This window comes from Rothia sp. (in: high G+C Gram-positive bacteria), assembly GCF_030540545.1.
GTDB lineage: Bacteria > Actinomycetota > Actinomycetes > Actinomycetales > Micrococcaceae > Rothia.
The window spans coordinates 24,730-113,713 of sequence record NZ_JAUNVZ010000006.1 but is presented as its reverse complement, the minus strand read 5'-3'; the positions used below and the strand labels follow the sequence as shown (position 1 = coordinate 113,713).

Annotated in this window: 73 protein-coding genes and 3 tRNA genes; 11 read left to right on the top strand and 65 right to left on the bottom strand. The window is 56.9% G+C overall.

Annotated elements, in window-relative coordinates; genetic code table 11:
- Positions 1-260 precede the first annotated feature (260 nt).
- The 7 genes from cas2e to casA form a co-directional block, all read right to left on the bottom strand.
- The gene (cas2e, locus tag Q4P78_RS06500; RefSeq protein ID WP_303339549.1) at positions 261-605 is read right to left on the bottom strand and encodes a type I-E CRISPR-associated endoribonuclease Cas2e; all 345 of its coding nucleotides are present in this window, start codon (positions 603-605) and stop codon (positions 261-263) included.
- A gap of 12 nt (positions 606-617) precedes the next feature.
- Positions 618-1,574, bottom strand: coding sequence for a type I-E CRISPR-associated endonuclease Cas1e (cas1e, locus tag Q4P78_RS06495; protein ID WP_303339548.1), 957 nt, complete (start codon positions 1,572-1,574; stop codon positions 618-620).
- 108 nt (positions 1,575-1,682) lie between these two features.
- Positions 1,683-2,360: a type I-E CRISPR-associated protein Cas6/Cse3/CasE gene (cas6e, locus tag Q4P78_RS06490; RefSeq protein WP_303339547.1), complete on the bottom strand. Its 678-nt coding sequence runs from the start codon at positions 2,358-2,360 to the stop codon at positions 1,683-1,685.
- Positions 2,360-3,088 carry a type I-E CRISPR-associated protein Cas5/CasD gene (gene cas5e / locus Q4P78_RS06485; protein ID WP_303339546.1) on the bottom strand — a complete coding sequence of 243 codons (729 nt, stop codon included), beginning with the start codon at positions 3,086-3,088 and terminating at the stop codon, positions 2,360-2,362. The genes cas6e and cas5e overlap by 1 nt, the downstream gene beginning before the upstream one ends.
- Entirely contained in the window at positions 3,089-4,204 is a 1,116-nt protein-coding gene (cas7e, locus tag Q4P78_RS06480) for a type I-E CRISPR-associated protein Cas7/Cse4/CasC (RefSeq protein WP_303339545.1), read from the bottom strand.
- Positions 4,204-4,842 carry a type I-E CRISPR-associated protein Cse2/CasB gene (gene casB / locus Q4P78_RS06475; protein WP_303339544.1) on the bottom strand — a complete coding sequence of 213 codons (639 nt, stop codon included), beginning with the start codon at positions 4,840-4,842 and terminating at the stop codon, positions 4,204-4,206. The genes cas7e and casB overlap by 1 nt, the downstream gene beginning before the upstream one ends.
- Before the next feature lie 14 nt (positions 4,843-4,856).
- The gene (gene casA / locus Q4P78_RS06470; RefSeq protein ID WP_303339543.1) at positions 4,857-6,593 is read right to left on the bottom strand and encodes a type I-E CRISPR-associated protein Cse1/CasA; all 1,737 of its coding nucleotides are present in this window, start codon (positions 6,591-6,593) and stop codon (positions 4,857-4,859) included.
- A gap of 365 nt (positions 6,594-6,958) precedes the next feature.
- On the opposite strand from casA, the gene cas3 reads away from it, so the two are divergent.
- Entirely contained in the window at positions 6,959-10,045 is a 3,087-nt protein-coding gene (cas3, locus tag Q4P78_RS06465; RefSeq protein WP_303339542.1) for a CRISPR-associated helicase Cas3', read from the top strand.
- A 322-nt stretch (positions 10,046-10,367) separates the two neighbouring features.
- On the opposite strand, the gene Q4P78_RS06460 is transcribed toward cas3, so the two are convergent.
- The 4 genes from Q4P78_RS06460 to zapE form a co-directional block, all read right to left on the bottom strand.
- Positions 10,368-10,439: transfer RNA gene (locus Q4P78_RS06460), tRNA-Val, on the bottom strand.
- Between the two features lie 21 nt (positions 10,440-10,460).
- Positions 10,461-10,531, bottom strand: a tRNA-Cys gene (locus Q4P78_RS06455).
- A gap of 49 nt (positions 10,532-10,580) precedes the next feature.
- A tRNA-Gly gene (locus Q4P78_RS06450) sits at positions 10,581-10,653 on the bottom strand.
- A 646-nt stretch (positions 10,654-11,299) separates the two neighbouring features.
- On the bottom strand, positions 11,300-12,349 hold the full coding sequence (zapE, locus tag Q4P78_RS06445; RefSeq protein WP_303339541.1) for a cell division protein ZapE: 1,050 nt from the start codon (positions 12,347-12,349) through the stop codon (positions 11,300-11,302).
- Between the two features lie 134 nt (positions 12,350-12,483).
- Between zapE and ybaK the strand changes: the two genes are divergently transcribed.
- The 3 genes from ybaK (at position 12,484) to Q4P78_RS06430 (ending at position 14,888) form a co-directional block, all read left to right on the top strand.
- Positions 12,484-12,984, top strand: a complete 501-nt coding sequence (gene ybaK, locus Q4P78_RS06440; protein ID WP_303339540.1) for a Cys-tRNA(Pro) deacylase — start codon at positions 12,484-12,486, stop codon at positions 12,982-12,984.
- Positions 12,985-13,119: 135 nt separating this feature from the next.
- Positions 13,120-13,578 (top strand): peptide-methionine (R)-S-oxide reductase MsrB, encoded by a 459-nt coding sequence (msrB, locus tag Q4P78_RS06435; protein WP_303339539.1) that lies wholly within the window; start codon positions 13,120-13,122, stop codon positions 13,576-13,578.
- Between the two features lie 65 nt (positions 13,579-13,643).
- On the top strand, positions 13,644-14,888 hold the full coding sequence (locus Q4P78_RS06430) for an HRDC domain-containing protein (protein ID WP_303339538.1): 1,245 nt from the start codon (positions 13,644-13,646) through the stop codon (positions 14,886-14,888).
- A 367-nt stretch (positions 14,889-15,255) separates the two neighbouring features.
- Here the strand turns inward: Q4P78_RS06430 and dxs are convergent, their stop codons facing one another.
- The 5 genes from dxs to Q4P78_RS06405 all read right to left on the bottom strand — a co-directional run bounded on the left by dxs (position 15,256) and on the right by Q4P78_RS06405 (position 24,174).
- Positions 15,256-17,235: a 1-deoxy-D-xylulose-5-phosphate synthase gene (gene dxs, locus Q4P78_RS06425; RefSeq protein WP_303339537.1), complete on the bottom strand. Its 1,980-nt coding sequence runs from the start codon at positions 17,233-17,235 to the stop codon at positions 15,256-15,258.
- Positions 17,236-17,294: 59 nt separating this feature from the next.
- Positions 17,295-19,181 (bottom strand): LPXTG cell wall anchor domain-containing protein, encoded by a 1,887-nt coding sequence (locus Q4P78_RS06420; RefSeq protein WP_303339536.1) that lies wholly within the window; start codon positions 19,179-19,181, stop codon positions 17,295-17,297.
- 293 nt (positions 19,182-19,474) lie between these two features.
- On the bottom strand, positions 19,475-20,050 hold the full coding sequence (locus Q4P78_RS06415; RefSeq protein WP_303339535.1) for a hypothetical protein: 576 nt from the start codon (positions 20,048-20,050) through the stop codon (positions 19,475-19,477).
- A complete protein-coding gene (locus Q4P78_RS06410) occupies positions 20,050-21,738 on the bottom strand; it encodes a class I SAM-dependent RNA methyltransferase (RefSeq protein WP_303339534.1) in 1,689 nt (562 codons plus the stop codon). The genes Q4P78_RS06415 and Q4P78_RS06410 overlap by 1 nt, the downstream gene beginning before the upstream one ends.
- A 351-nt stretch (positions 21,739-22,089) precedes the next feature.
- Positions 22,090-24,174, bottom strand: a complete 2,085-nt coding sequence (locus Q4P78_RS06405) for an APC family permease (RefSeq protein WP_303339533.1) — start codon at positions 24,172-24,174, stop codon at positions 22,090-22,092.
- Between the two features lie 147 nt (positions 24,175-24,321).
- Here Q4P78_RS06405 and Q4P78_RS06400 point away from each other — a divergent pair, with 147 nt between their 5' ends.
- Positions 24,322-25,017 (top strand): TrkA family potassium uptake protein, encoded by a 696-nt coding sequence (locus Q4P78_RS06400; RefSeq protein ID WP_303339532.1) that lies wholly within the window; start codon positions 24,322-24,324, stop codon positions 25,015-25,017.
- A 6-nt stretch (positions 25,018-25,023) separates the two neighbouring features.
- Positions 25,024-25,677, top strand: coding sequence for a TrkA family potassium uptake protein (locus Q4P78_RS06395; RefSeq protein WP_303339531.1), 654 nt, complete (start codon positions 25,024-25,026; stop codon positions 25,675-25,677).
- 273 nt (positions 25,678-25,950) lie between these two features.
- On the opposite strand, the gene Q4P78_RS06390 is transcribed toward Q4P78_RS06395, so the two are convergent.
- From Q4P78_RS06390 to Q4P78_RS06370, 5 genes are all read right to left on the bottom strand, one after another.
- On the bottom strand, positions 25,951-26,712 hold the full coding sequence (locus tag Q4P78_RS06390) for a DUF3159 domain-containing protein (RefSeq protein ID WP_303339530.1): 762 nt from the start codon (positions 26,710-26,712) through the stop codon (positions 25,951-25,953).
- Between the two features lie 46 nt (positions 26,713-26,758).
- Positions 26,759-27,316: an asparaginase gene (locus Q4P78_RS06385; RefSeq protein WP_303339529.1), complete on the bottom strand. Its 558-nt coding sequence runs from the start codon at positions 27,314-27,316 to the stop codon at positions 26,759-26,761.
- Positions 27,316-28,191 (bottom strand): DUF3710 domain-containing protein, encoded by an 876-nt coding sequence (locus tag Q4P78_RS06380; protein WP_303339528.1) that lies wholly within the window; start codon positions 28,189-28,191, stop codon positions 27,316-27,318. Before Q4P78_RS06380 ends, Q4P78_RS06385 begins: the two co-directional genes overlap by 1 nt.
- A gap of 21 nt (positions 28,192-28,212) precedes the next feature.
- Complete coding sequence (dut, locus tag Q4P78_RS06375; RefSeq protein WP_303339527.1) at positions 28,213-28,659, bottom strand: dUTP diphosphatase; 447 nt, start codon at positions 28,657-28,659, stop codon at positions 28,213-28,215.
- Positions 28,660-28,866: 207 nt separating this feature from the next.
- A complete protein-coding gene (locus Q4P78_RS06370; RefSeq protein ID WP_303339526.1) occupies positions 28,867-29,166 on the bottom strand; it encodes a DUF4193 domain-containing protein in 300 nt (99 codons plus the stop codon).
- A gap of 319 nt (positions 29,167-29,485) precedes the next feature.
- On the opposite strand from Q4P78_RS06370, the gene sepH reads away from it, so the two are divergent.
- Positions 29,486-30,670 carry a septation protein SepH gene (sepH, locus tag Q4P78_RS06365; RefSeq protein WP_303339525.1) on the top strand — a complete coding sequence of 395 codons (1,185 nt, stop codon included), beginning with the start codon at positions 29,486-29,488 and terminating at the stop codon, positions 30,668-30,670.
- A gap of 135 nt (positions 30,671-30,805) precedes the next feature.
- Here the strand turns inward: sepH and Q4P78_RS06360 are convergent, their stop codons facing one another.
- Both Q4P78_RS06360 and Q4P78_RS06355 read right to left on the bottom strand, forming a co-directional pair.
- Positions 30,806-32,215, bottom strand: a complete 1,410-nt coding sequence (locus Q4P78_RS06360) for an alkaline phosphatase family protein (RefSeq protein WP_303339524.1) — start codon at positions 32,213-32,215, stop codon at positions 30,806-30,808.
- 8 nt (positions 32,216-32,223) lie between these two features.
- Positions 32,224-32,808, bottom strand: coding sequence for a DUF5998 family protein (locus Q4P78_RS06355; protein ID WP_303339523.1), 585 nt, complete (start codon positions 32,806-32,808; stop codon positions 32,224-32,226).
- Between the two features lie 217 nt (positions 32,809-33,025).
- Here Q4P78_RS06355 and Q4P78_RS06350 point away from each other — a divergent pair, with 217 nt between their 5' ends.
- Positions 33,026-35,557 (top strand): DNA topoisomerase (ATP-hydrolyzing) subunit A, encoded by a 2,532-nt coding sequence (locus tag Q4P78_RS06350; protein WP_303339522.1) that lies wholly within the window; start codon positions 33,026-33,028, stop codon positions 35,555-35,557.
- Between the two features lie 167 nt (positions 35,558-35,724).
- Here Q4P78_RS06350 and cydC read toward each other — a convergent pair whose 3' ends face one another.
- From cydC to clpS, 17 genes are all read right to left on the bottom strand, one after another.
- Entirely contained in the window at positions 35,725-39,666 is a 3,942-nt protein-coding gene (gene cydC / locus Q4P78_RS06345) for a thiol reductant ABC exporter subunit CydC (protein ID WP_303339521.1), read from the bottom strand.
- Positions 39,667-39,893: 227 nt separating this feature from the next.
- Positions 39,894-42,077: an ATP-binding cassette domain-containing protein gene (locus Q4P78_RS06340; RefSeq protein ID WP_303339520.1), complete on the bottom strand. Its 2,184-nt coding sequence runs from the start codon at positions 42,075-42,077 to the stop codon at positions 39,894-39,896.
- The gene (locus tag Q4P78_RS06335; RefSeq protein WP_303339519.1) at positions 42,074-43,252 is read right to left on the bottom strand and encodes a hypothetical protein; all 1,179 of its coding nucleotides are present in this window, start codon (positions 43,250-43,252) and stop codon (positions 42,074-42,076) included. Before Q4P78_RS06335 ends, Q4P78_RS06340 begins: the two co-directional genes overlap by 4 nt.
- Positions 43,253-43,428: 176 nt before the next feature.
- Complete coding sequence (locus Q4P78_RS06330) at positions 43,429-44,265, bottom strand: hypothetical protein (protein ID WP_303339518.1); 837 nt, start codon at positions 44,263-44,265, stop codon at positions 43,429-43,431.
- 82 nt (positions 44,266-44,347) lie between these two features.
- On the bottom strand, positions 44,348-44,707 hold the full coding sequence (locus Q4P78_RS06325) for a beta/gamma crystallin-related protein (protein WP_303339517.1): 360 nt from the start codon (positions 44,705-44,707) through the stop codon (positions 44,348-44,350).
- A gap of 205 nt (positions 44,708-44,912) precedes the next feature.
- On the bottom strand, positions 44,913-45,128 hold the full coding sequence (locus Q4P78_RS06320; RefSeq protein ID WP_303339516.1) for a hypothetical protein: 216 nt from the start codon (positions 45,126-45,128) through the stop codon (positions 44,913-44,915).
- A gap of 651 nt (positions 45,129-45,779) precedes the next feature.
- Positions 45,780-46,148 carry a hypothetical protein gene (locus Q4P78_RS06315; RefSeq protein ID WP_303339515.1) on the bottom strand — a complete coding sequence of 123 codons (369 nt, stop codon included), beginning with the start codon at positions 46,146-46,148 and terminating at the stop codon, positions 45,780-45,782.
- A 490-nt stretch (positions 46,149-46,638) separates the two neighbouring features.
- A complete protein-coding gene (locus Q4P78_RS06310; RefSeq protein ID WP_303339514.1) occupies positions 46,639-47,469 on the bottom strand; it encodes a hypothetical protein in 831 nt (276 codons plus the stop codon).
- A gap of 212 nt (positions 47,470-47,681) precedes the next feature.
- Positions 47,682-48,776: a cytochrome d ubiquinol oxidase subunit II gene (gene cydB / locus Q4P78_RS06305; protein ID WP_303339513.1), complete on the bottom strand. Its 1,095-nt coding sequence runs from the start codon at positions 48,774-48,776 to the stop codon at positions 47,682-47,684.
- A 21-nt stretch (positions 48,777-48,797) separates the two neighbouring features.
- Entirely contained in the window at positions 48,798-50,372 is a 1,575-nt protein-coding gene (locus Q4P78_RS06300) for a cytochrome ubiquinol oxidase subunit I (protein ID WP_303339512.1), read from the bottom strand.
- A 611-nt stretch (positions 50,373-50,983) separates the two neighbouring features.
- On the bottom strand, positions 50,984-53,086 hold the full coding sequence (locus Q4P78_RS06295) for a type IIA DNA topoisomerase subunit B (RefSeq protein WP_303339511.1): 2,103 nt from the start codon (positions 53,084-53,086) through the stop codon (positions 50,984-50,986).
- A 205-nt stretch (positions 53,087-53,291) separates the two neighbouring features.
- Positions 53,292-53,975 (bottom strand): non-canonical purine NTP pyrophosphatase, encoded by a 684-nt coding sequence (locus tag Q4P78_RS06290; protein WP_303339510.1) that lies wholly within the window; start codon positions 53,973-53,975, stop codon positions 53,292-53,294.
- A 12-nt stretch (positions 53,976-53,987) separates the two neighbouring features.
- Complete coding sequence (rph, locus tag Q4P78_RS06285; protein ID WP_303339509.1) at positions 53,988-54,722, bottom strand: ribonuclease PH; 735 nt, start codon at positions 54,720-54,722, stop codon at positions 53,988-53,990.
- 43 nt (positions 54,723-54,765) lie between these two features.
- Positions 54,766-55,644 (bottom strand): MBL fold metallo-hydrolase, encoded by an 879-nt coding sequence (locus Q4P78_RS06280; protein WP_303339508.1) that lies wholly within the window; start codon positions 55,642-55,644, stop codon positions 54,766-54,768.
- An 89-nt stretch (positions 55,645-55,733) separates the two neighbouring features.
- Positions 55,734-56,696, bottom strand: coding sequence for a glutamate racemase (gene murI / locus Q4P78_RS06275; protein ID WP_303339506.1), 963 nt, complete (start codon positions 56,694-56,696; stop codon positions 55,734-55,736).
- Positions 56,693-57,412, bottom strand: coding sequence for a DUF2017 domain-containing protein (locus tag Q4P78_RS06270; RefSeq protein ID WP_303339505.1), 720 nt, complete (start codon positions 57,410-57,412; stop codon positions 56,693-56,695). Before Q4P78_RS06270 ends, murI begins: the two co-directional genes overlap by 4 nt.
- 2 nt (positions 57,413-57,414) lie before the next feature.
- A complete protein-coding gene (gene clpS, locus Q4P78_RS06265; RefSeq protein ID WP_303339504.1) occupies positions 57,415-57,792 on the bottom strand; it encodes an ATP-dependent Clp protease adapter ClpS in 378 nt (125 codons plus the stop codon).
- Positions 57,793-58,013: 221 nt separating this feature from the next.
- Here clpS and Q4P78_RS06260 point away from each other — a divergent pair, with 221 nt between their 5' ends.
- Complete coding sequence (locus Q4P78_RS06260; RefSeq protein WP_303339503.1) at positions 58,014-59,315, top strand: nicotinate phosphoribosyltransferase; 1,302 nt, start codon at positions 58,014-58,016, stop codon at positions 59,313-59,315.
- 34 nt (positions 59,316-59,349) lie between these two features.
- Positions 59,350-59,976: an isochorismatase family protein gene (locus Q4P78_RS06255; protein WP_303339502.1), complete on the top strand. Its 627-nt coding sequence runs from the start codon at positions 59,350-59,352 to the stop codon at positions 59,974-59,976.
- Between the two features lie 77 nt (positions 59,977-60,053).
- On the opposite strand, the gene Q4P78_RS06250 is transcribed toward Q4P78_RS06255, so the two are convergent.
- The 23 genes from Q4P78_RS06250 to Q4P78_RS06140 all read right to left on the bottom strand — a co-directional run bounded on the left by Q4P78_RS06250 (position 60,054) and on the right by Q4P78_RS06140 (position 83,954).
- A complete protein-coding gene (locus Q4P78_RS06250) occupies positions 60,054-60,464 on the bottom strand; it encodes a hypothetical protein (protein ID WP_303339501.1) in 411 nt (136 codons plus the stop codon).
- Positions 60,465-60,842: 378 nt separating this feature from the next.
- On the bottom strand, positions 60,843-62,627 hold the full coding sequence (locus Q4P78_RS06245; protein WP_303339500.1) for a DEAD/DEAH box helicase: 1,785 nt from the start codon (positions 62,625-62,627) through the stop codon (positions 60,843-60,845).
- A 157-nt stretch (positions 62,628-62,784) separates the two neighbouring features.
- Entirely contained in the window at positions 62,785-63,081 is a 297-nt protein-coding gene (locus tag Q4P78_RS06240; protein WP_303339499.1) for a DUF3039 domain-containing protein, read from the bottom strand.
- Positions 63,082-63,154: 73 nt separating this feature from the next.
- Positions 63,155-64,792 (bottom strand): transporter, encoded by a 1,638-nt coding sequence (locus Q4P78_RS06235; protein WP_303339498.1) that lies wholly within the window; start codon positions 64,790-64,792, stop codon positions 63,155-63,157.
- Positions 64,768-65,556, bottom strand: coding sequence for an ABC transporter ATP-binding protein (locus tag Q4P78_RS06230; RefSeq protein ID WP_303339597.1), 789 nt, complete (start codon positions 65,554-65,556; stop codon positions 64,768-64,770). The genes Q4P78_RS06235 and Q4P78_RS06230 overlap by 25 nt, the downstream gene beginning before the upstream one ends.
- Before the next feature lie 556 nt (positions 65,557-66,112).
- Positions 66,113-67,108 (bottom strand): tetratricopeptide repeat protein, encoded by a 996-nt coding sequence (locus Q4P78_RS06225; RefSeq protein ID WP_303339497.1) that lies wholly within the window; start codon positions 67,106-67,108, stop codon positions 66,113-66,115.
- A 154-nt stretch (positions 67,109-67,262) separates the two neighbouring features.
- Positions 67,263-68,612, bottom strand: coding sequence for an AI-2E family transporter (locus Q4P78_RS06220; RefSeq protein ID WP_303339496.1), 1,350 nt, complete (start codon positions 68,610-68,612; stop codon positions 67,263-67,265).
- 238 nt (positions 68,613-68,850) lie between these two features.
- Positions 68,851-69,657: an alpha/beta hydrolase gene (locus Q4P78_RS06215; RefSeq protein ID WP_303339495.1), complete on the bottom strand. Its 807-nt coding sequence runs from the start codon at positions 69,655-69,657 to the stop codon at positions 68,851-68,853.
- Between the two features lie 22 nt (positions 69,658-69,679).
- Positions 69,680-70,000: an ATP/GTP-binding protein gene (locus tag Q4P78_RS06210; RefSeq protein WP_303339494.1), complete on the bottom strand. Its 321-nt coding sequence runs from the start codon at positions 69,998-70,000 to the stop codon at positions 69,680-69,682.
- Positions 70,000-70,713, bottom strand: coding sequence for an endonuclease NucS (gene nucS / locus Q4P78_RS06205; RefSeq protein WP_303339493.1), 714 nt, complete (start codon positions 70,711-70,713; stop codon positions 70,000-70,002). The genes Q4P78_RS06210 and nucS overlap by 1 nt, the downstream gene beginning before the upstream one ends.
- Positions 70,714-70,799: 86 nt before the next feature.
- The gene (locus Q4P78_RS06200; protein WP_303339492.1) at positions 70,800-71,057 is read right to left on the bottom strand and encodes a F0F1 ATP synthase subunit epsilon; all 258 of its coding nucleotides are present in this window, start codon (positions 71,055-71,057) and stop codon (positions 70,800-70,802) included.
- 1 nt (position 71,058) lies between these two features.
- Complete coding sequence (gene atpD, locus Q4P78_RS06195) at positions 71,059-72,501, bottom strand: F0F1 ATP synthase subunit beta (protein ID WP_303339491.1); 1,443 nt, start codon at positions 72,499-72,501, stop codon at positions 71,059-71,061.
- A gap of 49 nt (positions 72,502-72,550) precedes the next feature.
- Positions 72,551-73,492 carry a F0F1 ATP synthase subunit gamma gene (locus Q4P78_RS06190; protein WP_303339490.1) on the bottom strand — a complete coding sequence of 314 codons (942 nt, stop codon included), beginning with the start codon at positions 73,490-73,492 and terminating at the stop codon, positions 72,551-72,553.
- Positions 73,493-73,566: 74 nt separating this feature from the next.
- Positions 73,567-75,192, bottom strand: coding sequence for a F0F1 ATP synthase subunit alpha (atpA, locus tag Q4P78_RS06185; protein ID WP_303339489.1), 1,626 nt, complete (start codon positions 75,190-75,192; stop codon positions 73,567-73,569).
- Between the two features lie 160 nt (positions 75,193-75,352).
- Positions 75,353-76,165 carry a F0F1 ATP synthase subunit delta gene (locus Q4P78_RS06180; protein ID WP_303339488.1) on the bottom strand — a complete coding sequence of 271 codons (813 nt, stop codon included), beginning with the start codon at positions 76,163-76,165 and terminating at the stop codon, positions 75,353-75,355.
- A complete protein-coding gene (locus Q4P78_RS06175) occupies positions 76,165-76,722 on the bottom strand; it encodes a F0F1 ATP synthase subunit B (protein WP_303339487.1) in 558 nt (185 codons plus the stop codon). Before Q4P78_RS06175 ends, Q4P78_RS06180 begins: the two co-directional genes overlap by 1 nt.
- Before the next feature lie 44 nt (positions 76,723-76,766).
- Positions 76,767-76,976 (bottom strand): ATP synthase F0 subunit C, encoded by a 210-nt coding sequence (gene atpE, locus Q4P78_RS06170; protein WP_303339486.1) that lies wholly within the window; start codon positions 76,974-76,976, stop codon positions 76,767-76,769.
- A 137-nt stretch (positions 76,977-77,113) separates the two neighbouring features.
- A complete protein-coding gene (gene atpB, locus Q4P78_RS06165) occupies positions 77,114-77,908 on the bottom strand; it encodes a F0F1 ATP synthase subunit A (protein ID WP_303339485.1) in 795 nt (264 codons plus the stop codon).
- A 119-nt stretch (positions 77,909-78,027) separates the two neighbouring features.
- Complete coding sequence (locus Q4P78_RS06160) at positions 78,028-78,288, bottom strand: hypothetical protein (RefSeq protein WP_303339484.1); 261 nt, start codon at positions 78,286-78,288, stop codon at positions 78,028-78,030.
- Positions 78,289-78,318: 30 nt separating this feature from the next.
- Entirely contained in the window at positions 78,319-78,825 is a 507-nt protein-coding gene (locus tag Q4P78_RS06155; protein ID WP_303339483.1) for a hypothetical protein, read from the bottom strand.
- The gene (locus Q4P78_RS06150; RefSeq protein ID WP_303339482.1) at positions 78,826-80,082 is read right to left on the bottom strand and encodes a glycosyltransferase family 4 protein; all 1,257 of its coding nucleotides are present in this window, start codon (positions 80,080-80,082) and stop codon (positions 78,826-78,828) included. It lies immediately after the preceding gene.
- Between the two features lie 41 nt (positions 80,083-80,123).
- The gene (locus tag Q4P78_RS06145) at positions 80,124-82,076 is read right to left on the bottom strand and encodes a polysaccharide biosynthesis protein (protein WP_303339481.1); all 1,953 of its coding nucleotides are present in this window, start codon (positions 82,074-82,076) and stop codon (positions 80,124-80,126) included.
- The gene (locus Q4P78_RS06140) at positions 82,077-83,954 is read right to left on the bottom strand and encodes a glycosyltransferase (RefSeq protein ID WP_303339596.1); all 1,878 of its coding nucleotides are present in this window, start codon (positions 83,952-83,954) and stop codon (positions 82,077-82,079) included. It lies immediately after the preceding gene.
- A gap of 348 nt (positions 83,955-84,302) precedes the next feature.
- On the opposite strand from Q4P78_RS06140, the gene Q4P78_RS06135 reads away from it, so the two are divergent.
- On the top strand, positions 84,303-85,367 hold the full coding sequence (locus Q4P78_RS06135; RefSeq protein ID WP_303339480.1) for an NAD(P)-dependent oxidoreductase: 1,065 nt from the start codon (positions 84,303-84,305) through the stop codon (positions 85,365-85,367).
- A 939-nt stretch (positions 85,368-86,306) separates the two neighbouring features.
- Here Q4P78_RS06135 and Q4P78_RS06130 read toward each other — a convergent pair.
- A complete protein-coding gene (locus Q4P78_RS06130) occupies positions 86,307-87,575 on the bottom strand; it encodes an L-threonylcarbamoyladenylate synthase (RefSeq protein ID WP_368660898.1) in 1,269 nt (422 codons plus the stop codon).
- A gap of 65 nt (positions 87,576-87,640) precedes the next feature.
- Positions 87,641-88,585: a peptide chain release factor N(5)-glutamine methyltransferase gene (gene prmC / locus Q4P78_RS06125; RefSeq protein WP_303339479.1), complete on the bottom strand. Its 945-nt coding sequence runs from the start codon at positions 88,583-88,585 to the stop codon at positions 87,641-87,643.
- Between the last annotated feature and the right edge of the window lie 399 nt (positions 88,586-88,984).

Genomic DNA, 88,984 nt, shown 5'->3' with positions numbered 1-88,984 from the left:
GGCTCATCCCCGTGTGTACGGGGAGCATGGAGCCTTCAGAGCCGCCTTCTGCGCATCCAACGGCTCATCCCCGTGTGTACGGGGAGCATGGCGCTAATAACCGGCGGGCAGAGTACAGAACCGGCTCATCCCCGTGTGTACGGGGAGCATACTTGCTGACCTGGGGTTTTATCCCCTGGGTCGGCATTTTTCATTAAGTTTGGAGCCTGGAGCCACGACTAAGTATAGCTCAAATTTTGAGCATGAAAGACCCATGTTTTCTAGTATCTTCTTCTAGCGCGCCGATACTTGCTGGCGTTGCTCCATCCTCTTTTGGGAGTGAATTTTTGAGCGGTCGATACACGTCGAATCAGCTGCACACCGTCATAGTCAATAGGCTCCCACTCATGGCGATGTACCTTGAAATCGAAACCCTGTTCATTATTCGTTGTGTACACCATGAGTGCACGGCCGTCACTGCAAGTCGTCATAATACGTTCCCATAAATGTTCACGAATACGCGCACTTACTTTACCGATAAACACACCAGCGCTTATTTCAAGAAGCCATCGAGTTAAATCACCACGCAGACCTGCTGGACATGCAGTTAGAACCACAACAATCATAGTTCTATCCCCTTACTCAGAATCAGTCTGAGAATCATGGAAAGAACCATGGTTAATACGAGCCGACACTGTACCTTTGCCATCCCACAGCATCAAATCGCCATCACTTGCGTCGTTCTCGTCAAATTCCTCTCGGTCAAGCAAACGCTTAATGTCTTCCACAATACGCACCATGATTTTCTGCTCGCGGATTCGATCACGCACAGCACGGCGAACCTTTGAGCCGACGTCCTCACCTGGTTCTAGAGCAGCAACAGTTTCAAATGCTGCAGGAATAGAGACATCAGCCTTATACAAATCCGCGATATCGTACACAAAAGAACGCGTGTTTCCGGTATGCACAAACCCCAGTCCGGGTGAACACCCCAGAGACACTATGGCGGCGTGCACAATTCCATATAGACAAGCATGAGCGGCAGAAAGCGCCTGATTAATAGCCGTTCCCCCCTCAAAATTATTTGGGTCAAACTCACGCTTAGACCATTCAACGCCCGTCTTTTGAGACCACATACGATATACCCTACGCACACGTGCCCCTTCGCGACCGCGCAGCTGCTGCATCGATAAACCGCTCACGTCTTCACCGGGGAAACGCCATTCATACATGGTTCGAGCAACAGATAAACGTTTACGAGCATTACTGACTTTATCAGCCTGAGTGCTCAAAAGATGGGAAGTTTTAGCGGGTGAATGACCATGTGCATAGTACCGTACGCCTTCCTCCCCTACCCAGATTGCGCTGGTTCCGCAATCTCCTAAGACAGTCATTGCTTGATGAGTAATTGACGTACCCGGTCCTAAAAGAAGAGCAGATAGAGAGGCAGCGGGAACATGGGTTACCCCGTCTTGATCCGTAATAGTAATAGCATTATCGGCACGGTGAATTTTTGCTGCCTCTACGTAGAGATAAGAAATGCGTTCAGAGCTACGCACTAATTCTTTTCGAGCGGGTGGGGTTGCACCAATCATATATTCCTCCTTGAAAGTATGGTGTACATGTATTACAAGAATGTGCGGTGCAGGATATTTAGTTATATCCCACACCGCATATTCTCAGCACCGATAGTGATCCGCAGTTTATCGGTTGACCGGTGCCAGAGTCATCAGACCCAAACCGTAAGCTTTACCGCGCCCCATACCATAGGTCAGGGCATAACGGAATTTATCGACATCTGTAACCCGCAGATATCCATCAAATTGAGCCTTACGCAGCGTTACTTTGCCGATACGGTTCTGCTGATTCACATCTTTACGGGCAAAGCCGAGATCTCGTCGCGAACTCACCATAGGTGCGTCCTCAAGAGCCTGATTGGGGGCAGGAACGATCTCAAATCCCCACTGCTTGGCTCGTTCACGCAGCCAGGCGCTCTGCTGAGCTGGAGTAACATGAGGATAGACTTTTTCCTTGCCATCGTCTTTCCTAACACGCTTCACAGGATTAGCCGCCAAGCGGAATGCCCATTCCTGACCGTTCTCAAGCTTCGCCAGCAAACGACCGTAATGTGCGCTCTCACCAGGACGAGTTGCCCAGCCAGCCTGTTCCACCAAAGCCGAGAAATCAGGCTTCTCAGGGCTTAGCATATACAAGGTATACGAATGTTCAGAGCGGTCAAGGCGCCACAGAATACGACCATCGCTCAGGTCAATATCCGGTGGATTTGTCGCCATAACAGCAGCATGCAGAGCCTGCGGGTTCGAGAGTAGCTTACGTGCCCCTCCTTTAGCAGGATTAATCATAAATCGTGAAAAATACACTATGCCTCCTGCACAAAACTCATGAAGTCAACAGTATCAAAAGAACGAACCTGAGAGTCCGGGTTCTCAACAGTAACGGGCACGCTATCAGTCAGGACTTTACGCGAAAGGTACTGGCGATGTTCTGGAGAAAAACTTACCGGAACATCGTTCACCAGCAAACCGTCTTCACCCGAAGCAGACTCACGCACAATCGGCAGCTGAACAGGATTCGGGCTCTGCTGGCGGATACGCTCAGCGACATTCCACGGTTCATGACGTAGAGCATCCACAGCGGAATACTCACGGATTGCCGATTCCTTGCCTGGCACCATGTCATATCCTGCGGGACACGAACGGCGCCCCAAGTAGAGAGGATATACTGGCGCACGCAGAGCGGATTCTAGGCGTTCAAGGAAAGCTCGGTCGTCACTTTCCAAGGCAACCAGAAATACGGCATCTGAAAGATAGTATCGTGTTGACAGCTTTGCGTCATCATTGGGCTTGCGAGCCCAATCTTTGGCTGTTTGATAATCGCGAACCATTTGACCAGGGGCGTCAATACGAACCGCAAAACCAAGAGACGATAAGTCATCCACAGATTCAGTTCGTGCTCTACCGAGTGCTGCCGCAAGCAGACCAATAACACCCGACTTGCTCGGCATGCTATCAGTCTCTCGACGACGGTAGCGGCTCTGGGTACCCCAGGATTGTAGAGGCCCGCTCAATTTGAGGAGCAGGGTAGGCATTTACGCCTCCTGAGAGAGCAACTCGGTCAGCTTACCCTCAAGCTTTTCCTTCAGCTGCGGCAGGGTTACTTCTTCGCCCAGACCTTCCAATTCAGCCTTCAGATCGCCCAGCGCAAAGACATACGAGGATACCGGTTCATAACCGTAGGCTTCCTGAATAGACTGTGCTTCCTGGGCGAGTGCGCGAGTTGCTTCCAGACGGCGACCGCTATCCTTAGCAACAACAGGCTTCTCAAAAGCATTCACATAGGAAATCGGACGGTTATCACGGATGGTTACTACGACAACCTCGGGCAAAGTACGGGCCGCGAAAGTATTCTGCTTACCCGTGGGCATGGTCTCAACGAATGCAGAGATAAATGCCAGAGCCGCTTCAACAGTCGCTGCCGGTTCACCCAGGTTAGCTTCCAGAGCATTCAGGTTGACCGTAGCGTAGCGGTACAGAGTGGAAGAAGCCATCTCGATGGTACCGATCATGCCCGCGCCGCTTTCGTCATCAGCATTGCGCACATAGTCATCTACCGCAGTAAAGTAGTCAAAATCGGTATCCACAGCGTGTACACCCAGTGCGTGAGCCACCTGACAACTTGCGTCTACGTTGAAATCAGGAGCATCAGCCAGCATACGGCCAAAGAGGGCAATATCTACGCTGTGCTTAGTGTCGAGAATTTCCTTAACGTCCTTTGCAGGAATCTTCTCGCCGTCGGCATCAATAATTGCCTGGGCGAGACGATCAATCTGCTGGTTGCTCAGGAAAAGCAGGTAGCTAGAAACACCGCGAGAAGCACCTTCCTTCTTGGGATCTTCTACCTTAATCTTGACGGCCTTAAATGCTTCGCGTACTACCAGTTCAGCCTTGTCAGGGTCAAACGCAGGATCACGCTCAATAATACGATCCACTACCTTATCAGCGATACGGCGGGTACGTACACCAATCTTTGCAGAATCCAAATGGCATTCAAAATCACGGCGGATTACAGACTTCCACGATTGGCTGGACACACGAGTACGTTCTACACCACCAAAGATAGCGCTCTTGGGGCTGCCGGTATCGTCACGGTTAATGTTCGAAGGAGGCAGGGTCTGCAGAGCATGGATATCAACAAAGAACGACATTAGTTTTCCTCTTTCTGAGTAGTAGATACATTACGGTAGCCAGACGCAAAGTCACGGGTCCAGCTCAGGATGACAGAATCACGGTATTCGGGGTTGAGCAGACGGGCATAGTCCACTGCGAACTTGCCGTAATCCAGAGGCAACCCTTCTACCCGGAAGAGCTGCACTAGCGTACGAAGATGAGCAGCCATGACTTTCTCATCTCGGGCTTTCAAAACCGCATCAAAACGGTTCTTCATAGATGCGGAAGAGCGAGACACCAGCTGGCCAGCAACGTACCCGAAGCTTGCACCGCGCTTACCATCCGGGTGGTAATGCATAGGCTTAAGTTGAGATTGCTGATGAACTGCAAAGAGAGTCAACGCAGTAAATGCAGCACGCTCCTCACGGGTCAAGTACTCCCCCGAGCTCAGCAGATTTTCGGGGAAAGCACGATAATTTCCTTCGCCGTCTCCCACAGGATTCAAGACTTCCATCCATGCTTCAGGAGCCTGACGCATAGATTTACCGGCGCCTCGACGTAGATTTGCCAAGCGAGCCAAGGCATTTCCTCGCCCTTGAATCACACCGTGAGCCAAGTAAGCGGCTTGCGAGCCAACATAAGCAGCAAGCTGCTGACTCTTTGTCACTTTTTCCACGGGTATAACCTCCTTTAGTTCTTCGTGGAGTAATCGTAGGCAGCGGGGATCAGCTTACGCAGCCTTCCCCTAAAGCTGTTATAGGCTATTGCTGCAGTGTAACCCTGGTTGTCCTGTGCGTTATGGGTACCCACTATTGCTTTAGCGCCTGCATTACGCAGCATCTCTAGAGCACGTGATTCAAGGTAACTACGTACCCGTGCTTGCCATTCACGACGAGCCTTTTCCCGGTCACTATCAGCGCTGAGACTATGCAACCAGGTGCGGAAAACAGATTCTAGCCCGTGCAGCGCGCTTTCAGTAGCGTCAGCACGGAATTCGTATTCTTTACCGGCTGCGCGCAATAGGTTACCCGCGTACTGTCCCAGGGAGATAGCTGCTTCCATGGTGTCAGAAATCTGTTCCTTGATCATGACCATCATCTCTACACCGTGCTCTTGAATCAAAGACGTATCGAGCCCGAACTCTTCATCAATGTAGCCCTCGATAACGGCGCTCTGATTACCGTAGACTACACCAACAAGCTGAATCCGAGGATGATCAATACCTTGCGGCAAGTACTTACCATTTGCCAGCTGCTGAATATTTGGTGCGTTCTGATCCGGGTGAGTATTTTTTGCAGGCTCTCCAGCAATAAGAGCATCCACTCCACGCCACAGAGTACGCTCGGGGCTGTGTGCCTTAGGCATCCAAACCAGTGAGGTCTTCGAGGATTGGTTCTTACTCCAGCGATATGCAGTCAGCGGATCCTGTTTAAAGCTTTCCGGACCATAGCGGTCAAACCACTTATCACCGTTAGCAATCAGCACACCGGTGACTTCATTGCCATCATGCCATAGACGGATACGGCGAGACTGCCAGGTGAGAACCTCGCACATGCCGAGCATCGGCTGAGGATCGTCCTTATACTTAGACAGATCTCCACCGTCCTGCTCATAAAGCACAGCGGCGCGGGGCAAAGCAGAATCCGGGACACCGTTTTCTTCGCCACGCTCCCATACAGGCAAATCATCAAAGGTGTAATAGTAGCCCTCATTATCAGAGTCTTCCCTGCCCAATTGGCCGTAGTCAATATTCAGGAGCAGGGTCTCTGCAAAGTTACGACCGTGCAGAATAATCTTGCCGGTTGTACCATGCCATCCCACACCCAGAGGATAACCTTTACCACCCTTAACACGGGGGTCACCCACCGCACCAGATTTAATACCGGAGTAGTCGTAGGCCTGAACTTCAATGAGCGCACGCGCTGCTTCTGCAAAACTGAGTGAGCGAAGAGTTTTCTCAGCCCTCATGGAGAAGTATTCGCTCTCAGAATCCAGGATGAGACGGCTGACCGGCTTAATATCCCCTTTATCGGTATGCAAATCTGCAACCTGCATAAAGGGAAGCTCCGGGTGAATCAGATCAAAACGATGATGGTAGGTATTCAAATAGCGACTGATAGCAGGTAGTAGCGCCTCTTCCCAGTTCTCCAGAAGATTCTCTACCCATTCGCGGGTAATTTCTTCTTCTTGAGCTTCAATCAGCCCAGCAAAGAGGCCTTCGTCCAACACGATGGAACGAACAACAACCGTCAATCCCAGCGAGAAGGTAGCAGTACTTTGCACTGCACTACCGGAATCAATGCGCTCAATATTCTTGGCGTCAGTGAAGAGCTGGCGCAAAGAAACCTCGTGGTTCCGGGCGTCAATACCACGAACCATAATCCAGGGCTCATCGACAAGGTTAAAACTAGGCTTGCTGTCTACCATAGACTCTCTCCTTTCTTGAATCGTATATACAAGTAGTGACATTTTCCAGGGCACAAGTCCCGTCTTTCTTCCATACTAGAACTAAACACCCTCAGCTGTCTGAATTTCGTCACCGTAACGATGAAGTTGCTCAAAACGAGCTGTTGACACTCATCATAGACCCCTCACAGAGAGGAAGTCAAGGAGAATCGTAAAAGATATTCAATTGTTAACTTAAATTATTTGGTAGAGTAGTATCAGACGTAAGCCAGAATCCCCGATTTTTCGGGGAACACCATAGACCTTCAATCGTTAAAGGCTCATCCCCCGTCTGGTTCGAGGGAACACAACTACACTAGTCTACAGGAAGGAAAAAGGAGACCACTATGAACTACCGCTCAACACAAGATGGTGAATCTGCCACTAGTACTCTCTGGGCAAAGACCGGACCCGCAGAAGACCCCGCCAATGGACTCTCCCTCCCCCAGCATATGCGTGACTCGGGGCTCGTAGCCGAATACATCTGGGATCATTGGATTGCGCAGGGTGTCAAAGACGCACTATGCCAGCTGCTCGACATTACTCTCGAACAGACCAAAGCGCTCTACTGCTGGCTCGCAGAAACCCACGACATCGGCAAAGCAAGCCCCGAATTCGCAGGACAGCTAGATGCCCGAAACAACGACGAGCTGCGCATCTACAAGCGAAAAATTGAACAAGCAGGCTTCCAGTTCCCTTCTAGCTTTACCCCACCAACCTGTGCTTCGCCGCGCTGCCCACATTCTGCCTACGGACAAAGCATCCTGGTTGAATGGCTCACCGGTTGTTTCGGCGAAGAAAACGATAGTCCTCAAACTCTCACAACTGCCGCACTGACCATCGCAAGTATCTCCGGCGCACACCACGGCGCACCCGCAAAACATCAGCAGAACGATGACATGCGCCGCGATATCACCATCGCAAGCAGCTCCGACCCAATCTTCACGCAGTGGCAAGAAGCATGGCTTGAGCTCTTAGACCGTGCCCTCGAGCACAGCGGAGCCGAAGAAGTACTCGAGCGTCTCATGTCACGCCGCACCAAACTCCCCATCACTGCGCAGTTTATTCTCACCGGTCTGGTTATTATGGCGGACTGGATCGCGTCCAATCCCGATTACTTCCCCATGGGCAAGTTTACCGATGCGGAACATATCGAACGTGCACGTCAAGGATGGGAAGCTCTCGGCTTTGAAAAGGCGTGGGAACCTACACTCTCCCGAAGCGACGATGCACGAGAGCTCTATTCCAGCCGCTTCCAATGGTTCAAAGACAACCCCGAGGCTCCCCTGCGCCCCATGCAGGAAGTCGCCGTTGAGGCTGCACGTTCACTAACACATGGCGGCATGATGTGTATTGAGGCTCCCATGGGTCAGGGTAAAACCGAAGCGGGTCTGATTGCCGCTGAGATTCTTGTGCAGACTACCGGCCGTAGTGGTCTTGTCTTTGCTGCTCCCACCCAGGCAACCACGAATGCGCTACTGAGCCGCATTCAAGAGTGGGCACACTCTGCTCTTGGTTCCACTACCGATATCCATTCTCTCTTTCTGGGGCATTCCAAGAGGAATCTCAATAAGGATATGAAATCTATTCCTACCCTCGATGTCTTTGACGAGGCGGATAGCAATTCAGGACATTATCAAGCGGATAATTACAGCCGCGTTGCACGTCATTCGTGGCTTTCCGGCACTAAGCGAGGCATGCTCTCTACCTTTGTTGTTTGCACCATTGACCAGGTGCTCATGATGGCGCTCCAGATGAAGCACGTCATGCTCCGCCACGTAGCGCTCAGCTCCAAGGTAATTATTATCGATGAGGTACACGCCTACGACGCCTATATGAGCGAGTATTTGAAAGAGGCTCTCTACTGGCTGGGTAGTATGAACGCTCCCGTGATTCTCATGTCTGCGACCCTACCTGCCGAGACCAAAGCAACGCTCTTCGCTAGATACAAGAAAGGGCAGCAGAGCCTCTTCCGCACTCTGCAAGATGGTCAAGTTCCCAAGCGAAAGATTAACCGATTTCGGCCCACGACGGTTCATGCGCCCGTTAACCTTGCCTACCCGGTTATTACTACTCAGGGTGCTGAAGATTCTGCACCCAAACTCTGGGATGTCGAAGCACCCGCTGAGCAGCAGACTATTACTCTACGTCAGATCAGTGATGACTTCGAGGCACTCCGTGAGGCTCTCTCCCCCATCGAGCGTGGTCACGGCTGCGCAGCAATCATCTGCAACACTGTAGGTCGAGCTCAGGAAGTCTACGACTATCTACACGACATCTACGGTGAAGATATAACGCTCTTCCACTCACGATTCCTCGCCTTTCACCGTGTCAGCAAAGAGGAAGAACTTGTTCAAAAACTCGGCAAGGACGCACACCGTCATGCCGGACGTCCGGAGCGTCGTATTGTTGTTGGTACGCAGGTGATTGAGCAGTCACTGGATCTTGATTTTGACGTAATGGTGACCGACTTTGCCCCGGTGGATTTGGTTCTGCAGCGTATTGGCCGTTTGCACCGCCATGCGCGCGATGAGAGCGAACGCCCCGCAGAGTTCCGCACCCCTATCTGCTATATTCGCGGATTGGAAAACCCTGGTGATAGTGAGCAAGCACCGGAATTTATTGGTGTTTCTACACTGATTTACGAGTCGCTGATTCTGTACACCAGCTACGCGCAGCTGCTCCCCTACCTGCGCGGTGAGTACCCCCTGCAAATTCCTGCAGATGTAAGTACCCTGGTTCAAGGTGCCTACAACATTCCTGAAAAGGGCATCCCTGAGGATATTCCAGCCAGCTGGACTGAACAGGTCACCCAGGCATGCGTCGAGTATAAAAAGACCTTAAAAACCTTAGAAAATAAGGCGCAGGGATACCTGCTCAAACATGACCGACAGGCTCGAACCATGGCGGATATTATGTCTGCCATCAGCTATCCTCATCCCATGCCCCGCCAAACAACTGAACGCGTAGGCGACGAAGAACTTGGCGAAATGCGTGTACGCGATATTGACGATTCTCTCGAAGTGATAGCTCTCGAAGTTGAACGCGATGAAGTCGGCAATATTATGCATTACCGCGCGATCCCTGAGAATACTGCAGCGAATCAGCAGACATGGTTTGATGTCAACACTCCTCTGAGCAATAAATCGCTTGCTTATTCCTTCGCCGCGGCTACTATCCGACTACCCTACCAATTTGCAGATAAACCCACTCGAGGTTCCGAACGCGGCACCTCCTGGCGTTTCGACAAAGCGCTGGCTGAGTTGGAAAGCTTCCGTATCGATGCCTGGCAAGATGAGTATCTTCTGCGAGGTCAGCTGATTCTGCCCTTCGTCTACGATGAACAGAATCAGCAGTACACCTTTGACCTGGTGGATTACACCCTAATCTACACCCAGGAACTGGGTTTGCAGGCTATCAAGAAGGATAAATAAGCGATACGTAGCGTATGACAGAGCCCTCGGGATTTATCTCCCAAGGGCTCTTCTTGCATTGGGACGATACCAACTGGAGTTACGTTTTTGGGTTCATCTGAGCGGCAGCTCTGCCGGGGCTGATGAGATTCACCCCATGCGGAAGTGGTTCAGGGGTGGATGATGTATCGGGGCATGCGGAGTATAGTAAGCAATCCGGCATAAGCTGGGGTTCTCTATCAGGCCTCGCAAGTATCGGCCGGATAGAGAACCGCAGCATAGCCGGATTGCGGTCAGATAACACAAAAAGCCCTGACTCGTATGAGTCAGAGCTTCTTATCTGTGCGCGATACTGGGATCGAACCAGTGACCTCTTCCGTGTCAGGGAAGCGCGCTACCGCTGCGCCAATCGCGCTCAACACAATCATGTTGTGCGAGGTGAGGACGGGATTCGAACCCGCGTACACGGCTTTGCAGGCCGCTGCCTAACCACTCGACCACCTCACCATGTATTCACTTGAAAAGTGAATGGGTCCGAACTCTCAGGAGTCCTTCGAGCGGTTGACGAGACTTGAACTCGCGACATCCACCTTGGCAAGGTGGTGCTCTACCAACTGAGCTACAACCGCATTCGCTGCTTACTCGCTTCGTTCCTTTCGGCCCGTCGCGGCAACAAGTAATACTATACGGCAGTTTAAGGGGGTTCGCAAATCGGGGTCTTAAGGTGCCGAAAACCGCATGATTCCGGGGCAAAACGGGGTGTTTTCACCACCGAAATCCATCTGTTACCCAAAATTCTTTTATGTGAACTGAGTCTCTTATCTGGGATTTTCTGATTTTCCGCATGGTGCAGAGGGCGCATTGGACAACATCCCTACGCTATTAATGCGCATGGGACGATGCCCCCGGAGAGACTTCCCGGGTTCACGTGCGTTGAGCTTCTTTCCTGGGCTAAAGAGCATCATCCCATGCGGGTCTATGCCACGCCCGGTATTCGCAAAAACCCCGCTCACCAACCATCTCTGGTAGGTGAGCGGGGCACACGAGCCAGGAAGGTATAACCCTTCCGCGGCTCCAAACAGTCGTTAGCCGAGGTATAGGGGAACGTTGCAAGGAGGCAGGAAACAAGCGTACGCGCTGAGTTATGCGCAGCTCGCACAGCCTCTGCAACGCAAGCAAACCTCGAAACGAGCGAGCGGAGCATTGTCTGAGCTGGAGCAGGCTCTCTACTCCCGCCTCCAAACTCGAAACGCAAGCATGAACTATGTATGAGAGTTACTGTTCACTCTCTCCGAGCATGCCTTCACGTGCGAGCGCGGTCAGTCGCGACACAGCACGGAAGTACTTCTTCTGGTAGCCACCGGCGAGCATTTCTTCGGTAAAGACCTTGTCGAAGGGCACGCCGGATGCAACGATCGGCAGGTCCTTGTCGTAGAGTCGGTCGGCGAGCACCACGAATCGCAGGGCGACTGCCTGCTCGGTAATGGTGTGCACATCGCGCCATGCCACACCGTCCAGGCCTTCGATGAGCTGACGGTAGCGGGAGGGGTGTACCTGCTCCAGGTGCTTGACCAGATCAGTAAAGGAGTCCACGGCGATGGTCTTGCCGTCGAATACGTCCTTAACCTTCGCATCAAATTCGGCGTTGGTTACGGGTTCGGGTGCTGCGGGCAGACCTCGGTGGCGGAAGTCTTCGCCATCCACGCGGTGTACTTCGAATTGGTCGGCGAGCACCTGAATTTCACGCTTAAAGTCATCCGCTGCAAAGCGGCCTTCACCGAGGGCACCGGGTAGGGTGTTGGAGGTTGCCACGAGCTTCACGCCTGCGTTCGCGAGTTCGCGCATGAGGCGGGACATCATGGTGGTATCGCCCGGGTCGTCGAGTTCGAATTCGTCAATGCACACGAGCTTGTATTGGCTGAGTACTTCTACGGTTTTGCGGAAGCTGAGCACGCCCACCAGGTTGGTGTATTCCACGAAGGTGCCGAATGCTTTCAGACCGTTGGTGTAGTGCCAGAGGGAGGCGAGCAGGTGGGTTTTACCTACACCGAAGCCGCCGTCCAGGTACAGGCCTGCGCGACCTTCGTCTTTTTTCTTGCCGAAGAGTTTGGAGAGGAATCCGCCGCCGGAGTTGCCTTTGTTAATACGGTCGCCGAAGGCTTTGAGTTTTTCGACGGCTTCGCGCTGGGAGGGGTGGCTGTCGTCGGGGATGTAGGTGTCGAAGGATACTTCGCCGAAGCGTTCGGAGGGGCGGAATCCTGCCAGGATCTCGTCCGGTGAGACCTGGGGGACGCGGTCGGTGAGGTGTTCGTAGGTGGGAACCACGGTGTTTCTTTCTTTGGGTCTTTGTGTCTACCGTTCTTATTCTAGTACTTTGGGCGGCCTTTGGCTGATTCCACCCAGCTGGCGTGCTCTCTATTACGGTGTGCACGCACCTTAGGGGTTCTACAATTAACATCATGGCTAAGAAATCTAAAGCGAAGAAAAATAACGCCGGAACCGCAGCAATCGCTGTGCTCACCGAGGCCGGTGTGCCCTTTGAACTGCGCGAGTACGAGCACGTTGAGGGCACTACTTCCTTCGGTCTGGAAGCCGCAGAGAAAATTGGTGCAAGCCCCGACCAGGTCTTCAAAACCCTGCTGATTACTCAGGATAAGAACGTTGCCGTGGCGATTGTGCCGGTGGCGGGCAAGCTGAACCTCAAGGCTGCCGCTGCCGCACTGGGCTGGAAGAGTGCCTCCATGTGCGACCCGGCGGTGGCTCAGCGCCGCACCGGGTATGTGGTGGGTGGTATTTCTCCCCTGGGTCAGAAGACCCCCTCCCCCACCCTGCTGGATGCTTCGGCTCAGAACTTTGAGACGATTATGGTCTCCGGCGGTCGCCGCGGCCTGGATGTGGAGCTCTCCCCCGCCGATCTGTTGGCGCTCACCGAAGGTAAGTACGCGGATATTCGCGCCTAAGCGTGCTGTGCGCGCATCCTGCCTGTGCCTCCACATATTCCTCACAGGGCGCGGGAATAGCCTGCGCGCTAGCCGCGTTATACTCTCACCATATATAGGCGTATGCCTATGTCAATCAACGGAAAGGATCGGCTAATGAGCAACTCTCTGCCCGGCGTGGGCGCCATTGCGAAGAACTGGCGTGAGGTACTGAATCCGCAGGAATACCATGTGCTGCGTGAGGCCGGAACCGAGCGTGCTTTTACCGGCGAGTACTGGAATACGACCGCTACGGGTGTGTACTCCTGTCGCGCCTGCGGCACGGAACTTTTCCGTTCGACCCAGAAATTCGAGTCACATTGCGGCTGGCCTTCCTTCTTCGCTCCCCTGGCGGAGGATCGCGTGCGCTACCTGGAAGACACCACCTTAGGCATGAGGCGTGTCGAGGTGCGTTGCGCTGCCTGCGACTCGCATTTGGGTCACGTATTTGAGGGTGAGGGCTACGACACTCCCACGGATCTGCGCTATTGCATTAACTCTATTTCTCTCTCTTTTGAGCCTGAGAGCACGCCGGATACCAAGCCCGCGGGTGGCTCTGAATCTGCTGCCCAGTAGCCTGTTCGCGCCCCGTGCGCGCTCAGAGTACACTTGATAGGGCACACGGACAGAAGGGACAGCAGATGACAGATAGTACGGATACGCAAACACTCCATCTTGTGGTCCCCGACCTTGTACCCTTGGACAAGCCTTCGGTTGAGATCCCGCATATTATTAACACACCGTCGGGTTTGGAGCGCACGGCGCGCACCCTGGCGGCGATGAGCGGGCCGGTGGCGGTGGATACTGAGCGCGCGCAGGGTATTCGTTATGGCATTCGTGCGTTTTTGGTGCAGATTAAGCGCGAAGATAAGATTTTCCTGATTGATCCTGTGCCTTTTGATGATTTGAGCATTATTAATGATGCTCTGGCGGATGCGGAGTGGGTTATTCACGCCGCGATTCAGGATTTCCCCTCCCTGGACATGCTGGGTATGCGCCCCACAAAGCTTTTTGACACAGAGCTGGGTGCGCGCCTGGCGGGTTTCCCACGCGTAAACTTGGGCACCGTGGTGGAAAAGCTGCTGGGTTATAAGCTGGCGAAGAGTCACTCTGCGGAGGACTGGTCGCAGCGCCCCCTGCCGGAGTCTTGGCTGAACTATGCTCTGCTGGATGTTGATGTTCTTCTGGATCTGCGCGATGCTCTCGAGGAGCTGCTCGAATCGCAGGGTAAGATGGAGTTCGCACGCCAAGAATTTGAATATTTATGCACTCTGCCCGTCTATGACCCGGACGCCAACCGCGCCGAAAAATGGCGTAAGACTAAGGGCCGTTCGGTGCTCACTTCGGTGTATCAGCTGACGGCTCTGCGTAATTTGTGGTTTGAGCGCGATAAGCTGGCGCGTCAGAAGGATATGGATCCGAAGTCTCTGCTGCCGGATTCTGCGCTGGTTCAGGCGGCGTTGGAGATGCCGCGCTCTGTACCGAAGCTGCACCAGATTCCCGGTTTTCAGACGCGCCTGCTGGGGCGTGAGGCGACTCGTTGGATTCGTGCGATTGTTTCGGCATCTCGCGATAAGAACCCCGTACCCTTTACGGTTCCTTCAAATGCCCTGCCGCCGCTGAAGGCATGGGAGACGAAGAACCCGCAGGGTTTGGAGATTCTTGCCGGGCTGCGCGCGGCGATTAGCGGCGTGTCTGAGCGGCTGAACATTCCGGATATGAATCTGCTACTGCCCGAGACCATGAAGCGTATCGCCTGGGAGCCGCCCAAGCCCTACTCGAAGGATGCTCTGCGAGCGCAATTGGTCTCTCTTGAGGCGCGTGCCTGGCAGATTGATCTGCTGCTTGACCCGATGGATAAGGTCCTGGTTGAGCACCTCTCTTAAACACTGATGCCCCTCTAGCTATGTCTAGAGGGGCATCAGTGTTTAAGAGTTAGAGACTAATCGATTAATCTGTATTGGGATCCGCAGCCTACCGAATATGTGCCGTGACAGACTGGGCAGAAGCCCCGGCACACTCCTTATGAATACATACACCTCTCAGAGCAGGAGCAAATGAGCTGCCCAAGCCGCGCGAAGAAACGAACGAACGTCGCAAGTTGTGCGCAGGAAGTATGAAAGCCTTACGCACGCATGCCTCGGGAAGGTGATACTTCCGGAGCACTGTTTGCAGCGACGAGTGAAGTTTCACTCGCGAGGCTGGAAACACGCCTCAAAACGCAAGCATCCGCTCATGTAAAGTACCTATCGACTACTGAGCGTGACGGGGCTTCTGACCCTCTTCACGCGCATACGGAACCTTTACTCCGGAAAGCTGCGCCACAATATCAGCGCTAATCTGCTCGGGGGTCAGCCCCACTTCTTCCAGGATCTGCTCACGCGATGCATGCGGAATGAACTCTGCGGGCAGACCGAGCTCGGAGAGTGCGGTGTCCACTCCGGCAGCACGCATTTCTTGGCGGATGCGAGCGCCTACGCCTCCTGCTCGCACACCGTCTTCAATGGTGACGACAATGCGGTGCTCGCGCGCCAGCTCAATCACGCTGGCGGGTACGGGCATGACCCAGCGCGGGTCAATCACGGTGGATTCAATACCCTGTGCAGCGAGCAGGTCGGAGACCGCCAGGGCGACTCGTGCCATGGCGCCCACGCCGACCAGCAGCACATCGCGCTGACCGGTGTCGGGGTGTGCTTGGCCGGTGCGTACGAGCACATCCACTCCGTCTTCTCGGCGCTCTAGGGCGGGAATGTCCTCGCCTACGGAGCCCTTGGGGTAGCGGATAACGGTGGGTGCGTTGTCAATGGCGACGGCTTCACGCAGTGCTTCGCGCAGGGTGGAGGCATCACGCGGTGCTGCCAGGTGCAGTCCGGGGATGAATTGCAGCAGCGCCAAATCCCACATGCCGTGGTGGCTTGCGCCGTCGGGGCCGGTGATTCCGGAGCGGTCGAGCACGAGGGTCACACCCGCCTTGTGCAGGGCGACGTCCATGAGCAGCTGGTCAAAGCCGCGGTTCAGGAAGGTCGCGTAGAGCGCAATGACCGGGTGCATACCGCCGTATGCCAGACCCGCGCTCATGGCGATGGCGTGCTGTTCGGCAATGCCCACGTCGATGACTCGTTCGGGGTGTGCTTTGGCAAATTCGCGTAGACCCACGGGGATCAGCATGGCGCCGGTAATACCGACAATATCTTCGCGCTCATCAGCAATGTCTTTGATTTCGCGGGCGAAGACACTGGTCCAAGATTCTTTGGTGCTGGTGGAGACAGCCTTGCCAGTCATGGGGTCGATCTGGCCGACGGCGTGGAATTGGTCGTCTTCGTGGGCGCGTGCGGGCGCGTACCCGTGACCCTTTTCGGTGATGGCGTGCACGATGACCGGACCGGCGTAGTTCTTGGCGGCGCGCAGTGCCTGCTCTACCGCCTCCTGGTCGTGGCCGTCAATGGGACCCACGTATTTCATGCCGAGGTCTTCGAAAATACCGTTGGGTACGACGACGTCTTTAATGCCGGCTTTCATGCCGTGCAGGCCGCGGTAGATACCCTGGCCGACAGCCCCACCCTTCTGCAGGCCAACTCGTACGGCGTCGAGGGCTTTTTCGTAGCGGTTGTCCAGGCGCACACGGTCAACCACACCCTGCTTGAGGGTGGTCAGCTGGTTGGCGAATCCGCCGATAGTAGGCGCGTAGGAGCGGCCATTGTCGTTAACAATGATCACGACTTTACGGTCGCGGTCGGCTGCAATGTTATTGACAGCTTCCCACGCCATGCCGCCGGTGAGCGCGCCGTCGCCGATGAGCACTACGGTGTAGCGGTCGTCTTCGCCGTTGAGGCGGTGCGCGCGGGAGATGCCGTCAGCCCAGGAGATGGAGGAGGAGGCGTGCGAGGATTCGATAATGTCGTGTTCGGATTCGCCGCGGTCGGGGTAGCCGGATAGGCCGCCCTTTTGACGCAGGGTGTCGAAGGCGTGACGACCGGTCACCAGCTTGTGCACATAGGACTGGTGACCGGTGTCGAAGAGAATGCTGTCTTTGGGCGAGTCGAAGACACGGTGAATGCCCAGGGTCAGTTCGACCACGCCGAGGTTCGGGCCGAGGTGCCCGCCGGTTGCGGCAACATTGGTGACAATGAATTCGCGGATTTCTTCGGCGAGCTCGCTCAGCTGCTCGTAGCTGAGGGGCTTCAGGTCTTGCGGCTGGCTGATGGTGGGCAGTAGTGCCTCGTGCTTCGCCATGTGCTTCTCCTTAGTGGTCGGTTGCCCGTCAGCGGGTTTTGGATTGTCCTTTCCTCATTTTACCGTTTGAAGTGCTCATTGACGATTCGACGCGTACGCACTGCCGTGATGAGTGCGCCAAATCCGAGCAGAATTGCTCCTGCTGCGGTGTAGATGAGCGGGTTCTGCGCGCCGGTTGCTGCTAGCTTGTGCTGTTTTGCACCGGTGGAGGCACTGGATGCGCTCTTGTCGTTGTCGGAAGCATTGGCGAGCGCCGCGCTCTGGTGGGCTTGCGATTCTTGGCTTGCTACGGGGCGTACGGGTGCGCTGTTGGAGGGGCTTGCACTAGGGCTAGCGACAGAAGCGGAAGCGCTCGGGGTAGACGTGCTCGAAGCGGAGGAACTCGGCGTGGGTGAAGCAGAGACACTCGGGCTGGGAGCCGGGCTCTCCTTCTTCTTCCCGGTCACCGGATCAATACGGGTGCCGGTAGCGCTATCTACAAAACTCAGATTCTTCCAGCTCTGGGCGGGTAGCATACTCGGGGTGCTCAGCTGCGCAGAATCAGAGCAGCTGCCGGTGCCGGCAGCGCGCACGCGCATGACCCCGTAGGAGTTATAGGGAATGCTGATATATTCCTTGCGCTCGCCGTCATAATCCACAACGGTTGCCGATCCAAAGCTGAAGGTTCGGGTGTCGTACACGCGCGGGAATTCGCCGCCTTCACTCACCGTGGCGCGGCTGACCACGCTCACACGCCCGTCGGGCAACACCTGCACATCGTTCACACCAAAGGAGTACTGGCCGGTGCCGGTGCCAAAGCGGACTTCACTACTCACGCGGCCGCTGCGTTCATCCAAAATTTTCACGGTACCCTGTTCAAAACCGCCAATGTACAGGGTGTCTTGGTCTTCATCGGCGGCAATGCTCAGCGGGCGGTCACCGGTGAGCGGAATGAAGTACTTGAGCGTGCCACTTTCCAGGGAGTAGACCGCAAGACCGGCGTTGACATTGGGTTCGGGTGCATCCCAGGGGTTACCCTGATAGGAGACGAACATCTCCCCGCGCGAAAAATCTACGGCAACATCGCTGGCGTTAAGCTGCTTATCCGGGTTCGGGGAGAGCAAATCATAGCTGCGCTTAATCTCGAGGGTTGCGGTGTCAATAACCACCACACTATTGGCGGCGTGCTCAGCAATATAGAGCAGGCCGGTGGATTCATCCAGGAATCCGCGCGTGGGGGTCGGGCCGAACTGATTGCGCTTATCGGGGTCGGTATTAATGGTTTTGATCACCCGGCGAGTGGAGGTATCGAGCACCTGCACACCCGAGTCGGTGGTAACAAAGAGACGACTTGCGTCTTTGGATAGGTATAGGTCGCGGTTCTTATTGAACACCTGTTCTTCAACCGCTTTGCTCGGGTCATAGCTGGTCCATACCAGCTGCAGGGTGTCCATATCGTAGGCGGAGACTGCATGCAGGTGAGTGTCAGTCGTCCAGATCAGATTGTGCGTATCGTCAACCGCAAGTCCCAGGGGTACCTGTAGTACCTTGCCCTGCAGCAGATGAGTTTTTTCGTCCTCTTCTTCGCGGTGCTGGGTGAAGGATACTTCACGGGAGGTTGAGATTTCTTCGATCTCCAGGGTGTCGGCATTAATACGCATAATGGCGCCCAGGCTGGCGTAGGGGCCGTAGGTGGCGCTAGTTGCGTAGAACTTATTCTGGCGTGCCGAGTAGCGCATTTGATACATGGAGGGCATACCGGGGTGCTGGGTTGCTTCTACACTATAGGTTCGCGGTTTACCGGTGCATTCGGGAGCCGGGAGTGTGTTTGCGGTGCTGTTCGGGGTAGCTGAGGGAGTTGCATCGGAGGCGGTGTTTGCGGGTGCTGCGAGGGTTGCGGGCAGGCTCAGGGAAGCGGCGCATGCCAGGGCGATGCTTCCTCCAGCCACAAGAGCGCGGTTTTTCATGGGTATCCTTCGGTGGATGGGGCGGGTATCTAGTGCACGCTACCTAGCGTGTCATGTATCTACCCGGAATCGACGATTGTCTTAGGTCTTCCTAAGATACTCTAACCCTATCTTGTCTTCACGGCACTGTGCAAGCCCCGCCCACTTGATGACGATTTAGTGACGGGCTGTGAGCGCAGAAAGTGTCTATTGAGTCATGGAATACATGCCTCAATGAGCACTAACTACGCTCACAGGGTGTCAGTATGTAGCCCGTGGAGATGCAGAAAGCGGGCAGGCGGTTAGAGCTTCTTCTACGGATGCTTAGCAACCGTTGATTGATTGGCATCCAGCAGGGCGCGGCCGGTCTCGCTGAGCTTCAGAGAACGGTTCGACACCAGCTCCTCTAGCTGTTCGGAGCTCAAACGCTCCACAGCCCAACGCTGCAACTCGTCCTTCTTGAGCGCACTGAACCCTGATACACCAGCAACTTTCAACGCCTTCTTAATCGCCGGGCCCGTCACCAAATCCAGAGAATCAGCAGCAGACTCAATCAGCACCAACCCGGCGTCATTCAGCTGTTGCAGAGCACGCGGACCGTCTATACCGTAGGTGTACTCAAAATACTTCGGATACCAGCTGTCAGTATGGAAAGTATCGAAACCAACGCGCCAGAGCAGAATCACATGCCCCGCCGTTAGATCAAAACCATGAGAAGAATCCAGCACCTCCATAGCCCAGCGAGGAACCGCCTTGGCAGAGCTCAGCTCCACCTCATCCAGCCAGGCAGCCAGGTCACGTTCGGGCGAAATATAGGGGTACACCGCAAAGGAACCGTAGCGCGCATCAATAGCCTCCTGCTGCTGCGCGCTCACATGCTCACGCCACATTAGTCAGTAACCACCGGGCGGCGGCGGTTAGGCTTAATCGGCTTAGAAGTATCCGGCTTATCCATCTTGCGCTTCTTCGCCTTAGACTTGGCGGTAGAAACCTTCTTCACGCGGTAGTGAGTGTGCGGCTTCTCAAACAGAGCCACCGCCTCCACATGGTGCGTATTGGGGTACATATCAAAACCGCGCACACGAGTCAGAGCATAACCCAGTTCGCGCAAAATCGCGGTATCGCGACCCAGGGACGCCGGATCACAGGCAACATAAACAATGCGGGTTGGGTCAACACTTGCCAGGCGCTCCAGCACGGTACGGTTCGCACCATCACGCGAAGGATCAACCACAGCCACATCAATCGGCGGGATCTCGCCAAAATCATAGGCGGTCTTCAAATCCACCAGGTGGTGCGCCACATCGCCACGAATAACCTCAATGCGGGTCTCAGCGGCGCGCTCAGTACGGGAAATACCGTCACCGGGCGCGAAATTAGCGCGCGCATCGCGGTGAGTGACGGGCGAACCCTCAATGCTAATCACGGTGCCCTTCTGGCCCACAGCATCAGCCATGGCGGCGGTGAATAGACCCGCGCCGGCGTAGAGATCTAGCACGCAGGCGCCTTCTTCAACACCAGCCATGCCCAGCACAGCCTGAGCCAGCACACCCGGTGCGCAACGGTGAACCTGCCAGAAACCACCGGCAGACACCTGATAGGGAATGCGGGTCTTACCCAGCAGCACTTCCTCGGTCACCGAGCGCAGCCCGCCGCCGGAGAGCACATCGCCCTCGCGCACGCGACGGTAGGCGCTACGCAGAGAAGGACGGTAGGAGCGAGTGGTCGGCTTTGCGTTCGAGGCACGCTGAGGGGTGAAGAATAGGGAAATCTTCTTCTTCGCCAAATCCGGGCCAAATAGCGCCTCACACTGAGGCTCAATCTTTGCCGCAATATCGGCGCACTCGAAACGAGCCAGCACCTCAAATTGCAGCAGGATACGACCGCGAGAAGACACGGTTGCTTCCAGGGTCTTCACGCCGTAAAGGTTCAGTTTCTCCAGGTGCAGGTCACGAATATCGCGCGCCGCCAGGGGGAAATCAACCACGGGCACGCTATGGCTGCTCTGGTGCGGGTGCATGGCAATACGCCAGCTCTCCCCCACCTTGACCACGTCGTAACGCACACGCGAGCGCCAGGACAAATCGCCTTCCACGCTATCGCGATTAGGCATGGGCTCAACGGTGAGGGTGGTCAGCAGGCTGGATTCGGCGTTGATTTTACCCAGGCGTTCGAGCTGGGTGCGCAGAATCTGAGTCTTGTAGCGACGCTGTGCCGCGGGGTCAATATGACCGTATTCCATGCCGCCAAGTAGCTCGGCGACGCCGCTTGCTGCCTCGCGCTGCTGCGGGGTTTTGAGGGAGTCAGCTTGAATCCAGGGGTGCTTACGGCGGTAGGGCGAGGGCTCGTCAACGGCGATCACGTCGGCGAAGTAGAAGCGGTTCTTCGGGCCGGTGCCGGTAATGCGCACGGTGGCGGTTTCGCCGGGGATGCCGTGGCGAACGAAGATGACGCCTCTATCGGTGCGCGCGATAAATGCGCCACCATGGGCGGGGGATTCGCAGGTGACGGTGAGTGTGTCACCGATGCGGTAGGTGGTGCCGTTTTCACCTGCGGTGGTGGTTTTTGGCTGGGTCACGCTACTCTCCTTCACATCTTCTCTATGTGATATATTTTACAGCGACACGCCGGGTTTTCAGAAATTTTTATATCTCATGCTGTCACGTACTGTCGCATAAGCCATTGAGTTTACATCATCTCGTTAGCATGAGACCAGGGTGAGAGTCACACCCAATGATAGTCATCAATAGATTTTAGATGTATTTGGCGTGTATAGATACTTCTGGGTAACGCATAGCTAGCCGTTTAGGGCGCATGGGACGATGCCAAAATAGTCGCGTTCCACACTTCACGTGCGCTGGTGCTCCTACCGGATCTAAAGAGCATCATCCCATGCGGGTGTAGTGCCTACCCGAATCAAAATACTCAATTATTCCGCAGCATTCATAGTACGACCGCGGTACATATGCTCCTCACGAACCGCATTCGCATCCACGGGAGCAATCTCATCCAGCCCCTCATAGCTATCGTTTTCATTCATTGCCCAGGGCACGGTCGCAGTCATCACACCGGGCTCATGCAACAGCGCCTTTTTGAGTTTTTGCACGGTGCGGCGGTGCAAAATACGCTGCCACCAATGCTCCACTACGAACTCGGGCAGGTACACAACGATCACATCGCGCGGGGATTTTTTGCGCATGCGGCGAATATAGGCGAGCACGCTCGAGACGGTATCGCGGTAGGGCGAATCGATGACGGAGAGCTGCACAGGAATCTGCAGAATATCCCAGCGTTTCTTCACATGTGAGAGGGTGTCGGGGTCGTTATTGACCGTGAGTGCCTCAATGGTGGAGGGTCGGGAGGCGCGCGCATATGCCAGGGCGCGCAGGGCGGGTTTGCGCACACGCTCCACATAGACGATGGCGTGCACGCGTGAGGGTAGGGCTACGGCGTCTGCTGCTTGGGCGGCTGCGGCGCGCATGCTTTCGCGGGTGCTCATTGAAGCCTCCGGGGTGTCGATTGCGAGGGCTGTTTGACGGTCAATGTTGTGGTAGTGGGCGTGGATTTGCATCATGGTCCAGTACAGGGCTGCGATCAGCAGCAGGGAGAGCCACGCGCCGGAGGTGAACTTGGTAATCACCACCACGCCGAAGACGAGCCCGGTTAGCCATGCGCCGGCGGAGCTGACGATAATATCGCGCAGCAGGTGGCGGCGGGCGTCGCGGTTGAGGGTGATGCGCAGGGTGCGCACGCGGTGGCGTACCACGGCAACCTGGGTCAAGAAGAGGGTTAGGCTCATGCCCACCAGGTAGAGCTGAATCAGGTCATTAATATTGGCTTCGAAGGCAATAATGAGCGCGGAGGCTGCCACGCCCAGCACGAGCACGCCGGTGCGGTACAGGCCGGTGGCGTTGACGGTGCGCAGCGGTGAGGGCAGGTAGCCGGCATCTGCCATGCGGGAGGCGGTAATGGGCATGCCGATAAAGGCGCTGAAGGATGCAATGAGCAGCACTGCGACCGTGGTGTACACCAGCAGCATGGAGATGAGGGTATTACCGAAGATTGCTTGGGTGAGCTGGTAGAGGGCGGGGTGCTGGCGGTAATCGGCGGGGGCGGGGTGGTCGTGAATCAGCAGCTGCACGGTGGGGTCGGCGACTACGACCACGCCGGTGCGGTGCGCCAGGTAGAGGATGGCGATCATGAGCACGCCGGTAATGGCGCCCATCATCATGAGGGTTTTAGCTGCGTTTTTGGGTTTGGGGGCGCGGAAGAATCGGGCGGAGTTGGATATGGTGGTCACGCCCGAGAGTGCCACGGAGCCCGCGGAGAAGGCGCGTCCGAGCAGCATAAAGAGTGCCACGCCGACCAGGGGTTCGCCGGCTTTGAATCCGTCGTGGTCTTGGTGGATGAGGTGGTATTCGGCGGTTTCGGCGTATCCGAGGGTGCCGGTGGCATCCTGAATAAGACCGGTGATGAGAGTAACACCCAAAATCGCCAGGAAAAGATACAGCGGCACATGAGCAATACGCCCCATCAGATGCAAACCGCGCGTACACAATAAGGTAAATACCAGGGTTATCGCCACAGCAATGAGCGTATGGTGCTGCTGCAGAGCCGGATTGAGCGAGGTAATAAACCCGGTCGCCGAAGACATAGACACAGCCACCGTCAGCACAAAATCCAGCAGCATACTCGCACCCACCAGCACCGCCGGGCGAGCACCCAGACGGCGGCGCACCAGCTCAAAATTGCCTTCAGCGGCAATCTGCTGAATGTTATAGCGATAGGTGGTAATAATGAGCATGCCAATCACAGCGACCAACAGACCCACCCAGGATGAATAGGCGAGCGCCGCATGCCCGGCAACCGCCAGCATAATAATGATCTCGTCCACCGCATAGGCGACCGAAGAGATACCGTCCGCGCCGAAAAGAGGCAGGGCGAAGCGCTTAGGCAGGGTCATATTCGCCAGGCGGCGGGACGCCACCGGCGCACCAGCTAAGGTTTCGCGCATACTCAGACGGGTTCTACTCACCCTACAAGGCTAGAACGAAGTACCCAAAAGCTCAATTCTCCCCCGCGACTATGAGCATCTGAGCGTAAAATAGTGTGTAGGAACTCCCCCACGCATCGTCGGTTAGCGAGAAGGTACAGGAGAGACATGCCGCATTTTGTGATTATGGGCGCCGGACGCGTAGGCGTGATGCTCGCACGCACCCTTGAGGCCTCCGGGCATTCCGTTGCAGTCATCGACCAGGACGAACGCGCCTTCCAGCCGCTACGCAAAGGCTTTAACGGGCAGCTGGTCACCGGTGTCGGCTTTGACCGTGAGACCCTGCAACGCGCCCGCATTGAAGACGCCTACGCCTTTGCCGCCGTCTCGTCTGGTGATAACTCCAATATTCTTGCCGCGCGCGTGGCGCGTGAACAATTCCGCGTGAAGAATGTCGTGGCGCGAGTATACGACCCGAACCGCGCCGAGTTCTTCCAGCGCTTGGGTATTCCCACTGTGGCATCCGTGCGCTGGTCTGCTGATCAGGTGCTGCGCCGATTGCTACCCGAGCAGGCACTCAAGGGTGATTTCCGTGAGCCTTCGGGGCGTCTCATGCTCACCGAGATGCCCCTGCACCCGGATTGGGCAGGACGCGCCCTGGCGGATATTGAGCGTGCGGCGCATATTCGAGTCGCCTATATTACGCGCTTTGGCGAGGGTATGCTTCCGCGCCCGGATTCAAGCTACCAGCACGGCGATACCGTGCACGCCATGATACGAACCACAGAAGTTGAGGAGGTTTCGCGTATCCTCTCTCTGCCGCCTCAACCCATCAACCCCGACACCACCCAGAGCGAAAGCTAAACCCATATGAAAGTACTCATCGTCGGCGCCGGATCCGTCGGAGCATCCATCGCCAAAGAACTCATGGCAAACCGCCACGACGTCACCATCATCGATTCCAAACCCGACGTCAAAAAACGCACCGACCTACCCGGCGTGCGCTGGCACATCGGCGACGCCTGCGAACTATCCGTACTACGCCAAGTACACCCCCACAAAGCAGACGTCGTCGTTGCGGCAACCGGCGATGACAAAGTAAACCTCATGGTCTCCCTGCTCTCCCGCAGCGAATTCGGCGTGCCGCGCACCGTCGCACGAGTCAACAACCCGCGCAATGAATGGCTCTTCGACGACTCCTGGGGTGTAGACGTCGCCGTATCCACGCCGCGACTGATGACCGCGCTCGTGGAAGAAGCCGTGGAAGTCGGCGACGTGGTGCGACTGCTGACCCTACAAGCCGGCGGCGCCACACTCGCCGAATACACCGTGCCCGAGGATCACCCCGTGATCGGCTACCGAGTCGATCACGTGCAATGGCCCGCCGATACCGTGCTCACCGCGATTCTACGCGACGGCGTACCCATCGCACCCAGTGCCGATGTAATCATTGAAGGCTCTGATGAACTCTTCTTCATTACCACCATTGAGGGTGAAGATAGTATTAGAGCTCTATTTGCTTAGGTTCTAATGCATCTGAGGCTGATTTGAGTTTCTGCGGCTTGGTCGCGGTACGAGAGAAGGGCGTTCGCGCACGACCTGGTCCTCCGCGCTGGGGGCGCGAATGCCCAGCTAATAGCGCTCAACCCTTCTCTCTCCCCTGCTCCGCTTCTCGAGATGGCTGGCTTCAAAGCAGATGCAGTCCCTGAGGGAACTAAGGATGGGATGAGCCTCTGTAGTACACCCATAAACAAAAAGTCGAGCTGGTAGTGAACCTACCAGCCCGACTTCTAGTGACTACTCAGCCTCAGATGACGGCACAGACGCCGATACACGCCACGCCAACCACAGCGTCAACGCGTACAGCGGCAAGCCCATCAGCAGACGCGTAGCGCCCAGCGCCTCCGTAGCACCCGCAAAATACAGCGGCAACTGCACCGCAAGACGCACCACAAACATGCCCGTCACAATCCACGTCGCCACAGTATAGGCACGCAAACGCAGCGGATCCTTACGCCAACTGCTCGTCTCGGTACGAATAAACCCAAAAACGAAACCCATCAGCGGGTAACGCGCCAGAATCGAGAGAATCAGCACCGCAGCATAGGCAGCATTAGTCCAAAAACCCGGCAGGTAATAGTTCTCGGCGCTACCGGTCCGGTACGCGGCAAAGGCACAAATGCCCACACCAATCAGACCCGAGAGCGCAGGAATCAGCTTAGAACGCTGCAGCAGACGCGCAATAGAAAATACCGCCGCCAAACCCAGAGAAATAATCAACCCCAGGTTCATATCCTTCAAGAACGTAAAAATCACCAGGAACGCCAAAGAAGGCAGTACAGACTCAGCCATGCCACGCACACCACCCATAGCGTGCAGCACATCCACCTGACCGCTGGCGGTATAACGCATATTCGCGCCCATACTCGCCGCCAGAGATTCACTCAGCGAAGGTGCCTGAATCTCGCTCGATTCGGCAGTCTCGGCAGCTTCGGCACTATCCTCCGGGCTCATCGTAGTCTCGGTCTGCTCGCTCATATCCGGTCTCTTATCGTCCATTATGTTCCTTGAAAATTCGTCATCACCGGTGTATCCGTTGAAGCCTCTAAGCTCGGCGCAGCATGCTCAGATGTGCGTCCAAATTCAGGCTCTCAGGAGGCACAATCTCATAGCGCGGGTTATACATCACCGGCTGCCCACCACGAGTTGAAATCACACCCGAGCAGCGCAGCACGCACCCAGCCACCACACCCGGCACGCGACTCTGACCCTGCCAGCGCAGCATCACTCTCACACCCGGATCAAAAGGCGGAAACTCGGGAAACACATCATTACCGGCGGCAGCAAGCTGCTTAAGCTCATCACTGGGCACCACCATCTCAATGGCGGACGTATCGGTACTCTCGGCGCTATCGAAATCCTCACCCGGGGGCTCCACAATGGGCATACCAGCCCAGGCGAGCGCACTAGCCCAGGGCAGAGCACGAGAACGCTCCACCACCAGCTCGGCACGGTACATGGGCTTAGCGTTCGCCGCCGGAAGCCACACCTGATCCACGCGCCCAGCCAAGCGCACTTTAAATCGTTCCGGGTATGCCTGTACCGCACCCTCAACCGGTACAGTTGAGGGTGCGGTAGCGAGAGTATCAAAGAAATCAGGCATTAACCGATTTCAGTAATTTCGGGGCCGCGGCGAGGCATGGGGCGCAGCTGCAGCTCCTCCTCCTGCGGCTCTTCGTCCTGAGCTTCTGCCTGAGCGGCAAGCAGCTCCACGGGCGCACGCATGGGCAGCAGCTCACGCGGCGGTCGGGGGTCATCGCCTCGGTCCACCACAATGGTGCGGAAGACCTCTTCAATGGCCTCCACAGCCTTGTCGTGGTTGGGCTCATCGGGAAGAACAGCATTACCGGAAATCACGCCGCGCAGGAACCAGCGGGGGCCGTCAATACCAACAAAACGCGCCAGGCGTTCGCCACGCTGACCATCCTCAGTCAGCGCCGGAATGCGGGTAAACATTTCCACGCCGAAGGTGCCCGGGCCGATTTCTACAGTGCCGCCCTGGGATGCCACGGAGTCCGCCAGATCATTACGGATACCGTCCCATACGCCGACGGTGCGGGGGGCTGCGAATGCCTGCACCTGCAGGGTTGCGCCTTCACGCACCACGGTTGCAGCAATCACGGCGCCGGTGGACTCATCCAGATCCAGGCGCAGATCCATATCCTCCAGCAGGGGGATGCGCAGCGCGCCCAAATCGGCGTAGTCTTCCAATTCCTTGATTTCGTCAATATCGAAGGGACCGGAGGAACGGTCGTAGTGAACCTTTTCCTCAGAGTCAGACTCAGTCTCTTCAACCTCGTCGGACGTATCGGAGCTATCAGCCTCAGTAGGGCTTTCCTGCTCCTGCTGGCTCTCCTCAGTCTCCTGAGTTTCTTCTTCTACGCTCTCTTCGCGTGCCTGAGCATCTTCACGTACTTCTGCATCTTCACGGGCTTCGGCGTCTTCGCGCTGAGCCTTCTTCTTACCAAAACCAAACATGTTTCTCCCCTATTGCTTGTACTACTTCAGACCGGAGGAACCAAAACCGGAGGTGCCGCGCTCGGTCGCGTCCAGCTCCTCAACGGCAATGAAATTCGCCTGCTCATAGCGCTGAATCACCAGCTGAGCAATGCGGTCGCCGCGCTTAATCTGGAACGCCTTGGAACGGTCGGTGTTCAGCAGGGTAATCATGATTTCGCCACGGTAGCCGGAGTCAATGGTGCCGGGTGCATTCACAATGGTGATGCCGTGCTTGACCGCCAGGCCAGAGCGCGGGTGAACCAACCCTACGAAACCTTCCGGCAGTGCGATTGCCACGCCGGTGGGGATGAGCATGCGCTCGCCGGGTTCAAGCTTAACATCCACTCGAGAGCGCAGGTCGGCACCGGCATCTCCCGGCTTTGCGTACTCGGGGGCGGGCAGCTCGGGGTCGAGCAACTTCACGGTTACATTAATAGGGTTAGTCATGGTTTTATTCTACCTAAGTCAGGGATAAAAGCTACTTTAGTAGGGCGTCTAGATGACGCTTTTTAGGGCTGTTCTCCACGGGTACACAACGGATCTATACGGTGCAAAGAGAGGGATATTTTCAAACTCCTCAACTGCCTCTACGAACTGCGAATAGAAAAATCCCCGGAGGGGCAGCGAGTGCACATCCGGGGAAATTATCGTGTTTTAGCCTTCGCACTCTACGCAGTAGAGCAGGCCGTTCTCTTCGCGAGCGATCTGCGAACGGTGGCGCACCAGGAAGCAGGATGCGCAGGTGAACTCATCCTCCTGTGCCGGGAGCACAACAACGTTCAGTTCCTCATTCGACAGGTCAGCACCGGGCAATTCGAAGCTTTCCGCCGCCGAGTTCTCATCCTCGTCTACAGCGCCGGACTGCATCTCGGAGCGGCGCGCGTTAAGCTCTTCGTACGATTCTTCGCTCTGCTCGTCGTCCTGCTTGCGGGGTGCATCGTAATCAGTTGCCAAATTTAGCTCCGTATCTTATGTGGGTCGCCCCACGTTTTCTGTGTATCGGGTAATGACATATACCGTGAACTCACCGGGTTTATTCCCGGGTGCGCGCACGAAATTTTCACTACGACATGCCCGATATTTTTCACTATCTGCGCCGATTTGTCTAATCGAGTGTGCCCTCTGTGCGCTCAGAGCGTCATAAAAGGGTCCAATACCTAAAAAATACGCCCCTCATCCTAGAGAAAACTAGGGGTTTTAGGGCAAAAGCTAGTAACCTATTAGTGACTATGCCCGCACATGCGGATCACGTACCTGTCTTCTGGAGGTCACTATGCTAGAACTGCGCCTGCTCGGCGTACACGACGACGGCGAGCACCTGGTGCTCGAAAACGCCGACGGCACCCGCTACGCCCTGCCCATCGATGCGCAGCTTCGCACCAGCATCGCCTCGGCTCGACGCGTGACCGCACGCACCACCAGCGGCGGCAGCTTTGGCCCGCGCGATATTCAGACCCGCCTGCGCCAGGGCGCCTCGGTCGAAGAAATTGCTGCCGAGTCCGGTTGGGATACCGAGCGTGTGCGCCGCTACGAGTGGCCCATTGTGGCTGAGCGCGCCCACATTATTTCCGCCGCTCAGAATGTGAAGATCGGTCACCGCGAGTCCGCCTCGGGTGCAACCCAGATTCCCGTGAGCCTGGCTGCGCGCATTGAAGAGATCGCTGAGCGTTTCGGTTTTGAGCATGCCGCTCAGGATTGGCAGACCCGCCAGTTGGAGAACGGCCAGTGGCGCGTGAGCGTTGATATTGACTTCCCCGAGGGTGTGCGCCCCAAGCTGCCGCATGAGGCAATGTTCCCGGCGCGCTGGAGCTACAACCCGGCAAATCAGGGCTTGTACGCCTCCAATGAGGCCGCATATTTCCTCATGGGTAATAGCTCGGATGCTGTGGCGGTTGCCGCGAAGAAGGCACCCCCGGTTGCTGAGCATAAGGCTCCCCTGCTGACCACCGGCGGTCCTCGCCTGGAAGCTCCCAAGCGTGAGAAGCCCTCCCTGACCGAGCCCCTGGCATCCGAGGTGTCCCCGAGCGTTTCCCCCAGCCACAATGCCGATGCGCGCAAGCTGGCTGAGCTGCTCGAGCGCGCCCGTGCCGCATCCAAGCCGGCACCCGTGGTGGAGCCCGAGCCGGAACCGGAAGTTTTTGAGGCTGTTCTGCTCGACGGTGGTGCTCAGGGTGAAGAGCCCGCAGAGCCGACCGTGATTGCTTCCCCTGCCGTTCACGCTGAGAACCACGCAGCTGAGGGTGCTCGTGAAGAGGTTAAGGCACCCGCCGAACAGGCTGTAGAGCCTGAGCCCGCCGTTGAACCGGTTACTGAGAGCGCGCAGACTGAGAGTGCGGCTGAGCAGGTAGAAGCTGCACCGGCTCCCGCGGAAGAAAAGGCTCCCAAGCCCGCTTCTAAGAAGAATGCGCGTAAGAGCGTGCCCCAGTGGGACGATATTATTTTCGGCGGTCGTAAGTAAATTACGCGCCGTGCTGAGAGCATAAAGGTGGCTCACTACATGAGGTAGTGAGCCACCTTTATCTTTAAATTTCGAGCTGTATCTGCCGACTGAACGTAGAAACACTGCTCTCAGAAACACTGAGCCCAGAGACGTTTAGCCCAGTAGCAGCAACGGAATTTTACGCTCCGCCTCGGTCAGAGAACCGTGCTGACCAACCATCTGCAGAGCCGTGGGCTTGTAATGGCGCATATCGTACAGAGCCACATCCTCGCGAGCGCAGACCATAATATCGCCGGTGCGTTCGCGCGCCCAGCCCAGGGAGACCGGACCGAAATAGCCCTTTTCCCAGAGCTGACGGCTATCGAGCACCCAGGCAATATCGCCGAAACGATCCGCCCAAAGTGCCAGGGCACGCTCTGTTGCTTCTGCCTTGGCACTCTCGCTCTCGCCCCTAACGTAAAGGTGCACGGCGCGCGGCTCACCCGCCGAAAGCTCAATATCTTCCCAGAGCTCGGTGCGGTCGGTAATATCCATACGACCCGATTCGGGGACATTGACCATGCCGTGATCGGAGGTCAGCAGCAGGCCGGCCCATGCGGGAATTCGCCCCGCCAGGCGTTTAAGACAGCTATCGAGTTCCTGCAGTGTCTGCAACCACTGCTCGCTGCCGGCACCGTATTTATGCCCCGCCTGGTCCAGCTCGGGCCAGTAGAGGTACACCAGGGTGGGCGTGCGGGAGTTCAACAGCTCCACCGCGTGAGTAATACGGGCATTGACGCCCTGAGCCCCCAGAAATTCGCCACCGCGCAGGGAAGCTTCGGTCAGCCCCGATCCGCGATATTTTGCTAGGGAAATGGTGACCACGCGACGGTTAGCGCTCAGGCGTTCCATGACGGTAGGCAGCGGCTGCCAGGCGCGCGGGTCAATATCTTGAGGCCAGCCGGAAAGGTGATTCATAATCTGACCGGTGGCTGGATTGCGCACATCATAGCCGACGATTCCGTGGGCTCCCGGCGCCAGGCAGGTACCGAAAGAGCTCAGGGAGGCGGCGGTTGTGGTGGGGAAGGCAGCATCCAGCACGCCCAGATTGCTTGCTTTCTTCAGAAAGGGTGCGTAGGAGCCGTATCGGTCGAGTAGTTCAGCACCCAGACCGTCTACCATGACCACGCACACGCTGCGGAAGGTGCTATCCACTCCGGCGGCGTTTAGGCGGGCGCGCAGGTTCAAGCCGTCAGCGCTGTGGCGGTACTCCGATACTCCCCCCATATCGCGGCGCGAGGAGAGATCGATTCCCCGAGCCACTGCCAGTGCCAGGGGGTCAGCTGCCCCCTCACAAGAACCGTGGTCCACCAGGGAACCAGCAGATTCGAGCACCTCGGCAACACTTGCGCAACCGTAGGCTGGAGGCGGCGGAACATCATGTCCGGCAGCATCCTGCCAGCTGCTGTAGTCGCTGAGAGTCATGGCGTCTGCACGCGGGTCATCTGCGGCAAAAGCGCCGAGAACCTTTGGCTGAACAGCGTCCAGGGAGGCTAAGAATTCGGGGTCGCGAAAAATATCCATAGGTTCGCCTAAAGTTCCAGCTGCAGGCGCTTAGCGCGCAGAGCACGAGCAAAAGCACGCGCCGAAGCCAGCGCAGGCGCACCGTCAGCGGTGGCGGAGACACGAATATTCAAATCTTCCACGTGCATATCACCCGTGTAGCCATGAATAGCGCGGCACTTGGGGTCATCGCACTGGGCGGGCATAAAGTCCATCATGCCGCCACCGGTCCACGCCAGGCGCAGGGTCATAGCGCTGGGCTCCACCGACGCGGAGAAGGTCTGCGGGCTATCATAGGCATAATCCACGGAGCTGATCTTCAGCAGGCGCAGAGGCACGGTGCCGAGCACCACGTGGGCTACGGTCGGGTGGCGGTCCTGCTCCAGGTGCTGGTCATCCAGGTGTACCAGTAGTAGCACCTTACCCACGAGCATCATGACGGTTACGTGGCGGTGCAGTTCGCTGTGGCCCAGGTGGGTTTCCAGGTGCACGTAGTGCGCTTCGGGTTCCAGGCCAGACAGCGCCTCAATGGCAGCGCTGTAGACGAGTTCCGGGAAGAATCCGGTGCGCTCAATGTCGGCGAGCAGCTGCGGGTAGGTCGGTGATTCGGTCATGGTAGAGCCCCTTCTCTTGCATTACTATGTTATACCTTAGTTGGTTCGCGCCCTCATTGCTACTTGGGCGCTTTCTTTCTCCACATTATGACGGGGCGAGCCATCAAAAGTCCTGTGGAGCGGTGTGCGTTCGAATTTCCCGGCCTCTCCCCAGCCGCGCGCACGCCCTAAGGTAGAATATAGAACGTTCCCGCTCACCCAACCCTAGGAGATATTCGTGGCGCGTCGTTCCAAAGCCGTCGTTGAAGACTACCCGGTGGATATTGAAGAAAATATCGTCGATATTGACGTCTCCACCGAAATGGAAACCAGCTTCCTGGAATACTCCTACTCGGTGATTTACTCCCGCGCCCTGCCGGATGCGCGCGACGGCCTCAAGCCCGTGCAGCGCCGCATTCTGTACATGATGGACGATATGCGCCTCTACCCCGACCGCGGCCACGTTAAAAGTGCGCGCGTCACCGGTGAGGTCATGGGTAAACTGCACCCGCACGGCGACTCCGCTATTTACGATGCGATGGTGCGCATGGCGCAGCCCTTTGCTATGAGTCTTCCCCTGGTGGACGGTCACGGTAACTTCGGTTCCCTGGATGACGGCCCGGCGGCGGCACGCTACACCGAGGTGCGTATGGCTCCGGCGGCAACCGCGCTGACCGCGAACCTGGACGAAGACGTGGTGGACTTTGTGCCCAACTACGATAACCAGTTCATGCAGCCCTCGGTGCTGCCCGCCGCCTTCCCGAACCTGTTGGTTAATGGCACCACGGGTATTGCGGTGGGCATGGCAACCAATATGGCGCCCCATAATCTGCGCGAGGTTATCGCGGCAACCCGCCACCTGCTCGTGAATCCTCAGGCGAACCTGAAGGAGATTATGAAGTTCATTCCGGGCCCGGATCTGCCCACCGGCGGCACGATCGTTGGTCTGGAGGGTATTAGGGACGCCTATGAGACCGGTCGCGGCACCTTTAAGACCCGCGCCAAGGTCAGTATTGAACAGGTTTCAGCCCGCAAGCAGGGCATTGTGATTACCGAGCTGCCCTATATGGTCGGCCCGGAAAAGGTCATTGAAAAGATTAAAGACGGCGTCAATTCCAAGAAGCTCACCGGTATTTCCGATGTAGTGGATCTGACCGACCGTAAGAACGGCACCCGCCTGGTGGTTGAAATTAAGAACGGTTTCAACCCGCAGGCTGTGCTCGCCGCGCTCTATAAGCACACTCCTCTTGAGGACTCCTTCGGCATTAATAATGTTGCACTAGTCAACGGTCAGCCGCAGACCCTGGGTCTGCTGGATCTGCTGCGCGTGTACATTGACCACCGCCTGGATGTGGTTCGCCGCCGCACCCAATTCCGCCTGACCAAGCGTGAGGACCGCCTGCACCTGGTGGAGGGTCTGCTCAAGGCTCTGCTGAATATTGACCGCGCCATTGCTATTATTCGTGCTTCGGAGCAGACCGCTCAGGCTCGTACCGCTCTTATGGACGAGTTTTCGCTCAGCGAGGCTCAGGCGAACTATATTCTGGAGTTGCGTCTGCGCCAGCTGACCAAGTTCTCCCGCGTTGAACTGGAAAATGAGCACGCCGAACTGCTGGCTGAGATCGCTCAGCTGCGTGAGATTCTGGACTCCGATCAGGCTCTGCGCATGCTGGTCTCCGATGAGCTGGAAGAGGTTGCCGAGAAGTACGGGGACGATCGTCGTACCGTGCTGAAGGCAAAGGACGATATGCAGAGCGCCATTGAAGCGGCAGCTCCCAGCGCCTCCAAGGCGAAGAAGAGCCTGGGTCTGGCACTGGAGATTGCCGATGAGCCCTGCTGGGTGTTGCTGACCGCTAATGGTCTGGTCGGTCGTACTCCGGGGGCCGCTATGCGCCAGGAGCTTATTGATCCGGGCAAGCGTTTCAAGCATGATGTGTACACCTCGATTGTGCCCACCACAGCCCGCGGTGAGATTGGTGCGGTAACCTCAGCCGGTCGAATGCTGCGTATTTCGGTCATGGATATTGCCCTGCTGGAAACCCCCAATGGCACGCCGAATATGGCTGCTGCGGTAAAGGTTACCGAACTGGTGTCCCTGGCAAAGGGTGAGAGTGTCATTGCTCTTGCTCCCCTGTCGAAGGTCCTGGCTTTGGCTACCGCCGGCGGCGTGATTAAGCGCGTGAACCCGGATTATCCGCTGAACCAGGTTGAGTTTGAGATTATTAAGCTCAAGGATAAGGACAGCGTAATCGGCGCCGAGGTGTGCGATCTGGATGATGATGTCATCACTCTGATTACGCGCGATGCTAAGCTGCTGACTTTTGACGCGTCGAAGGTGCGCCCGCAGGGTCGTTCCGGCGGCGGTATTGCCGGCATTAAGCTCTCCGAAGGCGATACGGTGATTGCTCTGGGTGTGACCCCCGTGGGCGATGAGCGCGCCGAGATTGTGACCGTCACCGACGGTAAGGACGGTTTGGCGTCGGTGAAGGTTACGGCGCTTTCCGAGTACCCGCAGAAGGGTCGCGCGACCGGCGGTGTGCGGGCGCATCGTTTCCTGACCGGTGAGAACGCGCTGGAGCGCGCATGGGTTGGTATTGGTCCGGCTCGTGCAGGTACACTTGGCGGTATTTCTCGCACTCTGCCTACTGAGCACGGTGCCCGTGATGGTTCGGGTGTGACTCTCACCCAGTCCATTCAGACTCTGGGCCCGAACTTCGCGGCTCTGACTAAGGCCGCCGCCCTATCTTCTGATGGGGATAGCCTGTTCTAGACTGCTATGTTCTGAGTGGTTCCGTTCTGAAGCCAAAACCATAGCCCTGCAAGTCGCAAGTTATAAAAGCCCCGCGTTATCTAACAGATATAGATTCTGTTCGATAACGCGGGGCTTTCATTATGTGAGCTGGAGCAGGCTCTATAGTTCCGGCTCCAACTCAGAAGCTACGCAAGAGATACGACTCGATCACAGCGTTCAATATCCTCGGGTCGGTGAGAGACCAAAACCGTAGCCAACTTCTGACCATCGGTAGCAGCCGCAATATCAGACATCAAAGAACGAGCCGATTCACTATCCAAATGAGCGGTCGGCTCATCCAGCAGCAGCACGGGCGAATCCACCAGCAGGGCTCGAGCCACCGCCAAACGCTGACGCTGACCACCGGAGAGGAAAGAACCGGAGGAACCCACAGCAGTTGCCAACCCCAGGGGCAGGGTGTCAAACCAGGGTCCCAATCCCACACGGCGCAGCACAGTAATCATTTCCTCTTCGCTCGGTCGTTCGGAACGATCGCGCGCCAGGGAGAGATTACCGGCGAGAGTGGACTCGAAAATATGCGCTGCCTGCGGGCACCATGCGGCGTATCCGCGCAGCTGCTCTGCACTCACCTCGCCAGAGGCGGCGCTCATTATGCCTGTCTCCAGGGGAAGGAAGCCGAGCAGAGTTGCCAGGGCGGTACTCTTACCGCTGCCGGAAGGACCGGTAATACCCGTCCAGCTGCCGGTGCGCGCCGTAATATTCAGGTGTTCAAAAACGGGGTGCTCCATACCCGCCCAACGAGCCGAACCGTTCTCCATAGCAAGCACGGTGGAACCAACCGGTAGGGTATTCGCCCTGTCACGCAGCAGCTGAGCGGCACTCGGGGAAGCCGGCTTATCAGCTTCCTGCTGGGCGCGCTCATACTTGGCGCGCTTTTTATCCGAAACAGCCCAAGAGTATTCGGGCGCCAGCACAGCGCGGTCGCTCTCCTCTAGCTCGATGCCTTCAACCTGCGGGGCAATGGAATGCACCAGAGCGGCAAAAGCAGGCCAGGAGCGGATAGCTTCGGTGTGCAGCAGGGAGCTTTCAAGCATACCGGTACACATGAGCACAATAATTGCCGATTCGGGCGCGCCCACGGTGCCTTCAACCGCCAGGGGGTAGGCGATAGCCGCGGTCCACAGGGCAGCACCAAACCAGCTAATGGTCACCAGGGCGCGTCCCAGACCCTGGGCATAGGAGCCGCGGCTCAGGGCACGCACATTGAGGGTATCCAGACTGCCCAGGGCGCGCAGCACGGTGGAGTTAAGCCCATTGGCGCGAATATCTTCGGCAGAGGATAGTGCACCACTGGCGGCACGCATGAGGGAGGCGGTGCTTTCCCTACCGGTCTGCTCGGCGTGCGCATCGGCACACAAAACCAGTACCGGAATGACAAGAGTGGTCAGTACCGCTGCAATCACCACGGGCGCGAGTGCCTGCGGGATAACCGCCGCGCTTGCACTGATCGCTGCAATCATGACCAGCAGGTGTGCCGCCGGGGGCAGGATCACGCGAGGAATGCCGTCGCGCAGCTCGTCAATACCGTTAATGAGTTTTTCGAGCAGCGCGTCGCCGCGCAGCAGGGAGCGCACGCTGGAGCCGCTGCGGTAGGCACCCTTCCAGGCACGCAGGCGCAGGGTGTTGGCTGCGCGCAGCACCTGGGAGTGGCTGGCGAGGCGTTCGGCGTAGCGGGCACAGGCGCGTCCCAGACCGAAGAATCGTACGCCCACAATGGCGACCATGAGGTACATCATGGCTGGTTGTTCTGCGGCGCGCACAATCAGCCAACCGGAGAGCGCGGTCAGCGCTGCGGCGGATAGGGAGGTTAGCGCTGCCAGGCAGATGGGCCCCAGAGCTTTAAAGGCGCTAATGCCGGTCATAGCGCGCAGGGTTTTCAGGGTTGAGAGTACACCGTGTTTGACGAGGTTCTTACTCTCCTGAGCTGCCTCTTGGCTAGAGGTTTGCACGGGCATGCCGTGAATAGCTATATCCTGAACAGCGCTCATATCAGCCGGTGCAGCGGGCAGAGCGCGAGCGCTACCGGCAGATACAGACCAGCTATAGTCCTGAGTTTCAGCACCCTGTGCACTAGCAGCCTGTACACCAGCAGTCTGCACAGCGGTGACCAGGTAGTCACAATGCTCGGCAAGCTGCGCCTCGTGGGTGACCAGCAGTACCAGGGCACCCTGTGCGCGCAAAGCTCCCAGGGCGGAGGTTACCAGCAGAGCTGCGTGCTGATCCAGATGTGCGGTGGGTTCATCCACCAGCACAGTCAACGGGGCATGAGAGACGCTCTGCAGGGCGTCCACTCGTCCCAGTACACGAGCTACGGCAAGGCGTCGCGCCTGACCTGCCGAGAGGGCATCGGGGCTCAGGTTCTCCAAGCCGCCCAGACCCACGCGTTCCAGGTAGCCTGCAATCAGCTCTCGCTCGGTTTCATGTGCCGATACGGTGCCGGTGAGCAGAGCGGCGGCACGCTCACGCTGCTCTTCGCTTGCGCTGAGAGTATAGAGGTACATTTCCTGCGCCACGGTGGGGGCTGCAAAGACGGGCGACTGGGCAATGAGCAGAGTCTGCCCCAGCCCTTCTACCCTACCGGTGACCTGTTCGGGGTCGTCTGCGCCGGTGGGTACCAGGCCCTGAGCAACATATCCGGAGAGCACCTGCAGCAGGGTGGATTTGCCGCATCCGGAGGGGCCCACAATACCCACCAGGGCGCCGCTCTTTCCTCCCACCGCTGCAGTAGCAGTTCGGGGAATGCGCAGGCTCAGGTTATCAAAAACATGACCGCGACCGGGGTATTGCACGCTCAGGGACTCAACGCTCAGCGACTCAACGGTCAGGGACTTATGGGCAGGGGTCTCAGTGCTGAAGGGCTCGGCAGATTCAACTGTATCCGGCGCAGTACCTTCCAAGGGGGTCGGCAGGGGTGCATCAATAATCTTCTGGGCGCTGCGCAGAGCCGCCACACCGTCTTCGGATTGGTGGTAGGCGGCGCCCACATCGCGTAGGGGCTGGTAGCATTCGGGCACCAGCAGCAGCACCAAAATACCGGTATCCAAACCGAGGGTACCATTGACCAGTCGAACACCGATCAGCACGGCTACCAGAGCCACCGAAATAGTGGTAATCAGCTCAAGAGCCAGGGAAGACATAAAAGCGCTACGCAGGGTGTGCATGGTGCGCTGACGGTAGGACTGACCCAGGGCGTCCAGGGCACGGGATTGGGAACGCTCACGACCCAGACCGATCAGCACGGGCAAACCGCGCACCAGCTCCATAATATGGTCGGACAGACGGTGCAAATCCCGCTGAGCCGCCGCGGTATCCTCACGCGTGGTCTTACCGATCAGAATCATAAAAATCGGGATCAGCGGCAGGGTACACACAAGCACCACGGCACTGGTCACATCCAGGCTGAGCACAATCAGGCCCAGGGTCAGCGGAATAACCATACAGCCGACCATGGCGGTCAGAGTCTTGGTGTAGTAGTCATCCAGGGTGTTCAGCCCGCGGGAAATCAGCACGGAGGTCGCACCGGTACCCTCGGGAGTGTCGGCGCCACCGGTGGCAAGCACACGCTCAATGAGGGCGCGGCGAATGGTGGACTTCGCGCCGGTTGCCGCACGCTGGGCGCTAATAGAGAGCATATAATCGCAGGCGGATCGCAGAATGAGTGCCAGCACGGCAATAATCACCAGGCTCAGACTCAAGCCGGTGTCGGTTCCCAGCAGCCAGCCGAGGGTACCGTCCAGGCTCGCTCGACCGTCACCGGCAAATTCGATAAAGGCGCGGTAGTAGGTGACCGAATGGGAGTCTTTGGCTGCCTGATGCTGAGCGAAGAGCGCATCGTATCCGGCGTAGGCTGCGCGCGCAATCAGGGAGGCGAGCGCGGCGCTAAAGATCACGGTAAAGATGGTGTGCAGGGCGGTGAACAGGCCGAAGAGGCTCAGGTTTTTAACGGCGTTCGGTCCCAGGGGTGGGCGTCGGTCCTCGCGTTCCTGAGTCGCTTCGCTCTGCTCTAGGTGTTGCTCCTGCGGGCCGGGCTTTAGGGAGCTCTGCCTCGCACGTACTCTTGTGCTCATCTGTACCTTTCCTTCGCTGGTGGCACCGGTGCAAGCGTCCTGAATGCTTGACTGCGCGCTACGTACCGCTCCACACGCCGGATATGGGGCGTGCCAGGGGTACGCCTATCGCCCCGCGTGCTACTTCTTAATTGTAGTCAGCGGGGCGATAGAGTGCCTAGTATTAGGGTGTTATTCACTTTTATGACGGGTATTGAGCCTCTTCGCTATCTCTTGATAGTAAGAGCCTATCCGCGCATAGCATCCGCAGGGTTCTTACGAGAGGCCACCCACGCCGGATAAGCGGAGGAAAGCAGGCCCGTTGCCGCCCCAACACCCATACCCAGCAGCGCCGAGGCGGGCGAAAGAATAGCCTGCCAACCCTGAGTTTGAGCCAGCAGCAGGGTTGCACCCATACCCACAGCAGCACCCAGGGAACCGCCGAGCACACCCAAAATTGCGCCCTCCAATAGGAAGATACGAGCAATCAGCCACTTACTGGAACCAATAGCTCGGCGCAGGGCAATCTCCATAGTGCGCGATTGCACCGAAAGGTACATGGCGGTCGCCGCCGATAGGGACGCCAGCACCAGCAGGATTCCCGAAAGCACACCCACGTACAGACCCAAATCGCTGGCAATGGTCGCGCGCAGATTCAGTAGGTCGCTGGGGGCTTCCACGCTAATCTTACCGGGCTCATCGGGTTTGAGAGCCAGGGGTATAGCCTTGGCAACAGCCTTGCCGTAGCCGCGCTCGCTCTCAGCCACAAAGGAGACATTGCTGTGGCCGCTGCGCACCAGCAGCTCCGGATCCACCAGCACACTATTGGTGTACTCATAGGAGTCGCCCGGGTCGTAGAGACCCACCACGGGAATCATTTCACCATTAATCCAGATGCTCGTGTCCATATTCAGCTGCGGCAAACCACCCACCTGCAGACTCTTAGGCTCCGGAGTTTGAGCAGATTGGGCGCTTGGAGGAGTTGGCACGCGATCCGGCACGGAAGACTCGGGAATAATGCTCAGTGCCTTTGCCGCACCCAGTGAGAGAATCGCGCCGCGATAGCGCCGGGTGGTTTCTGCCGCCTGCGGGTCTTTAGAGTCCAGGGTGGAGTTCATGTACTCCAGCTGGCGCAGGGTTTCCGGGTTAATGCGCGCCCCGATTTGGTCCAGGCGCTCACGGGACATATTCACCAAAGAAATCGCGGTTTTAGGCTCTTCTTCATAGGGGCTCAGGCGGGTAATGCGCACATCTGCCGGCGCCACAATGGAGCTATAGGAGGCGTTTTTTACATAGGGCACGCTGGCAATGGTGCGCATAATATCGGTGGCGGATTCACCCTCGCGCTCGGTGGAGAGCATCTGGCTCGGTTCCCCACCTTTATAGCCAATGGTCAGGGTGGATTGTTCGCTACCGAGCAGGCGCTGATTCACCTGATAGTTGGCGGATTCACTCATGCTGCTGGCGCTAACCAAACCGCCCACGCCCAGGGCGAAGGAGAGACCCAGCAGCAGGGTGCGCAGGGGGCGGCTGGTCAGTGCCGAGAGCGCCTCCACGCTATCGTCTTGGAAGAAGGATGCCTTCTCGTGCTTGACCTTGGGCGAAGGAGCAGAGCTCTCGGCGGGGATACCGGGGGCTCCAAGGGCTCGCTGATCCACCTCTGCCAGGGTCCGATTATCCAGAGGTAGGGTAATGGGTTCGGTATCGACCGTGTTCTCAGCAGTGCTCTCTTCGCTGAGCACACCGTCATCAATACGGATTACGCGCTGCGCGGCGGAGGCAACCTCCGGGTCGTGCGTAATGACCAGCACCGTGCAGCCGGAAGCATTAATCCGGCGTAAAATATCCACCACATTGGCGCTATTGACGCTATCCAAGTTACCGGTAGGCTCATCGGCAAGCACCAGGGGCGGGCGGGTTGCCACCGCACGGGCAATAGCGCAGCGCTGCTTCTCACCACCAGAAAGGTACTTAGTGCGCGTGGTGGCACGCTCCTCCAATCCCAGGAAGCGCAGGGTATCCAGGGTACGTTCCATGCGCTCAGCGTGCGGCACGCCCTGCACGCGCAAACCCATGGCGGCATTGACCGTGCTGCTTTCATCCAGCAGCATATTGGAGGATTGGAAAATGAAACCAATGGTGTCGCGGCGCAGTTTATCGCGTGCGCGCTCGCTCAGCTCCCCGGTCTTCTGACCGAAGAGGTAGTAGCCGCCGCTAGTGGGGGTATCCAGCAGACCGAGAGCGTTCAGCAGGGTTGATTTGCCCGAGCCGGAGGGGCCAATAATGGCGACGAATTCCCCGGGGTAGACGGTCAAATCAATATTATTGAGCACCGGGCGCGGATTGCCTTCAAAGGTGCGGGTAATGCCGCGCAACTCAATTGCGGGGGTGCGTTCCGCGCGCGTGCGCGGGTCTTGCGGTGTGCGTGTCATGAGAGCAGCACCTTCGTTCCGGGCGTGATATTGCCGCTAATGGCGGCGTATCCATTGGCGGTGCGCAGCACCTGTACGTCCACGCGTTCACTGTCGGGCTTTGCTCCCGGGTCTTTAGAGTTGGGGCGTGCGGTGGAGGAGCCGTTCTTTTCAATGAGCACATAGCTGGCTCCGGCTTCTTGGCGCAGGGCGGTCATGGGTACGGCGAGCACCTTGGTAGTATCACCCTCACCACTGACAGACACGCTCTGACCGGGTACCAGCTTAGTGCTATCGTCGGCACTAATACGGATAGTTTTTACTGCACCCTTGGAACCGTCATTTTGTAGGGCACCAATGGAGGCAATGCTTCCGGGCACGGTGCCCACACTGCTTTTGAGGGTTACGCGCTGACCCACGCTCAGTTTATTGGCTTGGGAGAGTTCCACGGTGGCTTCAGCGAAAGTTTCACTGGTTTCCACTGTGGCAATGGGGTTGCCCTCATTAACCAGGGCACCCACGGATGCCACGGCGGTAATCTTGTGACTGCCGGCGGGCAGTACCGCGAAATTGGAACGCGCCACGTGGTCAATACCGTCGGCGGGGATATTGGTCAGGTGTTTACGGTACAGGCGGGTGAGAGCGTTCAGGGTGGCGTCATCCACGGTGCCGCTTTCGGGTACGGAGTAGCCGGCATTATTGAGGGATTTTTGGAAGGCGAGCACATCGTCACCATTATCCCCCGCCGCCATATCTCGGTAGAGGGGCAGCGGACCGTTGAGTACGAAGACGGGGTCGGCACCCACGAATCCGAGGAAGTCGCCGGGGGTAAGGATATTACCGGGTGCCTGTGCCTGGTGCACGAGCAGCGCCTCGCCCTGGGTGCGGGTAATAATGGGGGCGGTTTCTCCGGCTTTGGTGGTGCCGGCTACCGCGAGTGCGTCGCTGACGGCGCGTTCTTCTGCCTGCGCCCAGACGGGAATGACAACCTGCGCTTGGGATTTGGGGTCGGGACCGGTGGCGGAGTAGCGAGTGCCCCAGAATACGGCGAGCGCTAGGGAGAGCACGGTAATAATAACCAGAGTGATTAGCACGGAGGGGCGTGCTATGCGCGTGGTGAAGGAGAGCGCGCGGCTCGCTTTCTCCCCTGCTTGCGGGGTTTCCCGAGTGGAGGTTGCCTGCGGAGCGTGTGACATGATGTTCCACCGTCTCTTTCCTAGAGTGGAGGCTGCGGGTGGGTAGTCCCGCAGCGACCGGTGTTTTTTCAAGGCGCTTCCCGTGTCGTCATGGGGTGGGAGCGTCTTGAGCTATAGTTCCATCATATACCGCAGGTCATAGTGAGCGCAGTATATGGGTATCTATACCTTAATAATTATTGGTTATCGAGCACGAACTTCTTGAACTTCTCATTATTGGCTTTGTACTCATCCAGCTCCTTTTGAAGCTGCACCTCATGCTTCTTAATCAGAGGAGCCTGATAGCTTGCCTCCAGATCAGCCAGGGTCTGAGCCATACCGGTATCTTTAGAGCACTGAGCCTCAATGGTTGCTACACGAGTTTCCTCCTCAGTTGTAATACCTTGAGCAATCTTAGGAGAGGTCACAATGTTATATCCTTCAGTAGAAGTCCACGCACTATCTTCCGTGCGAGGTGTTAATCCGCGCTCTCGCAGGCAGGTAAACCACTTTTCACGTGCTGCCTTCCATTCAGGAAGCTGCGTTGCAGCAATATGGGAGTCCTGAGCAATTTTTCGATAGGTCTCACCACGACTTGGAAAATTACCGATTTCTAGGATCTGATTTTTGACGGTTTCTTCATAGCACTGACGTTCATATTTCCCTACAATACGGTTATTATTTTCGAGCGCTTCTGCCTGCTCTACCTTCTCAAAGAAGCCATATTTAACCGTATGTTCAGGATTCCAGACTCCATACTCTTTACCTGTGCCTTGGAGATTTTTACGCTCAACAGCCGAGTAGGACTCCCCCTTTGAAGCGTAGCATCGAGCATAAAGAATTGTTATAGCCCGGTTATAATACACCTCATTATCATAATCTGCATATGAACTAATGGGCATAATAATTTTATTATTCTTGTAATCAAGCGCTGCATGTACTGATTTGTCACGAGGCAAGTCCAACGTAGGCTGAGAAGAACATCCGCTAGCCACCAAAAGAACACCCAACATTGCTAAAAATTTATGCTTCATCTCTATACACCCTATCTACATGTTATCAACAGAAGATACACCGCATACAGATTTTTAGACTGAATACGGTGTACCTATCTAGTTAGATTCTGCGAGCAGAGGAGATTTTATCGTTCCAATCTCCAGCTCCCCACCAGCGCCCTTCGTAGTTTCCCCACAAATTCGAAAAATCACGACCATTTACATCCATAGCATAGCCACCATAGCCAGCATCTTCGTAGACCATCCAATGCTGACCCTGACTCAGGATTGAACTCGTCATGTCATTGTGAGAGATGAACTTAGGCTGCCACCAGTACCCAAAGCTGGGAAGGTCATTATCAGTCTCATAACCGCCACCGGTATAGCCTGCATTCTCATAGAAGCCACCAGCATTACCGACAGTCCCAGAGGCCAAGACCAGAGAGGACGCGAGAATACCAGCTGCTACAATCTTCGGCATCTTCACAGGATTCCCCTTTCTCAAACTCTCACCCTCCAAACAGAGGTGTGAGCACAATACATAGCAGTGAGTCACTTAGGATAGTGCATCCTTCGTGTCTCACAACACTACCATACCCCCCCTTCAGGAGAAGAGTCAAGTACTTTTTCAAGAAAGTTTTAAGTAAAGATTGAATCTTTCAGCCACCGAGCCAGCCAGCACACAGCTATTGGTTGTCGAGCACGAACTTCTTGAATTTTTCATTCTCAGCCTTGTAACGCTCAAACTCAGCTTGCAACTGCACCTCATGCTTCTTAATCAGAGGAGCCTGATAGCTTGCCTCCAGATCAGCCAGGGTCTGAGCCATACCGGTATCCTTGGAGCATTGAGCCTCAATGGTAGCGATACGGATTTCCTCTTCACTAGGGGCATCATTAGACATCTGAAGAGATGATTCTTCTACAACTCCCCAGGACGTATCTCCGCCTATAGGCGTTAGCCCTTTAGCACGTAAACAATCAAACCATTTTTCACGAGCTTTTCCCCATCCAGAATCATGGCTTGCAGCACCGTATGATTGATTTTTTATATCATCATAGACAGGAGTATCAACATACACCTCACCCAATTCCGATATTTTAGGGTCAACATACTCAGTTTTACATTCATCTCGATACTTTTGGTAGTTCAATGAATACTCTTCATTATTACCCTCAACCCCCTGCGATCGGTCATATAGACCGTATCTAGAGGTATACTCTGGATTCCATAGACCATACTCGCGACCCTGACCGAAAAACGACCCGGTAACATGTGGAACTTTTAGATCCATGCCGCTTTTCTGCCGGATACACTGACCATATAGGATGTCAGAGGCTCGACTACCATAGGGCACCAGACTATGAGGATCATAACTATCGAGCGGTTTAATAATCCTATTATGCTCATAATCAAGAATCGCTCTAGCCGAGTTATCTTTCTCGTAGTTTGAATACGGATTCACACCGCAAGAAGACACAAGAAAAACTACAAACAGAAGCCTTAAAGCCGTTTTCCGCATAATCTCCCTCCCGATGGGACACTAGACGATGCGTTAAATCCGCTTAGCCGAGGAAATAGAGTCATTCCAGTCACCACCCCACCACCACGGCAGACCTTCACGATACCCCGCCAGATTCGAGAAATTACGCCCTTTAAGGTCTAGCGCCTGACCCCGAAAATAGGAATCCTGGTACACCATCCAGTTCTGATTCTCTGAATCGATGGAGCTTGTCTGGTCGTTATGGTTATACCAAGGAGCCCACCAGAACTCCCCAAAAGTAGGGATGTTGTCATTGGTTTGGAAACCACCACCCCAGTAACCAGCATGATTATAGGTATGAATAGCCTGCCCCGGGGTGGAGATGCCAGCAGCCAAAGCCACAGCAATTACCGGAATAGCCAACTTCTTGTAAGACTTCATGAGCCTCACCTTTCATTCATGCGCCACCACTCCAAGAAATAGAGGTGCCCGATTTACTGATAGCACGAGGTATCCACAGCAGCATGCGCAACCCAGTATTTACACAAGTCAATCAATGCTTGTCAAGCAAGATAAACCTTATTAAATTGTTATCCCAACCCTATACCCCGCCAAGCGGGCGCGTCAACACATTGCACTTAAATATGATTCCAAAACTTGACATATTTAACAACCTAGGATAAGAGTCAGACATATCGCATCAGCAGGCACAAAAATCCCGGTGCCACCCCGCCAGGAGGAAACGGCACCGGGATGTACAAACCTTGGCTAGACTGCCAGCATCAAGCCCTAACGGGTACGGTTAGGCATCTCAGCCAACTCGTAGGCATCGTGAGCTTCAGGAATGTGATCCACATGCAAACATTTGCGGAACACCCAGAAGGTCCAGGTCTGGTATGTCAGCACGAAGGGCAGACAGCCCAGCACACAACTATTGGTTATCGAGCACAAACTTCTTGAACTTCTCATTATTGGCTTTGTACTCATCCAGCTCCTTTTGAAGCTGCACCTCATGCTTCTTAATCAAAGGAGCCTGATAACTTGCTACAAGGTCAGCCAAGGTCTGAGCCATACCGGTATCTTTAGAGCACTGAGCCTCAATCGTGGCGATACGGATTTCCTCCTCAGAAGGAGGTCCAGATGTGTCCATCCCCGATTCCTCAACAACACTCCAGCTGCCTTCATCGGTTCGAGGGGTCAAACCTTTACTACGCAGACAGGTAAACCACTTCTCGCGCGCCTCTTTCCAATCCTTGTGAGAAGCCGCAGCCCCAATTGCTTGATTATGAATCATCATATAGGTTGATGTATTCGGGTGCGTATTACCAATCTTCTCTATTTCAGGTTTGGTATACCCCTCGTAGCATTCCCGCATATACTTCTCGTACACCTTGGTATATTCCTCTGATGGTTTTTCACCATTGGTTGCACGATCCAGAAGACCATAGCGCGCAGTGTATTCAGGATTCCACAGACCGTATTCACGCCCCTGCCCCATAATCGAGGCGCCTCGTGTAGCTCCATGTACTTCGATACCGGACTTTTCTTTAAAGCAGCGCTCATTCAAAATATCCAGAGCCTTACCCTGATACTGCTCCATAAAGTACGGAGAGTAGGCATCCAGGGGCATAATAATCCGGTTGTTTTCATAATCCAAAATGGCGTGAGCCGAGGTATCACGCTCCATATTGGCATAAGGGTTTGCCATGCAGCCGGTCAGCACCAATGCTGCAATAGCCACACATGAAATATTCTTCTTCACGGTGCTCAGCTCCTACACGATTGCATCCACACCTTAGGCTCCCTAGGTCAGTTCCCCTAAGGTATTAGCCCAATCCTAGCACCGTAGAGCACTGTTACGCAGGAAAATTATCCGAAACATCAAAAATCTTTGGTGAATACAGCGGTGCCCCGGCAAGGTATAACCTTGCCGGGGCACCGCTGCATATTCAGCAATACGAACCTAGCTACGCACTACTTGGTACGGTTAGGCATCTCAGCCAGCTCGTAGGCATCGTGAGCTTCGGGGATGTGATCCACATGCAGACGCTTGCGGAATACCCAGAAGGTCCAGGTCTGGTATGCCAGCACGAAGGGCAGACCGCCCAGACCAACCCAGGTCATCACACCCAGGGTGTACTCGGAACCGGATGCATTCGAAATGGTCAGGCTGTACGCCGGATCAATGGTCGAGGGCAGAACATTCGGGAACAGAGCCATGAAAATAGCCAGAGTACCGAACGCCACGAACAGAGCCATACCGCTAAAAGCACGGCCCTCGCGACCGCCTCGAGCGCTAATCCATGCCCAGACCAGGGCAATAACAGCCAGCACGGTGAAGATCCAGGAGAAGCCATTACCGCCGTGGAAGTCCATGTGCAGAACCCACAGAACCAGGGGCAGAACCAGCACGAATACCCACTTGGTGAAGGCGGTGCGAGCGCGGTCGCGAACCTCACCGTCGGTCTTCAGCGCAATAAACGCCAGACCGTGAGCCAGGGAGAAACCAACCAGACCCAGACCACCCAGCAGCACGAATGCAATATAGGGGAAGGTTGCCCAGACGAAGGGGCCACCCACGCGGTCCTGGTGTGCGTTGATCGGCAGACCGGTAGTGGTCAGAGCCAGCAGGGCACCGACCAGCAGAGCGATAAAGAGGGAGGAAAGAACAATGGCAATATTCCAGTTCTTAATCCAACGCTCGTCATTCTTCTTACCGCGGTACTCAATAGCGACCACACGGAAAATCAGTGCGACCAGAGCCAGGGTCAGAGGAATGTACAGTGCCGAGAAGAGGGAGGCGTACCAGAGCGGGAATGCTGCGAAGATCGCTGCACCGCCGGTCACCAGCCACACTTCGTTACCGTCCCAGAGGGGGCCGATGGTGTTCAGCAGCAGGCGGCGTTCCTTCTCATTGCGGGCGAAGAAACGGCTCATGAGCATACCAACACCCAGATCGAAGGTATCCAGGATCAGGTAGCCGACCCAGAACACGCCGATAATCAGGAACCAGAGGGTGGGAAGTGCCGGCTGGTTTGCGAAAATATCGAAAGAGAAACTCGTCTTCATGATTAATTTCCTTTCCCCGCCTTAGTAGGCGAACTCCAGCACGTCACGCTTGGAACCGGTGTTCTTATCCTCGTCATCATGCGGGGATTCGACCAGTTCCGGCATAGCTGCTGCCACGCCGACCTTGACGTACTTCTTGAGCAGGTAAACCTCGACAACCATCAGGATGCCGTAGATCAGACCCAGGGTGATTAGGGAGAAGAGAATCTCGTAACCGTCAACACCGGAGGAAACTGCCTGAGCGGTAAACATCTTCACCGCGTGGTCACCTTCCCAGTTGGGTACAACCACGAAGGGCTGACGACCCATTTCGGTGAAAATCCAGCCGAAAGCGTTGCCGAAGAAGGGAGCCATAATCAGTGCAATGAAGGTGTTGCTCCACAGCTTGGAGTCCGGTACGGTACCGGTACCCTTCTTACGGGTAAACCAGAGCACGTACAGATGAGCCAGAGCGGCAATACCGCCGAAGCCAATCATGGCGCGGAAACCCCAATAAGAGATGAAAATCGGCGGAACGTAGTTGATCTTCTGACCGGCACGCTCACCCAGGATTTCATCATTGGGCAGGTGGGAACCAAATGCCTCTTCATACTTGGGCTCGAGGGTCTCAATACCCGGAACCTTAGTGTCGAAGTTATCGTGACCCAGGAAGGAAAGCACGCCGGGGATTTCAATAACCGGGTGGATATCCTCACAGCTGGATGCGGTGGGCGACATGTAGGTGAAAACGGAGAATGCAGTGGTGTCTTCGCAGACCGCCTCTGCCGCTGCCATCTTCATGGGCTGCTCGTGAATCATCAGCTGAGCCTGCAGGTGACCGGAAGCACCCACACCGGCAAAGCCAATCAGGCCGACGATTGCGCCAATGCGCAGGCTGCGCCACCATACCCAGTAGTCGGTCTTATCGCGTGCGCCGATGCCGGCGTCGCCAATAACAACCTTGCCGTCCTTGACGGAGTCAATGCCGTCCTTGCGGCGACGGTAGAGCTTGTACCAGGCGATACCCACCAGGAAACCGCCGGCAACCTGAATAGCGCCGAAGATCACGTGGGGGAAGGTCACCCATGCGGTGGGGTTGAAGATCACGGCACCAATATCGGTCATGCGGGGACGGCCGTCGACCATCTCCACGCCGACAGGGTGCTGCATCCAGGAGTTAGCCACCAGAATGAAGAACGCGGAAATCCAGGAGCCCAGCACCGCCATGAACAGGCAGAATGCGTGAACCTTGGGCTTGAGGCGATCCCAGCCGAAGATCCACAGACCCAGGAAGGTGGACTCAACGAAGAAGGCGAACATGCCTTCCATTGCCAGGGGTGCGCCGAAGACGTCACCCACGAAGCGGGAGTATTCGCTCCACGCCATACCGAACTGGAATTCCTGCACCAGACCGGTTGCCACACCCATGGCGAAGTTAATGAGGTACAGCTTGCCCCAGAACTTGGTCATGCGCTTGTATTCGTCCTTCTTGGTCATCAGATAGCGAATGTACAAGAAGGTTACAACCATGCCCAGGCCCAGGGTTAGGGGCACCATAAAGAAGTGGTAGACGGTGGTGATACCAAACTGCCACCGCCCTACTGCTAACGGGTCCATGATGGTCCTTTTCTATTGTGTGTGAATGGGCGCATCTTTATTGATGTCCCAACCGGGCGGATTTACCTCTCGCACCGGGCGCCAGCCGTGCCTTCGTCGCACCATCTGAACGCGTCACACGCGCGGGGTTAAATCCTGTTATTGCTACCGTATCGCGTTTATATTCCGCATTGTTTGTACCGATTTTCACGCGAGAATACGGGGGCTTGACGGATGGCTAAAGGTATATACCACGTTATCCCCCGCCACTGTCAAATAGGGTCATTGTGACATAGTGTCGCTAAATTTCCGCTATCCCGAGAGTATAACCATGCATTCTCCCCCGTTATTCCGCGGTTCTTTCAAAAATTTTGTACTGACAGCACCCAGAATTCCGCGCGAGCACTGGAAGAACTTATGAGGGTGCACACACCAAAAATCTAGAGCCACAGACAGGCTCAAGAACGCCAAAGAGAGCGTTTTTAGTATACACTCACAGATAGTGGTATGAGAATTATCACATAAACTTAGGGTGTGGTACCGTCACAATCCGTCGGATCGAAGGTACCACACCCTAGTGAGTGCTCATATGAAACTATAACTCCGAGTAAACCGTGACTAGGCGACTCCGGCTAAGCGTCAATATTCTCCTGATCGAAGTCATGAGCGCCGGCAATAATGAACTCCTTACGCGGAGCCACCTGCGAACCCATCAGCAGCTCAAAGACACGCTCCGCAGCAGCCGCATCCTCAACACGCACACGGCGCAGCATGCGGTGGCGCGGATCCATGGTGGTCTCAGCCAACTGATCGGCGTCCATCTCACCCAGACCCTTATAACGCTGAATCGGCTCCTTATAGCTCTTGCCATCGGCCTGCAGCTGATCCAGCAGCTCGTGCAGCTCACGCTCAGAGTAGGTATACACCATCTCATTGGCCTTACCGCGGTTAATAACCTCCACGCGGTGCAGGGGCGGAACCGCAGCGTACACGCGACCGTCCTCAATCAGCGGGCGCATATAGCGGTAGAAGAGAGTCAGCAGCAGGGTGCGAATATGGGCACCGTCCACATCGGCATCGGTCATCATAATCACTTTGCCGTAGCGAGCCGCCTCCAAATCAAAGGTACGACCCGAACCGGCACCAATGACCTGAATCAGCGCCGCACACTCGGCATTAGCCAGCATATCGGTCACCGAGGCGCGCTGAGTATTCAGAATCTTACCGCGAATGGGCAGCAGTGCCTGATAGGACGAGGAACGAGCCAGGCGCGCGGTACCCAGCGCCGAGTCACCCTCCACAATAAAGAGTTCAGAATGCGCAACATCGGTAGAGCGGCAATCCACCAATTTGGTGGGCATAGAGGAAGATTCCAGGGCGTTCTTACGGCGCTGGGTTTCCTTATGAACACGCGCCGAAATACGCGTCTTCATCTCGGAAACAACCTTCTCGCACAGGGCAGTTGCCTGCGCCTTTTCCACGCGAGCGGTAGCCTCCAGGCGAGCCTTAAGCTGATCGGCAACCACCTTAGAGACAATCTGACGCACCGCAGGGGTACCCAGAATCTCCTTGGTCTGACCCTCGAACTGGGGTTCTGCCAGGCGCACAGTTAGCACAGCGGTCAGACCGGCAAGCACATCGTCCTTTTCGATCTTGTCATTGCCGACCTTGAACTTGCGGGCATTATCCGCCAGGTGCTTACGCATCGTCTTGAGCAAACCCTGTTCAAAACCGGTAGCGTGCGTGCCGCCCTTGGGAGTGGAAATAATATTCACAAAGGAGCGCAGAGTGGTCTCATAGCCAATACCCCAGCGCAGGGCGACATCCACCTCACACTCGCGCTCAACATCCTGCAGCACCGAGCGGCCGTCTTCGCCCAGCACGGGCACGGTCTCGGTAAAGGAGCCGCGGCCGCTAAAACGCCAAATATCGGTCACGGCGCTATCGTGCGCCAAAAATTCTACGAATTCGCTAATGCCGCCATCGTGCTGGAAAACCTCTTCATAGGTACCAAATTCGCCGGGGGTACCGGGCAGACGACGCTCATCGCGAATAGCAATGCGCAAACCCGGAATGAGGAAGGAAGTCTGGCGAGCGCGCGCCGCCAAATCCTGGTAGCTAAAGCGCGCATCCGGGGTGAAAATCTGCGGATCTGCCCAATAGCGCACGCGGGTGCCGGTCACGCCGCGCTTAGCCTTGCCAACAATCTGCAGCGCCGCATTATCTTCGGACGCGGGGGTGAAAGAATCCTCGGGCTTGGGGGTGCGACCGGAGTCAAAAACACCCGGCACGCCGTGGCGGAAAGACATCTGGTAGGTCTTAGATCCGCGGTCCACCTGAACATCCAGACGGGAGGAGAGAGCATTAACCACGGAGGCGCCCACGCCGTGCAGACCGCCGGATGCGGTGTAAGAGCCGCCGCCGAACTTACCGCCCGCGTGCAGCTTGGTAAAGACCACCTCCACGCCGGATAGACCGGTGCGTGGCTCAATATCGGTGGGAATACCGCGGCCGTCATCCTGGACCTCTACGGAGCCGTCTCGGTAGAGAATAATGTTAATGGACTGGCCGAAACCCGCCAGTGCCTCGTCCACGGAGTTATCAATAATCTCCCAGAGGCAGTGCATCAGGCCTCGCGAGTCGGTGGAGCCAATGTACATGCCGGGGCGCTTGCGGACGGCTTCGAGGCCTTCGAGCACGGAGAGGCTGCGGGCGGTATACGAGGAAGTTGCCACGAAAAAGTCCTTTGCGTTGGTTTGGTCAGTGCTAAGTAGTGGGCAGATATCGGGGAGCCTGCCCGATAAGCGCGCAGAGCTGTGCAGTCCACCCGAGATATTCTATCCTAGCGTGGACTGCACAGGGATGCACATGCGCGCGGGCATTTTCGAAGAGCTGAGCATACATGTTTAGCTCAGGCACCGCGCAGCTATTGGGTGGGCGTTATTCGCCGTGGTAAAGCTCAACCGCCCGAATAATCTGCGGCAGCAGAGCATTAAAAGCGCGAGCGCGATGGCTAATGGCGTTCTTGATCTCCGCCGGGATTTCAGCATTGGTCAGGTGCGCGTACTCGCCGTTATATGCCGGGTCATGGCCGTCAATACCCTCGGTCAGCTCGGTCGATTCAAAGATTGGGTCGTACCCAAAACCACCCTCACCGGCGCTCTCATAGCGCAGCACACCGGGCATATAGCCGTGCTCAACCGCGATGAAATCACCGCGGGAAGCCGGCAAAGCCAAGGAAGCAGCGCAGCTAAAGTGAGCGGTACGATGCTCGGGAGCAATATCGCTCAGCTGAGCCAGCAGCAGGTTCAAATTCGCGCTATCATCGCCGTGACGGCCCGCCCAGCGCGCCGAGAAAATACCGGGTGCACCGCCGAGCACATCCACCTGCAAGCCGGAGTCATCGGCAATAGCAATCAGACCGGTAGCGTCGGCAACAGCGCGCGCCTTCAGCAGAGAATTCTCGGCAAAGCTCACGCCGGTTTCGGGTACATCGGGGGCGTTAACCTCGGCGGCGCTGACCACCTCGGTATCAACATCCAGCCCGGGGATCGCGCCGCGCAGCAGCTCTCGCAGCTCTCGCAGCTTACCCTGATTACCGGTAGCAATAACAATAGTCGGCACGGTACTACTCCCCTACTTACCCAGGGATTCGCGCTGAATCTCGGAGAGCTCATAGGTGCCCTCCAGAGCCAGATCCAACAGACGGTTCAGCTCGTCACGGTCAAAGGGCTCGCCCTCGGCGGTACCCTGAACCTCAATAAACTTACCGGAGCCGGTAACCACAACATTCATATCGGTTTCGGCGCGGGAATCCTCAACATAGGGCAGGTCCAGCACCGCGGTGCCGTCCACAATGCCTACGGAAATCGCGGAGACAGAGTCCTTGAGCACCTGCGCACCCGGAGCAATAATGCCGTGTTCCTTAGCCCAGCTAATGGCATCTGCCAGGGCAACATAGGCGCCGGTAATGGAGGCGGTGCGGGTGCCACCGTCAGCCTGCAGCACATCGCAGTCAAGCACAATGGTGTTTTCGCCCAGCTTCTCGGTGTCAATAATGGCGCGCAGGGAGCGACCAATCAGGCGGGAAATTTCGTGGGTGCGGCCGCCCTGCTTGCCCTTGACCGCCTCACGGGTATTGCGGGTATTGGTTGCGCGCGGCAGCATGGCGTATTCTGCGGTCACCCACCCCTTGCCTTCGCCCTTGAGCCAGCGGGGCACGCCCTCGGTAAAGGAGGCGGTGCACAGCACGCGGGTATTGCCGAATTCGATCAGGGCGGAGCCTTCGGCGTGGCGGGACCAGCCGCGGGTAATGCTAATGGGGCGCAGCTCGTTCACGGCGCGGCCGTCGGCTCGGGTGTATTCAGTCATGGTCTATCTTTTCTGTGAAGGGACAGGTATATCAGGGATAAGTTTAGGATTCCAGCACAATGGTGCGCAGGGGCGGATCCACACGCGCAATGGCACTGAGGGTGGTGGTCGGCGGATTATGGGGCTCCGGGCGAGGATGCACACGGTAGGTAGCCCCCACCTCGGCAACGCCCACCGGGCCTCTAAATGCCTGCTTTGCCTCGGCGACAGCAATATCCGGGTCATTCCACACCGGCAGGTGGGTCAGCAGCAGATTACGCACGCCCGCCTCTTTCGCCGCCTGACCTGCACGCAAACCGGTCAAGTGAATACCGCGGAGTGCATCATCGCGACCCTCCTGGTAGGCTGCCTCGCACAGGAAAAGGTCAGCACCGGCGGCAGCATGCACCAGGCCATCGCACAAATCCGTATCGCCCGAATAGCACAGCAGAGTGTAGCCGTGCGCATCGCGGCACTCCACGCGCAGGGCGTAAGGATCCTTAGAGGGGTGCACCACGCGATAGGGCGTAATGGTGAAGGGACCAATGCTTACCGGCTGCTGCTCAACCCAGCTATGGTACTCAAACTCGGTGCTCATACCCGGCTCGGGGTCCAGGCCGTGGGTTGCCGAAAGGTACTCATTAATATGATCGGGGCCGTAGAGGGGAATGCGCCCCTTGGGCCAGCCGCGAGGATCCCATTTGACCGCCACATGCAGACCGGAAAGGTCAATGCAGTGATCCGGGTGCAGATGGGAGATGAGAATCGCGTCAATATCTTCCAGCTGAATATGGCGCTGCAGCACGCCCAGCGCGCCATTGCCCATATCCATGAGCACGCGCCAGGTTTTACCCTGTTCATCCTCGGCCGAGAGCATATAGCAGCTTGCCGGGGAGGAAGGCCCCGGGAACGAGCCGCTACTGCCAATCACGGTCAATCTCATCTACTGTCCTTACATATGTGTGGTGTGCCTAATAGGCCGATGCAACGCGAGCGCCGCATACCGCGGTACGCTCAGAGCCGCTCAAAAATCTAGGAGCTAAAAACCTGAGGGTCAATGACGGTCGTGCCGTCCTGGCGATAGGCTTCAATCTGCTCGGGCGACAAAATAGCCAAAGAGCCGGTGGGGTAACGCTCCGCAACACTTGCCGTATGGCGCACATTGGCAACCTCCGGACCTAAGAAACGGCGCGCCAGATGCTCAAAGGTTTCCTTCTCACCCGTGGCAAGGAACTCGTGCTTGGGGGTTCCTTCCATCTCCGGGGATTCCAGAGAGTTGGTCAATAGGGCGCGGTAAACATCCTTCGCGGACTCTTCGGAGGAAGAAACCAGGGTGACATTCTCGCCCATAATATAGGAGATCACGCCGGTGAGCAGAGGGTAGTGGGTGCAGCCCAGAATCACGGTATCCACGCCAGCTTCTTTGAGCGGGCGCAGGTACTCTTCGGCGGTTTCCAGCAGCTCCGGGCCGCTAGTTACGCCCTTTTCCACGAACTCCACAAAGCGTGGGCAGGCTACCGAAATAACCTCCAGATCGGGAGTAATGGCGAAGGTATCTTCATAGGCGCGGGAGGTCACGGTCGCCTCGGTAGCAATCACGCCGATTTTGCGGTTGCGGGTTGCCGCCAGGGCGCGGCGTGCGGCGGGCTGAATCACCTCAACCACGGGAATGCCGTATTGGCGGGTGTAGCGCTCGCGGGCATCACGCAGCACCGCGGCGGAGGCGGTATTGCAGGCGATGACCAGCATTTTCACGCCGGAGTCGACCAGTTCGTCCATAATGCGCAGGGCGTTAGCGCGCACCTCGGCAATTTTGAGCGGGCCGTAGGGGCCGTGGGCGGTATCTCCCACATAGATAATGCGCTCGTGCGGCAGCTGATCCATAATGGCGCGAGCCACGGTCAGCCCTCCCACACCGGAGTCGAAAACGCCAATGGGTGCCGCATTGGTGGGCGCTACGGGCACAGGGCTACCCCAGGGGGTGCATGCGTTCATCGCGTTTCTCCTTCCGGGCTATCGTGGGTGCTGCTACCGGGCGCGGGATTCTCAGAAGGCGCAGGCTCGGTGGCGGGTGCGGAGGTATCCACCGCGCCCACGGGCTCCTGGGCTGCTTCTTCGGCGGCGCTAATCCAGGGGCGCATGCCGGGCTCCTCACCCTGCTCTTCATCCAGGGATTCGAGCATGGACTCCATGAGGGTATCCTGCAACCAGCCGAAGAAACCGTAGACATAGGCAAGGTACTCTTCGGCGTTATCAATGTTCTCGGAGGACATCAGGCGGTTTACGCGCTCATTATCGGTCTCGGTGCGCAGGTTCAGGCGCTCGGCAAGCACCAGGCGAATATCGCCCAGGGCATTAGCCCAGGCGCGGGCGTGAGTCTCATCCAGGGTGTGGCGACCGGCTTCAATATCGGTGGCGAGCATGCGCAAATTGGCGATCTTGTGGGCACGAATATCGGCGTCCACATAGCGGCGGTATTCGGTGGCTGCCTCTTGGCTGGAGCTTGCCACCGGCAGCAGGCGCGCCAGAGCCGGATCGCTGGGTGCGCTGGTGTCTTCGGTAATGCCCAGCATTGCTTCCAGAGGATCGGAAGACGGTGCCGGGGTCAGCAGGTCAATAATATCTTCGGCAAGGTCGCGAATCAGCTGAACCTCAGCCGGTTCGAAACGGGCGCGGTAGCCATCGGGAGTGCGTTTAAAAGCGTGAGCCATGCTTAGCCCTCCATCTTTTCAAAGGTCGCCATCAGCCCGTAGCCGTGCAGGGCGCTGGTATGCTTCTGAGCTTCGTCCTTGCTGCCGGTAAAGACAATGGCTTTGCCGTTGTGGTGTACGGCGAGCATGAGCTCTTCGGCGCGGGCTCGGCTATAGCCGAAATAGCTGCGGAAGATATAGGCGACATAGGACATGAGGTTGACGGGGTCATTCCAGACGATGACCTGCCAGGGGCTTTCCGCATCGAGAATCTGGGCGAAATCTACTTGTTGTTCTTCGCGGGTGAGGGTATCGGTGTCCTGTGCTGAAACGGGGTGTGTATATGTGTGGGAGTGCTCTGCCTTGAGCGCACCTGCTGCGGTGCGATGCGTGCGCGACATTGGTGCTTCCCTTTCGTGTGGTGGGCGCTGTGAGCGCTTCGACTGCGCGATTGCCACGGTGGGCGTTCGCGAATATAGAGTTATCAATGATTATACTCTTTGAGCCGCGTACCGGGTGGATTATGTCAATACGGGCTAGTTAAAGTCAAGACAACATTATGTTACGTATTACACAGTCACCGGGGACGAAGAAAACCTCCCCCACCCTCTAAAATAGAACTATGGCAACAACTTCCCTTCTGACCGACCACTACGAACTGACCATGCTCCAGGCAGCCCTCGGCTCGGGAGCAGCACATCGTAAGTGTACCTTCGAAGTCTTCACCCGCCGCCTGCCCGCAGGTCGCCGCTACGGCGTGCTTGCCGGCACCGGCCGATTCCTCGAAGGACTCAAAGAATTCCGATTCACCGACGAGGAACTCTCCTTCCTCTCCCGCCGCAAAATCGTCAATAGCGAAACCCTGAAGTTCCTGGAATCCTTTGAATTCAGCGGCACCGTACGCGGCTACGCAGAAGGCGAAATCTTCTTCCCCCACTCCCCCGTACTGCAGATTGAAGCCAGCTTTGCCGAAGCCTGCATCCTGGAAACCTACCTGCTCTCAATCCTGAACTACGACTCGGCAATCGCCTCGGCAGCAAGCCGCATGAGCGCCGCCGCGGGCACCCGACCCTGTATCGAAATGGGTTCGCGCCGAGCCCACGAACGCGCAGCCGTCTCCGCAGCACGCGCCGCCGTCATTGCGGGTTTTAGCGCCACCTCCAATCTGGAGGCAGGTCGCCGCTACGATTTGGCAACCCTGGGCACCAGCGCCCACGCCTTTACCCTGCTGCACGATAGCGAACGTGAGGCTTTTGAAGCGCAGCTGCGCTCCCTGGGTGCTCGCACCACCCTGCTGGTGGATACCTATAACGTGGATAATGCGGTGCGCCTGGCTGTTGAACTGGCGGGCGAAGAGCTGGGCGGTGTGCGCCTAGACTCGGGCGATTTGGTTGAGTCGGCCCGTCGCGTGCGCGAACTGCTAGATGAACTGGGCAATACCAACACCAAGATCACCGTGACCAGCGATCTGGACGAATACGCCATTGCTTCCTTGGCCGCGGCCCCCGTAGATGCCTACGGTGTGGGTACCAAGCTGGTGACCGGTAGCGGTGCGCCCACCTCCGCCATGGTGTACAAGGTGGTTGAGCGCGAGAACTCCGCCGGTGACATGCAGCCGGTGGCGAAGGCATCCAGCGGCAAGGCGTCCATTGGTGGCGCTAAGCGCGCGGCGCGCAAGCTGAACTCTTTCGGTATTGCCACCGCCGAACTACTGGGCACCGAGCACAACCCCGCAGAGCTTGAGGGTACTCGCGATCTGATGGTTGAGTATGTGCGCGGCGGTCAGCTGCTCGATGACGCCTTTGTGGGTGCAGAGGCAGTGCGTGCGGCTGCCGCTCGCCATAGCGCAAGCCTGGCGGAGCTTCCCGAGGCTGCGCGTCGCCTCTCCGAGGGCGATCCGGTTATCCCCACCGAATTTATCTAAACCCAAGACATACAGACTTTTAAGGATTTAAATCGTGGCAAAAGCCCTGATTATTGTTGATGTGCAGAATGATTTCTGCGCAGGCGGCACCCTGGCAACCGAACGCGGTGCCGAGGTGGCTTCTCTGATTAGCGAATATGTAGAAGATCATCACCACGAATACGATGTGATTATTGCCAGCCAGGATTGGCATATTGATCCGGGCGCGCATTTTTCGAATACTCCGGATTATATTGATTCTTGGCCTAAGCATTGCGTGGCACAGACTCCCGGCGCGGAATTGCACGAAAATCTGGATACCGATTATATTCAGGCGTATTTCCGCAAGGGTCGCTACGAGGCAGCTTACTCCGCTTTTGAGGCACTGCTAGCCCCCGAGGATGCCGTAATGACCGGTGAACACAAGCCCGGCGAAAGCCTGGACGAGAGCGGCCCGCAGACCCCCCTGGCTGATTGGCTGGATGAGCAGGAGGTTCAGGACGTGGATATTGTGGGCATTGCCAGCGATTATTGCGTGCTCGCCACCGCGAAGGACGCCGTGGACGCAGGCTATGAGACTCGCGTACTCATTGACCTGACCGCACCCGTGCACGAGGATAAGCTCGAGGATGTTATTGAGGAGCTTGAGGACGAGGGCGTGAGTGTTCTCGAGGTGCTCTAAGCTCTACATTTCTCGCTCTATTCGGGTGTAAATACAGGGAACCCCGCCGTATAGACTACGGCGGGGTTCCCTATATTTTATGCAGCGAGGGGCGAGTGCTTCTCCCCTACACCTACGCCCTGCATGCTCTCCACGCTCTGCACACTCTGCACACCCTGCGCACTATGCGCAAGGATGGGCATGGCTCCGGTTGCCGGGGCGCGGTCGTGCAGCTCGAAGCTTTCGGGGGCAATAACCCTCCAGCGGCGGCGCACCCACACGGGGTGAAAAAGCCGGATAAGCTGTGCATCCCACATGAGCGGATTATGGTGGTTCTGCTGCGCACTGCCGCCGTATACGCCGGGGAGCACGCAAATGCGCTCGGAGGTGGGTGACTGAAGCATCTGCTTGAGAATGAAGGGGGTGAGATCCAGCGCGGGGTGCGCCAGAAAATGAGGAGCCGGATCCCCTCGCTGCTGTACGTTCCAATGAATCTGCGGTGTTGTCATGGTGTCCCTCTATCCTACCCGTCCAGGGGTATATATTAACCATCTCACCACAGAGCATTTAAATCAATAGACAATAAGCATTACGGAAAATATTTCTTAAATAGAAAATTAACTGTAAAATAAAACCTCAATTTGATGCTATTCTATATTGATTTTTATTATTTGATTTTATTTAGATTTTTCGCCCTGTGTCATGTCAAATAATACTATATTTTTATTATAGGTATAGTTCAAGAGCGACACGCCCGAGTATACTCAAATGACCGAATTATGACAGAGAGATTATCCGGCATATAGACAGCGCTCAACGAGCACATAGAAAGCGGGGTGTACCCTCCTGCCGGAGGACACCCCGCTTACCCTATCAGCTCATCTCTCCTAGCGTCGACCGACAAACCAGTCCGCCAGTTTATCCAGACGGGCCTGCAACTGCTCAGCCGATGCTTGCGCTACCGCCGGACCGCCGCACACCTTGCGCAGCTCATTATGCACCACACCGTGGGGCTTACCGCTCTTGAGCGAATAGGCAGAGACATTCTTCGCCAGCTTAGCGCGTAGGTCCTTGAGTTGACGGTGATCCACCACCGCCGGAGCTGCCGTTGCCGGACGACGCGAGGCGTGCTCGCGCTGGCGAGCGCGCAGTAGGGTACCCACCTGCTCCGCATCCAGCAGACCGGGAATACCCAAGAAGTCCTGCTCCTCGGCACTACCGGCCTCCAGACCGCCGGAGGCGAACTCGGTACCGTCAAAAAGCACGCCATGGAAGGATGCCTGCGAGCCCAGCGCCTCAAATTTACCGCGCGCCAGCTCCTCGCTCGCGCGCTCCTCGCGATTAGCTTCCTCAATCAGATGATCATCCAGACCCTCAACCATGGGATCGATCTCTTCGCTCTTGCCGCGATCCAGGGCGTGGTCGCGTTCCATTTCCATATCATTGGCAAGCATCATGAGCGCCGGCACGCTGGGTAGGAAAACCGAGGCGGTCTCACCGCGTTTGCGGGCGCGCACAAAACGGCCGATTGCCTGGGCGAAGAAGAGCGGGGTGCTGGTGCTGGTGGCGTAGACACCCACCGCCAGGCGCGGCACGTCCACGCCTTCGGACACCATGCGCACGGCAACCATCCAGCGCTGGGTTCCTTCACGGAATTCATCAATTTTAGCGGAGGCTTCGCGGTCATCCGAGAGCACCACGGTCGGCTTCTCCCCCGTGATTTTCTGCAGCTGCTGCGCATAGGCTTTGGCGTCTGCATGGTCGGTAGCGATCACCAGGGCGCCGGCATCGGGCACGGTGCGGCGCACCTCAGTCAGGCGCTTATCGGCTGCTGCCAGCACAGTGGGAATCCACTCGCCATTGGGGTCCAGGGCGGTACGCCACGCCTGGGAGGTGACGTCCTTGGTGAAGCCCTCGCCCAGGTTCGCCGCCATTTCTTCACCGGCGCTGGTACGCCAGCGCATCTGGCCGGAGTACGCCATGAAAATAACCGGGCGCACCACGTGGTCTTTAAGAGCCGGACCGTAGCCGTAGGAGTAGTCCGCGCGCGAGCGGCGAATACCCTCGGAGTCCTCTTCATAGCGCACAAAGGGAATCGGGGAGGCATCGGAGCGGAAGGGGGTACCGGTTAGCGCCACGCGGCGGGTCGCCTCATCAAAGGCCTCACGTAGACCGTCACCCCAGGAGAGGGAGTCGCCCGCGTGATGAATCTCGTCAAAGATCACCAGGGTTTTATCGGCTTCGGTATTGCGGGCGTGCAGCTGCGGCTTATTGGCAACCTGCGCGTAGGTCAGCGCCACGCCTTTATAGCCGCGGCCGACGGTAATATCCGCATTCTTAAAATTCGGGTCGATGGGGATACCGACTTTAGCGGCGGCATCGGCCCACTGCTTTTTCAGGTGGTCGGTGGGGGCAACCACGGTGAGTTTACGCACCACGCCGCGATTAAAAAGTTCCTTGGCGAGGGTGAGCGCGAAGGTGGTTTTACCCGCACCGGGGGTTGCTACCGCCATGAAATCGCGCGGGTTGGTGTCGAAGTATTTTTGCATTGCCTCCGCCTGCCAGGCGCGCAGGCTCACGGAGGTACCCCAGGGGGCGCGGTCGGGGTATGCCGGGGAGAGCTTGGGCTTGGCGAGGGAATCGAATAGGGTCGGTTCGTGGTGCTCGCTCATGGCTCTCCTTCATATCTGTATGGCTATCGCGCCCGCGGTCACAAGACGGTCCTCAAGCAAGCGCATTGTGCCAGACGGGCGAGGTTAAATTGTAACGCAAAGCCCCGGGGCTGTCTGCACAGTCTCGGGGCTTTGCGCTCATGGCTATAGAGCGTTTTTAGGTATCACCGTTATCGTCGGAGCCGTTATCTCCCGGGTTCATACCCTCCCAAATTTCCTTGCACTGCGGGCAAATGGGGAAGGACTGCGGGTCACGGCTGGGGCGCCACTTCTTACCGCAGAGTGCGGTCACCGGCTCACCGGTCAGATAGGATTCCATGATCTTTTCTTTGCGCACATAGTGCGAGAAACGCTCATGGTCGCCCGGTTCCTGCAGGCGAGTATCCTCACGCTCGAGCAGTGCGGTACCGCCTGCCGGGCCGAAGGGATCTTCAATGCCGTCAATGGAGCTCATCGTGTCTCTTCCTCTCGTCTTTTTCTCTGTATCTATTGTACTAAGCACTCAAACAGGCACCGGTATTCCCGCGTTAGCTGGCAGAGCGGCTCACGCGCACCAACATCCGGGCGCTATAGCGATCATAGCGGCGGGCACCCCACCGTAGGCACAGCCACAGGCACAGGGCGCCAAAGAGTAGCTGCAGCAGAGCACCAATCCACAGCCACATCATCTGGCCGTTGATCAGGTACACAATAGTGCACACATAGCTGGGCAGACCGCTCAAACCGGTAGCAAGCATCACCAGGCTCAGCAGCAGCTGTTTCGCAAAGCCCTCACCCTGCTTAGCGGTGGCAAAAGGGCTAGCGCCCGGCGCGGCAGCCGGCGGATTAATGAAGGTTTCCGCCAGGGAACACACCCCAATACCGGCGGCAAAAATACCTATATGCTGCACTAGAACCACCGGGTAAAAAGCCCAACCGTTCTGCGTTATAGCGGTAATGGTGATACCCAGCAGCATCATCGGCACCATGACCGCGCTATAACCAATCAGGCGGCCGCAGCGTTCCTGCCAGCCGGTGATCGGCGCCAGCACATGCGCGCTGAAGGCCGAATTATCGTAGGAGACCTGGTAGCAGGCGTAGTAGGCTGCCATCACGGTCGAAAAATAAAGTAGGCCGTTGAGCATACCTCCCGGATGGGCGTCGAACATTTCCGAAAAGCTTGAGGCGCTGCTCTTCGGGCCGCTAAAGTTCATGCGCCCCAGCACCGAACCAAAAAGAATGTACATGACCAGGGTCATGGGAACCGAAATAATATAGCGCATATCGTAGCGGTAGCTATGCAACGTACGGGCGGCAATAGCACCAGTCGGGGTGGCCGAGAAATACTCAAAGAATCCCAGGTTGCCCTTGGCGCGTTCCTTCTGGCTGTGAGTGCTCTGCGCGCCCACCGTGCGCATGGAACGCACCAGCATACGGTACCAGATCATCCACCCGATTCCGGTGTACACGGCGGCAAGCGCAATGCTCAACAGGGCCGAAACCATCTGCCCGCTATAGGCGTAAAATGCGGCGCTGAAACCGGCACCCAGCGGAGTGTAGCCCAGCACCGATAGTACCGGCCCCAGCTGATCAAAATGATCGATCAGGTACATGATTGACAGGCTCGACCCGAAACCGCTGAGCATAATCGCAATACCGGCAATAATCGTGACCAGGGTATTGACCGTGGGGTTGCGGCGCAGGTACTGCCCCACCCCGTTAGCGATGCGCGCACCCACCATCATCTGTGCCAGGCCGAGGACAGCACCAAGCGTATAGAGCAGTGCCGCCCACGGGTTAGTGCTCACTCCCAGCAGCGCCACCAGAGCCACCAGCACACTGGCGATACCGCCAAGGCCAATAAAACCAGCCCAGAACTGGCCACGCTGCAGGGTTTTAGCATCCAGGGGGAAGAGCACAAAACGGTGCACATCCAGGGTGTCATCCAGCCCGCTAAAGAAAATTGGGACCAGCCACCATACCAGGCACAGGGCGGCCCCTGCCATCAACGCCAGCTGGGCTGCCAGCAGGGGTGTGCCGCTCAGGATCACATAGAGCACGCCCAAACCGACCAGGGCAGCTAGAGCATACACCCCGCCCAGAATACAGCCAATAACCACCCACAGGCTACGGCGAAAAGACGCCAGAACATAACGCCATTTTAGTGAGACGAGGTGCCCAACCATGACAATCCTTCCGAGGCGGTACGCCCACCCACCAGCTGCACAAAACGTTCTTCCAGACTCGACTCACCGCGCACCTGATCCACCGTACCGGCGGCCAGAATACGCCCGCGGTCCATAATCGCCACATGATCGCACAGGCGCTGCACCAAATCCATCACATGGGAAGAGAGCACCACCGTGCCGCCCGAGGCCACAAAGCCGCGCAGAATATCCTGAATATTGGCGGCTGAGACCGGGTCGACCGCCTCGAAGGGCTCGTCAAGAATCAGCACCTGCGGAGCGTGCACCAGAGCTGCGGCGAGCGCGATTTTCTTGGTCATACCCGCCGAATAGTCGGCGACGGCACGCCCGGCGGCCTCCTGCAAATCCATGGCGGTCAGCAGGTCGTTGGTGCGTTGAGCCACCGTCGCTTTATCCAGCCCGTGCAGGTACCCGGAGTAGGTGACCAGCTGCTCACCGCTGAGCTTATCAAAAAGATGCACGCCGTCCGGCAGCACCCCCAGCAGGCGCTTAGCTTCCAGGGGCTGGGCCCACATATCCACACCGCTAATGAGGGCGGTGCCCATTGAGGGTTCGAGCATTCCGCTGACCATAGAAATGGTGGTGGTTTTACCGGCGCCATTGCGACCCACCAGCCCGTAAAAGGAGCCCGCGGGAATATCCAGGTTGATTTGGTCTACCGCCACATGCTGGTCGAATGCTTTGGTCAGCTGCCTGAGGCGAATAGCGGGTGCGGGCTGATTCTGTTCGGGAGCGTGCTGCATATCGAGCGTCCCCTGTTCGTAGGGTGCGCGCGGCACGGGGTAGGTGCCGGGGTGCGGGTGTTGTACCGGGGGTACGATGCGCTGCACCGCTGTGTGGGTTGCGCCCGGGTGCAGGGCGGAGGTTTGAGGTGCGGTTGGGTCCTCGCGGTGCGTGTGGTGATGTTCTCTCATAGTTTTACTCTAGCGTATGTTTTGCACGGTGTTAAGCACGCTCTGCTATTTCCTAAAATATGACAGATACCCTGTCGCTGTGGATGTTTTCTATGGATTTTCTGCCCCTTCCGCAGCCATCCGCTCGAACGAGGCAGCACGAACCACCTAACCATACACCCCCACTGTTCTCCCTTCCCCCGCTGGAACGCACGCATAAAGCTACGAGCCTAGGTCCGCGACTCGCGAGTTATAAAAATCCCGGCAGTCTATACCATGTGAATGTTATAGACTGCCGGGATTTTTATTGTTTGAGCTGGAGCGGGCTCTAGGTCGTAGCTTCTGTAGAACAACGCTACCCTAGGTAGCTATCCGATACACGCATTACTTTCCAGCTCAAAATGTATTAGAACAGGAGCATAGTCAATTGGCCTCGTGCTGCCTTCGTTCGCGGATCATCATCTCCAACGATGCTAAAGAGCTCCACGAGCCTCTCTCGCACCTGCGCCTTGGAGTCGGCGTCTACGGTGGAGAAGAGTCGCAGCAGGCGGGTGTAGGCGTTTTCTACGTGTCCGCCGGTTAGGTCGAGATCGGCGACGTTGAAGGCTGCTTGAATATCGTTCGGGTTATTGGCGGCTGCGGCGCGTACTTCGGCGGCGTTCATGGTGGAGACGCGTTCGAGCAGTCCTACCTGTGCCAGGCCGATTTTGGCGTCTTTGTCGCCGGGGTTTTCGGCGATGGCTTTGCGGTAGGATTCGCGTGCGCCGGCGTAGTCTCCCGCATCCAGCGCTGCGATGGCTGCGGCGTGCAGGGGCGGCAGGGGCTTTTCAGCTTCGGGGTTGATGGGTTCGAAGCCGCCGGGTAGCTGGTATTGTGCGGCGAGCTGCAGCACCTGGCCGAGGACCTGGGTGAGTTCTTCAGGGCTGATGGTGCCGGTGTAGATGGGGGCGGGGCGGCCGCCGAGCACGGCGATACCTGCGGGCACGCCGGTGACGCCGAATACCTGAGCTGCTTCGGGCAGTTTGACGATGTCTACGGCTGCCAGCAGCATGGAGCCTTCTGCGGAGTTAACTAGGCGCTCGGTGGCTTCGAGCATTTGCAGGGAGGCGGGTGAGTGGGGTGCGTAGAGGGCGAAGATGACGGCTCCGCGGCCGGATTCGTTGACGTATTTTTGGAAGTCTTCGTTGGTTTCTACGTCTACGCGCCAGGTGCGTGCTGCGCCCTGTTCTGCCGGTGCGGCGGGGGCCTGTGCTTGTGCGCCCAGATCCATAGCGCCTCGAACAGAAGCGGGGACGGATGCGGGTAGTGCCTGTTCGGCGTTAGCAGCGTTGGCGGCGGGCGCTGCACCGTTGGGCACTGCACCATTAGCCGGTGCGCCGGGGAAGAATTCTGCGCTCATCATACTCCCTAGTGGTTGAGGTTTAGTCTTTATCCCTATTATCGCAAGTTCTTGAGCGGGCGCCTAGGGATTATGCCCAGCGCTTGCATGCCGTCATTTATTCGCTGTTAAAGAGCAAGAGCCCGGCAGCATAAGCTACCGGGCTCTTGATGTATTTTTAGCGCTTATTCTGATAGGGAATAAAGACTTCACGCAACAGAATCATGCAGGCTGCCGCCACGGGAATACCGATCAGCGCGCCAAGCACGCCCCAGAGGGCGCCGCCTCCGGCGACTGCAATAATTGCCACGCCGCCGGGTACGGAGACCGCCTTGGACATAATGCGCGGGGAGACAACATACGCCTCAATCTGCAGGTAGATTGCGTAGACGATAGCGTAGGTAATGGTTACATTCAGCGGGGAGCTAATGAGCAGTACCAACGATGCAATCACCAGAGCGGATACGCCACCCACCAGCGGAATAAAGGCGAGAATCAGCACAATGACTGCCAGCAACTGAGCGTAAGGAACCTGCAAAATAGACAGGGTTGCAAACGCAACCAGAGCATTAATAAATGCCACGGTTGCCTGACCCATCACATAGTTACCCACAGCAGAGGTAATCATGTCGAGGATCTTACGCACGCGATCACGCTTACTATGGGGAGAGAGCTTGACGCCCCACTTCTTAATGGCGTCCATTGCGCTCAGGAAATACAGGGAAAGAATCAGAACGATCACAATACCGGTGAAGGTCTGAGCAATGGTGGAACCTGCGGACACCAGGCCGTTCATCACGGTATTTACGCCCGAACCGGAAGTCAGGGTTTCAAAGAACTTGGGCACATTGGAGTTCACCCAATCGCCAATATGGAATTGGTTATCCAGGTTCTTGAAAGTATCGGATTCAATGAATTCCTGGTACATGGCGGGTGCGCGGTTAATAAAGTTCGTTGCCTGATTAACCACCAGAGGAATAATCCATGCGAAGAGTCCAGCAATCAGACCGCCAAACACCACGAGCACAAGAACAATACTAGCCATGCGGCTACGAAGCCCCTGCTGCACGCGATTTACAATGGGTTCCAGGCCCAGGGCAATAAAGATAGCGCAGGTAATCCATGCAATCAGCGAGCCCACATTATTCAGCACATAGTAGAGTGCAAGCGCAAGACCCACACCCACGGTCAGCAGGAAGCCAAAAGCCACCGGGTTCTTGCTCAGGGAGATAGGCTCTGCCTTCTTCTTGGGCTCATCGGCGCCGTTCTCGCCCTCGGGCTTAATAATGTCGATGGGTTCAGTGGGAGGCATAGCCGCCTTACGACGCATTTCGCGGGTCTTGGAAATAGATTCGCTGGCGGCGCTGAGGGTTTCGCCCACCTGGTGAGCGAAGGAGCGCTCACTGCTCTTGCGGGCAGGAGCTGTCTGCTGAGCCTGTGCTCGCGGAGCCTGCGCGCGGGGTGCGGAGGCAGTGGGTGCCTGCGCGGGGTGCTGAGGCTGCGCGGGCTGTTGCGGGGTCTGTGACACGGTGTTTCCTTTCGGGATGATACATACCAGTCTACCGCAGCTTATACGCTCTCCCCCAGGTATTCACGAGTCCATGTGATGAGTACCCCGCTTTATCAGGGCATAGCAAAGGCAGCAGATATAGGCACTCGCGCACGATCCTGGGCATTTCGCCAGAGCGAAATGTCCAGTCTCATAGCGCTCAACCTATATCTGCTGCCCTCTCTATACATCTAGCCTGTATACCTACCGGCAGAGTTTACAGCTCAGTAATCTCCTGAGCCATAAGACCAGTGTACTCGGTGGGCAGCTCGGTGCTCTCACCGGTCACAGTAGAGACAATGGCGTTGAGCACCAAGTTCACAGCTTTCTCCCCCACCCATAGGTGCTTGCAGCCCTCAAAGCCGTGAATCTGGGCGCGATCAATCACGCCGAAGCGTTCACCAGCAGCTTCCGGGCGCAGGTAATCGTCTAGCTCGGGTACCAGTGCCACCAGCGGGTTGGAAATACGGTTCCATTCATCCAGCTCGGCAGGGTGCACGCGGTGCAGCGGCGGGGAGAGCAGAATAGCGCCGGTGAATTCGCTCGCGTGCTCCGGACCGTATTTGAGCACCAGTTCGGTACCGAAGGACCAGCCCACCAGCCAGAGGTTGGGCAGGGAGCGCTCGCGCGCAAACTTCAGAATAGCGTCGAAGTCTTTCTTCTCGGCAAAGCCACCGTCGAAGACGCCTTCGCTCACGCCGCGAATGGAGCGAGTGCCTCGGGTGTTAAAACGCAGCACGGCAATATTAGCGAGCTCCGGCAGGCGGAAAGACGCCTTCTTGTATACATGGGAGTCCATGTAGCCGCCGTGGGTGGGCAGCGGGTGGAAGGTCACCAGGGTTGCTTTAATATCGCCGGCGGGCAGGGAGAGCTCGCCGACCAGTCGCTTACCATCCGCGGTGGTTACGGTGAAGTTTTCGCGCTGTGCCGGCAGCACGGAGCGGGAGCGGATGCGCTCTGCGGTAACGGGTTCGAAGACATAGGCTTCGGGGTTGAATTCGTTCTCTCGGGTAATCTCGCTCATGATTTTCCTTTGGTGATCGTACTTAGCGCCGGCGGGTGCGCCAGCATCCCTGGTGCCAGTGGCGGCGCTCTTCAATGCCTCGTTCTCGTCCCATCATATGGTTATCTTGCCATACGACCAGGTGCGCCACGCCGGGCGGGATGGTTCTGCCGCATTCGGGGCAGATATAGTTTTTCTGCGCGTTGACGGCGGGAATGTATTGCACCAGCCAGTCGCCGTAGCGGTCGGATTCGATACGCGGCGCCGGATCGAGGATGCGGCTAATATCGCGTCCTTCCGGGGCGGTGCGTGCCCATTTGGCGCTGGTGGTTCCAGAGGCTTTTTTATGGTTTTTACGTGGCATTAGAACAATCGCCCCGCACTATCGTCCACGCCGCGCATGGCGTCGTAGTCGAGTACTTGGCAGCGGATGCCTCGGTCCTCGGCGAGAGTGCGTGCCTGGGGCTTGATTTTCTGGGCTGCGAAAACACCGTAGACGGGGGCAAGCAGCGGGTCGCGGTTGAGCAGATCCAGGTAGCGGGTCAGCTGTTCCACGCCGTCAATATCGCCCACTCGTTTAAGTTCCACTGCGATAGTGGTGCCTTCGGCATCGCGGGCAAGGATATCTACCGGGCCGATGGCGGTGGGGTATTCGCGGCGGATCAGGGTGTAGCCTTCGCCCAGGGTTTCGATTTGTTCTGCCAGCAGGCGCTGCAAATCTGCTTCCACGCCGTCTTTAATCAGGCCGGGGTCGTGGCCGAGGTCCTGGGAGTATTCGTGCTGCACAGAGTAGATTTTCAGCAGCAGCTTATCATCGCTTTTGGCTGCCTGTACGGTCCAGAGTTCGTGCAGGTCGCTATCGTAGTCTTCGCGTTCGGTCTCGCTGAGTTTTTCTGCTGCAGTAATGCTCAGGCTGCAGGGTGGGCTCATCCAGTTGAGGGGTTTGTAGGAGCCGCCGTCAGAGTGGATCAGCACGGAGCCGTCGTTTTTGACCATGAGCAGGCGGGTTGCGCGCGGCAGGTGGGCGCGCAGTCGTCCTTCGTAATCTACAGAGCATTCAGCTATAACAATTCGCACCCATACACTCTAGCACTTTTGGCTCGGTGCATTAAAGAAACGAAGGCTCCGATAGGAATCTATCGGAGCCTTCGTGTATCTAGAGACTAGATATCGGCATGCTTTGCTGCAATGGTCACGCGATCATTGGAAATGGTCACGAAACCCGAGTGCAGAATGGTGCGAATCTCTTCGCCCTCAACGGGACGAATCAGCATTTCGCCATCCTCAGCCAGCAGCGCCAGGGTCGGAATCAGGCCGGGCATAATACCCAGTTCGCCGTCGACGGTGCGTACACGTGCATAGGACGCTTCGCCCTTCCACACGGTACGTTCGCGGGAGACAACTTCAACGTACAGAGCCATCTTACTTGGCTCCAGTCTGTGCCTTGATTTCCTCGTACTGACGCATCACATCGTCCATGCCACCGATGTTGTAGAATGCCTGCTCGGGGATGTGGTCCACATCGCCGTTGCAGATCATCTGGAAGGATTCGATGGTGTCCTTCAGAGGAACAGTCGAACCCTCCACACCGGTGAACTGCTTTGCAGTGTAGGTGTTCTGCGAGAGGAACTGCTCGATGCGGCGTGCACGTGCCACAACGACCTTCTGCTCTTCGGAGAGCTCGTCCACACCCAGAATTGCAATGATGTCCTGCAGTTCCTTGTTTTCCTGCAGAATTGCCTTCACGCGGATTGCGGTGTCGTAGTGCTCCTGACCGATGTACTGCGGATCCAGGATTCGCGAGGTGGAGGTCAGGGGGTCAATTGCCGGGTACAGACCGCGGGACGCAATTTCACGAGAGAGCTCGGTGGTTGCATCCAGGTGTGCAAAGGTGGTTGCCGGAGCCGGGTCGGTGTAGTCATCCGCAGGCACGTAAATTGCCTGCATGGAGGTGATGGAGTGACCGCGGGTGGAGGTAATACGCTCCTGCAGCAGACCCATTTCGTCAGCCAGGTTCGGCTGGTAACCCACAGCGGAGGGCATACGGCCCAGCAGAGTGGACACCTCAGAACCAGCCTGGGTGAAACGGAAGATGTTGTCGATGAACAGCAGCACGTCCTGGTTCTTCACATCGCGGAAGTACTCCGCCATGGTCAGACCGGTCAGTGCAACGCGCAGACGGGTTCCCGGGGGCTCATCCATCTGGCCGAACACAAGGGCGGTGTCCTTCAGAACGCCTGCCTCTTCCATTTCAACCCACAGGTCGTTACCCTCACGGGTACGCTCGCCCACACCGGTGAACACGGAGGTACCACCGAAGTTACGAGCCACACGGGTAATCATTTCCTGGATCAGCACGGTCTTACCCACGCCTGCACCACCGAACAGACCAATCTTACCGCCCTTAATGTAGGGGGTCAGCAGGTCGATGGACTTAATACCGGTCTCCAGCATTTCGGTGGAGCCTTCCAGCTCTGCGAAGCCGGGAGCGGTGCGGTGAATGGGCCAGTAAGCATCCGCGTGAATTTCGGAGTTCGGCACATCCAGTGCGTCGCCGAGCACGTTGAAGAGGTGACCCTTCACGCCGTCGCCCACGGGCACGGAAATCGGAGCGCCGGTGTCAATAACAGCCTGGCCGCGCACCAGACCGTCGGTCTGCTGCAGGGAGATTGCACGCACAATCGAGTCGCCCAGGTGCTGTGCGGTCTCGAAGGTGATGGTGCGGGTACGACCATCCAGGGTCAGTTCGGTGGTCAGTGCGTTGTAGATGTCCGGGACGTGGCCGGCGGGGAACTCAACATCGACCACGGGGCCAATCACGCGGGCAATACGGCCGGTGACGCCTTCGTTTGCGGTAGTAGTCATTTTCTCACTTACCTGTCAAAGTTTTGAATACGTTATGGCTTTCAGGAGCTTAGGAGCCGAGGGCGGCAGCGCCACCCACGATCTCGGAGAGCTCCTGCGTGATCTCTGCCTGACGTGCGTTGTTCATCAAGAGAGTGTACTTCTTGATGAGCGACTCGGCGTTATCACCTGCGGTCTTCATAGCGCGCTGACGCGAAGCGAGTTCGCTGGCTGCTGCTTCCAGCAGGCAGGCGTAGATTCGCGATGCGATATAGCGCGGCAGCAGCTCGTCGAGCACTTCCTGTGCGGAGGGCTCGAAGGTGAATGCTGCTTCCTGAGTGTAGTCAGATTCCTGCAGCTGTTCACCGGGCACGATTTCTTCGCCGAGCTTAGTAGCTTCACCCACGTGAATGGGCAGCAGGCGCAGAATCTTTGCTTCCTGAGTGACCATGGAGACGAACTCGGTGTAGACAATGTGCAGGTCGTCCACACCGCCGTCCTCGAAGGACGTGGTGTAGGCCTCCAGCAGCACATCGCGAATCTCCGAGGCAGTGTCAACACGCGGGTTGTCGGTGTTGCCTTCCCATGCCTGCTCGTAGGCGCGTTCGCGGAAATCGAAGTAAGACTTTGCCTTGCGGCCCACCAGGTAGAGGCTGACCTCGCGGCCTTCCTCACGCAGCTTCTCAATGAGCTCCTCGGTCTTCTTCAGAATCGAGGAGGAGTAGGAGCCTGCCAGGCCACGGTCACTGGTGAGCACCAGCACTGCCGAGCGCTTGTGCTCGTGAGTGCCGAAGGTGCCGGGACGGTGGATGAGCGGGTGCTCCACATTGCGCTGGGTTGCCACTGCGGTCACTGCTCGGGTCAGAGCGTTAGCGTAGGGGCTTGCGGTCTGCGCGCTACGGCGTGCCTTGTTGATGCGGGAGGTCGCGATCATCTCCATCGCCTTGAAGATCTTCTTCATGGACGACGTCGAAGCAATTTTCTGTCGGTAAACCCTAATCTGGGCTCCCATAGAGCTTCCTTTCTCCGTCAGCTCTCCCCCGCCGCGTGATCAACGCGACGGGGTACAAGCTTTAGGAATAATCGCTAACCGATGGTTTCCTGAGTGACGTCGCTATTGCTAGCTGCCTTGAACTCTTCGTGACCTGCATCTACCAGGTGGCTGGTACCGGAGGAGCGGAAGCTCTTCTTGAACTCAGCCACACCGCTCTTGAGAGCAGCCAGGGTGTCGTCTTCCAGCTTGCCGCTAGAAGCAATGTTGCTCAGTACCGAGGTGTTACGGCGCAGGTAGTCAATGAACTCTGCCTCGAAACGCAGAACATCGGAAACTTCCAGATCGTCCAGGTGACCGTTGGTACCTGCCCAAATGGAAACAACCTGCTCTTCAACAGCGTAGGGGGTGTACTGCGGCTGGCGCAGCAGCTCGGTCAGGCGAGCACCGCGGGTCAGCTGAGCCTTGGATGCGTCATCCAGATCGGATGCAAACATTGCGAAGGCTTCCATTGCGCGGTACTGTGCCAGTTCAAGCTTGAGGGTACCGGAGACCTTCTTCATTGCCTTGGTCTGTGCGGCACCACCCACGCGGGAAACGGAGATACCCACGTCCACTGCGGGGCGCTGGTTAGCGTTGAACAGGTCGGACTGCAGGAAGATCTGGCCGTCGGTAATGGAGATAACGTTGGTGGGAATGAACGCGGAGACGTCATTCGCCTTGGTCTCGATGATCGGGAAACCGGTCATGGAACCGGCACCGAGCTCATCGGAGAGCTTTGCACAACGCTCCAGCAGGCGAGAGTGCAGGTAGAAAACGTCACCGGGGTATGCTTCACGTCCCGGCGGGCGGCGCAGAAGCAGGGACACTGCACGGTATGCTTCTGCCTGCTTGGACAGGTCGTCAAAGACGATCAGCACGTGCTTGCCACCGTACATCCAGTGCTGGCCAATAGCCGAACCGGTGTAGGGTGCCAGGTACTTGAAGCCCGCTGCATCGGATGCCGGGGATGCCACGATGGTGGTGTATTCCAGGGCGCCCTTAGCTTCCAGGGTGGAGCGAACTGCTGCAATGGTGGATGCCTTCTGACCGACAGCCACGTAGATGCATCGAACCTGCTTGGTGGGGTCGCCGGACTCCCAGTTAGCCTTCTGGTTCAGGATGGTGTCCACAGCAATTGCGGTCTTACCGGTCTGACGGTCACCAATGATCAGCTGGCGCTGACCGCGACCGATCGGAATCATTGCGTCGATTGCCTTCAGACCGGTCTGCAGCGGCTCGTGCACCGACTTACGCTGGGTCACGCCGGGAGCCTGCAGCTCCAGGGCGCGGCGGCCTTCAGCTTCGATGGGGCCCAGGTCGTCAATGGGGTTGCCCAGGGGGTCAACCACGCGGCCCAGGTATGCGTCACCCACGGGAACGGACAGCACTTCACCGGTGCGGTGTACGGGCTGACCCTCTTCAATACCGGTGAAGTCACCCAGGATGATGACACCGATTTCGCGGGTATCGAGGTTCTGTGCGAGGCCGAGGGTGCCGTCTTCGAAACGAAGCAGCTCGTTCGCCATAACCGAGGGCAGACCCTCGACGCGAGCGATACCATCGGAGGCTGCTACAACGCGGCCCACCTCAACACGTTCTGCATTGCCGGGCTGGTAAGATGCTGCAAATTCATCCAGCGCCTTACGGACATCCTCGGCATTGATGGTCAAATCGGCCATCTTGTGTCCCTGCTCTCCTAATTGACGGTCGGGTCTCACCCGAGTACTCGGGTGAGTACCCAACCTAAAACTTGCTATTCGCCCGGTGCCTGCCTGTCACTCTCTTCGAGGCAGGACCGGCACGAGGTATCTTCTAAATCACCGCTGCGAAGAACCCGCGTTAGGCGAGTTCACGCTCCAGGTTCTCAAGGCGGGTGCTGACGGTACCGTCAATCACCTCGTCGCCAATCTGAACGCGCAGACCGCCCAGAACCGCGGGATCGACCGTCAGGTCGAGCTTGAGTTCGCGGTTGTAGACTGCCGTCAGAGCCTTCGCCAGACGTTCCACCTGCGCCGGTGCCAGTGCGAATGCGCTGGTGACCTTTGCAATATAACGGTTCTGTCGCTTGACGATGATTTCAACGAACTGTTCCGCCAGACGAGCCGCGTGCATGCCGCGGGAGGTACTAGCGATACGTTCAAGCAGAAGCGTGCCTTCTGCGGTGGTGGCGGGGCCAGCCAACGCAATAGCGAGCTTCTTCTGTGCTTCTTTGCTTGCCGCTTCCTGAGCGAGTGCTTCCTGAGCTGCGGGCGCGCCGTCAACATTACGAACAAATGCGAGAAGTTCGTTGCTGACCTGCTCCAGCGCTTCGAAACCGCCACGTGCCTGTGCGGAAGAAATAGCGGCGAGCACGCCACCATTTTCCAGCGCATCGGCCAAATCGCGTTCAGCGGACCAGCGCAGGGATACCGCGGTGTTCAGAACAGCCTGTGCGGCGGAGGAAATCTTTCCGCCGAAGACTGCCTGCGCGATACCGGTGCGTGCCGAATCTTCGCGAGAGGCGTCGGTGAGAGCGCGACGCAGACCGCCGTCACGGTCGAGCACATCGACCACGGCGAAAAGCTCTTCTGCCAGGGCCAGCGGATTCAGAGAGGCGTGTGCCAGCACTGCATCCGAGACCTTGCTCAGTGATTCAGTAGATACTCCTGCCATTACCGAGTTGCACCTGCGTTCTGCTTCTCGGCTTCAAGGTCAGCAAGGAAACGATCAACCACGCGGGAGGATCGCTCATCATCGGTCAGAGCCTCGCCCACGATCTTGCCAGCCAGAGTGGTAGCCAGGCTGCCAACCTCGCGGTGAAGCGAGATAGCGGCAGCGGTGCGCTCAGCCTCAATGGTCTTCTGTGCAGTCTCGGTGATACGAGTAGCCTCGGCGGTTGCGCGTGCCTTGGACTCAGCAATAATAGCTTCGCCCTCTGCGCGTGCATCTTCGCGGATCTTCTGAGCTTCCAGACGAGCGCTTTCGAGCTGCTGGGTGTACTCATCGCGAGCCGCTGCTGCCTCTGCCTGGGCCTTTTCAGCCTTAGCGAGGCCGCCTTCAATGGCTTCCTTGCGGTCCTGGTAGGTCTTCTCGAAGGCCGGGACCACATACTTAGTGACGATGAAGAGGAGGAGCAGGAATCCGACGGCAGTGATGCCAATTTCCCAAACATTGGGAATCAGGGGGTTAGACGCTGCGTGCGAGCCCCCGTCATTAGCCAGAAAAGTCATGGATGGAATCCTGTTCTATGGGTTGGTCTACGATTACTGGTTCTTTACTTGATGAAGGTCAGAACCAGACCCAGCACTGCCAGTGCCTCAACCAGTGCGAAGCCCATGAACAGCATCGGCTGCAGGGTCTTCTGGGACTCGGGCTGGCGAGCAACGCTGGTCATGTACGCAGCGAAGATCAGGCCCACGCCAATGCCGCCGCCGATTGCAGACAGACCGTAGCCAATTGCGGTAAGCGAACCGGAAATTTCCATTGTGTTTCCTTTCAACAGTGTGCGTATCTTCCCTAGCAGGAAGGGCACAGAGTTCAATGTGTGTTACTCACCCGTTATGAACGGGGTGCTTAATTCGCCAGAGCGGTCACCCGCCCCGCGAAAACCTATATCTAGTCTTAGTGACCTTCAGAGAGGGAACCCTGCAGGTACACTGCGAAGAGCAGTGCGAAGACGTACGCCTGGATGCACTGAATCATCAGCTCCAGGAAGAAGAGGAACAGACCCAGAGCGCCCGAACCAACAGCCACCAGGTAGCCAATGCCGCCCATCTGAACGATCAGGTACTCGGTCAGGCTAGCTGCCACCATAATTGCCATGTGACCACCGAACATAGTTGCAAACAAACGCAGTGCGTGGGTCACGGGGCGGATGAAGAGGTTCGAGAAGAACTCGATCGGAACCAGAATCGGGTAGATCCAGCCGGGAACGCCCGAGGGCATGGTCAGATCCTTGAAGAACTTACCCAGACCGTGGCGCTTAATGCCAACGCCAACCCAGGTCAGGTATGCAATGCCCGCCAGGGCGTATGCGCTACCGGCGTGAGAGAAGGTCGGCAGCTGAATCAGGGGGATCGAACCGTAGAGGTTGTTCACCAGGATAAAGAAGAAGGAGGTGAACAGAATCGGAACGAAAGGCTTGAAGTGCTGCACACCCAGCAGTTCCTTGCCCAGCGAGTTGCGGGCGAACATGTAGCCAGATTCTGCGATGAACTGGGTACGGCTGGGAACCATCGCGCGCTTGCGAATAGCGCCGAGGAAGAACCAGGACACAATCACCACGGAGAGCAGCACCAGCAGCATCTGCTTGCCGAAGCCAAACTCACCCAGGGTGAAGATATCGGGCAGGTGCATATCAGCCGGGGTCGGCGGTACGTATGCGCCTTCTGCCAAAACAGACCCGTTTGCGTTCAAAGCAAGTCCTTTCTTGCCGCTAGGTCAGCCCGTGAGCTTCGCTAACTGTCGTAGAAATAGTGTGCGTTCAAATAAGGTGGGTTTCTCCCCCGCCGCCTATGCGACCGAGAAGAAAATGTTTAGGAGTCGGTCCCGCTGCGCATGTGCACATACACCAGGTAAACCCCGGCGCTGGCACCCAGCAGACCTCCGGCCCACACCAACCAGGTGGTTCCCAGCAGCCAGTCCAGACCGAAGCCGACAGCCGCCCAGAAAGCGGTACCAATCAGAAGATAAATCACGCTCATTACCGCGCCAGATAGACCGCCGCCTGCAACCAGCTGACCGGTGGATCGGAGTTCTTCTTCTCCCTGCCACCACTTCTTCTCGGATTGCGCCATGAACTCCCTTTAGGTGTGTGTTCTCCGTATCTAGGAAGACCTATCCTCGGAGTCAAAGTATAGAAAACGAGTGGTCATAATGGTCCAGCTTTCAATTCCCAGCCAGAGAACGGTAGAAACCACCGCCCCGAAGGGAACCCAATTGCTGCGCAGCTCCTGAGGTAGGTGCAGCGTTATCAGAACGACCGTCATGAGCACAATTTTCACCACGTACCCGATTACCAGAGCTTTCGGGACGCTAAGCTTGAGTTTTTCGGCGACAACCACCGTCACCACGCTCAAGGTGAAACATATATAGGCTATCAGAAATCCCAGGCTAAAGCCCAACAGAGCGGGCAGCCCGTCAGATAGCTGTGCTCCTATCATACCGCCTAGAAGCACCAGCGCGCCGACAACACTCTGTCGGTAGTACATAATTTTCCAGGGAAAGCCCGAAGAGTAGGCTCCCGGGCGCGAATTAACGCGGGATGCGGGCGGATACCAGAGCAGGGCTTTAAGACGAGATAGAGCGCCAGAAGATGTCGAAACAGATCCCATTTAGCCCTCCTTGGCGGTGGTTTCAGACGAGTGAGTCGCACTGACCGAACGAGTATCAAACACAGATTTTTCGGCACTCTTTTCTGCGTTTGAGCCTTTGATATCGTCAGAAGCCACACCCGAAGCGGGATTGAAATCCTCATGCGCCGAGTCCGCAGGCATTTGGGTCTTTTCGACACTATGAGCAAGATTATGTTTTGCGGACTCAGTTTTTAGCTCTTCAGCCCCCTGCTGACCCTCATCACTCTTCTGTGTCAGCAGCGCAGGGCTCAGCCAATACAAAGCCAGAACAGCCACAATCAGCACCAGCAGCACGGCAGCCAGCAGATACTGACCGGTATCCAAAGCGTCCCCGGCATTCATACCCAGCACCCAGCACAGCACCGTAGCACCGGCAACCAGGGAGGTAGAACCCAGATGGCTAAAACCAACATCGGTCAAACGCTGATACACATGGGTACGATGCGGCTTATACCACTGCTCCCCCGCCAGCACACGACGAGCAAGAGTCAGACCCGAATCGGTCAGATATACCAGCAGCGGAGCGAGCATAATCACCGGGTTCACCCCGGCAAAGAAACCCGCCACAGCCAGCAGACCCAGGGCAGCACCCAGGGTGTAAGAGCCCGCATCGCCCAAAAAGACATTCTTACCCGGACGAATATTCCAAGGAATAAAAGCAGCGTAAGCGCCGGCAATAGCCGCACCAGTCAGAGAAAGCCAGGGCAGATCCACCAGGTAGCCGGTGTAGGCGTACGCCAGACCCACCAGCAGACCGTGAGAGCCGGAAATACCGTTAATGCCGTCCATAAAATTCACGACATTGATATAACCCGCCACAAAAATCGTGCAGCTAGCCACCAAAATCCAGGTGGGAACAGCCCACTCCGGCTCAATAATAGTCGCCAGAATGACGCACGCCACCGCGCCAATCAGCAACTGCACACCCGCACGAGCCTTAATACCCACGCCGGAAATATCCTCACACCAGCCCAGGGTGCAGGCGGCAGCAATGGACAGCAGCAGGGTCCAGGCAATGGGAGCATTAACCATCCACCCGGCAAGCAGCGCCACGAGCATAGCCAACAGCGCCGCGCAGGCGGTCGCCAAACCCATGCCACGGTAGGTGGGGGTGGTATGAGAGGAACGCTCATTGGGCATATCCACCATATTGAAACGCTGCAAAATCGGGCGCACAGCCAACGGCAGCACAGCACCGGCAGCCAGCGCCACAGCACAAATTACTAGAGCAGACATGTCTCTCTTTCCTCTCAAGCTAGCGGGTTAGAGCTCGGGCACTAGTGCAGATTACGCACCTTAATCTCGCGGCGGCGGCCAGATTCCTGAGGCAGATCCTGAGCGATCTGCTTGCGCGCCTCTTCGGGGCTCAGAGCACGCTCCAGGCCGTGGCGCTCATAACCGCGGGTCGCCTCATAATGGGCAAGCCACTGAGCGTAATCCAGCTCCTGCGGATCCAGCGCGGGAGCCGAAGAATGCGAAATATAGCGGTTAACCTCGCTGCGCTCATGCTGCTCGGCGCCACCAAAGAGCACCTCGCCCAGCTTCTCACCCTTGCGCAAACCGGTAATAACAATATCGGTATTGTAGTGCTCAAAGGCATTGCGCATAGCGTCTGCAACATCGTAAATACGTACCGGCTCGCCCATATCCAGCACCATGACCTCACCCGGGCGACCGATCGCACCGGCGAGCATGACCAGCAGGCAGGCATCGGGAATGAGCATAAAGTAACGGTTAGCATCCGGGTGGGTCAGAGTAATATCGTGACCGGACTCCATCTGCTTCAAAAACAGGGGCTTAATGGAGCCGCGGGAGCCAAAAACATTACCAAAACGCACCGACACATAGGTGCGGCCGGTCTTCTGACCGTACCAAGCGGTCAGACGCTCCGCCACGCGCTTGGACTGGCCCAGAGCGGTAGTCGGGTCCGCCGCCTTATCGGTGGAGACATTCACAAAGGTCTCAACCTGCGCCGCGCAGGCAGCCTCGAGAACATTCAGGGAGCCCAGAGCGTTGGTCTTATAGGCTTCCTCGGGGAATGCCTCCAGCGCGGAAACGTGCTTCAGAGCCGCCGCGTGGAAAACCACCTGGGGCTTGCGCTCGGCAAAAATCTTTCTTAGGTTCTCGCCCTCGCGAATATCCGCCAGGATAATACGCTCATCGTCCAGGCTGGACTCATTGGTAATAGAGAGCTTGGTTTCCATGAGCAGAGTCTCATCACGGTCGAGCATCATCAGCAGAGCCGGATCAAACTTCATAATCTGGCGGCACAGCTCAGAACCAATAGAGCCACCCGCACCGGTCACCAGCACACGCTTACCCGAAATATATTCGCGCAGCATAGACTCATTAATCTCATAATTAATCTCGCCACGAATGCTATTGAGCAGAGCGCGGTCATCGGTCGGATGCTCATCGCGACCCATGAGCTTATTATTCACGCTCTGAATGCGCACCACCTCAATAGAATGCTCGCGCATACGGGCACTCACCGCGTCAAAAGCCTCCTGAGGCAGCTCACTAATAGCCACCACCATCTTCTTCGGGCGCAGCTCACGAATCAGAGCATCAATATCATCAATGCTGCCGTACACCGGGATACCCATGACCTTGGTACCGTGCAGAGCCGGGTTATCGTCCAGCACAGCAATCGGGCGCTCATGGGAACGAGAATCCTCAAGCATAGTACGAATCACGGTGCGCGCGGTAGAACCAGCACCGTAGACCACCACAGGGTCACCGGTCAACTCACGAATACCGCGCGCCTCCACAAACACACGCTTAGCAAAGCGAGCGCCCGCCATCAAAATCAGCGTAAAAGCCACAGCAATCACAGGAGCCGAACGAGGCATCAGCATACCGCCAGAGGCCGCAGCAATCACCACCAGCTGCAGAACTACAGCCGTAGCAATCGCCGCACCACCGGCACGCAAAATCTCCGGGAACTCACCGTAGCCGTACACGCCACGATAAATGCGCACAATCAAACCGAAAATCCACTGCAGAGGCACCGCAACAGCGCAGCACAACCACAGCGAATTCATATCGATCACATCAAAAACAGAACCGCGAGTCAGCTCCACACTATAGCGCAGCATAAACGCCATCACCAGAGCAATAGACCACGCCAGGCCGTCCAGACCCATCTGAACAAAACGCCACCACCACTTACGCGCGTAGAGACGATTCGTCACCGTCACCTCAGGATGAGGCACACGAACTTGCGCCATTTAAGACTCCTTTCGAGCGGACGACAACATAGGAGAAGACAAAAGACCAAAAGCTGCACGACGAGCAGACTCCGGAACAAAACGATACACGCTCCGCACCGCCATATTCTGCACCCACCGCGCCTTAGAAATCGTGTGACCGGTATACAAGCGGCGCTGAATAGCCCAATCCTGCTTCCACGCGTCCACTCCCCCGCGGCGAGTATAGGCCCCGGCACCCACACGATAACGCACCAGCGGCTGCTCAATATTCGCCAGGGCATAACCGGCATCCGCCAAGCGGCACCACAGCCACCAGTCCTCAGCACCGGGTACAAACTCATAAGCACCCACACGCTCAATAGCGCTCTTACGGAACGCCACCGAAGGATGATAGAACGGATTCCGCTTAGGTAGCACACGCAGCAACTCAGCCTGATCCGTAATCGCCGCACGCACGCGCTCCACCGACACGCCATCAGCACCCGTCTCGGTCATAGCAGAACCCAGCAAAGCAACATTAGAACGCACCAAAACCGGAATCAGCTGCTCAAAACGATTCGGCTCAGAAATATCATCCGCATCCGCACGAGCCACCAGCTCATAGGAGCACGCTTCCAAACCCTCATTCAAAGCCGCCGCCAAACCGGCATTAACCGGCAGCTGCACGCGCACAATCGGCGGGCAATCGCCGGCAGCAGCTTTAGCCTGCCAGGAAGATACGAGCTCTTCCAACTCGGCGCCCAGCGGACCATCACACACCAGAACCAACTCGCTCGGAGGCATAGACTGCTCCAGGAGATTGGATTCCAGAGCACGCTGCACAAACTCCGGCGTATCCTTGGCGTACACGCTCATTAGCAGCGAAAAATCAGTAGAAGTAACCGGATCCAGGCTCGGTGCCGGAACACTATAACGCTTCGAAGGGAAACTCAGAGGATACACGCCCTCCAGCACACTCTCATTAGTGCCAGGTGCGCTCAAAGCATCACGCACACCGCGTGCCAAATAGCCCACATACACGCCCTTCTCATCAGTCTTAAGCAAAGTACTCAACCACAGGCGCGCCGAAGAACCACCATAAAGAACTTTCTCCAAAGGAGACAGAGTACGGCAACGAGTAAACACCCACAGCTTATTACGCACATCATTATAAAAACGCGGACCCGGCTTAGCATCCGTCGTACCAAAAGTCTTCGTATGATGAGCCGCCACCGAAGAGGGCACAGCAATACCCTCACGGTGATGAATCAGACGAGTAGAAAACTCAAAATCATCATTCCAAATAAAGAAATCAGCCCAGGGCAAGCCACCATTCTGACGAATCACCTGAGCATCCATCAGCAGCGCCACAAAAGAACCACTACGAATCGGACGAGCACCCACCGCAGCAGCACGCTCAATACGCTCCTGCCCCGCCATAAAACGAGTACGCATCGTATTCATCGGATGATCGCGACCATCACTCCACTGAACAGCAGAAGCCACCACCGCAGGACGCTGAGCACGCACCGGCGCATAAGCAAGCCACGCATCAACAGCCTCCGCCAAAGTATCAACACCCGGCTCAGTATCATCATCCATCACCCACACCAGATCCGGCTGATGACGCTCCAACGCGCGATCAATACCCACCGCGAAACCACCCGCGCCACCCGTATTCACAGATAGCGACACAATATCCAGCGGCAACTCATAATCCAGAGACGCCAAAAACGCAGCTGTACCATCAGTAGAGGCATTATCCACCAGCACCACAGCATCCGGACGACGACGCCCCGACGCCAAACCAGCCAGCGTACCCGGCAGCAAATGCTCACGGTTATAGGTCACCACAACAGCAACCACACGGACATCCTCCCGAGGCGCACGCACAGTATTCACCATAGAATCCACCATCACACTCACTCCTCGGGTCATATCCAAACAAACAACCATCACGCCACGGCGCACCGCGCGCACAACAGTCCAGAATACCCATTTTACCCAAGAGATAAACCAAAGCTAAAAGAGAAAGCTCACAAACACCCAAAAACACCGCTCAAACCGTCATATTCGAACACCAGCTAGCAGCCAGCTGTGACCACACCCCGAAAAACCTTCCAAAGAACGCACACACCCACCCACACGTTTCCCATACAGCCCCCACTATGAGAAAGTAGACATAGGCGGTCACTCATTCCCGCCACCGCAGGAAAAACCGCCCGGCACGAAGAACGTGCCCCACACCAGAAGAAAGGCAACGCAATGGCACAGCAATGGAAAGTACTCGGCGCCAGCGGCTTCGTCGGCTCCGCCATCACCGCACGCCTGGGCGCACTCGGAATCCCCGTAACCCCCATCGAAGCGCCGCGCCTAGGATCCCACGCCCTCTACAGCGAAGACATCATCACCGAAGCACGCCGCCTCGAAGGCATCATCGACACCCTCGCCGAAGCCATCGCCGGCTCCGACGTCGTTGTCAACGCCGCGGGGCTCGCAGCGCCCAATATGCAAGACCAATACGCACTTGTCGGCGCCAACGCACTCCTACCCGCAGTGCTCGCCATCGCCGCACAACGCACGGGCGTCAAGCGAATCATTCACCTCTCCTCTGCCGCCGTCCAAGGAGCCAAAGACACCCTCGACGCCAGCGAATACACCGCGCCCTTTAGCGCCTACTCATTCTCCAAAGCACTCGGCGAAGAAGCACTCCTCGACATCCGAGACTACATCCTCGAAACCGCCGACCAAGGACGCGCACCCGGCTCCGAAGCTTCTCCCTTCCCCGCCGCGCCCTCCCACAACCCCGTCGACGTACCCGAAGACCACGCCCTCGAAATCTGTATCCTCCGCGCCACCAGCGTACAAGGACGAGGACGCCGCACCACCGAACTCTTCGCACGCATGGCGTCCTCCCCCTTCGCCAGCATCGCAGGCGACGGCACCCACAAAACCCCCGTCTCATCCTCCCACGCCCTCGCAGAATTCGTCGTCATGCTCGGCCAATACGAGGACGAACTGCCGCCCATCGTGCTACAGCCTTGGGAAGACGCAACCGTAGCATCCGTCATGATCGACGCAGGCCGCCGCAAGCCCATCTCCCTACCCGAATGGTTCTGCCGCGCAGCCGTCAAAACCGGATACACCGTCTCCGAACTACTCGGCGACAAATTCCAAGGATCCGTACGAAAAGTCGAACTCATGTGGTTCGGACAAAACGTTGACGACTCCTGGGCGCGAGTACACGGACTCGTACCGACTCCTCGAGTACGCGAAGTACTGCGTAACGCTCATACTGCGCTCGGTAAGAAGGAACGTAAGTTCAAGTAATCGATGCTCGGTTTGAGTGTCTAAATATTCAGAAGACGGTGTCAGACTTAGCTCTGGTACCGTCTTTCTCGTTAAAGTTCTCGTGTGTGGTTTCGGCGATGCTGGCGAGATCAGAGATTCTCTGAGGCTGGGTCGCGGTACGAGGAAAAGGCATTAGTTACCTATGGTTACGTTTGTGCATTTGGAGGCGAGAGTAGAGAGCCCGCTCCAGCTCAAACAATGCCAAACCCCGCGCTATCTTATACATAGTTCGTATGTATAGGGTGCGCGGGGTTTGTCATAACTCGCGAGTCGCGGACCTCCACTCTCGCCTCTATGCTTGCGTTCCCGAGATGCTTTCGGCGCCGCTGCGGAGTGCGCAAAACTGCGCGCGTACGCCTCGTTTCCTGCATGCCTCGGCTTAGTGGGTGTGCGTCAGTCCCTGCGGGGCTGCGAATGGGGTTTTCGGGTGGTCACCTCCCGTACGCGTCTCACGGTGCTTTTCTTCCCGCTTTCGGGGCGGTAGCGTTTTGCGGGGACTTCTCCCCTTTTTTCCTGAGCGAGACACACCCGTACCCCGCGTGGGATGGTTCTATCAAGCAATCCGGCTAGGCTGCGGTCATTGCACCCAAGCTGTGCTTTCCTCGGAAACGAACCGCAGCCTATGCCTGATTGCGACACATTATGACGGGCTGTGAGCGCTCAAAGTGTTTATTGAGTCATGCAATACATGACTCAATAAACACTATCTACGCTCACAGCATGTCAACACGGGCTTGGGAAGAGCCTATGACGATCAGGTAAGAAGCTCGTGCAAGCAACGTCGGAAACGGAACTTCCCTGGGCTCGCCCCATGCCTTAGCTCATCGAGTCAGATACATTGCTCATGGGTCGCTAAGCACTCAGATACACAAAAACGGTCCGATAGCTAAACTATCGGACCGTTTCCTTATGAATCGATTACTCGGCCTCAGAAGTGGTAGAACCACCAACAAGCTTCGCAGCAGCCGCAACACTCACAGGCTTCATCGCGCCGTCCTCAGCCTTCACAGGCTTCGGAGTGTTATTACGGTACCCGCGAGTACGAACCTGATCCACAGCGGCAGCAACCGACGCGACACCAGCCATAACGCTCTCAGCCACCGAACCCGCAGCAGGAGCAGCCGCACGGCTCGCAGGATCAGCACCGCCATTCTTAGCAGCATCCCACTGCTCATACGCCTCATCCAGATCCTCCTGACCGGTCACCACCGGCTCAGAAGACGCCGGTGCAGCCGGTACAGCAGGCTCAGCCTTTGGCTCCTCCGGAGGCAACTGCCACGGATCCAAACGACCCGCATTCTGCGCATCCAGCTCAGCACGAGTCACAATGCTCGGCACAACCTCGCGCAACTCCTCAACGCTAATCGCACCCTCACGCACCACAACATAAGGCTCAGAAGTGCAATCCACAATAGTCGAAGGCAGAACCTCAAAAATCTCCGGAACCTGAGGAGCCAAAACGAACTCTTCCTCAGACTCAGCAGCCTCTACCGATTCAGCAGTATCAACAGACTCAGTCTTGGCGGCTTCGGTCTCCACCGCTTCAGCCTCAACAGTCTCAGCAGACTCAGCACTCTCCTCGATAACAGAGTCCTCCGCCAGCTCATCAGCAGCAGGAACCTCAATCACCGGGCGCTTGGGGCGAACACCAGCATCAATGATCAGGGCAACATCATCCCCCAACTGAGCAGCCGCCTCATGAGCAGACGTAGCAGCATCTTGCCCCGTCTTATTCGCCGAAGACACAGCCAACGGGCCGTGCTTAGTCAGCAGCTTCAGAGCAAACTCATCATCGGGAACACGCACAGCAACCGTGCCGCGAGTCTCACCCAAATCCCAGCTAATCGACGGGTACGCGTGCACAATCAAAGTCAACGCGCCCGGCCAGAAACGATAACCCAGCTCAAAAACGTCCTGAGGCACATCGTCACTAATGCCGCCCAAAGCAGCAACATCAAAAATCAGCACGGGCGGCGGCATATTACGACCGCGGCCCTTATCCGCCAGCAACTTCGCCACACCCTGATGGGAATAAGCATCCGCCGCGATACCGTACACGGTATCCGTAGGGATAACCACCGTGCCGTGCGCATTCAGCACCTCACGGGCATCCTCAACCGCCTGATCCATCTTCTGCGGATCAGGCTGCGCATTATCATCAAGTACAGAGAAAAGCTTAGCGTTCACGTGCCCTATTTTCGCATATTTTTAGACGCGTCGCCTCCCCGGCGCGCGAAATTTCACCCAGCGCGCTAGCCCTGAGGCTTATGCGCCGCCGTATGACGCGGACGACCCGCCAAATCACGAATCAACCGCACATGCTCAAAATTATAACGACGCATAACTGCCGCCACAGCCTCCGCCTGCGACTCATCATGCTCCATCACGAAAAAACCACCCGGCTTCAGCAAATACCGAGCATGAGAAATAATCCCCGTCGGCAACTCCATACCATCAGCGCCACCGCCATACAGCGCCATCTGAGGGTCATGCTCAGCAACCTCAGGATCCTGCGGCACATTACCGGCAGGAATATACGGCGGATTCGACACCACCACATCAAAATAACCCGGAGCATCCGCAAACACATCGCGAGCATCCGCCTGAGTTACATACACACCACGCGGCTCCAAATTCTTACGCGCCCAGGCAGCCGCCGCCGGAGAAAGCTCAACAGCCTGCACCTGAGCACGCGGAAAAGCAGTCTTAATAGCCGCAGCAATCGCACCCGAACCAGTACACAAATCAACCACACGAGGACGATAATCCTCCGGATAACTCGACAAATCCTCCAGTGCGGCCTCAACCAGCAGCTCCGTCTCAGGGCGCGGCACAAACACACCCGGGCCAACCTTCACCTCAATCCGATGAAAAGGCGCAATACCCGTAATATGCTGCAAAGGCACACGCTGCGCGCGGCGCTCAACCAGCTGCTCAAAACGCTCCACCTGACGCGGGGTTAAACGCTTACCCAACATCGCCTCACGCTGAACATCCGAGCGAGTCACAATGCTATAACCATACTCCGTATGCTGACGACCATTAGCGTCAACATCCAGAAGGAACGCAGCCAGCAGCTCAGCATCCACACGCGCAGAAGAAATACCCGCAGAGGACAGACGGAGAGTGGCACGTTCCAACGCACGTGAAAGATCCTGACCCGGAATCTGACCCGGAGAGACCATCAGATGAGACATGAAAATCCTTGTGAAGATGTAGTGTGTACTCACCTAGGATAATACGGATACGCTCAGTCTATTGATTTTTGAACAGTGATTATTATCTATTGACCTGAAGTTCCAGTTCAGGATGAATCTATCCGGTCACGAATTTTCACTATGTATGTATGAGTTTGGAGGCTAGACAGAGTTTCGGGAACCGGTGTCGCTTCGCGATGGTTGCATTTGCGAGTTCGTTTCGCGGTACGAGAGATGAGTATTCGCGCATGAGTACGCGAGCGCTTGGCTACGCCAAGGCTTACATAGAAACTTCGCTTCGCAGTGGCGCCGCAACAAGACACTCACTCAGCCGCAACCTTGCCGGATTGGTGACCGCAGCCTTGCCGGATTCACTGCCACAGCCTTGCCGGATTGCCG

Coding starts and splice junctions, on each gene's coding strand:
- cas2e (WP_303339549.1), bottom strand. CDS start 605: ATGATTGTTGTGGTTCTAACTGCATGTCCAGCAGGTCTGCGTGGTGAT.
- cas1e (WP_303339548.1), bottom strand. CDS start 1,574: ATGATTGGTGCAACCCCACCCGCTCGAAAAGAATTAGTGCGTAGCTCT.
- cas5e (WP_303339546.1), bottom strand. CDS start 3,088: ATGCCTACCCTGCTCCTCAAATTGAGCGGGCCTCTACAATCCTGGGGT.
- cas7e (WP_303339545.1), bottom strand. CDS start 4,204: ATGTCGTTCTTTGTTGATATCCATGCTCTGCAGACCCTGCCTCCTTCG.
- casA (WP_303339543.1), bottom strand. CDS start 6,593: ATGGTAGACAGCAAGCCTAGTTTTAACCTTGTCGATGAGCCCTGGATT.
- cas3 (WP_303339542.1), top strand. CDS start 6,959: ATGAACTACCGCTCAACACAAGATGGTGAATCTGCCACTAGTACTCTC.
- ybaK (WP_303339540.1), top strand. CDS start 12,484: ATGGCTAAGAAATCTAAAGCGAAGAAAAATAACGCCGGAACCGCAGCA.
- msrB (WP_303339539.1), top strand. CDS start 13,120: ATGAGCAACTCTCTGCCCGGCGTGGGCGCCATTGCGAAGAACTGGCGT.
- Q4P78_RS06430 (WP_303339538.1), top strand. CDS start 13,644: ATGACAGATAGTACGGATACGCAAACACTCCATCTTGTGGTCCCCGAC.
- dxs (WP_303339537.1), bottom strand. CDS start 17,235: ATGGCGAAGCACGAGGCACTACTGCCCACCATCAGCCAGCCGCAAGAC.
- Q4P78_RS06420 (WP_303339536.1), bottom strand. CDS start 19,181: ATGAAAAACCGCGCTCTTGTGGCTGGAGGAAGCATCGCCCTGGCATGC.
- Q4P78_RS06415 (WP_303339535.1), bottom strand. CDS start 20,050: ATGTGGCGTGAGCATGTGAGCGCGCAGCAGCAGGAGGCTATTGATGCG.
- Q4P78_RS06405 (WP_303339533.1), bottom strand. CDS start 24,174: ATGCGCGAAACCTTAGCTGGTGCGCCGGTGGCGTCCCGCCGCCTGGCG.
- Q4P78_RS06400 (WP_303339532.1), top strand. CDS start 24,322: ATGCCGCATTTTGTGATTATGGGCGCCGGACGCGTAGGCGTGATGCTC.
- Q4P78_RS06395 (WP_303339531.1), top strand. CDS start 25,024: ATGAAAGTACTCATCGTCGGCGCCGGATCCGTCGGAGCATCCATCGCC.
- Q4P78_RS06390 (WP_303339530.1), bottom strand. CDS start 26,712: ATGGACGATAAGAGACCGGATATGAGCGAGCAGACCGAGACTACGATG.
- Q4P78_RS06385 (WP_303339529.1), bottom strand. CDS start 27,316: ATGCCTGATTTCTTTGATACTCTCGCTACCGCACCCTCAACTGTACCG.
- Q4P78_RS06380 (WP_303339528.1), bottom strand. CDS start 28,191: ATGTTTGGTTTTGGTAAGAAGAAGGCTCAGCGCGAAGACGCCGAAGCC.
- dut (WP_303339527.1), bottom strand. CDS start 28,659: ATGACTAACCCTATTAATGTAACCGTGAAGTTGCTCGACCCCGAGCTG.
- sepH (WP_303339525.1), top strand. CDS start 29,486: ATGCTAGAACTGCGCCTGCTCGGCGTACACGACGACGGCGAGCACCTG.
- Q4P78_RS06360 (WP_303339524.1), bottom strand. CDS start 32,215: ATGGATATTTTTCGCGACCCCGAATTCTTAGCCTCCCTGGACGCTGTT.
- Q4P78_RS06355 (WP_303339523.1), bottom strand. CDS start 32,808: ATGACCGAATCACCGACCTACCCGCAGCTGCTCGCCGACATTGAGCGC.
- cydC (WP_303339521.1), bottom strand. CDS start 39,666: ATGAGCACAAGAGTACGTGCGAGGCAGAGCTCCCTAAAGCCCGGCCCG.
- Q4P78_RS06340 (WP_303339520.1), bottom strand. CDS start 42,077: ATGACACGCACACCGCAAGACCCGCGCACGCGCGCGGAACGCACCCCC.
- Q4P78_RS06335 (WP_303339519.1), bottom strand. CDS start 43,252: ATGTCACACGCTCCGCAGGCAACCTCCACTCGGGAAACCCCGCAAGCA.
- Q4P78_RS06330 (WP_303339518.1), bottom strand. CDS start 44,265: ATGAAGCATAAATTTTTAGCAATGTTGGGTGTTCTTTTGGTGGCTAGC.
- Q4P78_RS06325 (WP_303339517.1), bottom strand. CDS start 44,707: ATGCCGAAGATTGTAGCAGCTGGTATTCTCGCGTCCTCTCTGGTCTTG.
- Q4P78_RS06320 (WP_303339516.1), bottom strand. CDS start 45,128: ATGTCTAATGATGCCCCTAGTGAAGAGGAAATCCGTATCGCTACCATT.
- Q4P78_RS06315 (WP_303339515.1), bottom strand. CDS start 46,148: ATGAAGTCTTACAAGAAGTTGGCTATTCCGGTAATTGCTGTGGCTTTG.
- cydB (WP_303339513.1), bottom strand. CDS start 48,776: ATGAAGACGAGTTTCTCTTTCGATATTTTCGCAAACCAGCCGGCACTT.
- Q4P78_RS06300 (WP_303339512.1), bottom strand. CDS start 50,372: ATGGACCCGTTAGCAGTAGGGCGGTGGCAGTTTGGTATCACCACCGTC.
- rph (WP_303339509.1), bottom strand. CDS start 54,722: ATGACTGAATACACCCGAGCCGACGGCCGCGCCGTGAACGAGCTGCGC.
- Q4P78_RS06280 (WP_303339508.1), bottom strand. CDS start 55,644: ATGAGATTGACCGTGATTGGCAGTAGCGGCTCGTTCCCGGGGCCTTCC.
- murI (WP_303339506.1), bottom strand. CDS start 56,696: ATGAACGCATGCACCCCCTGGGGTAGCCCTGTGCCCGTAGCGCCCACC.
- Q4P78_RS06270 (WP_303339505.1), bottom strand. CDS start 57,412: ATGGCTCACGCTTTTAAACGCACTCCCGATGGCTACCGCGCCCGTTTC.
- clpS (WP_303339504.1), bottom strand. CDS start 57,792: ATGTCGCGCACGCATCGCACCGCAGCAGGTGCGCTCAAGGCAGAGCAC.
- Q4P78_RS06260 (WP_303339503.1), top strand. CDS start 58,014: ATGGCAACAACTTCCCTTCTGACCGACCACTACGAACTGACCATGCTC.
- Q4P78_RS06250 (WP_303339501.1), bottom strand. CDS start 60,464: ATGACAACACCGCAGATTCATTGGAACGTACAGCAGCGAGGGGATCCG.
- Q4P78_RS06245 (WP_303339500.1), bottom strand. CDS start 62,627: ATGAGCGAGCACCACGAACCGACCCTATTCGATTCCCTCGCCAAGCCC.
- Q4P78_RS06240 (WP_303339499.1), bottom strand. CDS start 63,081: ATGAGCTCCATTGACGGCATTGAAGATCCCTTCGGCCCGGCAGGCGGT.
- Q4P78_RS06235 (WP_303339498.1), bottom strand. CDS start 64,792: ATGGTTGGGCACCTCGTCTCACTAAAATGGCGTTATGTTCTGGCGTCT.
- Q4P78_RS06230 (WP_303339597.1), bottom strand. CDS start 65,556: ATGCAGCACGCTCCCGAACAGAATCAGCCCGCACCCGCTATTCGCCTC.
- Q4P78_RS06225 (WP_303339497.1), bottom strand. CDS start 67,108: ATGATGAGCGCAGAATTCTTCCCCGGCGCACCGGCTAATGGTGCAGTG.
- Q4P78_RS06215 (WP_303339495.1), bottom strand. CDS start 69,657: ATGAGCGAGATTACCCGAGAGAACGAATTCAACCCCGAAGCCTATGTC.
- Q4P78_RS06210 (WP_303339494.1), bottom strand. CDS start 70,000: ATGCCACGTAAAAACCATAAAAAAGCCTCTGGAACCACCAGCGCCAAA.
- Q4P78_RS06200 (WP_303339492.1), bottom strand. CDS start 71,057: ATGGCTCTGTACGTTGAAGTTGTCTCCCGCGAACGTACCGTGTGGAAG.
- atpD (WP_303339491.1), bottom strand. CDS start 72,501: ATGACTACTACCGCAAACGAAGGCGTCACCGGCCGTATTGCCCGCGTG.
- Q4P78_RS06190 (WP_303339490.1), bottom strand. CDS start 73,492: ATGGGAGCCCAGATTAGGGTTTACCGACAGAAAATTGCTTCGACGTCG.
- atpA (WP_303339489.1), bottom strand. CDS start 75,192: ATGGCCGATTTGACCATCAATGCCGAGGATGTCCGTAAGGCGCTGGAT.
- Q4P78_RS06180 (WP_303339488.1), bottom strand. CDS start 76,165: ATGGCAGGAGTATCTACTGAATCACTGAGCAAGGTCTCGGATGCAGTG.
- Q4P78_RS06175 (WP_303339487.1), bottom strand. CDS start 76,722: ATGACTTTTCTGGCTAATGACGGGGGCTCGCACGCAGCGTCTAACCCC.
- atpE (WP_303339486.1), bottom strand. CDS start 76,976: ATGGAAATTTCCGGTTCGCTTACCGCAATTGGCTACGGTCTGTCTGCA.
- Q4P78_RS06160 (WP_303339484.1), bottom strand. CDS start 78,288: ATGGCGCAATCCGAGAAGAAGTGGTGGCAGGGAGAAGAAGAACTCCGA.
- Q4P78_RS06155 (WP_303339483.1), bottom strand. CDS start 78,825: ATGGGATCTGTTTCGACATCTTCTGGCGCTCTATCTCGTCTTAAAGCC.
- Q4P78_RS06150 (WP_303339482.1), bottom strand. CDS start 80,082: ATGTCTGCTCTAGTAATTTGTGCTGTGGCGCTGGCTGCCGGTGCTGTG.
- Q4P78_RS06145 (WP_303339481.1), bottom strand. CDS start 82,076: ATGGCGCAAGTTCGTGTGCCTCATCCTGAGGTGACGGTGACGAATCGT.
- Q4P78_RS06140 (WP_303339596.1), bottom strand. CDS start 83,954: ATGGTGGATTCTATGGTGAATACTGTGCGTGCGCCTCGGGAGGATGTC.
- Q4P78_RS06135 (WP_303339480.1), top strand. CDS start 84,303: ATGGCACAGCAATGGAAAGTACTCGGCGCCAGCGGCTTCGTCGGCTCC.
- prmC (WP_303339479.1), bottom strand. CDS start 88,585: ATGTCTCATCTGATGGTCTCTCCGGGTCAGATTCCGGGTCAGGATCTT.